Origin of the sequence: Microbacterium cremeum, from assembly GCF_015277855.1 — a bacterium.
In the GTDB taxonomy this organism is placed as follows: Bacteria; Actinomycetota; Actinomycetes; order Actinomycetales; family Microbacteriaceae; genus Microbacterium; species Microbacterium cremeum.
This window is the reverse complement of sequence record NZ_CP063812.1, coordinates 572,382-685,383: the sequence shown is the minus strand read 5'-3', so window position 1 is coordinate 685,383 and position 113,002 is coordinate 572,382. Positions and strand designations below refer to the sequence as shown.

The following is a 113,002-nucleotide window of genomic DNA, read 5'->3' as shown; positions in this document are numbered from 1 at the left end:
GCGCCGCCTGACGTGGCGAGCCCGGAGCGATTCACCCACGCCGGGGCGACCCTCGTCGCCGAGCGCCGCGGAGCCGGTCCGCCGGTGTACGTGCTGATCCACGGCATCGGCATGGGGCGCACCGTGTTCGCCGACCTGACGAGGCACCTCGGCGACGGAGAGACCGTCGCGCTCGACCTGCCCGGATACGGCGAAGCGCCCGAGCCGCCGCGCGTGCCGACGATCGAGCGCAACGCCGACCTCGTGGCGGCGTATCTGCGGGCACGCGTGAAGGCACCGGCGGTGATCGTGGGGCACTCGATGGGCGCACAGGTGGCCCTCGAGGTCGCGGCGCGCCACCCCGGGGCCGTGCAGGGCATCGTGCTCGTCGGACCCACCGTCGAGCCGTCGGCCCGCACCGCGCCGCGGCAGCTGTGGCGGCTGCTGCGCGACATCGCCGTCGAGCACCCCCGGGTGATCGCACTCGGCGCGCGCGAGTACCTGCGTGCGGGACCCCGCCTGCGCACGAAGTTCCGCGCGATGCTGGTCCACCGGCCCGAGGACGTGTTCGCCCGCACCGACGTGCCGGCGCTCGTCCTGCGGGGCGAGGACGATGTCGTCGCCCCGCAGGCGTGGTGCCGGCAGGTCGCCGCGGCCCTGCCCCAGGGGCGGTTCGAAGAGGTCGAGGGGCACGGTCACGAGACGATGATCCGGGATGCCGCGCCCGCCGCCCGCCTGATCCGCGAGTTCGCCCGGGCGCTCTGAACGGCGGCCGACGACTGCCGCGATTCAGCCGATTCCTGCCATCCTCGGCGGCGGGGGCAATGTCGGAACCCCCGCGTAGGTTCTCTCTGTCGGAAGCAACGGAGGAAACCATGCTCTCGCTCGTCACCGCCGCCGAACACCAGTACCGTCATGACTCCTGGACCCGCGATCGCGAGATCGCCGTCCTGGCCTCGATCCGCGAACGCCGCGCGCCCGCGCCGGTCGCGGTCGCCGCGCCGGTGGAGCGGGTCGCACCGCGCGCACGCCGCCCCTGGGCACGCCCCATCGGCGTGCAGTCGTCGGCGGAGTGCACCACCGTCTGCGCGACGGCCTGAGACGCACGTCGCCCCGCTCACGCGGGCGGGGCGACGTTTCGCGGACTCAGGACTGCGTCGGGCTCTCGGCATCCCCCGTGGAGACCTGCCGCGCGAGCTCCTGGACGTCGCCGTCGGGCAGGTGGACGCCGGCCTGATCGAGTCGCTGGCGCAGCACCTCGGCGATGCGCTCGACCGGTTCCGTGCCGACGTCGGCCCGCGTCTGCGCGACGATGCCCGACACCTTCTCGAGGCCGGACGCGTTGTTCTGCGCCATCGCCGGAAGGCGCTGCTCCTGCTCGGTGCCGAGGCCGCCCGGCGTCTGCTGCGCCTCGCTCACGGTCTGCGTGTCTCGTCCGTCGTCGTGGCCGTGGTGGTCGTGGCCGTCGTCGACGACCCCGATGCCGACCGCCTCGTGCGACGGCTCCGCCGCGGCCGGAGTCGCGCCGTCGCTCTGCGGAACGCCCTGCGAGGGGCCCTCGTTCGCGGCGGGCGGTTCACCGGCATCCGCGTCCGGCTCTCCCATCGTCGGCGGGGCGGCGGGGGCCTCATCGCGCTTCGGGTCGGCAGCGCCCGGAGTCTCGGCGGCGCCTCCGGCGTCCTCTCGGTCGGGGTAGTTCACTCCCGGCCGCTCGTACTCGTTGCCCGTCGTGCTCATCGTGCCTCTCCTCTCAGGGTTCCTCGCCGCGCTCGGCGTCGGTCGCGAGGTCGGGGTCGGCTCCGCGCCGCACCGCCTCCCCCTCGAGCGGGTCGTCGGGGCGCAGGGCCGCATCGGTCAGGAGAGCCTCGGCATCGGCAGCCTCCGCGCCGCGCTCTTGCGCCTCGCGGTCGTCGTTCTCGTCCCAGCCGCCGGCCGGGTCGGCGTCGACGACGCCTTCGGGCAGGTCGCGTTCCATCGCGTGCTCCTCTCGTCTCCTCCCAGGGTGCGCGCCATCACGCGCGGACGACATGGGGTTGACAAGGGCTCACTCGATGCCGGACGCCTCCGTGCCGGAATCCGCCCTGGCGGCGCGGCCCGCGGCGCGGTCTCGCGCGACCGCATCGCCGATCACCTGTCCGCCGCTGCGCAGCAGAGCGCGGCGCCAGGGGAGCGTCCCGTCGATCTCGATCTGGATGGAGATCGAGAGGATGATCCGGATCACGACGATGACGAAGAGGATCGTCGCCTCCTCGAGGGAGGGCTTCGAGGTGATCGTGCGGATGAGGTCCGCCGCCACGAGCACCTCCAGACCGAGGAGGATGGCGCCGCCGAGCGTGGTCCGCAGCGCCATGAACGCGGACCGGCCTCCCTCGCCGCGAGCCAGCGACCGCGCACCCAGCACGACGGCGACGACGAAGCCGATGATCATCGCGACGGCGCCGATCGCCTCGAAGCCGACGGCGACGCCGGTGAACACCTCTTCCATGCGCACGGGGCGAGAACGTCAGGATGTCGCGGGGCGGCGAGCCGCGAGGATGCCGCGGCGATCGGGATTCGCCTCGAACCAGTCGGCGACGTACCAGCAGACGGGGATCACTCTGCGATCGTGGCGGCGCTCGAGCTCTGCGACGGCGCGATCGACCACCTCCCCCGCATAGCCGTGGCCGCGGAAGGTCGGCACCGTGTAGGCGCGCGTCATGGCGACCGTGCGACCGTCGTCGCGATAGTCCAGGACGCTCACCAGGTCATCGCCTCGGTGCAGGGTGTAGCGCGAGGCATCCGTCTCATGAGTGAAACTCAGCTCAGTCACCCCGACAGAGTACGCCCGCCCTCTCCCACGCGGACGCAGCGCACGGGATGTCGCGGCGATCCCTCGGCGCGGTTCCAGCGGGCACTCAGCCACGCTGTCGGCGGAAGAGCGGACCGTGCGACGGCCCGGACGGCGTCATCATGGGTTCCCGCCGGCGGCGATTGGGCAATCTGTCACATTCCGCAATGATCGGGCCGCGACATCCGTGCGATTTGACGCATTACGACCAAATCGGACATAATCGGCCACATGACTGACAACGCACGCTCTCTGTCCGCCTGGGAGGCGAACGGGACTGCCGGCATGATGATGGCCGGCCGCGTTGTCATGTGTTGTCGAATGTGCCACTAGCACGGTGACCCCCGTCGGACTCCGCTTCCGCTTCTGAACTCGGCAAGCACGGGGTCCCCCGAAGCACCGGTTTCGTGCGTCGATCACGCGCACCCGGATCCGCTTCGTACACCGCCCATCGTCGGGCACCAGCCCCCACAGGGCTCCCGGCCATAGGGCCGCAGCACACCCGAACCCGCGTGTCCACCCGGGTTCCTTCCGCAAGGACCATCATCATGTCGATCTCCGCTCTCCTCGACCGCCCCGCCGCCCCCGCCCGCCACCTCCGCGCCGTCACGGCGCCGACGCCCGTCCAGGCGCCGGCGGCGCCCGCCGCCCCCGCCGCTCCGGCTCCGCAGCAGGCACAGCCCGCCCGTGCCCTGCCCGCCGGCACCGCGCCGCGCGGCTTCGCCCTCTACGTCGGCATCGACGAGGCGAAGGCCGCGGCGTCCGGCGTCAGCCTCGGCGTCCTCGTCGACGCGCTGCGCCGCACGCTCGCCGACCTCGCCCCCGCCGCCGAGACGTACGCCACGGTGGCCCTCGCCCCGGTCGGAGCGGGCGGCCGTGACGTCGACGTCGTGCGGCTGGCCCTGCACGAGCCTTCGGCGATCGCGCGCACCAAGCAGGACGAGCCCGAGGACGAGGACCGCGGCGCCGGCGGCGTCGTGGTCGACATCTCGCGCAAGCGCGTGCTCATCGACGGCGAGTCCGCCTCCTTCACGTTCAAGGAGTTCGAGCTGCTGCAGTACCTCGTGCTGCGCGAGGGCCGCACGATCGAGCGCACCGAGCTCGTCACGTCGCTGTGGCAGGGAGCCTCTGAGGACGAGGCGCCCGGCGAGCGGACGATCGACGTGCACGTGCGGCGTCTGCGCGCCAAGCTCGGCCGCTACGAAGACATCGTGCGCACCGTGCGCGGCGTCGGCTACCGCTTCGACCGCCACGCCGACGTCGTCATCCGCTACGGCCACGGCACCCCGTCGCCCGACCGCTTCTGACCCGACGCCGCTCCGGCGCTGTTCCGGGCGCCGTGCGCACCGGCCCGCGCCGCGACGCCGCTCCGAGCGGCCGGCGACGCCGAACGCAGGGCTCCGGCATGTCGGGGGGCGGAGCGTAGGGTGAGGGCATGACGACGTCGCTCTCGCGCATTCCCCGGGCGAGGGATGCCGAGCGCTTCGCCGCACGGGCGGCCCCGGTCCGGGATCCCCGGCCCGCACACGAGCGCCCGATCGAGACCGAGTACCGCCCGCGCCATCCGCTCGATCTGCGCCGCACGGTGCTGTATCAGCGGCGCGGCGCCGGCGACCCCACCATGACCGTCGCAGGCTCGGTCATCTGGCGCGCGAGCCGCACTCCGGAGGGGGTCGCGACGCTCGCGATCCGAGAGGTCCGCCCCGGCGTGGTCCGGGGCGCGGCCTGGGGCCCGGGCCGTGAGTGGGCGCTGACCCAGCTGCCGGCCCTGTGCGGCGCCGACGACGACGCCCGCGGCTTCGACGCCTCGCGGCATCCGCTCATCGCCGAGGCCCATCGGCGGAACCCCGGACTTCGCCTCTCGCGCACCGACCTCGTCTTCGACGCTCTCGCGAGCGCGATCTTCGAGCAGAAGGTCACCGGGATGCAGGCGTTCGGAGCGTGGCGCCGCGTGGTGACGTGGGCCGGTGAACGGGCGCCCGGCCCGACTCCCGCACCGATGTTCGCCCCGCCGACCATCGCGGGCTGGCAGCGGGTCCCGTCGTGGGTCTGGCACCGGGCGGGCCTCGAGCCGCCGCAGTCGAAGACCGTCGTGCTCGCCGCACGCCGCGGCGAAGCGATCGTGCGGGCCGTCGAGGCCGCCGAGGACGGCGAGGCGGTCGACCGCGTGCTGGTCAGCCAGCCCGGCATCGGCCCGTGGACCTCGGCCGAGACCCGTATCCGCGCGTTCGGCGATGCGGACGCCGTGAGCGTGGGCGACTACCACGTCGCGCATGAGGTCGGCTTTGCGCTGACGGGCAGCCGCACGGACGACGACGGGATGCTGCGCCTCCTGGCGCCGTGGGCGGGTCACCGTCAGCGGGTCATCCGGCTGATCGGCGCGAGCGGCGTGCGGGAACCCCGCCGCGGTCCGCGCCTGCACCCCGAGGACCACCGCGACCGCTGACGGGGACGCCGAGCCGACGCCGAGCCGACGCTGCCGCGACCCGGCACCCGGCCGGGTCGCGGCGTCCCCACGCGCCCAGCGGCGCGTGGGGAGCGTCAGTCACCCTTCACGTTCACGAGCTGCCGCAGCGTGTGACGCACCGCGACGAGGTCGGCCGCATCGGCCAAGACCTTGTCGATGGGCTTGTAGGCCTGCGGGATCTCGTCGATGAACGCGTCGGTGTCGCGGAACTCGATGCCCGTCATCGCCTCCCGCAGCTGCTCATGGGTGAACGTGCGGCGTGCCGCCGACCGGGAGAACTCGCGCCCGGCGCCGTGCGGCGAGGAGTTCAGCGACAGCGGGTTGCCGAGTCCCTCCACGACGTAGGACGCGGTGCCCATGGATCCCGGGATCAGCCCCGGCCGACCGGCATCCGCCTTGATGGCGCCCTTCCGCGAGACCCACACCTGCTTGCCGAAGTGCTTCTCCGACTCGGTGAAGTTGTGATGGCAGTTGATCCGCTCGTGCTCGACGACCGGCTCTCCCATCACCTCGGACAGCTGCCGCGCGACGCGGTCCATCATCTCCTCGCGGTTGAGGAGCGCGAAGTGCTGCGCCCAGCGCAGCTCCCGGATGTAGCGCCGGAACTCCTCCGTGCCCTCCACGAGGTAGGCGAGGTCGGGGTCGGGAAGCTCGATCCACCACTGCTTCGCGAGGCGCTGCGCGACCGCGATGTGATGCGTCGCGATCTTGTTGCCGACGCCGCGCGAACCCGAGTGCAGGAACATCCACACCCGGTCGAGCTCGTCCACCGACACTTCGATGAAGTGGTTGCCCGAACCGAGTGACCCGAGCTGCACGCGCCAATGTCCCGCGTAGGTCGCGGGGTCGAACTGCGCCTTCTCGGCGAGCTCCTCGAGCTCGGCGACACGCGGCTCGGCGGTGGCGACGATCTTGCGGTTGTCGTGTCCGGCCGAGAGCGGCACCGCGCGCTCGATCTGCTCGCGGAGCAGGCCGAGGTCGCGCGCCACCAGCTGGTCCTTGGTGAACTGCGTGCGGACGGCGATCATGCCGCATCCGATGTCGACGCCCACGGCGGCGGGCATGATGGCACCGAGAGTCGGGATGACCGAGCCCACGGTGGCGCCCTTGCCGAGATGCGCATCGGGCATGAGCGCCAGATGCGGGTGGATGAACGGCATGCGCGACGAGGTGCGCGCCTGGTCGACGGTCTTTCCGTCGATCAGGCTCGCCCACGAGAGCAGCCGTGCGGAGAGCCTCTCCATGATTCCTTTCCTTGTGATCCGCCGGCGGAAGCCGGCCGTGCAGCGCGTCCGGGACGCGCGGAGAGCGGTGGGCCACAGGAACGGGGATCCTCGGAAAGGAAAACGCCCCGGACCTGTGCGGTGCGGGGCGTGGAAGAGCGGATGCTGCTACACGGCCTGCGCCGGAGGGGACGACTCGTAGCGGTCGCTGGGCTGGTTGCCCAGGACCGTGTCGAAGCGGAGTTCGCGCTGCGCGGTCATCCGTCGTCCTTCTCGGCTCACGTGCTGCTGCGCCGGCGGCACAGCCTCACGACCATACGGGAGCGGCGAGCGGCGCGTCAAGCGGCATCGTTCCCGGACTCCTCGCTCCCGGTCCTTGCCGATGTCGGACCCCACCACGACACTGGGAAGCGCCACGCGGCCGGGGCGCGGCATCCACCGACGACGCACAGGAGTTCCACCATGGCCAGCCTCAACCCGTACCTCTCGTTTCAGAACGACGCCCGCGAGGCGATGACGTTCTACCAGAGCGTGTTCGGCGGTGAGCTCGACATCTCGACCTTCGCGCAGTTCGAGGGCATGGTGCAGGACCCCGCCGAGAACGACCTCGTGATGCACGCGCAGCTGACGAGCCCCGACGGATTCGTGCTGATGGCGGCCGACACCCCTTCCGGGATGACGTACGAGAAGCCCGCGGGCATCTCGGTGTCGGTCAGCGGCGACGACGAGGCCGCGCTGCAGGGCTTCTGGGACAAGCTCTCCGACGGCGGCGCCGTCGTGATGCCGTTCGACACGCCGCCGTGGGGCGGCCGGTTCGGCATGCTCACCGACCGCTTCGGCATCGACTGGATGGTCGCGCTCAACGCACCGCGGTCGTAGCGGGCTTCGCGTCAGGCGTGGGCGCTGTCGTCGACGGGCGACGGCGCGGGGCCGAGCGCCTCGACCTCGCGCCACAGCTCGTCGGGCACCGGGGTCGCCGCGAGCTCGTCGAGCTGCGCGCGGCGACCGGGAGTCGCCACCCCGACGATCGTCGAGTCGACCAGCGCCGATCGCAGCGAGAAGTGCAAGGCGACGGCGGGCAGCGAGACGCCGTGCGCGACGCACACGCGCTCCAGGCGCTCGACCCAGCCGATGAGCTCCGGCGTGGCGGGGCGGTAGTCGTAGATCGCGGCCGGACGCGGACCGGTGACAAGGATGCCGGAACCGAAGGGCGCAGCGTTGAACACCGTCATGCCCCGCTCGTGCGCGTCGGCGAAGACCGGCGCGGCCGACTGGTCCACGACCGTGAATCGATTGTGGATCAGCACAGCGTCGAACACCCCCGTCGCGACGTAGCGGGCCAGGAGGGGCACCGGAGCGGCTGCGACGCCGATGGCGTCGACACGGCCGGACTCGCGCAGCTCGATCAGTCCCTCGACCGCACCTCCCGGCGCCATGGCCTCCTCGAACGTGACCGTGTAGGGATCGTGCAGGTGCAGCAGCGGCAGCCGCTCGACGCCCAGCCGCGCCGTCGTCTCATCGAACGAACGCAGCACGCGGTCGCGGTCGAACACGCCGGTCTCGGGGTCGGCGTCGACCTTCGAGATCACGCGCGTCGCGGCATCCTCGCCGAGGCGCGCGATCGCGACGCCCATCACGGTCTCAGAGCGCCCCGCCGAGTAGTTGTTCGACGTGTCGGTGAAGCGGTGGCTGCTCGAGAGCAGGTCGACCGCGACCGCGACGGCCGCCTCCTCCTCTGGCGACCCCGGCACCGTGTCGCGGCCGAGGCCGGAGGTTCCGAGGGTGAGCGGGCTGACGTTGAGGGTCATGGCATCCGTTCCGGGGTCGCGGGTCAGTGGATTCCAACCTATCGACGCCGGGCGGGGCATCGGCCGTCGCGACCGGCGCCGCCGCGGCCCTAGGCTTTGGCCATGACCTCGACTCGCAAGGGCTGGACCCGCGGCCACACCGGGTGGGCCTTCGGCACCGCGCTGATCTTCACACTCGGCATCGTCTTCGGCCTCATCTGGCACAACGTGCTGCTCGGCGTGGTGCTGGCGGCCGCGGTGTCGATCGGCTGGCTCATGGCCTACGAGTCGTGGCGGGGCCGCAACGTCGGCCTCGACAACCGCGACGACGACGGCGCGCAGCTCTGACCCGCGAGGACGCCCCTGTACCTCACGGCGAGCGCGTCGTATCGTGAGCCCAGGAGGTGGTCCGCATGCATGCAAGCGTCGGTGACCGCGTGGTCATCCACGGTCGCGTCGTGGGGGCGGCCGAGCGCGCCGGAGAGGTGATCGAGGTGCGCGGGAGCGACGACAACCCGCTCCTGGTCGTCCGCTACGACGACGGGCACGAGGCGATCCTGTCGCCCGGAAGCGACTGCGAAGTCCGGCACGCGTCCTGACCCGACGGCGGCGCGCCCCGGCGAGCGAGTCCTCGGCGAGCGGGGGCTCGGCGAGGCTGGTCGACGCGCGCGCTGACGACGCTAGCCGGGCGCGCCCGGCTCCTCCGGCGCCGGACCGGACCACAGCGTGAGCTTGTCGGGGTTGCGCACGAGGAAGACGTCGGTGATGCGGCCGTGCGCGACGGCGACCGAGACGACCGCGTCGGGGCGCCCGCCCACGGTCGCCAGGAACGCCAGCCCGTCGGCGGTCTGGACCGGTGAGAGCACCGCGTCGGGCTGCAGCCGCGGCAGGCCGAGCAGGAACCGCGCGACCCTGTCCGCGCCCACGACGGGTCGCCGCGCCGCCGACACCCGTCCGCCGCCGTCGCTGCGCGCGACGACCTCCGGGTCCAGGAGCGCCACGAGCGCGTCGAGGTCGCCGGTCGCGGTCGCCTGCGCGAATGCCTGCGCGACGGCGTCATGCTCCTCGCGCGTCGCCGCTCCGGCGCGCCGCTCCCGCACGTGCCGCCGGGCCTGCGATGCGAGCTGGCGTGCGGCATCCGGACTGCGGCCCACCGTCTCGGCGATCTCGGCGAACGGCACGCCGAAGACGTCGTGCAGCACGAACGCCACCCGCTCGGCAGGCGAGAGCGACTCGAGCACGACGAGCAGGGCGGTCGAGACGGCATCGTCGAGCGTCACGCGATCCAGTGGATCGACGGAGACGGATGCCGCGATCGGCGAATCCCCCGGTACCGGCTCCGGCAGCCACTCGCCGACGTAGCGCTCACGGCGTGCCCGGGCCGACCCCAGCATGTCGAGGCACACGCGGCTCGCCACCCGTGTCAGCCACGCGCCGGGGTTCTCGATCGCGGCGCGCTCGGCATCCGTCATGCGATACCAGCGGACGTACGTCTCCTGCACGGCGTCCTCGGCGTCGGCCACGGTGCCGAGCATGCGGTACGCGAGGGCCAGCAGCGTACGGCGCTCGCCCTCCAGCGCGTCGATGCCGTCCATGCGATGCCTCCTTCGTGACCCGGATGATCGACGACGCAGCGGACGCGGATGTGAGCCGTCTGCTCACATTCTGGCGACCTGCGTCGTCGAATGGGTATGACCGCATCTCCACGCCCTGAGGAACCGCTCACCATCGCCGTCGCCGGAGGCACCGGCGTCGTCGGCAGCCACGTCGTCGCCGCGCTCGAAGCCGACGGGCACCGGCCCGTGATCCTCGCCCGCAGCACCGGCGTCGACCTCACCACCGGCGCGGGCCTGGATGCCGCGCTCGACGGCGTCGACGCGATCGTCGACACCGCCAACGTCACGACGCTGTCCGCGGCGACCTCGGTCCGCTACTTCGAGGCCGCCACCGCGAACCTGCTGGCGGCGGCAGAGCGCGCGGGGGTGGGCCATGTGGTCGTGATGTCGATCGTGGGCATCGACCGGATGCCGCACGACTACCTCGCCGGCAAGCTCGCGCAGGAGCGCGCGGTCGAGCGATCGTCCGTCCCGTGGACGATCCAGCGAGCGACGCAGTTCCACGAGTTCGCGGCACAGCTGTTCGAGCGGGCGAAGGTCGGTCCGCTCCATCTCGCCCCCCGCGGACTCTCCCAGCCGGTGGCGGCGCGAGAGGTGGGCGCGCACGTGGCGCGCCTCGCCGCCGGCCCGCCACGCGGACGCGTCGCCGATCTCGCCGGTCCTCGCGAGGAGCGGCTCGACGAGATGGTCAAGGCGTACGCGCGTCGCACCGGCCACCGCGGCTGGATCCCCTCGGTGAACCTGCCCGGCGCCCAGCTGAAGGCGATGCGTGCGGGACTGGGTCTTCCCGGCCCGGGCGCGACGCTCGGCACGCAGACCTTCGCGGAGTGGCTCGACGAGCTGGACTGATCGCCTCCGGTGCTTCCCCCGCCCGAGCGCCTCGGCCACGATGGAGGTCCGCAACGACTCACCCGAGAGGACGATGTGAAGCTCGCGGTCGCCGGCGGCACCGGACTCACCGGCGCCCACCTCGTCGACGTCGCCCGCGCCCGCGGCCACGAGGTGATCGTCCTGTCACGGCGGACCGGTGTCGAGCTGCTGAGCGGAGCGGGCCTGGCCGGCACGCTCGACGGAGTCGACGCGGTCATCGACGTCGCCAACGTCACGACGAACAAGCCCGACGTGTCGGTGTCGTTCTTCGCCGGGGCGACGAAGAGCCTGCTCGCGGCCGAGCGCGCGGCGCGGGTGCCGCACCACCTCGCCCTCACGATCGTGGGCGCGGATGCCGCACCCGACGGGTACTACGCCGGCAAGCTCGTGCAGGAGCGGCTGATCGCGGGGGGCGGCGTGCCCTGGACGGTGCTGCGTGCGACGCAGTTCCACGAGTACGCCGCGCTGCTGTTCCACCGCGGACGCGCCGGCGCGCACCTCGCTCCGAGAGGCCGCGTGCAGCCGGTCGCCGCCCGCGAGGTCGCGGCGCACCTCGTCCTTCTCGCCGAGCGTGCACCGCAGGGCAGGGCCGCGGAGCTCGCCGGTCCGCGCGAGGAGGAACTCTCCGACATGGTGCGCCGGTATGCGCGCGCGATCGGGTATCGCGGGCCGGTCCCCGCGGTGAACGCCCCCGGCGCGTGGGGCCACGCGCTGCGCGGGGGCGCGCTTCTTCCCGGCCCGGGGGCGGTGCTCGGCGAGCAGACCTTCTCCGAGTGGCTCGACGCGCTCCCCGACGCGTGACCGCACACCGTCGCGACGGGGGCGGCGGACGCGACGACGGATGCCGCGGCTACATCTCCTCGTGCGTGAGCGGGTCGCCGCCCCACAGCCGGCCGCGCTCCAGAGCGCTGATCGCGTCGAGCTGCTCGTCGGCCAGCGTGAACCCGAAGACGTCGCCGTTCTCGCGCTGACGGTCGGGGTCGGACGACTTGGGGATCGGCGTGCTGCCCAGTTGCGTGTGCCACCGCAGCACGACCTGGGTCGGTGTGGCGTCGTGCACAGCCGCCAGCTCCTGCAGGATCTGCTCGGTGAACAGCTCGCTGCGCTTGGCGAGCGGGCTCCAGCTCTCGGTGCGGATGCCGTGCTGGGCGTGGAACGCGCGCAGCGGCGCCTGCGGGAAGTACGGGTGCAGCTCGACCTGGTTCACCGCCGGCGCGACCCCGGTCTCCTCGATGAGCTCGATGATCATGCCCTCGGTGAAGTTCGACACGCCGATCGAGCGCACGAGACCCTGATCGCGCGCCTCGATCATGCCGCGCCACGTGTCGACGTACTTGCCGACGCTCGGGTTCGGCCAGTGGATCAAGTGCAGGTCGATGCGGTCGAGGCCGAGCCTGTCGAGCGAGCCCTTGACGCTGTCGACGGCCTGCTCGCGACCGTGGTGGCGTCCGGGGATCTTCGACGCGATCAGGAGCTGGTCGCGCGGCACGCCGCTGCGGCGCACGGCTTCGCCGACCTCGCGCTCGTTCTCGTAGTTCACGGCGGTGTCGAGGAGGCGGTACCCGGCCTCGATCGCGGCGACCATCGCCTCGATCCCGTCCTCGCCTCGCAGGTCATACGTTCCGAGGCCCAGTTCGGGGAACCAGTTGTCGTCGTTCAGGTTCACGGTGGGGATCGAGATCATGAGTCCATCCTGGTGCAGCTCGCGGGAGACGGGGCGGTCACCGACCCGGCCGCCGGAGGCGGGGCCGGGTCGCGTCACGGAGCCGACGGGTCGCCGATCGTGCCCTCCGTGGCGGCGCGCTCGTCGGCCGCGGCGCTGTCGATGCGGTCGGCATCGAGGTCGGTGTCGAGCAGGCGATCGTCGTCGTCCATCATCGAATCGTCGGCGCCGAGCAGTTCCGTCGTGTCGAGAGGGTCTCCCGTGATCGGATCGTCGTCGGCGGGCGGGACGAGAGGGGGAACGGGCTGGTTCGACATGGCATCCTCCTTCGGTTCACGCTGAAGGTATGTCGTCGGCGCGGTCCCGGCACGGGGCTTGCGCACCGTGCGTCCGCGCGTTAGGCGACGATCGTCCCCGGCGCGGCTCCGACGAGCGCCTCCGCGGCTCGCGCCATGCGGGGCGCGAGGCGGGCCGCGCCCGCGCCGCGCGCGAGCGACTGCGCGTTCAGTCCGTCGATGAGGCCGATGAGCTCCCACGCGACTTCGGCGGGCTCGGATGCCGCGAACACGCCGGCGCGGCATCCGTCGGTGATGATCGCCTCGACGAGGCGCTGCCAGCGCTCCATCTGCGCGCGCACCGCGGCGGCGAGCGGATCGCTGCGCCGCGCCATCGCCCAGCCCTCGACCCACACGACCGTGAGATCGTCCCGCGCGCCGTCGGTGAGGGTGCCGATGAGCGCTCCCAGCTGGGCGGCGGGATCGCCGGCGGCTGCGACGACCCGCTTCACGTCGCGGACCTCGGCGTCGACGAGATCCGTGTAGACGCGCGCGACGAGCTCGTCCATCGACGGCTGGTAGTGCGCGACGAGCCCGGGGGCGACCCCCGCGCGGTCGGCGACGGACCGGAGCGTCAGCGCGCCCAGTCCGCTGTCGCGGGCGAGCGCGGTCGCGGCCGCCACGATCTCGGCGGCGCGCTCGGCCGGAGCCTTGCGCGTACGCGGACGCGAAGCGGTGCTTGACATGACTTCGCCAGTGTAGGTAGCTTCGCTTATTGATCGCAAGATCAATAAGCGAAGCGGCACGCGAGTGCGCGAACGAGAAGAGGACCGACGATGGCCTGGAGGATGCCGCACGAGGGCGACCCTCACGAGCGCACCTGGATGGCGTTCCCCACCGAGGGCCCGACACTCGGCGACGATCCCGTGGAGCACGAGCGCTTCTACAGCGCGTGGAGCGGCGTCGCCCACGCGATCGCCGAGTTCGAGCCGGTGACGATGATCGTCGACCCCTCGAAGGCCGACCGTGCGCGCCGCATGCTCGCATCCGAGATCGAGCTCGTCGAGGCGCCGGTCGACGAGTTCTGGTTCCGCGACCACGGCCCGACGTTCGTCGTCGACGACGACCGCCCCGGTGTGCTCGGCGCAGTCGACTGGGTGTTCAACGGCTGGGGCGCGCCGGACTGGGCCGAATGGGGCAAGTCCGCCGCCCACGCGCGCCTCGTGGCCAACCTCGTCGGGGCCGAGACGGTCAGCTCCCTTCTCGTGAACGAGGGCGGCGGCATCCACGTCGACGGCGAGGGCACCGTGCTGCTCACCGAGACGGTGCAGCTCGACCCGCGCCGGAACCCCTTCGCCGACAAGGCGCGTGTGGAGGCCGAGATGCTCCGCACGATCGGCGCCTCGAAGGCGGTGTGGCTGCCGCGCGGCCTCACTCGGGACTACGACGAGTTCGGCACGAACGGCCACGTCGACATCGTCGCGACCATCGCGACCCCCGGTCGCCTCCTGCTGCACGCCCAGCACGATCCCGAGCATCCCGACCACGACGTGACGCGCGCGCTGCGGGAGTTCCTCGCCGCACAGACGGATGCCGCGGGCCGCAGCTTCGAGATCATCGATCTGCCCGCGCCCGAGGTGCTCCGCGACCACGAGGGGTTCGTCGACTACAGCTACGTCAACCACCTGCTCGTCAACGGCGGCATCATCGCGTGCGGGTTCGGCGAGGAACGAGCCGACGCCCGGGCCCGAGAGATCCTCGAGTCCGCCTACCCGGGGCGCCGCGCCGTGACGGTCGACGCGCGGCAGATCTTCGCCGGCGGCGGCGGCATCCACTGCATCACCCAGCAGCAGCCGGCGGTCGCCCGATGAGCGTTCCGTCTCGCAGGAACCCTCCGGTCGTTGAGCGAGGCCCGCTCGACAACCCGAACCCTCCGGTCGTTGAGCGAGGGAGCGCCAGCGACCGAGACGAAACGCCCCGAGCACGGAGGACACCGATGACCCGTCTGTTCCACGTCGTCGAGAAGTCGATCGCCGAGCTTCGCGCCGCCCTGGAGGCCGGCGAGGTCACCGCGGTCGAGCTCGTCGACGCGTACCTCGCACGGCTCGCCGCGTACGACGAAGCGGGCACGGCGACGGCCCTCAACTCGGTCGTCGTGCGCAATCCCGACGCGCGGGCCGAGGCCGAGGCCTCCGACCGCCGCCGCGCGGAAGGGCGCACGCGGGGGCCGCTCGACGGCATCCCGTACACGGCGAAGGACTCGTTCATGGCACGCGGACTCACGGTCGCGGCGGGCTCGCCCGCGTTCGCCGACCTCGTCGCGCAACGCGATGCGTTCTCGATCGAGCGGCTGCGTGGCGCGGGCTGCATCCTCCTCGGGCTGACGAACATGCCTCCGATGGCGAACGGCGGCATGCAGCGCGGCCTGTACGGCCGCGCCGAGAGCCCCTACAACGGCGATTTCCTCACGTCGGCGTTCGGCTCGGGATCGTCCAACGGCTCGGGAACCGCCACCGCGGCATCCTTCGCGGCCTTCGGCCTCGGCGAAGAGACGTGGTCGAGCGGTCGCGCGCCGGCGTCGAACAACGCGCTGTGCGCCTACACCCCCTCGCGCGGGGTGATCTCGGTGCGCGGCAATTGGCCGCTCGTGCCGACCATGGACGTCGTCGTGCCTCACACCCGCACGATGGCCGACCTGCTCGAGATCCTCGACGTGATGGTCGCCGACGATCCCGAGGCCCGAGGTGACTTCTGGCGCGCGCAGCCCTGGATCGAGATCCCGGATGCCTCGGCCACGCGTCCCGCGTCGTACCCGGCGCTCGGCTCGCACGACGTCGACGGCGCGCGGGCCACGCTCGCGGGTCGTCGCTTCGGGGTGCCGCGCATGTACGTCAACGCCGATCCGGATGCCGGGACCAACCCGCACGGAGGGATCGGCGGCCCCACCGGCACGCGCATCGAGACCAGACCGTCGGTGATCGCGTTGTGGGAGGCAGCACGCCGCGACCTCGAGGCTGCGGGCGCCGAGGTGGTCGAGGTGGACTTCCCCGTCGTCACGAACTACGAGGGCGACCGGCCGGGCGCGCCGACCATCAAGACCCGCGGGCTCGTGACCGAGGAGTTCCTGCAGCGCGAGATCGTCGACCTCTCGGCGTGGGCGTGGGACGACTTCCTGCGCGCGAACGGCGATCCGTCGCTCGACCGGCTGGATGAGGTGGACGGGGCCGCGATCTTCCCGCACCCCGACGGCGCGCTGCCTGACCGGTACACCGGATTCGACGACGACATCGCGACGTATCCCGCTCAGGTGCGCGAGCACCCGTACGCGTCGTTCACCGACATCCCCGAGCTCGAACACGGCGTGCGCGGACTGGAAGAGACGCGGCGCGTCGACCTGGAGGAGTGGATGTCGAGGCTCGGCCTCGACGCGGTGGTCTTCCCGGCGGTGGCCGACGTGGGTCCCGCGGACGCCGACGTGAACGAGGACTCGGCGGTGCAGGCGTGGCGCAACGGCGTGTGGGTGGCCAACGGCAATCTCGCGATCCGGCATCTCGGCATCCCGACGGTCACGGTGCCGATGGGCACGATGGCCGACATCGGCATGCCCGTCGGGCTCACGTTCGCCGGCCGGGCGTATGCCGACGCCGAGCTTCTCGCGTGGAGCTCGGCGTTCGAGGCGCTGCGGCCGCGTCGCACTCCCCCGCCCCGGACGCCCGAGCTCGGCTGACGCGTTTCGTCTCGCTTCGCTCGCTCAACGACCGGCTCCGAGCCGCGGTCCGCACCCCCGGTCGTTGAGCGAGAGAGCGCAGCGACCGAGACGAAACGCCCCGAGCCGACCCCGGGTCCGACCCCCGGTCCGCACCCCCGGTCGTTGAGCGAGGGAGCGCAGCGACCGAGACGAAACGCGGCGAGCGTACGAGCGACGCCCGCTCCGTCAGCGGACGCTCGAGCGCAGGTCTTCGCCGGCCCCGCCGATCGCGTCCATCGGCTCCGAAGCGGCCTCGGGCTCGGCATCCGTCTCGTCGTCGGTGTGGAGCGAGGGCGGCGCAGCGGCGTACGCGGCCGACAGCTCGCGGTACGGCTTCGACACGAACGCGAGCAGGACGACCAGGAGCAGCAGCAGGCTCGCGCCGACGAAGGCCAGCGCCATGCCGCGCGCCTCGCCCTCGCCGAGCAACCACCCGAACGCCTGCTTCCCGCTCGCCGACTCCATGAACGGGATCAGCCCGAACTCCGCGATGGGGCCGATGAGGAACGCCGAGATCGGTGCAGCGGCGGATTCCACGCTCGCAGCGAAGCCGAACACGCGGCCCTGCTTCTCGAACGGCACCACGCGCTGCACGATCGTCTGCTCGGACGCCTCGGCGATCGGCATGAGCGCCATGAAGACGAGGATGCCGAGCCCGTACAGCCACCACACCTCACGGATCGCGAACGTCATGCCGAGCAGGGCGATGCCGACGTTGACCAGCAGCAGCGTGCGCACCGGGTTCTTGCCGAGACCGAACCGGGCGACGAGGCCGCCGCCGATGATGAAGCCGAAGCTGGTGACCCCCAGCACGATGCCCCAGATCTCCACCGAGAACAGCGTCAGACCGTACGGGTCCATGAGGGCCATGAAGACGCCGCCCACGAGGTTGTTGAACGTCGCGAACAGGATCAGCGCGAGCAGGCCCGGCACCACCATGACCGCGGGGATCACGCCGCGCAGGTTCAGCCCGGTGGGCGCGCCCTCGACGTGGGCGATGCCGCGCTCGGGGATCGGCACGAAGATCAGGTGCACGAGTGCGATCGCGGTGGCGGCGATCGCGATCGCCGCCGTCCACCCCATGCCGAGCAGGCCGATCGACAGCCCCGAGAACACGCTCGTCACCATGAACGCGATGCCGTGGACGGCGCCCACCAGGCCGTTCGCCTTGTCGCGGCGGTCGGCGGGCACCAGGAGCGTCACAGTCGTCGACAGCGCGATGTTGCGGAGGTTCTCGACCACGCCGCCGATGAGGATGACTCCGGCGAACACCCAGAACCACGGCCCGCCCCAGTCGACGAGCGTGCTCTCGGGGAACGCCAGGTACAGCGCGCCGGCGAGCAGGTAGGCGGTGAGCGTGACGGTGCTCGACAGCAGCATCACGGCCTTCTTCTTCATGCGGTCGACCAGGGCTCCGAACACCACGCCCAGGACGGCCACGAGCAGCATGTACGACCCGCCGATGATGGCGGTGGCGAGCACCGACCGGGTCTCGAGGTACACCCAGAAGGTCAGGGCCCACCACAGGTAGCTCGAGGTCACATTGGCCAGGGCCGTGTTGACGAGCACCTGGTAGAAGGCGCGGAGCGTGCGCGCGTCGGGACGATGCTGGGCGGCCTCTTCGGCCGCGGTCTGAGCGCCCGGGGCGGGCGAGGGGAGGCTCATGGACTTCCTTCGGCGTGTGGATTCGACGACAGGGCGACGAGGGGTAGGCTCGATGTGGACATCGTGCACATCAATGTTCACACCGTACACACTCGACGGAGGCGGCGCAATGACATCCTCCGCGCGCACCTATCATCACGGGGACCTCCGACGTGCCCTCATCGACGAGGGCCTCAAGCTCGCCCGCACGGGCGGACCGTCGGCCGTGACGCTCCGGGAGGCGACCCGCGCGGCCGGCGTCTCGCCCAACGCCGCCTACCGCCACTTCGCCGACCGCGAGGACCTCGTCCGCGCCGTGGCGCGCGAAGCGCAGCTCGCCCTCGCCCGCGCGATCGGCGAACGCGTCGCCGCCGCACCCGGCGGCCTCGCCCCCGACGAGGCCGCGATCGAACGGCTGCGTCGCGTCGGGCTCGGGTACATCGACTTCGCCCGAGCGGAGCGCGGCCTGTTCGAGATCGCCTTCTTCACGCAGGACACCATCGCGAGCGACGACATCGTGACGCTCGACGACGAGATCGTCGCGCCGTTCCGCGTGCTCATGGACACGCTCGACGCGATGGTCGATGCCGGCGCGCTCGCCGCCGAGCGCCGGCCGTACGCGGAATGGGCGTGCTGGTCGGCCGTCCACGGCTTCGCCGACATCGCCGTGCACGGCCCGGTGCGGTGGCAGCCGGCATCCGTCATCGACACTCTGGCCTCGACCGTCGTCGAGTCGACCATCACCGGGGTGCGCGGAGTCCCCACGTCCGCGCGCCTCGAAGCCGGCGCGGCCGAGCCACGACCCTGACGACGTCGTCGTGCGGGCCTGGATCGCGGTGAAGGGCGGGTGATCGGGGGCGCGGCGTCGCCCCTAGACTGCATCGCATGACACCCGACGCCGCGGCGCGGCCGAGCATGCTGCGACGGGCGCTGTGGTGGGCCGCGGACTACCTCTACGCCGGCCGCCGCCAGCTCGCCGTGCTGTCGTTTCCGTGGGCGATCGGGGCACGCCGCCCCACGCCCGACGCATGGCATCGCGGTGACGGAAGCCTGCCCGAGGTGTTCCTCCTCCCCGGCGTGTACGAGCACTGGACCTTCCTGCGCCCGCTGGGCGACGCGCTCGCCGCCGCGGGGCACCGCGTGCGCGTCGTGCACGGCCTCGGCGTCAATCGCCGGAGCGTCCCCGCCACGGCGGCGCGGCTCGTGCAGCTGCTCGGCGAGACCCCCGCGCCTCCCGCCGGGCGCGTGCTCGTGGCGCACAGCAAGGGCGGGCTCATCGGCAAGCACGCGCTCGTCACCTCCGGCGCGGCGGTCGAGGCCGCGGCCGAAGCAGCATCCGGCGGAGATCCGGCGGATGCCGCCGCCACCGCGACTCCCCATTCCGGCGGCCGCGCGTCAGGACTCCTCGGCCTCGTCACCGTGGCGACGCCCTTCGGCGGGTCACGCCTCGCACGCCTGTTCATCGTGCCGAGCATCCGGGCGTTCGTGCCCGACGACGAGATCATCGTGATGCTGGGCCGCGAGACGTCCGTCAACGGCCGCATCGTGTCGGTCTTCGGCCCGTGGGACCCGCACATCCCCGAGGGGAGCGCGCTCGACGGGGCGACGAACGTCATCGTGCCGACGGCGGGCCACTTCCGCGTGCTCGGCCCGGCCACCACGCACCGCGCCGTGCTCGACGGTGTCGCGCTGCTCTCGCGCGACGACGCACCCTGAGCTCGCGCGACGACGCACCATGAGCTCGCGCGACGACGCATGCCGAGCCACGGCGCTCAGCCGCCGGCGCCCGTCCCTCTCCAGGCGGCGAGGATCTCGACGTGCCGGAGCAGGAATGCCCGCTCGTCGAGCCGCTTGCGCCGCAGCCACCCGGTGACCTCGTCGTTGCTCTTGCTCGCGTTGCACGAACGGCACGCCGGCACGACGTTCTCGAACGTGTAGCGGCCGCCGCGCGAGATCGGCAGGACGCAGTCCTTCTGGAACGGCCCTGTGGTCGCACCGCAGTATGCGCAGGCCGCCCACGCCTCGACGAGGGCCTCCCACTCGTCGATGGTGAGGTCGTTGTCTGCGGCGGCGACGCGGCGCGCTCGCCGGCGCGCGGCGCGCTGCCTTCGGGTCTGACTCACGGCCACACCCGAAGGCTACCTCCCGCTCCGCAGTCACCTTCGGCGACGAGCCGCGACCGGCGCCCGCAGAAACCGACTGCGGAGCACGGGGGCGCTCACAACCGCGACCCGGGGGAGGTGAGTAACGCGAAATCACCGCGGCCACCGGCGCGACTACGTTAGGGGCATGACTGCGCCCGTCGATGCCACCGCCACGTCCGCCTGGGCAGAGCTCGCCGCATACCGCGACGGCTTCGCCCCCGATCTGCGCGACTGGTTCGCGATCGACCCGCGCCGCGCCGAGCGGCTGACGTTCCCGCTGGCGGACCTGCACGTCGACCTCTCGAAGAACCTGATCACCGACGAGATCCTCGCCTCGCTCGTGCGCCTGGCGGAGCAGACCGGCGTCGCCGAGCGCTACGCCGCGATGGTGGCGGGCGAGCACATCAACACCACCGAGGACCGCGCCGTCCTCCACACCGCGCTGCGGCGCCCCGCCTGCTCCGAGCCGGCCGTGGTCATCGACGGACAGGACATCGACGACGATGTCCAGGCGGTGCTCTCGAGCATGTCGGACTTCGCCGACCGTGTGCGCTCGGGCGAGTGGACCGGCGTCACGGGCAAGAAGGTGACGCACATCGTCAACATCGGGATCGGCGGGTCCGATCTCGGCCCCGTGATGGTGTCGGCGGCGCTCGAGCCCTACTCGACCGCCGGCATCGAAGCGCGGTTCGTCTCGAACATCGACCCGACCGACATCGCGCAGAAGACAAAGGGCCTCGACCCCGAGACGACGCTGTTCATCGTCGCCTCGAAGACGTTCACGACGCTCGAGACGCTCACGAACGCCCGCCTCGCACGCGAGTGGCTGTGGTCGGGCCTGCAGGCGCGCGGCGCGATCGACGGCGGCGACGCGCAGAAGACGGATGCCGTGGCCCACCACTTCGTCGCCGTCTCGACCGCGATCGACAAGGTGGCCGCCTTCGGCATCGATCCGGTGAACGCGTTCGGCTTCTGGGACTGGGTCGGCGGCCGCTATTCCGTGGATTCGGCGATCGGCCTCTCGCTCATGATCGAGCTCGGCCCCGACGTGTTCCGCGAGCTGCTCGCGGGCTTCCACGCGGTCGACGAGCACGTGCGCACGACGCCGCTCGAGCGCAACGTGCCGGTGCTCATGGGTCTGCTGAACATCTGGTACACGAACTTCCTCGGCGCGCAGTCGCACGCCGTGCTCCCGTACGCGCAGCAGCTGCACCGCTTCCCCGCGTACCTGCAGCAGCTGACCATGGAGTCCAACGGCAAGTCCGTGCGCTGGGACGGCACCCCCGTCACGACCGACACCGGCGAGGTGTTCTGGGGAGAGCCGGGCACGAACGGGCAGCACGCCTTCTATCAGCTGATCCACCAGGGCACGCGCCTGATCCCGGCGGACTTCATCGCGTTCGCGAACCCGGCGTACCCGCTCCGCGACGGCGGGACCGACGTGCACGGGCTCTTCCTGTCGAACTTCCTGGCGCAGACGAAGGCGCTGGCGTTCGGCAAGACCGCAGCCGAGGTCGAGGCCGAGGGCACGACCGGCCCCCTCGTCGCCGCCCGCACGTTCGCCGGCAACAAGCCGACCACGTCGATCTTCGGCCCCGCGCTCACACCGTCGGTGCTCGGCCAGCTGATCGCACTGTACGAGCACATCACCTTCACCCAGGGCGTCGTGTGGGGCGTGAACTCGTTCGACCAGTGGGGCGTCGAGCTCGGCAAGCAGCTGGCCCTGCAGATCGCGCCGGCGGTCGAGGGCGACGCCGATGCGATCGCCGCGCAGGACGCCTCGACCCGGGGTCTGCTCGCGTACTACGCCGCACAGCGACGCGCCTGACAGCGACAGACGGATGCCGTCGCCCCGGCTCTCGCGCCGGGTGACGGCATCCGTCTTCGCGCCCGTACGCGCCGCGCAATGGTGCCGTGCGATGCCGTGGCGTACACGGTTCTGCCAGGGAGGGCGGAGGATTCGTCCAGACGGGCCGCGCAGACTCGGTGTGCCTTGTGCCGCGCCCGACCCGAGGGCGCGCTGCGCCGCCTGATGTGCGCGCAGGGCGCGCTGACGCGCGCGAACACCCGAAGGAACGCCGCCTCCATGCAGCACACCACTCAGACCGCCCCTACTCGCCGCGCCCTGCGCGCCCGTCCGACCCGACGCCGCATCGCGCCGCTCGTGGTCGCCGGAGCCGTCGCCGTGACGATCGCGACCACCGGATTCGTCGTCGCCACGCCGAGCGTCGCCGCCGCCGTCGAACCCGCTCTCTCACCCGTGGGCGCCGCGTCGCTCGCGGCCGAGACGATCATGGCCGAGCCGATCGATGATGCGACCTCCGATGCGCGCAGCATTCTCGCGCAGGCTCGCGTCGCGCTCGCCGAGGCCGAGGCGGTGACCTCCGCCGTGACCGAATCCGGTCTCGACTTCGGCGCCGAGCCGACCGAGATCGAGACCGGCGACCTGCGCGACGCCGCCGAGAGGCTCAGCGAGCTCGACGGGGTCGCGCTCATGCTCGCCCCCGACGTGACCGCCGACGTGGCGACGGCCGCGGAAGAGGTCACCGAGCTGGCGGCCGACGTTCGCGAACGGCTCAACGCCGGCCTCGCCCAGCGTGCTGCCGAGACCGCCGCTGCGGTCGCCGCGGCCGAGGCGGCCGCTCAGGCGCAGCGCGAGGCCGAGGCCGCCGCTGCGGCGGCAGCTGCGGCAGCCGCGCAGGCCGCCGCCAACACCCCGGAGGGCGCGAAGGCGACCGCACGTCAGCTCGCCGCGTCGGACTACGGCTGGGGCGACGGCCAGTTCTCGTGCCTCGAGTCGCTGTGGACGAAGGAGTCGGGCTGGAACTACCAGGCCTACAACGCCTCCAGCGGCGCCACCGGCATCCCGCAGTCCCTTCCCGGCAACAAGATGGCCAGCGCCGGTGCCGACTGGCAGACCAACGCCACGACGCAGATCCGCTGGGGCCTGGACTACATCGCGCGTGCGTACGGCACCCCCTGCGCGGCGTGGGGCCACTCGCAGGCGACCAACTGGTACTGACCTTCCCGGCGCCCCTCCCGGCGCAGGGGACGCGGGTCAGTCGATGTGCGCTGACGCCGGGCCGTAGAGGCGCGCGACGTCCTGCGAGCTGAGCCAGCCGTCGAACGTCTCGCGCTGCGGCCAGCCGTCAGGCGAGTCCTGCCACGACTCCTGCCGTCCGTACGGCAGCAGGTCGACCAGCGGGAACGTGTGTGCGAGCTGCTTGCCGCGCCCGTCGGTACTCCGGCAGCTCGACCATGGGCAGACGCCGTCGCTGAGCGGCGATGGCATCGAGCTCGCGCGTCGCGGCCTTCTCCCGCGCCCGCAGCGCATCGAGCTCTCGGCGCCACTGCGTGGCGTCGACGACGGGCGGAAGTGCTTTCTCAGTCGTGCTCGGCATGACGGCCTCCGGATCGGCGGGCGATATGTTCACACTGTACACATCCCGGCGCGAAGGTCAAGGGGTTGCCGTCGTGCGCGCGTCAGCGCCGATCAGCGGGGCGGCGGGAGGGCACGTGATCAGGCACTTCGGGGACGCGCGAACTGAATCACAAAAAGATAACGGCAAACCCTTGCCGTCGTTACCTGGCCGTTATAGAGTGCATGCACGGTAGTTGTTTTGCTGTGGCAGCTACCGGCATGTGATTGCAGGACACTCTTGGTGCAAGGGACAAGGGCCGGTCGGTAAGCCTCTCCGACCGGCCCTTACTCTTGCCGCGGCTCTCTCCGCGAGGTCGACGCCGCCCTCTACGTCACGCGCCCGTCCCCGGGTCGCGACACGCGGAACCACCGGTACCCGTACGGGTCGACTTCGAGCTCCACCCGACCGCGGTCGTCGAGGTCGTACCGATGCGCGCCGAGCAGGTCGACGAGAGCGGCACCATCCGGCTCGTCATCCACCGAGAATCGGACCAGCGTCGGCACGTCCGCGAAGTTGTGGACCGCCACCATCCGCCCGACATCGGCGCGCAGCGAGTGCACCAGGACCGCCGGACTCTCGTGCGACAGCACCTCGAACTCTCCCCAGCCGAGCTCGGGAGAGATGCGGTAGCGCCAGATGAGCTCGCGGAAGAAGTGCAAGAGGGAGTCGCGGTCTTCGATCTGATCGGCCACGTTGATGTGCTGGGGCGCGTACCCGTCGGACGGCGGCTTCGACGCGAGTCGCGAGGCCGCGGCATCCGAGAATCCCCCGTTCTTGTCGCGCGACCACTGCATGGGCGTGCGCACGGCCTGACGCACCGGGATCTCCGGGTTCTCACCCATGCCGATCTCTTCGCCGTAGAACAGCACCGGCGTGCCCGGAAGCGTGAACAGCAGGCTGTACGCCATGCGGATCCGCCGCGGGTCGCCCTGCAGCATCGTCGGCAGGCGACGCACGATGCCGCGTCCGTACACGCGCTGCCGTTCGTCGGGGGCGAACGCCTCGAACACCTCCTGCCGCTCGTCCTCGCTCAGCTGGTCGAGGGTCAGCTCGTCATGGTTGCGCAGGAAGTTGGCCCACTGCGTCTCGACCGGCAGCTTCGGCCGCTTCGTCAGCGCCTCGACGAGCGGCTCGGGGTTCTGCCGCACCAGCGACAGGTACAGCCGCTGCATGGCGACGAAGTCGAACTGCATCGTCAGCTCCTGGCCGTCGTCGTTCGCCCCGAAGTACGCCACCTGCTGCTCGTAGGGGAGGTTGACCTCGCCGAGCAGCACCGCCTCGCTCGACCGGCGCTGCATGAAGCGCCGCACGTCGCGGAGGAAGTCATGGGGGTCCGCCATGTCGGCCCCCTCGGGGACCTCGAGCAAGAACGGCACCGCGTCCACGCGGAAGCCTGCCACGCCCAGCTGAAGCCAGAACCCGATCGTGCGCGCGATCTCGTCGCGCACCGCCGGGTTCGCGATGTTGAGGTCGGGCTGGTGCTCGTAGAAGCTGTGCAGGTACCACTGGCCCGACTTCTCGTCCTTCGTCCAGATGCCGTCGGCCTCACCGGGGAAGACGGTGTTCTTCTGACCCTTGGGCGGCGGATCGTCGCGCCACACGTAGAAGTCGCGGTACGGCGAGTTCACGCTCCGCTTCGCGGCGACGAACCACGGATGCCGATCCGACGTGTGATTGACGACCAGGTCGACGATCACGCGCAGACCGCGGTCGTTCGCCGTGCGCACCATCTCGACGAACGCGCCGTGGTTGCCCAGCCGTGGGTCGATGCCGTAGAAGTCCGTGACGTCGTACCCGTCGTCGAGGTCGGGCGAGGGGTAGAACGGCATCAGCCACAGGCACGTGACGCCCAGCTGCGCCAGATAGTCGATGCGCGCCGCAAGCCCCTGCAGGTCGCCGACGCCGTCGCCGTCCGAGTCGAGGTACGTCTCGACGTCGAGGCAGTAGACGACAGCCGACTTCCACCACAGGTCACTGGTATCGGTGATCCTCATGGGGGCCGAGTCTGCCTTGACGCCCGTGCCGCGCGACAGCCCCTTCCGCCGCGGCGCGCGATCCGCTATCCGCGCGGGAGGGCCGCGGTCGCGGCTGGGCTCACGCGCCCGGAGGCTCCGGGCGACGCGTCAGCGGCGCCGGGAGGGGGCGTGCGGACCGTCTCACACGCCGCCGCCACCTCCGCCGCCTCCGCCACCGCCGGCGGACCCGCCGCCGGACGACCCGCCCGACGTGGACGACGAAGAAGCGGTCGACGACGACAGGTTCGAGATGCCCGCCGAGAAGGCGGCGGCGTTGAACCCGGAGCTGCCGGAGTACCACCCGGGAGAGTTGCCGTCGCCGTACAGGACGGCGAGCTCGCGCGCCCATTCCTTCTCTTGCCCGAACACCACGGCGTACGGCAGCAGCGCCTCGTAGAGCTTCAGCTTCACCCGCGGATCCGAGACGTCGACGGGCACGCGCTCGGCGCCCCGCGGCGACTGCAGCATCCGGATGCGGTCGGCCTCGGCCCACTCGATGAACTGCTTGAGCCCGGCGAGGTGGTCGCGCACCTCCGCGCCCGCCGCAGTGAGCGGCTTGTGCGAGACCAGCCCGACGACGACGAACACCGCCACCACCGCCGCGACGATCAGCGCGATCGGGACGAGCGGTGCGACGAACGCCGAGAGCGCGCCGAACCCGAGGAGGAAGACGAGCACGGCCGCCAGGATGGCCACCAGCACCGGCCCCACTCGCGCCGACGCCGGCACCGCGCGACGGAGACCTCGGGTGGCGAGCTCCTGGTTCGCGGCCTTGAGGATCTTCTGCGCGGCCGACGAGAACCTCGTGTCGCTGCGACCGAACTCGAACTCCTCGCCCGGCCGCCCGTGCGGGAAGAGGCCTTCGAGCAGCATCCTGCCGTCGCCGTCGGCGCGTGAGGGGTCCACGAGCACGGCCTTCAGCTTCACCCCGCCGAAGAGCTTGCGGTGCCCTTCTTCGATACGGATGCTTCCGACCACCGCCTGCTCGAGCACCTCGGCCGGGATGCCCTTCGCGGAGAGCCCGAGCAGCACGGCGCTCTCGAGCGCATCGACCTCGCGGGGCGGCGTGTACTCGGCGATGATGACCGGCCGGCCGGGCTCGTCGCGCAGGTGCCGCCGCCGCGCCACGCCGGCGGCGGTGACGGCGCCGCCGAGGCCCAGCAGCGCCACGGCGCCCTGCAGCCAGCCCCACGGCGACGCGAGGTACGACGAGTCGAACTCGGTGAACGTGTCGGCGTCGAAGCCGATCGCGATCGTCAGCGTCTGATACGGCTCGAGCGGTCCGGCGGATGCCTCGACCCCATCTCCGACATCGGTGATGGTGCACGTCTGCGAGGTCGATCCCTGGTATCCGGCGTAGCACGCCTGCTGCCCGGTTCGCGCGTCTGCCAGCTCGGCGGGGATCGTGACCCGCGCGGTGACGCGGCCGAACGACTGCCGCCAGTCGGTGCCGTTGACGTCCCAGTAGAACTCGTCCGCATCGGTGTCGGCGAAGAATCGCGTGACGTTCTCGAGGGTGTAGGTGAAGACGTAGGTCTGCCGTCCGTGGACGTAGCCGTCCCCGCGCGAGGTCATCATGTACGAGCCGTCGTCCGACTCGACCTCCGAGTTGCGAGGCACCCCGTTCTCGTCGGTGATCGAGACGAGCTCGGGGTTCAGCGGCGCGCCCTGGTACGAGTCCGGGATCGTGCGCCGCATGCCCCGGTTCTGGTCGAACTCGGGGAACACCGCCACGAACGTCTCGACGACGGTCAGGGTGCTGACCCCTTCCTCGGTGCGCCCGAGCTGGTACTCGGCGTCGAGGCTCTCGAACGTGAAGTCGTCGACATCGGCGTGCGCCGGCACTGCGCCGGTGGCGGTCGCGGTGATCAGCAGCCCGCCCAGCAGCGCTCCGAGAAGCATGGCCGTCAGCGACCGGATCGGCCCGCGCGACGGCGCGATGGCAGAAGTCCCCATGGTGGCCAGCCTAGGGGTGGTGGTTCGCCGTAATCTTGTCGCTATGACCGATCGCCGCCTCGCCATCGACGCCTGGGAGAGCCTGTTCCGCGCGCAGCACGAGATCTTCGGCGACGTCAACGACGACTTCGACGACGGCACGCTCAGTCAGGCCGAGTACGACGTCCTGCTCACCGTGACGCGCGGCGACGACATGACCGCGCGCCTGCGCGACGTGACGGCGAACATGCTGATCAGCCAGCCGAGCGTGTCGCGCCTGGTCGATCGCATGGTCGCGCGCGGCCTGATCACGAAGTGCGCGGATCCCGACGACGGACGCGGGTCGCTCGTGCGGGCGACGGATGCCGGAGCCTCCCTCTTCCGCCGGGTCGCCAGTGCCCACGGCAAGGCGATCGCCGAGCGGATGTCGCTGCTGAGCGACGACGAACTGACCCAGCTGCGGAACCTCACCTCGAAGCTCCGCAAGAACCAGCCCGGCTGCTGACCCGATCGGTCGCTGAGCGCCCTTCGACAAGCTCAGGAACCGCTCCGCGAGGCGAAACGCCCTCAACCGCCGTCGCACGTCAGCTTGCTGCGTTTCGTCTTCGGGCGCCGGAGCGCCCTCCGCTCAACGACCGACCACTGGGCCGCGGCATCCGTCACCAGCGGTTGTGCACCTCTTCGGCCCAGCCGAGGATGCCGGCGAAGGTCAGCGGCGAACCGTCGGCCACCGCGAAGCTGCCCGACCAGTGGCCGAAGCACTGGTCGGTGCGCGACGAGACGACGCCGAGGTTCATGCGCGAGGTCTTGTCGTAGAAGGGCGTGAAGGATGCCTCGAGCCCGCCGCCGGTGACCCGCCACGGCTGCCGCCACTCGGCGAGGTCGTACTCCCACGTCAGCTCGTCGTGGATCTTGTGCAGCCGACCGTCGACGTAGACGGCGTTCTCGGTGGATCCCGTGCCCGCGGTCCACCTGCCGCCGACCTGGATGCCGACGACGTGGTCGCCGGAGCGACCCGACCCGGCTCCCCAGTTCCACCGCACGTCGTAGGGCCAGCGGCCGCGGCCGTGGTCGAGCACCGCCCACGACTCCCCCGCCGGCACGTCGTACGTGACCCCTTCGATCGTCAGCGAGCCCCACGCCGGGCGTGCGACGTCCTTCACGGTGTACTGGAACCGGGTGCTGCTCCACGGCACCACCACGGCGAGCCGCTCGTGCGCGTCCGGGAGCTCGGCGACGACGTCGAATGCGACATCCGTCGTCCTCGCCCGCAGGCGCGTGCGGCGGGCAGCCCCGGGGCCGGCTTCCGGTCCCGAGCCGCCTTCCGGGTCTGAGTCGGCTTCCGCACCGGAAGCCGTTTCGACTCCCGCGCCTGCCGAGGAGTCGATGTCGATCTCGAGTCCCTTCGCACGTGCCCGGGCGCGGCCGCTCTCGACGGCCGCCGGCAGCTCGGCGCCGCGCGTCGGGATCAGGGTCGAGGTCTTGCCCCACGAGCGCTCGGTGGCGCGGTCGAGCACCCACACCTCGTGCACGGCGGCGTAGTCGATCGACGAGACGGTGAGCGCGAGGATGTGCGTCGGGGTGGTGACGTTCCAGTACTCCCACCGCTTGTTGCGCCCTCGTCCGCGCGCGATCCCCGACGTATCGATGATCGGCTGACGCGCCCACCCGACGGCATCGGGATTGAGGCGGCCGTTCGGCAGGGTCAGCGACGTCCGCTCCGAGAGCTCTCGGAGGGCGGCACCGGGCACGGAGGAATATGCGGTCATCGGCATCCTTGCTGACGGTCCGTAGTGGGGCGTGGTTCGATCCTAGAGCGCCGTAGGGTGGCGCCATGCATCCGCCCGCACTCGCTCGTCTGCAAGTCGTCGCCGGACCGATGTTCGCCGGCAAGTCCGAAGAGTTGCTCCGCCGCGTACGGCGGGCGCGCATCGCCGGGCTCTCGGTCGAGGTGGTCAGCCACACGCTCGACGACCGCCGAGGCCCGGGGCAGGTGAGCTCGCATTCCGGACTCCGCATCGAATCGCATTCGGTTCCCGACGTCGATGCGCTCGTCTCGCACGTGCGTGGCCGCGGTCTCGACGTCGTCGCGATCGACGAGGCGCAGTTCTTCGGAGCGGCCCTCGTCCCCGCCGTGAGCGCGTTCGTCGCCGGCGGACTCAACGTCATCGTCGCCGGACTGTGCGTCACCTTCGACGGGCGCCCGTTCGAGCCGCTGCCGTCGCTCATGGCTCTGGCCGAGGACGTCCTCAAGCTCACCGCGGTGTGCGCGGTGTGCGGCGCGGACGCCGCGTTCCATCAGCGCCTCGTCTCAGGAGAGTCCGGAGACCCGAGCATTCCGACGCAGGCGCAGGTGGGCGGCATCGAGTCGTACCAGGCGCGCTGCCGCCGGCACTTCACCGGCGACCGGCCGCCGGCGGCGTGAACGACGGATGCCTCGTCCCGGCGGGACGAGGCATCCGTCTCTGTCGATCCTTACTGCTCGATCGGCTGAGGAGTCTCGTTCGACTCGTGCGCCTTGATCGTCGGGTTGCTACTCTCGGCCATCACCTCGATCTTGCGCGGCTTGGCCTGCTCGCTCACCGGGATCGTGACGCTCAGCACGCCGTTGCTGTAGCTCGCCGAGATGCGCTCGGTGTCGATGCCCTGACCCAGGTTGAGCTGGCGCAGGAAGCTCGCAGCTTCGCGCTCGCGCGTGATCCACTTGACGCCGTCGCCCGTGCTGAGCGTGCGCTCGGCACGGATCGTCAGCAGCTGGCCGTCGACGTCGATGTCGACCGAGCCGGGGTCGATGCCCGGCAGATCGGCGGTCAGCACGTAGTGATCGCCGTCGCGGTAGAGGTCCATCGGCATGCGGCGCGGGCCGCGGCGCGTGTCGAAGAGACTCGACGCGAGGCGGTCGAGGTCACGGAACGGGTCGTACGTGGCCATGGGATATCTCCTCTCTGTCCTAGAGTTGAGCCCACTCGACTCAACTAACGACAGATTAGCACTCTGCCTGGCCGAGTGCTAAGAGCGTCCGTGTTCGCCCAGAACGAACGGATGCCCCGGCATCCGTCCGCGGCCGTTCTTCGTGGCCGGTCGCGGCGCGCGACCGCTGCTGCCCGCCGCAGCCGCAGCCGTTGCCGTCGCCGTAAGTGGCACAACACGCGGAATCACCCCACCCACCCCGCGTGTCGCGCCACCCGAAGCCCCCGCGCCGGCGCGCCGCCCCGCGCGAACAACCACACCGCCAGCTCAAGTGGCACAACACGCGGAATCACCCCACCCACCCCGCGTGTCGCGCCACCCGAAGCCCCCGGCGCCAGCGCGCCACCCCGCGCGAACAACCACACCGCCAGCTCAAGTGGCACAACACGCGGAATCACCCCACTTACCCCGCGTGTCGCGCCACGTGAATCTGGAATCGGCGGTGAGCAGCGTCTCCTCCACAGGTGGCGGTGTGCGGTGCGGCGCTCACAATCTCGGGCCGCCGCGCCCCAGGTGGCGTCCGCGCACGGCATCTTCGTCAGATGTCTGCCCGTCCGACTCCGTTGCCCGAGCGCCTCGGAAGCGCCTTCGCCGTCGCCGAGGCTCGCCGATGCGGCGTGTCATCCGGCCGATTGCAGGCGAGCGACCTCAGCGCACCGTTCCATGGCGTCCGTCAGGCTGAGGAAGTTCCCGAGCCCGGCCTGGATCTGTCCATCGACGAGGTCGCCCAGCGCAGCGAGCAGCGAAAGATCGAGGCGTACGCGACAGCGATGCGGCCGCACGTGTTCCTCGCAGGGCGAAGCGCCGCGGTGCATCTCGGCTTCTCGGTCGGCCCGGGCACACGCCTCGAGGTCGCCGTGTTCGCACCGGCGCGTGCACCGCGGGCACGAGGCATCCGTGGAATCAAAGTCGAGCCGCAACTCGCGAACGTGCGCGTGCACGCTGGGATACGCACAACGGACGCGGCCTCGACGTGGGCCATGCTCGCTGCGGAGCTCAGCGTGCGAGAGCTCGTCGCGCTCGGCGATCAGATCGTGCGCATCCCTCGCGACCAGCGTGGAAGGCCTCAGCCAGGCGAGCGCCTCGGCACGATCGAGGACCTCACGGCGATCGTCTCCGCCGGCAGGCGCCGCGGCATCGGTCGCCTCGTCGAGGCGCTTCCGCTCATTCAGGTGGGCAGTGCGTCGCCGCTCGAGACCGACTTCCGACTGGATGCCGCGGCCGACGGACTGCCGACGCCCGAGCTCGACGTCGAGATCCGCGACGGTCGCGGGGTCCTTCTGGGGATCACGGAGTTCGTGTTTCGCGAGTATCGGACTGTGGTCGAGATCGAGGGCGACCACCACCGCACCGATCGCGCGCAGTGGAATCGCGACATCGACAAGTACGCCGCGTACGTCGCCGAGGGTTGGGAGGTCGTCCGCCTCACGTCCGCGCACGTGCGCAGCGCCGATCGACGCGGGGTGGCGATCGTGCGGTCGGTCCTGCGTCGGCGCGGCTGGAACCCCACGCCGTCGTAGGCGCGTGGCGGGGCGCGGGCGTGTGTGCGTTCGCGTGGCACGACACGCGAACTCCGTCACGCCATTCCGCGTGTTGCGCCACCTGAACCGGGCAACCCCGACCCGAGCACGCGACGCGACCCCGCGCAACCGCGCGCATTCACGTGGCACGACACGCGGCATCCGCCACGCCATTCCGCGTGTTGCGCCACCTGAACCAGGCAACCCCGGACCCGACCACGCGACGCGACCCCGCGCAACCGCGCGCGTTCACGTGGCACGACACGCGGCATCGCTCACCCCATTCCGCGTGTTGCGCCACCTGAACCAGACAACCCCGGACCCGACCACGCGACGCGACCCCGCGCAACCGCGCGCGTTCACGTGGCACGACACGCGGCATCGCTCACCCCATTCCGCGTGTTGCGCCACCTGAACCAGACAACCCCGACCCGAGCACACGAAACCCGCGCAACCGCGCGCGTTCACGTGGCACGACACGCGGCATCGCTCACCCGATTCCGCGTGTTGCGCCACCTGAACCGGGCAACCCCGACCCGAGCACACGAAACCCGCGGAACCGCGTGCATTCACGTGGCACGACACGCGGCATCCGTCACGCCATTCCGCGTGTTGCGCCACCTGAACCGGGCAACCCCGACCCGAGCACACGAAACCCGCGGAACCGCGTGCATTCACGTGGCACGACACGCGGCATCGCTCGCTCGATTCCGCGTGTTGCGCCACCTGAACCGGGCAACCCCGACCCGAGCACACGAAACCCGCGCGAGAGCACCGCGGGAAGCGTCAGCACTCGATGACGTTGACCGCGAGGCCGCCCTCGCTGGTCTCCTTGTACTTATGCGACATGTCGATGCCGGTCTGGCGCATGGTCTCGACGACGGCGTCGAGCGAGACGTAGTGGCTGCCGTCGCCGCGCAGCGCGAGGCGGGCCGCGGTGACCGCCGTCGACGCGGCGATCGCGTTGCGCTCGATGCACGGGATCTGCACGAGCCCGCCGACCGGATCGCACGTGAGGCCGAGGTGGTGCTCCATCGCGATCTCGGCGGCGTTCTCGATCTGGCGGTTGGTGCCGCCCATGACCGCCGTCAGCCCGCCCGCCGCCATCGCGCACGCGGAGCCGACCTCGGCCTGGCAGCCGCCCTCGGCCCCCGAGATCGAGGCGTTCGCCTTGAACAGCGAGCCCAGCGCGGTCGCCGTGAGCAGGAAACGACGGATGCCTCGGCGGCGGTTCGCCTCGGCCACCTGCTCGTCGTCCCAGCGGGCGGCCCCCTCGGGTGCGACGGCGTGTCCGTGGTAGCCGAGGAGGGCGCTGCCGACGAGCTCGCCGTAGGGAGTCACGGCGTTGCCGGCCCCGAGCCCGGAGTCGGCGAGGAAGCGCCACCAGTACATCGCGACCGCCGGAACGATGCCCGCGGCGCCGTTCGTCGGCGCCGTGACGACGCGCCCGCCGGCGGCGTTCTCTTCGTTCACCGCGAGCGCGAACGCACCGAGCCACTCGCCGGGCAGTTCCCTCCGGCCGTCGGCTTCGGCGGCCTCCAGCTGCACGCGGATCGCGGCGGCACGGCGCTTAACTCCCAGCATCCCGGGCAGCACGCCGCCGGCGTGCAGGCCCGCGTTCACGCAGGCGGCCATCGCGTCCCAGATCGCGTCGAGGCCCTCGGCGATCTCCTCATCGCTGCGCCCCGCCGCCTCGTTGAGCCTCGCCGCCTCGGCGATCGTGAGCCCGCGCTCGTCGCACAGGGCGAGCAGTTCCTCGGCGCTCGTGAACGCGAGCGGGAACGGGTGGGCACCTTCCCCTGCCGTCGGCTCGCCGTCTCGGCGGATGAACCCGCCGCCGACGGAGTAATAGGTCTCGCGGACGAGGAGTCCGGCATCCGTCGCTCTCGGCGCGACCGTCCCCGACCCCGTCGCCCCCGGCGCGACCGTCCCCGGCGCGACCGTCCCCGACCCCGTCGCCCCCGGCGCGACCGTCCCCGACGCGATCGCTCCCGGCGCGACCGCCCCCGGCGCCGTCACCACCGGAGCTACCGCGGCCCCCGTCTCGCGCACCCCCGTCGCGGCGGCCACGGCACGCACGGGTCCGTCGTCGGCCGTGGCCCAGGCCTCGAGCGTCATCGCGTTGGGGTGCGCCGGCAGCCGCGTCCGCGGTGCGAACACGACGTCGCCCCGGTCGAACGGGATCTGCCGCTCACCGCCGAGGTCGAGCATGGCGTCCGCGGGCCATCCGCTCCAGGCGGCACGCACGGCATCGGGGTCCACGGTCTCGGGCTCGAGGCCGCGGAGGCCGGCGACCACGGCGTCGGGTGTGCCGTGGCCGATGCCGGTCGCGCCGAGCGATCCGTACAGCGTGCAGGTCACGCGGCCGACGCGCGGCAGCAGGCCGGCTTCGCGCAGTCGCACGACGAAGTCATGGGCGGCCCGCATGGGACCGACCGTGTGGGAGCTCGAGGGTCCTACACCGATGGAGAACAGCTCGAACGCCGAGACGTAGGCGCTCACCCGTCCAGGCTACGCCGTGCCGGTGGGCACTCTGCACCCCGTTACCGACTCGATAGCAGCAGGATGCCTCGACCCACCCACCTGCGCCACGCAGTCTGCCGCGAACCTCTCAGCCGAGGCCGAGCAGACGCTCGACGAACCACACCAGGCCCATGGCGGCGACTCCCCCAGCGACGGCGATCCCGACGCCCAGGCCGGTGCGAGGGGCGCGACGGCGCAGGAGCAGCAGCAGCGGGAACACCGCGAGGATGATCGCCACCTGCACCGCCTCGATGCCGACGTTGAAGACCAGCAGCGAGCCCAGCAGCTGCCACGAGAACGGCTCGTCGATACCGAGGGCACCCGCGAACCCGACGCCGTGCAGCAGGCCGAAGAGGAACACGACCGTCAGGCGTGCGGCATCCGTCGCTTCGAACCCCCGCTTCGCGGGAGCGGTGGCCTCCGCGAACAGGCCGCCCCGCTCGCGCCACACCCGCCACAGGTACCAGAGCGCGACGACGGCGATCGACAGCGCGATCACCGGCTCGACGATCGCGGCCGGCACCGACACGACGCCCAGCGCCGCGAGGATGAACGTCACCGAGTGCGCGAGCGTGAACGCGGTCGCCGCGAGCACGATGTCGCGCAGGCGTCGCGAGCCGACGATGAGCGCGAGCAGGAACAGCACGTGGTCGATGCCGAACAGCAGGTGCTCGGCGCCGAGCACGAAGAAGTGGCCGAGCCGTTCGCCGAGGGACTGCTGGGTGCTGAAGACGGGCGCACCTTTGTCGAGAGTCGCGGTGCCGGCCTGGGTGTCGAGCTCGTACTCGACGATCGTGACCGTGTTGCGCACGTAGTTCTCGCCGTCGGGGAACAGCGCGCTGCGGATCTCGTGCACGCCCGACGGCGGGCAGTCGTGCTCGAGCGTCAGCACGGCGTACGGGACGCCGTCGCGCTCGGTCGCGCTGAGCTCGCCCGCCTGCCGCGGATCGCACGCGGCCCCGTCGGCGGAGACGCCGAAGCGCGCGGTGACGTAGGCGACGATCGCGTCGTCGTACGCGTTGAGGGCGGATGCCTCCTCCCCCGTCTTCCACACGTCCATGCCGTCCTGCGAGAACTCCGGCGCGTCGGCGTACTGCGCCACCGACGAGACCAGGAGGTCGTACTCGAGCTCGACGACCGTGCCGACCGTGTCACCGCCGAGCGCCGAGGCCTGGACGTAGACCACGCTCGAGAAGCCGTGGGCGGCGGCCGGCGTCGCCGCGGCCGGCGACGCGGCCAGCCCCACGGCGAGCGCGAGGACGGCGAAGACGAGACGGACCAGCGGACGGTGGGCGGGGCGGCGGCGGGGGTGACGGGGTGGCATCGGGCTCCTTCGGGCACTCGATGCTCGGCAATGCGTGTGAACGAGAGCGGTCCGCCGGGCGAACGCCCGGAGTCGAGGGCCGCGTGGACCGCGGACTCAGGAGGGCCGGAAGGCGACGAGCCCGAGCGTGTTGCCCTCGGAGTCCTTCGCGAACGCGTGCCACTCGTCGTGCCCCGCGGGTCCGAGGCGGTCGTCGTCGTGATGGAAGATCACGTGCGGCTCCGAGACCACCTCGACCCCGGCGAGGCGCTCGAGAGCTTGAGGCACGTCGTCGACGCGCAGGTACACGAGCGATGACGGCGCGTTGCGATCCAGCAGCAGCCGCACGCCGTCGAGGTCGAAGAACAGCAGCCCCGGCGGGTCGAACGCGGCGGTCGGCTCGGCACCCAGCAGAGCCGAGTAGAAGGCGGCCGCCCGGTCGAGATCGTCGGCGTGCTGGGCGATCTGCACGAGTCTCATGCCGTCATTGTGACGCGAACGGGATGCCGCGGCGAGAGCGAGTCCGGCGTCCGGGGCGAAGTCAACCCCCGCGATGCGAGCCGCCCACCGGCGTATCACGGAGGGAGAACCGATCCCATCGGAGGTGGACCATGCTCTTCGCCCTCTACGGCATCCTGCTGATCGGCGGCATGTGGCTGGTCGGCATCTCGTTCGCATCGCCGATCCTGCCGGGGCTCGTCTTCATCGGCGGTGTGCTGTGCATCGTCGCCGCGGTCGCGGTGCCGATCGCCGCGCAGCGTCTCGAACGCGATCCCAACGAGCACGCGCGCCGGTGACGCGCGCGGATTCAGAGGCCGAGTCGTGCGAGGAAGCCGTTGCCGAACACGCCGCGCGGGTCGAGGCGGCGGCGCAGCGCGCCGAAGTCGTTCCAGCGGGGATAGAGCCGCGGCATCCGTTCGGCCGCACCGTCGAGCGTGAACAGCTTGCCCCAGTGCGGCCGCGCGCCCAGCGGCTCGAGGGCGCTCTCGATCGCCGGCAGCAGCCTCTCGACGCCGGGCTGATCCGGCCGCCACGTGAAGTGGAGGCCGAGCACGTCGGTGCCGTAGGCGGGAGAGAGCCACAGGTCGTCGCCCGCGACGGTGCGCAGCTCGCACACCTGCAGCAGCGGCGCGACGGCCCCGGCGAGCCCGCGCAGCTCGCGTATCGCGGCGACCGCGTGGCGCCGCGGCACGAGGAACTCGGACTGCAGCTCGTCGCCGTTGGACGGTGTGAACTCGAGCTTGAAATGCGGAAGCCTGGCGAACCACGGCCCCGGCGCGCCGAGCTGGTCGGTGCAGCTCTCGGCCGACACGTCGGGGAGCGGATGCCTCGTGACCGCGGCCTTCGCGGCACCGAGGACCTCGTCGGGCAGGGCCCCGACGGCATCCGCGCGCCGTTTCACCCACAGCTGGTCGACGACGTCGGGCTCGCGCCACGTGTGGAACATCGAGACGCTGTAGCCGAGCCCGGTGACGGCGTCGAGGTCGTCGAGCACGGCCTCCAGCGGCAGCCGCTCGTACACCGTCTGCGCGACCTCGAACGCCGGGACGATGTCGAGCTCGAGCGCGGTCACGATGCCGAGCGCGCCCAGCGAGACGACGAACCCCTCGAAGCCGGGATCGCCGCGGCGGACCGTGAGCAGCTCGCCGTCGGCGGTCAGGAGCTCGAGCCCGGCGACGGCGGCCGCGAGCGAGGTGACGGCGTCGCCCGAACCGTGGGTGCCGGTCGCGACCGCGCCCGCGAGCGAGATATGCGGCAGCGACGCGAGGTTCGCCAGTGCCCATCTCTCGCGGTGCAGCACAGGCGCGAGGTCGCCGTAGCGCAGCCCGGCCGATGCGCGCACGATGCGCCGCCCGGGATCGATCGAGATCTCGGCCGGCAGCTCGCTCGACAGGATGTGCACGCCATCGGTGTCGGCGATCGTGTTGAAGCAGTGACGGCTGCCGAGCGCCTTCACCCGCGCGGAAGTGCGCACCACCTCGGCGAGCTCGTCCAGCGAGCGCGGGGCGACCACCGTCGCCGCGGCATAGGTCAGGTTCGAGGCCCAGTTGCGCGCGGCGACCGGGTGGGACGGGGTCGAGGTCAAGGGCGAGTCTCCTGTGCCGGCTCGTCGAAGGGGGAAGGACCGAGCTCCTCGAGGAGCACCTTCATCTTCGCGTACGCGCGGTTGCGGTAGGCCACGAGCTCGGGGATCCGCGCCGGGTCGATCGCGCGGAACCCCGCGCCGGTCTTCGTGCCCAGCTCGCCGCGCTCGATGCGCTCGGCGAGGATCGCGGGCGTGGCGAACCGCTCCGGGAACTCTCCCTGCAGCGAGGCGTAGCAGAACGCGTAGACGTCGAGTCCCGCCATGTCGGCGATCGCGAACGGCCCGAAGAACGGCAGCCGGAACCCGAAGGTCGAGCGCACGATGGCGTCGATGTCCTCCGGGGTGGCGACGCCCTCGTCGACGAGCTGGGTCGCCTCGTGGAACAGGGCGTACTGCAGGCGGTTCAGCACGAACCCCGTCGCGTCCTTCACGCGCGCGCCGATCTTGCCGCTCCCCTCGATCAGCTGCTGAACCGTGTCGATCACGGCCTCGGCCGTCGCGGGGTGCGGGATGATCTCGACGCCCGGCACGAACGGCGCCGGGTTCGAGAAGTGCACGCCGAGGAACCGCTCGGGGTTGACCACGGGCTCGGCGAGCCGCGTGATCGAGATCGTCGACGTGTTGCTGCCGATGATCGCGTCGGTGTTGGCCTCCGAGATGCGCCGGAGCGTCTGGTGCTTGATCTCGATGCGCTCGGGGACGGCTTCCTCGATGAAATCGGCATCCGTCACCGCCTCTTCGATGCTCGCGGCGGACGAGATGTGGGCGGCGATCAGCTCGGTGGCGCCGGCGGGGAAGAGCGCCTGCTGTTCGAACTGCGCGGTCTCTGCGCGCACCCGATCGAGGTTCGAGGCGGCGATCTCGGCGGTGACGTCGGCGAGCGCGACGGTGTGGCCGGCGAGCGCGAAGACCTGCGCCATGCCCCCTCCCATGTAGCCGCTGCCGACGACGGCGATCCGGGCCATCAGCAGGTCTGCCCATCGGCGTCGCGCACGTCGGCGGCGCGGTCGTACGACTCGATGGCCGCGACCTTCGGCGCCGACGAAGAGGTCGGATCGAACCGGTAGCCCAGCCATTCCGAGACGAGTCGCTTGGCCAGCTCGAGTCCGATCACGCGCTGGCCCATCGTGAGAACCTGGGCGTTGTTGCTCAGCACCGAGCGCTCCACCGAATAGCTGTCGTGAGCGGTGACCGCACGGATGCCGGGCACCTTGTTGGCCGAGATGGCCACCCCGAGCCCCGTGCCGCAGACGAGCAGCGCCCGGTCGGCGTCCCCCGCGGCGACCCGGCGTGCGGCCTCGACCGCGACGTGGGGGTAATCGGTGTGCTCGTCGCCGGCGACCCCGACGTCGGAGACCACCGCGACGCGGGGGTCGCTCTCGAGCAGGGCCTTCAGGGCCGTCTTGTACTCGTAGCCGGCATCGTCGCTTCCGACGACGATGCGGAGTGGGTCGGTCATCCGGCTTCCTTTCGCGTGGTTTCAGCGATCGCCGTGGCGATCAGGGCCAGCGACATCGCGCCGGCATCGGGGTGTCCGAGGCTCTTCTCGGCCAGCGGGCGGGCGCGGCCGAGGGCCGGCCGCAGCGCGGAGGTGCCTGCGGCCGCCGCCGTGGCGTCACCGGCGGCCGCGGCGAGCGCGTCGGCGAGCGCGTCACCCGCGGCCAGGCGCGCCTCGAGGGTCCGGACGAAGGGATCGAGCGCATCGACCATGGTCTTGTCGCCGACGTGCGCGCCGCCGCGCGAGGTCACGGCGTCGAGCGCGGCGCGCGCGGCCGCGGGTGCGGTGGTGAGGACGCCGGCGCCCTCGCGGTCGAGCGCGCGCCCGATCGCGACGAGCATCGAGCCCCACAGCGCTCCCGACGTGCCGCCGGCGCGCTCGCTCCACGCGTCTCCGGCAGCGGCGAGCATCGCGCGCAGGCCGATCTCGGGGACGGCCGCCTCGCGCGCCGCGTCGATGCCGGTGCGCATGCCGACGCCGTGGTCGCCGTCGCCCGCGATCGCGTCGATGCGGCCGAGCTCGGCCTCGTGCTCGTGGATCGTCGTGCGCGCCGCGTCGAGGTAGCCGAGCGCCACGGCGGCCGCGCGCTTCGACCACTCCGACGCCTCGGGAGCCAGCTCGGCCTCCTCAGGGGCGGATGCCTCGTCGCCGGCGTCCGACGCGGCGGCGACCTCGACCGAGCCCTTGCGGTACGCCGGCGTGTACGCGGGGGCCGCCCACAGCGGCTCGAGCTCGTCGTCGAGCCAGAAGAGGGTGACGGATGCCCCGGCCATGTCGAGACTGGTCACCAGCTCGCCGACCTCCGGCTGCACGACGGTGACGCCTGCGCGCTCGAGTTCGGCCGCGACATCCCCGTACAGCACGAACAGCTCCTCGTACTTGACGGTGCCGAGACCGTTGACGATCACGGCGACGCGGTCGCCGCGCTGCTCGGGGACGTCGTCCAGGAGCGCACCGACGAGGGTCGCGGCGAGCTCGACGGAGCCGGTGCGCGGCACGTCGCGGATGCCCGGCTCACCGTGGATGCCCAGACCGATCGACATCATGCCCTCGGGGACGGTGAACAGCGGCTCGTCGGCGCCCGGGAAGGTGCAGCCGCCGAAGGCGACCCCGAGCGTGCGCGTGCGATGGTTCGCGTGGCGCGCGAGACGCTCGACCTCGTCGATCGAATCGCCGCGCTCGGCCGCGGCCCCGGCGACCTTGAAGACCACGAAGTCGCCCGCGATGCCGCGGCGCCGGTCGAGCTCGTCCGGCGGCGCACTGGCGATGTCGTCGGTGCACAGCACCGTGCGCGCGTCGATGCCCTCGTCTCGGAGCCGGGCCTCGGCCTCGCCGAAGTGGAGCACGTCGCCCGCGTAGTTGCCGAAGCTGAACAGCACGCCGCCACCGCGGTGCGCCGCCTTCGCGACGCGGTACGCCTGCCCGGCCGACGGCGACGTGAAGATGTTGCCGCACACGGCACCGGCCGCCATACCCGCGCCCACGACGCCGGCGAATGCGGGGTAGTGCCCCGAACCGCCGCCGACGACGAGGGCGACCGTGCCGCGGGCGGCGGGCGCCGCGCGCACCACGCCGCCGTCGACGGCCCGCACGAGGTCGCCGTGCGCGGCGACGAAGCCCGCGAGCGCCTGCGGCACGAAGTCGGCGGGATCGTTCGCGAGGCGCGTCATCGTGCCCCTCCCCGTGCGTGTCGCGGCTGACGAACCTTGCTGGTGCCGAGCGCGTAGCCCCCGCGCTTGGGCAGCACGTGCCGGCGCAGGTAGTCCCGGTTGTCGGCGCACACGCTCAGCCCGTCGCCGCCGTAGTTCTCGACGCAGATGACGCCCTGGAACCCCTGCTCGAGGGCGTAGCGGAACGCGCGGCGGTAGTCGATGATCCCGTACGGCATGGGCGCCGGCACCGCGAAGTACTCGCCGCGCGCGGTGTCCTCATCGCGCGCGTAGTTCTTCACGTGCCAGAAGTTGGCGTACGGCAGGGTCTTCTCGACCAGCTCCCACCACGGCTCGATCGGCCGGTGCAGCCGCACGAGGTTGCCGATGTCGGGGTTCAGCCCGACGTTGTCCAGCCCGATGTCTTCCACGAGCTGCACGGCGGAGTCGGCGGTGCCGAGGAAGGTGTCTTCGTACATCTCGAGTGACATCACGATGCCGAGCTCGGCCGCATGACGGCCGAGCTCCTGCAGCCGGCTCACGGCGAGGCCCCAGTCGGCGGGGTCGTCCTGGTGGCCCGGAACCGTCCAGAACCACAGCTGCTCCTGCTGCTGCGGGGTGAGCGCCTGGTGCAGGCCGAACGACACGGTCTCGATGCCGAGGGCGGCCGCGGCGTCGAGCGTCCGGTGGCTGTACGCGAGGTTCTCGTCGCCGCGGGCGTGGTCGATGACGCTGCAGCGGATGGCCGAGATCGAGGTCGGCACGACTCCCGCCTCGACGGCGACCGCGGTCAGGTCGCGCCGCCCCTGCTCGTCCAGGTCGGCGACCCGCAGCCACGAGTCGGTGAGGTCGACGCGGTCGAAGCCCGCATCGGCGATCTCAGTCAGGGTGCGCGCCCACTCCTCGGGTCCGGCCTCGGCGATCGTGCGCCCGTCGGGCGTGCGACCGGCAAAGGGCAGGGCGGCGGCGGCGATGGGCCAGTCGTCCGCGGTGAGGCCGGTCATGCGGCATCCTCCCGTTCGATACGGACCCCGGTGACCAGCACGGGGTCGTCCACCTCGCGCTCCGGGCCGCGGATCGTCAGGTCGGCAGAAGCGGTCAGGTCGGTCAGCGAGAGCCCCGCGGTCAGGTGCACGACGCCCGGCTCGACGATGCGGCGGCGGCGGAGTCCGTGGAACGAGAAGCGGTCGGCGTGGAGTTCGAACGAGACGGATGCCGCGGCCCCCGGCTCGAGCGACACCCGCGCGTAGCCCACCAGCTGCTGCACCGGGCGCGTCACCTGCGCCACCGGGTCAGCGCTGTACAGCTGCACGACCGTCGCACCCGCCCGGACCCCGGTGTTCGTGACGGTCACCGACGCGACCACCGTGCCGTCGTTCGCGATCTCGTTCCGGTCGAGGTCGACGTCGCCGAGCTCGAACGTCGTGTACGACAGCCCGTGGCCGAACGGGAACGCCGGCGCGATCGACAGGTTGCTGATGCGATCGCCGTCCTGCCCGAGGGGCGGGGCGAGATAGGTATGCGGCAGCGCCCCGTTCATCCCCGGGATCTGCACCGGCAGATGCCCGCTCGGGTTCACCGCGCCGGTGAGCACCCCGGCGATCGCACCGGCGCCCTCGACGCCCGGCAGGAACGACTGCACGATCGCCGCCGCCCGGTCGGCGTAGGCACCGAGCGCGTACGGGCGGCCCGAGACCACCAGCAGCACCAGGGGCTTGCCGGTGGCCAGCAGCGCATCGACGAGCCGACCCTGATCGCCGGGCAGGTCGAGGCTCGGCGCGTCGGACCCCTCCCCCGAGGTGCCCTTCCCGAACATCCCGGCACGATCGCCCACCACGGCGACGACGAGGTCGCTCGACGCCGCCGCCACGATGGCGTGGGCGATCTGCCGCTCGTGCGCCGGCTCCGACAGCGGGCATCCCGGCTCGACGACGACCTCCGTGCCCGGCATGGCCCGGCGCAGCGCGTCGGGGATCGACGTCGCGTGGATGCCGAGCCCTCGCTCGGGATGACGCGGCATCACGTGGATCGGATACGAGTACGCGCCCATCATCGCGCCCGGGTCGTCGACGCACGGCCCGATCAGCGCGATGCGACGCGTGCCGTGCCCGAGGGGGAGGATGCCGCGGCGATTGTCGAGGAGGACGATGGACTCCTCGGCGAGACGGCGGGCGATGTCGCGATTGCGGGCGCTGTCGAGATCGACGTCGGCGGGTTCCGCCGGGGTCCACCCGCTGTCGAGCAGACCCAGCTCGATCTTCTGCCGCAGCACCCGCCGCACGGCCGTGTCGATGTCGGCCTTCGTGCGCGCCGGGTCGGGGTCGGCCTCGGCGAGGAGCCGGTAGGCCGCGGTGTCGGGCAGCTCGACATCGATGCCCGCGTGGAGGGCCAGGCGTCCGGCATCCGCCATCGTCTCGGCCACGCCGTGCTTGGACTTGAGGAACGCGATCGCCCAGTAGTCCGACACGACCGTGCCGTCGAAGCCCCACTCGCCGCGTAGCACCTCGGTGAGCAGCCACCGGTCGGCCGCGGCGGGAACGCGGTCGAGCTCGGTGTACGAGTTCATGACGCTCTTCGCGCGCCCCACGCGCACCGCCATCTCGAACGGCGGCAGCACGAGGTCGCGCAGTTCCCGCTCCCCCATCGAGACCGGCGCGTGGTTGCGGCCCCCGCGCGAGGTGGCGTGGCCGGCGAAGTGCTTGAGCGTGGCGATCACGCCCGTCTCCTGCAGGCCCTCGACGTACGCGGTGCTCAGGGTCGCGACCACGTACGGGTCTTCACCGAGGGTCTCTTCGACACGCCCCCATCGGTAGTCCGTGACGACGTCGAGCACGGGTGAGAGGCCGTGGTGCACGCCGACCGCGGCCATGTCGGAGCCGATCGCATGGGCCATCTCGCGAACGAGGGCGGCATCGAACGTCGCCGCCCACGCCATCGAGGCCGGGTAGACCGTCGCACCGAGCGTCGTGAAGCCGGTGAGGCACTCCTCGTGGACGACGGCCGGGATGCCGAGCCTCGTGCGCTCGAGGAGGTGCTGCTGCGATTCGCGAACCTTCCCCATCCCCTCGCGCGGGGTGACCGGGGTCGTGCCGAAGACGCGGGTGAGGTGCCCGATGCCGTCGGCGGTCGCCTCCTCGAACGGCGGTCGCCCTCGCGAGAGCACGTCCTGCATCGGCGCGATGATCTGCGTCGAGTCGCGCCTGTCAGCCCAGTAGCTGCCCAGCTGCGCGAGCTTCTCGGCATCCGTCATCTCTGCCAGCAGGGATTCGACCCGGGTGTCGGCGTCTGCCGTGGGGTCGGCCCACGGTGGTGCGGTCACGACATCGGTCGGCTGCGTCATCCTCGACCCTCCGCATATTTGTTTTTGCTAGCAACAATTCTGAGTTCAGAGTAGCTTCGATTTACAACGTTGCCAAGCGTCGGATGGCCGACCGCCGGCGAGGTGCGGATGATGCGGGAGGACTCCATGACGGCAGAGTTGGTGTCGCGCGACACAGCCGGCGTTTTCCACGGCGAAGGAGCCTTCTGGGATGCCGCGACCGGCCGCATCCGGTTCGTCGACATGCTCCGCGGCGACGTGATGACGTGGGACGGCACGGCCCTGCGGCGCGACCACCTGTCGGACGTGGCCGCGGTGATCCGTGCGCGCGCGGACGGCGGATACGTCGTGGCGACCGAACGCGGCTTCGCGCTCACCGACGACGCACTGACGATCGACCGCGAGATCCCGGTCTTCGCCGACCCCGGCCTGCGCATGAACGAGGGGGCGTGCGATGCCGCCGGCCGCTTCTACTGCGGAAGCATGGCCTACGACGCGAACCCCGACGCCGGACGCGTGTACCGGCTCGACCCCGATCTGTCGGTGCACGTCGCCCTGGACGGCGTGACGATCCCGAACGGGCTGGTCTGGACCGCCGCGGGCGACGTCGCGCTGCACGCCGACACGCGCGAGGGCGTGATCTGGGCATACGACTTCGACTCCGAGACGGGCGCCTTCGGCGATCGCCGCCCTCACGTGCGCTTCAACGGCACGGCCGGGGTGCCGGACGGCATGGCGATCGACGAGGACGACGGAGTGTGGGTCGCGATGTGGGGCGGCGGCGCCGTCCGCAGGTACACCGCGGCGGGTGTGCTCGACCTCACGATCCCCCTGCCCACGGTGAACGTCACCTCGTGCGCGTTCGGAGGCCCGGACCGCCGGACCCTCTACATCACGACCTCGCGCCAGGGCCTCGCCGATCCCGAGCCGGAGGCCGGCGGGCTGTTCGCCGTCGAGACCGAGGTGACCGGCGCGCCGGTGCACGCTTTCGGGGGCTGAACGCTCGACACCGGTGTCCGCGGTGCGTGCGATGATCCGCGCGAGACGACGACCGGTGGGAGGGCGGCATGCGGGGCGAGGCGACCGTGCTGCACGCCGACCTCGACTCCTTCTACGCGTCGGTGGAGCAACGGGATGCTCCGGCTCTGCGCGGCCGGCCCGTCATCGTCGGCGGGGGCGTGGTGCTCGCGGCGAGCTACGAGGCGAAGGCTCGCGGGGTGCGCACCGCGATGGGCGGCCGGCAGGCGCGCGAGCTGTGCCCGGACGCCGTGATCGTCCCGCCGCGGATGGACGCGTACTCCGAGGCGAGCCGGGCCGTGTTCGGCGTCTTCCGCGACACGACGCCGCTCGTGGAAGGGCTGTCGATCGACGAGGCGTTCCTCGAGGTGGGGGGCCTCCGGCGCATCGCAGGAACGCCCGAGCAGATCGCGGTGCGGTTGCGCGAGCGCGTGCGCACCGAGGTCGGCCTCCCCATCTCGGTCGGCGTCGCCCGGACCAAGTTCCTCGCCAAGGTGGCCAGCGCCGTGAGCAAGCCCGACGGGCTGCTCGTCGTCGAGCCCGAGCAGGAGCAGGCGTTCCTGCTCCCCCTTCCGGTCGAACGGCTCTGGGGCGTGGGAGCCGTGACCGCCGCGAAACTGCACGGGCTCGGCATCCGCACCGTCGGTCAGCTGGCCGAGCTCGAAGCCGCCACCGCCGAGAGACTGCTGGGCAAGGCGACCGGCGCCCACCTGCACGCCCTCGCCCGGCTGCGCGATCCGCGCCCGGTCGACACCACGCGGCGTCGCGGCTCGATCGGCTCGCAGCGCGCGCTCGGCAACCGCCCGCGCACGGCCGAAGAGCTCGACCTCTTCCTGACCCAGATCATCGATCGGCTCGCCCGCCGCCTGCGCGAGCGCGACCGCGTGTGCCGCACGGTCGTGCTGCGCCTGCGTTTCGGCGACTACGCGAAAGCGACACGGTCTCGCACGCTGCGCTTCCCCACCGACCGCACCACGGTGCTGCTCGATATCGCACGCGCCCTGCTCGCCGCCGCCCAGCCCCACATCATGGAACGCGGCATCTCGCTGATCGGCGTCTCGCTGTCGCAGCTCGGGCGCGCCGACAGCATCCAGCCCGAGCTTCCCCTCGACTGGGACGGCGGAGCACGTCTCGACACGGTGCTCGACGCGGTGCGCGATCGCTTCGGCGCGGCCTCGGTCGCCCGGGCCACGCAGCTCGGGCGGGATCCGGGATGGTCGACGCCGGTGCTGCCGGAGCACGAGTGACGACCGGGGCGGCGGAGCACCGCATCGGTCTAGGCCCGTGCAGCCGCGTTCCGCTGGAGCCGCATCGAGACGTACGACGAGAACCCGGCCCGCTTCGCGAAGGCGACCGGGCGGCTGTCGAACTCCACGAACCCGAGCTTTCGGTAGAGACCGAGGGCGGGCGCGTTGGTGTCCTTGATGTCGCGGAGCACGAACTCGTCATACGGCAGCCGCAGCAGGTGCCGCATCAGCGCGGTCGCGACGCCCTTGCCCTGGGACTGCGGAGCCGTCGTGACGAATCCGATCTCGGCGAGCCCGGGGCGCGCACCGTCGTACGCGCCGAGGAACTGGCTGCGGACGATCACGAAGCTCATCAACCCATGCCACCAGCCGAGAGTGCGTTGCATCGCTCGGCGATCGGGGTCGAAGCACTCCTGGTCGCCCTCGGTGACCGAAGCGATCGCGGCCGGCTCGCCGTCCACGATCGCGACGTAGAAGCGGTCGAGCAGGATCATGTGCGCGAATGCCTCGGCCAGCACATCCGGATCCTTCGAGAAGTACTCGAAGTCCTCGGCGAATCCGCGCACCAGGACTTCGGCCACTCGTCGCCGGTAGCCCTCACCGAGCTCGTCGGCTCGCTTGACGTCGATCATGTCGCTCTCCCTTTCGTGAGCAGACGAAGGACCAGCTCGACACCGGACTCGCCCAGCTCGTTGTTCATGACGGACCGCATCGTCGCGATGCCCGACAGCATCGCGAAGTAGTACGCGGTGATCCGGTCGGGGTCGCCGGCGGCGAACTCGCCCAGGTTCTGACCACGCCGCACGAGGGCGGAGAAGCTGCGCCACAGCGCCGCCTGCGTCGATGCCAGCCGTTGCGTGGTCCCTTGCGGGGTGTCGGTGAGGAATCCCTGATTGATCACGAGATAGAACTCGGCCGCTCCGTGATCGCCGGCGAGATCCGACAGGAATGTCGCCGTGAACTCGCGAGCGAGATCCAGCGGAGCTTCGACACCCGAGAGCCGATCGGATGCCGCGACCAGGCCGGTCGTCGCCTGCTGGAGGAGCTGTTCGAACAGCTGCTCCTTGCTCGGATAGTGCCGATAGATCGATCCGATGCTGAGTCCCGCCTCGGCCGCGATCTGCCGCATGTTCGCCGCCGCGAAGCCATGGCGCGCGAACACCCGGATGGCCGCGCCCTCGACCGCTTCGCGAGTGGCCGCGCGCAGGGCCTCGTTCTGCGCCGATGTTCGCGACATCCCCGCCTCCTTATAATGAACCGATGTTCAGTTTACATGCAACGCGGCCCCATCGGGTGTGTCGGTGGAGGCCGATAGCGTGCCCGCATGCCGGAGCGTGTCGAACTGTGGTGGGCTCGCCGCCAGTTCTCCAAGGGCACGGAGGTCCCCTACCCGGTGGGGAGCTACCGCGAGGCCTGGGCGCCGTTCCCCGCGCTCATCCGCCAGTACCATCCCGAGCTCAATGCCGGCATCGTCCTGAGCCAGGTGCCGCCGGCAGCCGACGTGCTGCTGCTGTGGCAGTGCGAGGCGGGGCACAAGTTCGCCGCCACGCCCGACGAGCAGCGCAATCGGCCGGGCCGGGAACGCCGTCGCTCGGCGTGGTGTCCCGAGTGCACGGAACTCGCCCGGCCCGCCCGCGCTCTGCCGATGCGGGAGGTGGTGGCTCCGCCCGGCTCCCCCGTTCCCGCCGCGATCGCACGCCCGGCCGAGCGCACAGTCCTGAAGCCGAGGAGGCCGAGACCGAAGGAGAGCCTGTGCCCGAAGACACCGGACGTCCCCGTCGGCGAGCCGTTCCTCTCGGAGTGCGCGCCGAAGCCGGCGTCGGCGATCGAAGCGCGGCTGCGCGCCGATCTGTTCGAACGCCTGTCGGTGACACCGGGGCTGAACGCCGTGCGCATCTCGCGCCCGTTCTTCGACCACGTCGAGGTGTGGCCCGACGTCCTGCTGCCGGAGCTGCGCGTCGCCATCGAGTACGACAGCACCGGGCGCCACGGTCTCGAGCACGTCGGCAGGCGCGAGGACGCCGACCGCCGCAAGGACCGGGCGCTGCGTGCCGCGAAGTGGGAGGTCATCCGGATCCGCACCGGCAGACTCGAACCTCTCGGCCCCTATGATCTGCAGCTGTCGACCTGGAACAGGAAGGGGCTCGAGAGTCTCGTCGAGGTGCTGCGAGGCATCCGCGGGCCACTCCTGGTCGACCCGTATCTCGCCTGACGCCCGCACCCGACCATTTGAGCGATCATGAGTGCAGGACACCCCGGCGAGGTGGTGACTACACTCATAACTGAGTGCAATCGCCATCTACTCCGGAGAACGTCACATGCCTCTGGCCGATCAGCCCGTCGGGCGACGCGAGCGCAACAAGCAGGAGAAGCTCGACCGCATCATCGCGGCCGCGAGCGAACTCTTCGCGACCTATGGGGTGGACGACGTCACCACCCAGCAGATCGCCGACAGAGCCGACATCGGCGCCGGCACACTGTTCCTCTATGCGAAGACCAAGGGGGAACTCCTCCTCCTGGTCCAGAACGCCCACTACGCGAAAGCTCTGGAGGAGGGCCGGTCGGACGCGGCATCCGTCTCGGATCCGCGGGATGCGGTGATGGCCATCGTCCGGCCCGTCGTCGAGTGCAATCGGGTGCAGGTGGACAACGGACGCGTCTACCTGCGCGAGATGGTGTTCGGCGACCCGGAGGAGCCGCGCCATCGCGAGGCGCTCGCCATCGTCTCGGGGACGGAGCAAGCCGTCGCCGAAGTATTCGCCCGTGCGAAGAGGGCGGATGCCGCGACCCTGGCGCGAATCGTGACCGCCATCCTGTTCCTCGCGATGGCCGACAGCGCCAACGTCACCCTCAGCGTCGAAGCGATCCTCGACGACATCCGCCTCCAAGTCGACGCACTCTGGACAGACTGATCCCGACCCTCGGCGGCGTCTCGCGCAGCTGCTGCCCCGCTATCCCTCCGCCAAGAACGTGGCGGCGACGGGTGCGAACCTCTCCCAGTACTGGAAGATGCCACCGTGGCCCGCGTCGGGATAGATGATCAGCTCGCTGCCGGCGATGCGGGCGTGCAGGTCGTGCGAGAGCGCTGAGGGCACCATCCGGTCGTTGTCGCCGTTGGCGATCAGCGTGGGCTGGGTGATCTTGGAAAGGTCTGAGGGCGCAGAGCGGCCGAAGCGCTGGATGGCTTTCAACTGGGTGCGGAGCGCTCTCATGCTGATCGGCTTGTCTCGGTCCGTCGTCCGCTCCTCGAGGCGCTTCACGAATGCCTTGCCCGCCTTCTTGCCCGCTTCGTCGCGGTTGAAGAAGAGGAACTCCTTCGGATCCGACCGGGTGATGGCCGAACGCAGGATGTCCCTGTACGTCACACCCACGATCTTGTCCATGTCCTTGCCGCCACGAGGGCCGGTCCCGGTGAGGACGAGCTTTCGCACCAGCAGGGGGTGCTTGATGATGAGGTCCTGCGCGATCATGCCGCCCATGGAGAACGAGAAGACGTCGACGGTGTCGAATCCGAGGGCGGCGATGAAGGCGTACGCGTCGTCGGCGGCTTCCTCGATCGTTCCGGGTACGGTTCCGGACGAGGCACCGACGCCCGCATTGTCGAAAGTGATCACGTGCCGGGTCGTCGCGATCCGGTCGACGATGCGCGGGTCCCAGTTGTCCAGGGTGGCCGCCAGATGGACGAAGAAGACGACCGGGATGCCACCCTTCGGACCGAGTTCCCGGTACGCGTAGGTGGTGCCGCGCGCGGTGATGGTCTTCGTCGGCGCTTTCGCATACGTCGTGACGACGGGTTCGCTGTCGATCGAGTTCATGATGAGAATCCTCTGGTTCGACTGTCGGCGGTGTGGTCGGTGGCCGCGGTTCCTCCGTCGATCGCGATGACGGACTTCCCGCGGACGCGGTGCGATTCAAGGCGTGCGAGAGCCCGTGGAACGTCGGTGAACCCGTGGACTTCTCCGACGACAGGACGAAGCACCCCCTGATCGACGAGCGCGGCGATCCGCCGGAGCTGGTCTCCGCTCGCGCGCATCAGGAGGAACTCGTAGGAGACGCCGAGCTTTCGCGCGAGCGTGCGGATCTTACGACTCAGCCCCGCGACCGCGACTCGCAGCAGCGGGTTCAGTCCGGCGCTGCGCGCGAAGGCCGGATCGGGTGGCCCCACGATCCCGATGGCCTTGCCACCGGGCGAGAGCACCCGGAGAGACTTCTCGAGGTTCTCGCCTCCGAGACTGTCCAGCACGAGGTCATAGCCCTGGAGAACGTCCGCGAAGTCCTGCGACCTGTAGTCGATCACTTCGTCCGCCCCGAGCTCCCGCACGAAGTCAGCGTTCGCGGCCGATACCGTCGTCGCCACGTGGGCGCCGAGGTGCTTGGCGAGCTGGATGGCGATCGTTCCCACACCCCCACTGCCGCCGTGGATGAGAACCTTCTGGCCCGGCTGCACGTCGCCGCGCTCGACGAGGGCCTGCCAGGCCGTCAGCGCGACCAAGGGCAGGGATGCTGCCTCGACGGCGGTGATCGACTTGGGTGCGAGCGCAGCATCGGTCTCGTCGATCGCGATCGCCTCGGCGAAGGCGCCGATCCGACCGTCCCGCGGACGCGCGAACACCAGATCACCCGGCGCGAACGCGTCGACCTTCGATCCGACGCGGATGACCGTGCCCGCGACGTCGTGACCGAGCGTCAAGGGGAATCGGTACGGGAGGATCTGCCGGAACTCACCGGTTCGGAGCTTCTCATCCAGCTGGTTCACCCCCGCAGCGACGACGCGTACGAGCACGTCGCGCTCGCCGACGGCGGGTTCGGGCACGCTCGCCTCGTGAAGGGCGGCCTTGTATCGATCGATGACGAACGCTCGCATGCGCGTGACTCCTCGGTGGGGTTGCTCGGCGACAGTTAGTGAGTGTACTCAGTTTTGAGTACTCTCACAAATGTAGAGGCACCTGCGCCTACATTCGTCGCGGCTCGACCCGAATTCGTTAGGGTGGCCGCATGGCACAACCGGACCTGCGTTTCGAGGCGCCGATCGGAGTCGACGTCAAGGGTGAACTGTGGTCCTGTGTCGAGATTCCGGGGTCGGTCGACTTCCTCGGAACCGGCAAGTCGGTGCGAGTGGACGCCGAGATAGACGGGATCCCGCTGGAGAACGTCGGAGCTATGGTCACGGGCAAAGGCGGCCACATGATCTCGCTCAGCGCGAAGCTGCGCAAGCAACTCGGCAAGGAGATCGGCGACATCGTTCACGTGGCAGTGACGCTTCGCTAGACGACTCGCGAGGCGGACCAGAACGGGACCCAGCGACAGAAAAAGCCCCTGAACGGGGCTTCTTCCGGGTACTGTCTCAACACAGTGCGCGCCCGAAGGGACTCGAAACCCCTAACCTTCTGATCCGTAGTCAGCGGGGAAGGTGCGAACTGACGCGTGATTCCGCGGATCTCGAGCTGGCGCACACGTCCCGTCGATCGCCTGAGTCCAACCTGATCTGCGGACTGCCGGAACTTCGCAAGACGGGCCCTCATCGTGCATCGTCTCGCGTGGGCTATACGAGCATGGCCGCGCCTCGTCGGTCAAGCCTCTCGGCTCCACAGGTCGGCCGCAACGATCTGAGGCTGCGCTGTGTCTGCTCCTCGCCAGTGGCGGGAGTACCTGGACCGGAGGTTCGCCTCGAGGCCACTGGAGACATCGCGAGCGCAGAGGGACCGCTCATTGCAACGCGGCGGCACCGAGGACCGTAAGAGGACCTTCGTCGGCTGTCGGGGGCTGGAAGTGGTCGAAGTACTCGGCCGCTACGTCCTTGGGAAGCGCGTAATCGTCGGCGTGCTCGTGGCCGCGCGCAGACATTCGCTCCAGCGCGACCGCTCGTGGCGTCGCGAGATAGATCGTCTCCGGCACCACTCCGAGCGGGCGCAAAAGGTCCCGATACGCGAGGCGGGCGCGCTCCGACCAGAACGAAAAGTCGAGCACCACATCCGCGCCAGCCACGACAAGCGTGATGAGGCGAGCGCGGAGTTCCTGCTCGATGTCTTCGTGCACGTCCGTTGGTAGGGGCATCGTCTGGATCCCGCGTCGCCAGGCTTCCTGGTCGAACGAAAGGCGAACCATACCCTCGGACTCGAGCCGCCTCGCGACGGTCGACTTTCCGGATCCCGCTGGCCCGCACATCAGAACGACTCTGCTCACCGCTCCGACGATAGCCCGCGATCAGTGGTGTTCCCTGCCGTGACTCCGCACGAAAGCGGACCGGCGGATTCAAGCGGTCATCGCAACAGGACAGATCTGATGATCTCATTCGGGGTCTGAAACTCGAGCCGCTTGCGGGGTCGGTCGTTGAGCTCGTGGGCGACGGCGTCAAGCTGTCCCTCGGTGAACCCGTCGAGGCTGGTGCCTTTCGGGAAGTATTGGCGAAGCAGCCCATTGGTGTTCTCGTTGATGCCGCGCTGCCAGGGCGAGTGCGGGTCGCAGAAGAACACGTCGATGCAGAAGAACACGTCGATGCCGGTATCGATGCGGACCTTCTCCCAGTCACGCATCTCCGGACCCTGATCCCACGTCAGTGCACCGCGCAGCTGCACCGGGAGCTGCTGAATCTTCCGAGTCAGCGCAGGAGCGACCTGGTCGGGCTTGTAACCGTCGGGCAGGTGCACGAGCATCGTGAAGTTCGAGTGCCGTTCCACGAGAGTTCCGATCGCAGACAAGTTCCCCGCGCCGATGATCAGGTCGCCTTCCCAACTTCCTGGAACGGCCCGGTCGCTCGCCTCCGGCGGCCGCTGCGAGATGTTGACCATGTTCGGGATCCGGTTCTTCCGCTGACCCACCTTTCGGCTGGGATGGCGCAGCCCCCGCCCGGTGCGCAGATACCGGGTCAGTTCCTGCTTCAACGCGCCCCGGGACTGCACGTAGAGCGACTGATAGATCGTCTCCGTGCTCACGTGCATCTCCGGGTCGTCGGGGAACTCTCGACGTAGCCGACCCGCGATCTGCTCCGGCGATCGGCGCCTTGCTAAGTCCGCTTCCACCCTCGCACGCAGCCGCACGTTGGTCGCCAGCTTCCCGGGTTTCGGCCTCTCTGCGCGCCCCATCGCCGTCATCTGCGCCGTCGATGCCCGATACCGGCCACGCACGGCGTTGCGGATCAGCTCCCGGGACACCGTCGACGGCGCCCGCCCGATCCGCCGCGCGATCGACCGCACCGATTCACCCGACGCGACGCCGACTGAGATCTCCTCCCGCTCGGCGAACGAGAGATACCGGCCCTGCAGGTTCCGGCCACGACGCGGCCTGACACCGCCGGCCGCGACCAGCATCCGCTTCGCGGTCGTGCGGTTCACTCCGATCCGTTCGCCCACCTCGCTCGCGAACTGCCCAGCCTGAAAGCCCGCCCACGCCAACTGCACAAGATCCAGCCGGAACCTCAACGCCAACTCCGCCACAACACTCTCCACTCAGTAAGTGTTGCGACCACCGCAAGAACCCAAGGGTCGGCTATCGCGCGGCTCCCGGGCCATTGAGGGCGTTCCGTGGCGGCTTGTGTGCAACTTGTCGCCCGAAACCCAGGTCGCGCGTGGCGAGTTCGCGGACTAGCAGAAGGCCACACTCGACCACCTAATCGCCTTGGGCGATTCTACGCGACGACGGCACACGCATTCAGATCGCCAGTAGCTCGCAGTTTCTGATCCGACACGTATGTGCTACAGAGAGTCAGTCAGCAGAGGCGTCGCTATGTTGGCTACCGGGGTCGCCCCCAGCTAATCAGCTATTGGGGACTGGGCGAAGGAGCACATGTGAAGTCCTTTCAGCAGGTCGTGTCGCAGTCAGACGTCATATTCATCGTTGGCACCGGTGTATCTGCAGCAACCTCCGGCAACGCGCCGACGGCGACTTGGATTGGACTCGTGCGCAGTGGCATTCAGCGCGCGCGCAAGATTGACGCCGACCTTGGTCAGGACTGGGAGGAACTCGTCGAGGGACTCATTCGCTACGGACTCAAGACTGGCTCAGTCGAGACCGTAATCAAGGCAGCCGGCATGGTATCGACCGCGTTGAAGCAGGTGGGCGATGTCGCCTTCAGCGACTGGCTACGCGACGACATCGGCGGATTGGCGGTTCGCTCATCATCCGTTGCCTCGGCGCTACTGTCGTACCCCTTCCCGATCCTGACCACGAACTATGACACGCTGCTGGAGCAGGCGGGTGGTCGTCAATCGAAGGACTGGACGGACACCGTTGGTTTCCACGAGGTTGTGACCCGCGCGACTGACGCTATCGGCCATCTACACGGAGTGTGGAATCGGCCCGACTCTGTGATCCTCACCGAGGGCGACTACGCGAAGCTTCTAGCGCATGAGTCGACCCGAGCTCTTGAGCAGGCAATGGCCACGCTGAAGTCGGTAGTCTATGTCGGCTTTGGAGGCGGACTTAGCGACCCCAACTTCTCCACCTTGCTCGACTGGCATCGCCGCACGTTTCCTCAGTCGAGCGTCTTCCACTACCGCCTTTGTCGTGCAGACGAAGAGGAGATGGTGGCCCGCGAGCATGCGAACGACCATGTCGTCCCGCTCGTATACGGATCAAGGCACGCCGACCTTCCAACCTTTCTCGCCGAGCACGCACCGGCAAGCGCGACTCTGGTGACGAACGAAGTCGGGCTCGCGCGCGATGTCGTTCAGGAGGCGCGCGACCTTCTCCGCGAGTCGATTACCAATGAGTCGGTTCTGGTGGACGCCGGCGGCGGTGATCTCGTTGGACGAGAGCTCGTCATCCCGCCGATTCTCTTGCCGGTTCCTCACGCAACGTTTGTGCGGGAGCGGATTCGCCGGGGGCGCAGTACCGATGTTGAGCGACTGGATGGGCTCGCAGAAGTGGAATCGCACGACTTCTTTGTCGTAGTCGGCGATGACGGATCCGGGCTGACCACCGCGATCAAGTGGCTCGCGACGCAGTCTTCAGAAGTGCTGGGATCCGCCGCACCGATCTTCGTCCGATTCACAGACTGTCGGGTGAAACGCGATCCGTTGGGGATCGCCGTGATCAACGCGGCGACTAGTTGCGGTCTTGTCCACGACCGAACCACGATTCTGCCGCCGCACGTGTTAGCCATCGACGACGTCACCGCCTCGATACCGCGCCTGTCGGACCGCGTGCTCGCTGGCATCGTTGACTCGCAGGCCATCGTCAAAATAATCGGATGTAGGCAGGGTGATGAGGACGAAGTAGTTAGCCGACTGCGCGCTCTCGGGGTCACCCCTAGAATGCTCTTTCTCGGCCGCATGCGTAAATCTGACATCCTCGCGCTCGCCCAGAAACTCGCGCCCACCGAGAGCGCGCGGTTGGCCGAACACACTGTACGAGTTCTGGAAGCTGAGGGGTTGCGTCGGACGCCCTTCACCGTGTCATTGCTCCTTTACCTCGCCCTGCGAGGTACAGCCGCTGAAACCCGGAACCTGACAAGTGTCCTGGACGCTTATACAGCTCTGCTGCTCGGGATCGGTGATCCTCACGCCAACGAAACTGGCCTCACGGAGACCGACCTAACCGCGGTACTCGGCAAGTTCGCCGAATCGCTGATCTGGGACGAGAAACCGAGCGTTCGGGAGTCGGAGGCTTTGCGCATGATCGACGACGCGCTCAGCAAGTTTGGCTGGCAAGCAAGCGCCGCGGCTGTCCTGAACTTCTTCATCAAGCAGCGCCTCCTTCGCCGGCATGGAGACTCGGTTGAGTTCGCCCGATACACGTACTTCACGCTCTTCGCAGCGAAAAGAGCCCTCGTAGACAAGGAGTTCCGGGATCTGGTCGTCGCCGACCTGTTCTACTACCAACCTGTCGCGATCAAGCTAGCGGCACTATCAAGGGCGGACGAGGACATGCTCGAACGCCTCCCGCTCCTAATCGACGAAGAGCTCGCGGACAATGTTGGCCCGGGTTCGCCATACGAACCGGTGCCGCTAATCACCATCGACGAAATGCCGCCATCGATTGTCGTTGGCTCCTCAGCAGAACCGCCGAGCGATTCAGACTCAGAAGAGATCGAGTTCCCCGAAAGCAACTCGGCAGGAGGGTTCGGTCTAGTCAAAGCGGATATGGCAACAACCGCACGGCTCCACAGGACTCTGTCTCTCGTGTCCAGCGTGTTGCGTGACCTAGATCAGGTCGAGAACCTCGAGCTCAAGCGCAGAATCCTCGTCGACACGCTCGAGCTGTGGGGGCGTTTCGTCACCGTGCTTAGCGCTGATGCATCGTTGGCTGACCTTAGAAGCGCAGTGACGCGACACCTCGACGAAGCTGGCGATGATCCGGAATCAGGCGGAGACAAGCTGACCGAATTTCTGAGTCGATCGATCCCAGCGGGCGTTGCGATCGGAGGCATCGAGATGACGCTCTCCTCACCAAAGCTCGCATCAATACTCGATACGGCCTTGGAAAGCGGTGAACTCAGTAGAACCAACGAACGGCTGACGGCTGCACTTCTGCTGCTTTTTCTTCTTCGGTCGCCTCGTTGGGCAGGTAAGGCTACTGCACTTGTGGAACATGCCGAAGCGACGTGGGTTCTCACTCATTTTTTCCACGCACTATGCCAGGATGCTTACGCGCAGGGAGCCGCTCCCGAGGACGAAGTTCTCGCTCTTTGCAAGGCCCTGTATCTCAAGCAACAGACGTTCTCCTCCGCTGACATTCGCTCGGCGCATCTGAACCAGTACGAGCAGGCCCTGCGGACGCAGCGTGCAAGATCACGCCACTCACCGGAAGCAACGAACTCGTAGCTCGAGCCTCCTACTGCGTACCGCGCACGCGCCCGTCGACCGGTCGCTGTGCGGACGAAGCGGACAGGCCGGGCTTGCGCGCGCCGATAAGGTCGGTTCATGCGCAGCCGCGGCCTGTCACAACCTCACCGCTGGGACATGCAGCTCGGCGAACTTTCGATCTCGGGTCGCATCGTCGGTTACGTGTACTTTCGGGCATCGCGCAGTGGCGTGGAGTGGAACGCGAATCGGTCGTGGCGCCTGTCAAAGGTGCAGGACGCGTGGGTAGAAACACAGGAATGGTTCATCGCGCCCGACGGCGGCATGTCGTCCTACGCCGGCGACAACGTCGGCCCGGAGGAAGCATTCGCGAACTTGGGCGCTGGCAAGTACACCGCCCTGTTATCCCAGCTTGATCCTCTGGCTGCGCAGGAGGCCGGGGCTGGGACCGAGGTCGAGGTAGATTTCCGCTGGGTTACGGACGAAGAGCGCGACCAACTTTTGACCCGCCTGCTCGCAATCTGAGCGCTCTACGAGACCGGCATGGATCGACTTCAGGCGTTCCGGGACACGCGCCGACGGATGCGGTCGGCCTCCACCCCCAGATCGGGATCGCCAATCATCGCGAGGACGAATTCCCGCCCGCCTTGGCGGTCCAGTCGATTAATGGGCCGGAGGAAAAGTATCCGGCTGCTTCCCAGCTCCGGCGTTCGGACAAATCCGTTTCATCTGGCCGACATTGGCTGCTTTGGCGCACGTTGAGAGTGCAGCCGCCAGCGCCTCACGCTCCTGCGGACCGTCCGCGGCCAGATACAGCGCTTCCAGACGATCCCAGTGGGGCGCGGCCCCACGAGTCTCGAAGCTTCTAGCAATCGTTGCCCGAGTCTCGTCGTCGTAACCAGACCTATCTAGGTGTTTGAATGCGATCTCGAATATTCGTGGGTCGGCGTGACGCCGCCCCGTGCCGCGATCTGATGTCTCGGATACACCTGCTTGTTCCAGCGCCTGCGTGAACGGAGCTAGGTTTCGCTGTCTTTGCTCGGCACGGGCGCGGACTGATGCTTCACGCGCATCGACGGCGGCCCGGTACGCGGGGTCGTCTCGATAGCGGGCCTCGAGTTCGGCGTTGACATCACTCGCAGTCTTTGGCGTCACGAGCGCGAGCATATTCGAACTGCCTCGCGAACGGATGGCGGTCGTCATCCGCGCGCAAATCACCCGTGATCGCAGCTCCGCGCCGTCCGCTGCGCGCGATGGCGGATCGACTAAGGGGCAGGACCGAATTAGGGCGAGCGCGTGAAGCTTCGCCGCTGGGTTGTGGCCATGGCGGTCTCCGCTGTGGTCAGAGTGCACCACCGCGGAATCAGAAGGATGCGAGCCGCCCCGGAGACACGAAAACCCGCGGAGATCCGCGGGTTTTCGATCAGTACTGTCTCAACACAGTGCGCGCCCGAAGGGACTCGAACCCCTAACCTTCTGATCCGTAGTCAGATGCTCTATCCATTGAGCTACGGGCGCATGTTGCTCGCTCGCGCGCACAACGTCGTCCAGAATACCTCACGCCCGGCCGCGGCGCGAATCGGCAGCGGAGTCGCTTTCGCCTGCGTCGAGTGCGCGCAACTGGCGCTGCAGGGCGACCCGGCGATACGAGGTGTCGAGCAGCTCGGCGAGCAGGTCCCAGTCGCCGGAGTCCGCTTCCGCACGCAGTGCGAGCCAGCCGTACGCGCCCTCGTATGGAGGGACGAAGACGTCGTCGCGCGGGAGCAACGCCGGGCGCTCGAGCTCGTCGGGGATGAAAAGCACAGCACCGCGGTCATCGTGCGCCGCGCCCACGATCGCGAACTGGCGCTTGCCGGCGCGGAAGGTGCAGCGACCGTGCGAGATCACCTCGGCCAGCTCGGGGTACGGCGCGCACAGCCCACGCACCCGCTGCACGAGCGGATGCTCGGGCGGAAAGGTCATCGAGTGCTCCGAGCCGGCGTCAGTGCCCACGCCGCGAGCGTAGTCGCTGCCGGCGACAGAGTCAGGAGTCGAGCTCGCTCAGGTCGATGCCAGACACGCGGCGAGCCGGTGACTCGTCGGCCACGGCGGGCTCGGCATCCGTCGCCTCTTCGCCGGCGTGATCGTCGCCCGGGCGACGGCGATGCGCGGCCAGGCGAGGCAGGTCGACGAGCCGGATCGACTGCATGCGCGCGGAACGCATGCGCTCGTAGTCGGGGTCGAGCTCGGGGCGCATGCCTTCGACCCGCAGGCGCCGCTGCAGGTTCGCCTCGACGTCGCCCCACGCGGCATCGCGCGACTGCTCGACGAGGGTGCGCACGACGTGCGGGTCATCGGCCATGCGGCGCAGCTCCTTGGCGACGCCGACGTACTGGCGATGGCGTTTGCGGAGGTTGCGCGTGTCGCGATCGCGGTAGTCGTGGGTGCCGTCGGGGTCGCTGAACTTGCCCCACGCCTTCTTGCGCTGGCGCTTGGCGAGCTCGGCCGCCGCCTCCTGTTCCTCGGCGAGCGACAGCAGCGTCTCGCGCGCGAAGGGGCCGAAGCCGGCGACGTCGAACGGCTCGTCGTTGGCGATCGTGCCGACGACGATGCGGTTGCGGATCGTCAGGCGCGCCGCGGCGGACGCGATGGACACGCCCTCGGCGATCGCCTCTGCGGTCTTGCCCATCGCACCTCCCTCGGAAAGGCTAGCGTCCCGTGAGCGCTCACGACTCGGCGAGAATCGTAGGGGGCGGCCGGCGCGAAGGCGGGCGGGGCGACGAGAGGCGGACACATGGGCAGGATGCGGCGGCTGGACGTGCGCGGCAGGACGGCCGTGATCACCGGGGCCGCAGCCGGCATGGGCGCCGAGGTCGCGAAGCAGCTCGCCGCGCGGGGCGCGCGGGTGGCGCTCCTGGACCGCAACGCGGAGGGTCTCGCGTCGGTCGCGGCAGTGCTCGAGGGCACCGGCCACACCACGCACGTCGTCGACCTCACCGACGACGACGCCGTTCTGTCGCTCGCGGCCGAGGTCGAGGCATCCCACCCCCGGATCCAGGCGCTGATCACATGCGCCGGATCGTCGATGCTGGGCGATGTCGACCAGCTGACGATGGAAGAGATGCGCTGGCTGATGGACGTGAACCTGTGGGGCACGGTGAACGTCACGAAGGCGCTGCTGCCGGCGCTCCGTCGCGAGCCGGCGGCCCACATCTCGCACCTCGTCTCGATCTACGGTCTCGCCGCCCCCGCGGGGCGCATCCCGTACGCGATGAGCAAGTTCGCAGTGCGGGGGTTCACCGAGTCGCTACGGCACGAGCTCGAGCGCTCCACCGTCACGGTCGGCGCGATCTACCCCGCGGGCGTGAAGACCGGCATCATCCTGCACGGCCGCTACGCCGCGGCGATCGACCCCGCCGTCGCGCAGCGGGCCGCCGCCGCGCAGGCGGCGATGTACCACACCGAGCCGACGGATGCCGCGGCCCGCATCGTCGACGCGACGGTCCGGCGCCGGCCCCGCACGATGATCGGGCGCGAGTCGCGGCTGGTCGATGTGCTCGTGCGCGTGGCGCCGACCCGGTACTGGTCGGTGATGCGGCGCCCGCTGCGCGATGCCATCGACACGGTGACGCCGCTGCGCTGAGATCCCGCGCCGCCCTGCGCCTGCCCTCCCCGCGTCTGCCCCGTACCAGCGGGCGGCCGTGTAGCAAGCGGTTGCCCAGGGCGCAAGCCCCCTGCTTCGCGACCCGTGTCTTCGTACCGTCGAAGTACGCCCTCACGAGAGGAGACACGCATGGGATTCATGGACGACGCCAAAGAGACGGCCAAAGCCATGGGCGAGAAGGTCAAGGACACGTGGGAAGACACCACCGACCGCATCGGCGACAAGGTCGACGAGATGAAGGCCGAGTCGGAGGCCAAGAAGGCCGAGGCGGAACGCGACTCGGTGAAGGCGCGTAACGACATCAAGGAAGACCTGCGGGACGACACCTGACCCCGCGCCTCACGGCGAGCGCCTCGCCTGACCGCGAAGGGCTCCGAGGCATCGGAGCTCCTTCGTCGTCTGCCCCCGAGCCCCGTCGCGGGGACGGGCGCGGACGCAGCGGACTCGGCGCCGGGGCGCAGACGAGCGACACAGGGCCGCCCGGGGGGCCGGCCCGCGTTCGTCGCCCCCGACGCCGGTCCGCAGCATCAGTGCACCCCGCCGCCGATCAGCGGCTGAGGGGCATCACCGCGTCGACGTGCTCAAGCTTCTCGGGGTTGGCGATCGAATAGATGCGGCTCACCTTCCCGTTCTCGACGGTGACGGTCACCACGCCGGCGATCTCGCCGTCGACATCCATGCGCAGACCGGGCTGCCCGTTGACGAGTATGGGCGACAGCGTCATGCGTCCGGCGTACTTCGCGACTCCGTGCATGAGGTACTTCGCCAGCTTCTCCGCACCGATCACCGGCCGGCGTGCGGCCCCGCGCACGCGACCGCCGCCGTCGGCGACCGAGACCACATCCGGCGCGAGCACATCCATGAGCGCCTGCAGGTCGCCGGTGTTCACGGCCCGCGCGAGCTGCTCCACGACCTGCTCGTGCTCCGACCGCGCGACCTGCACGCGCGGACGCCGGGCCGCGACGTGGTCGCGGGCGCGATGCGCGATCTGCCGCACCGACGCGGGCGACTTCTCGACCGCGTCCGCGATCTCGTCGTAAGGCATGTCGAAGACCTCGCGCAGCACGAACACCGCGCGCTCGGTCGGTGCGAGCGTCTCGAGCACTGTGAGCATCGCGATCGAGACGTTCTCGGCGAGCTCGACGTCGTCGGCCACGTCGGGGCTCGTCAGCAGCGGCTCGGGCAGCCACTCCCCCACGTAGTCCTCGCGCCGTCGCGACACCGACCGGAGGTGGTTGAGCGCCTGCCGCGTGACGACGCGCACCAGGTAGGCCCGCTCGTCGCGCACGGTGTCGCGGTCGACGGCGGCCCAGCGCAGCCATGACTCCTGCAGGACGTCCTCGGCGTCGGCGGCGGAGCCCAGCATCTCGTACGCGACCGTGAACAGCAGGCCGCGGTGCTCGACGAAGGGGTCGGCGGCCCCGGCGGGGGTGCTCATGCCGCCGAGCCTACGGGGCTCCGCTCGGCGAGGGGCGGCAGGCCGCATGCGGCCGCATACTCCTCGGAATGGATGCCGAGCGCGATGTTCATGCGCGACGCGGTGTTCATGATCGCGACGCGGGCGGTCAACTCCACGAGCGCGGGAGCGCCGAGTTCGTCGAGCAGCTGCGCCGACATCTCGTCGGTGACCGCAGGCGGCGTCTGGCTCATCGCCTCGGCGTACGCCATGACGCGCCGCTCGAGCGGTGTGAACACCGTCGACTCGCGCCACCGCGGTACCTCGCGCACCTTCGCCTCATCGAGCCCGCGGCGGTGCGCCATGAAGTAGTTGAGGTCGAGGCACGCGGTGCAGCCCACCGTCGCGGCGGTCGCCATGTGCGCGAGCACGCCCAAGCCCTTGTCGAGCTCGTCCCACTTCTCGGCCTTGGCGTTGATGCCCATGAGGCCCTTGAACACCGCAGGGTGGTGCCACAGCACACCTGCCGACTCGGGCACGTCGCCGAGCATCTTGCGCATCGCGAATTTCAGCACACCGCCGTAGACGCCGGTGATCTCGGTCGTGGGGACGCGGGTGGTTCCGGTCATGTCTCCTCCAAGGTGGGTCCTTGAACATGAAGACACCGGTCGTGCCCGCGGTGTGACATCCGCGCCCGGAACGAACCTCAGGCGATGGCCGCGATGCGCCAGGAAGCGGTGGCGGATGCCTCGGGCTCGACCACGATGAGCCCCGCGTCGTAGGCGTAGCGCGAGGCGTTGAACGCGTCGGGCGCGCACGTCATCGGCTCGACTGCGAGGCCCAGCCGGCTCTGCGCGGGCTCGGGCTTGTCGGCGGTGTGCACCTGCACCCACGGGCACGCGGAATCCCACGACATCGAGACCCCCGTGCCGTCGGCGACCGTCACGCGCACGGTCGTCGTGCCGTCGTCGTCGCGGACGAGCCCGGTGTACGCGTGGTCGATCTCGGCCGCGCCGATGCGCCGCGCAGTGCGGAAGTCGAAGCGCTCCGGGTCCTCCGCGTCGACCCCGACGAGCTCGGTCGGGATGAGGCGGTCGGGCGTGACAGCGAGCACCTGCTGGGCCGGCAGCTCGAGGGTCCAGTCGTCGACGCGGCCGTCGCCGGCGACGAGGTACGGGTGGGGGCCCGTGCCCCACGGCGCCGGCTCGGTGCTCTCGTTGCGCGCGGTCACCGACTGCGTGAGCCCGTCAGGGCCCAGCTCGAAGCGCGTGATGACGATGATCCGCCACGGGTACGCGGTCTGCGGCTGGACGACCGCGGCGAGGGTCACGTGGTCGGGGCCCTTGTCGATCGCCTCGAAGTCGAGCCAGGTCGCGAGCCCGTGCAGGGCGTGGGAGCGCGCCGGCTCGGTGAGTGCCAGCTGGAACTGGCGCCCGCCGAACGAGTAGGCGCCGTCGACGACGCGGTTCGGCCACGGCGCCAGGGTCGCGCCGCGGTGCGCGGGGCGCACCTCGTCGGCGTCGAACGGCACCACGAGATCACGCCCGCGGTGCGTCAGCGAGCGCAGCGTCGCGCCGACGCTCGCGATGACCGCCTCGTAATCGCCGGCGCGGAGCGCGTGCTGGGTTCCGGATGCGGGGGTTCGAGCCATGAGTGAGTTTCCCTGGATGGTCGGTGGAGAAGGCGACCCTCAGTATCCCGCGAGCGGCGCGGGTTCCGCGACCGGAACCCGCGCCGTGCGGAGCGACCGAGGTCTACTGGCAGGTGGCGGCCGGCACGATCGTCGTCGACGAGTGGGTGCGGCCGTCGCCCGCCGTGGCGGTCACGGTCACGGTGCCGGCGACGATGGCGGTGGCACGCGTCGTGAAGCTGACCGAGACGGTCTTGCCCGCGGCGAGCGACACCGTCTTGCTGCCGTAGCGACCCTCGACCGTGACCGAGGCGGTGACGTCGTCGCGGTTGGAGACGCTGACGACTTCGGTGACCTTGCCGGCGACGCAGCGCGTGATGGCGGTGGCCGCGAGGTCGAGGCCGAGCGACACCGTCTCCGAGGTCGAGACGGCGACCAGGTCGTCGCCGTAGCCGTCGTAGTGCGCCGTGACCGACGACACACCGTCGGGCACGTCGACGGTCGCGGTGCCGCCGTCCAGGTCGACGGTGGCGCTCCACTGGCCGCCCGAGAACGTCACCGTCCCGGCGACCTCGCCCTCGTCGGCCGCGGTCACCCGGGCTGTGGCGGTGCGGCCGTCGACGGTGAGCTCGGTGACCGAGTCGACCGCTTCGACGGCGGTCCAGCCGTGCATCGCGTCGAGCACGGACTGCGTCACGCTCACGAACGAGCCGTGTCGCGGGCTCGCCGGCAGGCCGCCGATGGGCCGGACGTTCCACTCCGCCCGGTGCGACAGCCGGTCGGCCTGCGTGCTGGACGCGATGGCCTGCTCCGACGTGACGAACGCGCGGTAGCCGCCCGCCCCGTAGTTGTCGACGAGGAACACGTACCCGTCGCCCGCCGCGTTGTTGTTCGGGTCGCCGTCGTTCAGCTTGACCACCTGCGGACCCTCACCCGACTGCCCGGTCTCGAGGCTCGTCATCCGGGTGTCGGTGAGCTGCCACGTCGTCTCGGGGTTACCCGACCAGTTCGACTGCGTCGTGGGAGACGTGAGCACCTTCGACCGCTCCAGGAAGATGTCCTTGCCCGCCTCCAGGATGCCGGCCGCGCCGCTCTCCTCGTTCTTGGTGAATCGGTAGTAGTAGTCGCCGATCCTCGTCACCGTGGAGTCGATCCGCGCGTACCCGGTGTCCTGCCACGTCGCCGGCGGATACGTGAACGTCTTGAAGTCTCGCGTCAGGACGTAGAACATGCGCGCGTAGAGCTTGTCGGTGTTCGTGTGGCTCGCGTCGGAGTACAGGCGCGAGGCGAAGAACACCACGTACGACTGCAGCTCGTCGTCCCAGTACGCCTCCGGCGCCCACGTCATGCCGGCCTCGGGCTGGTTGATCGTGATGCCGGCGTTCTCGCCGTTCGTCCGAGTCCATTCGACCAGATCCGTCGACTCCCACACGTGCACCTTGAGGCTGCCCGCGGACTGCGCGGGCCCCCAGCCGGTGCCGCAGCCGATGCAGAGGTCGGTCGCGATCATGTAGTACTTGTCGCCCTGGCTCGAGCGGAGGATGTACGGGTCGCGCAGGCCCTTCGTGTCGGCGGTCGACGTGATCACGGCGCTGCCGCCGTTGACGGGCGAGAACGTGAAGAAGTCGTTGCCCGAGGTCGCCGCCTGGTAGATCTTCTCGTCGCTGTCGGACTTGAAGTACGCCGCGGCGTAGCCCCTGTCGGGCGCCCAGCGGCCCTTCTCGGCGACCGACACCTGGAACGTGCGCTGCGCCGTCTCGCCGTTGAGCGTGGCGGTCGCGGTGAGGGTGACCTCGCGGTCGCCCGAGCCGTACGCCGGCCGCGTCACCAGGCCGCCCCCGCGGTAGGGGTCCGCTGCGCCCACGGCGGGCGCCGCGTACGAGGCATCCGTCGGCGTCACCAGCTGCGGGTCGGACGACGTCCACGCGATCGACGCGCCGTTGACGGCGCCCGACGTGACCAGCGGCAGGTGCTCGGTGGTGCGCGCGGCGAGCGAGATCGCGTCGAGGTCGGCCGAGACGGCCGGTGCGAGCACCGTCACCTCGAATGTGAGCGTCGTGCCGAGCGAGGTCGTGGCCGTGAGCGTCGCCGACGCGTTCTCGGTGATCGTCCGCGTGACGACGCCGGTGGCCGACACGATCTCGGGGGCCGACGAGGCCCACGTGAGGCTCACGCCGTTGACGGATGCCGGAAGCGTCAGCTTGCTCGACACGCTGTCGAGTGCGGGGTTGGCGCCCAGCATGACGGCGAGCACGTCGCCGCGCAGCAGTGCGGCCGTCGCCGCGGTCTTCTCAGCGGCGGTCGGCATGCTGGCGGTGACCTCCTCGGCGGTGAGGGCGACATCCCACACCTTCACGTCGGCGACGTCGGCACGCAGGAGCGGGTCGCCCTGGTACAGGGACCGGCCCAGATAGCCCAGCACGCTGCCGCTCGGGATGATCGAGCTGAGCGAGCGCGCGTGCGTGAGCGTCGAGATCACGGCACCGTCGCGGTACAGCGTCAGCGTACTTCCCGAGCCGACCATCGTGAGGGTCGTGAAGCCCGGGTTGAGGCCGCCGCCCGCGGGCATGCGCGACTCGCCGTTGTCGGTGCCCGACTTCACGCGGATGGCGGCGAGCACCTGGTTGGTGTAGCCGCCCTGCGCCGATCGCGGGCTCAGGAAGATGTGATTGCCGAGCTGGGTGGTGTTCCACGGTCCGACGCCGTCGCCGATCACCCAGCCGAAGTGGTTGGCCGCGGTCTGCGTCGAGACCGTGTACTCGACCGTGAAGTCGTTGTCGGCGCCGGTCACGAGCCCCTGCGGCAGCGATGCGTAGCCGTCGGCGCGGAACCGCAGCACGTCGTCACCGGCCGCGTCGGCGAACGACGCGTCGGTGAGGCCCGTGAGCGCGGCGTGGCGCCCGTTGCCCGACACGTCGAGCAGGCTCCCGCCCGCGTGCGACATGTCGTAGTGCGCCGTGGGTGCGGGCACCTCGGCCGCGGTCGCCGCCAACGGTGCCGTGAAGCCCATCAGCGACACGGCGACGGATGCCGCGACACCCGCTGCGATGGCGCGTCGGCGCGCGGCGCGCGCGGGGAGGGTCGGTTGCGTTCTCATCGGTGAGAGCTCCTCGGGTCGGGTCGGGTCGCGCGCTCAGAGTCCCTGAGCGAGCCGGTAGTACGCCTGGTTCCACCGCAGCTCGCGCTGGAACGCGTGGACGGTGGTGTCGTCGTCGATGACGGCGAGCTCGGTGCCGGCGATCTCGGCGAAGTCGCGGAAGACCTCGAGGCCGACGGCGGTCGTCATGACGGTGTGGTGCGCGGCGCCCGCGGTCAGCCAGCACGCGGCGGAGGTGGCGAAGTCGGGCTGCGGCTTCCACACCGCGCGGCCCACGGGAAGCTTCGGCAGGTCAGGGGCGTCGACGTTCTCGACGACGTTGGCGACCAGGCGGAACCGGTCGCGCATGTCGCTCATCGCGACCACGAGCGCGGGACCGGGGTCGGCGGTGAAGACCAGCCGCACCGGGTCGTCCTTGCCGCCGATGCCGAGGGGGTGGATCTCGAGGCGCGGCTTCGCGGTGGTCAGCGACGGCGACACCTCGAGCATGTGCGCACCGAGGATCTTCTCGTCGCCGGCGACCAGGTCGTACGTGTAGTCCTCCATGAGGCTCGCGCCGCCGGGCAGTCCCGCGCCCATCACGTTCGCGACGCGCACCAGGATCGCGGTCTTCCAGTCGCCCTCGGCGCCGAACCCGTACCCCTCGGCCATGAGCCGCTGCACCGCCAGGCCCGGGAGCTGCTTCAGCGCGCCGAGGTCTTCGAACGAGGTCGTGAACGCCCCGAATCCGCCCTCCTCGAGGAACGACCGCAGGCCGAGCTCGATCGCCGCGCCGTCGCGGAGCGACTGGTGACGCTCGCCGTCGGGGAGGAGCTCGGAGGCGACGTCGTACGACTCCAGGTACTCCTCGACCAGGGCGTCGATGTCGGCGTCGGTCGCGGCATCCACCGCCTCGGCGAGCTCGTTCACACCCCACGTGTTCACCTGCACGCCGAACCGCAGCTCCGCCTCGGTCTTGTCGCCCTCGGTGACCGCGACGTAGCGCATGTTGTCGCCGAACCGCGCGAGCTTGAGGGTGCGGGCGGCCGTCCAGCCCGCGGCGGCGCGCTGCCAGTCCTCGACCTGCTGCCGCACGGCCGGGTTCGACACATGGCCGACCACGGTCTTGCGCGCGACGCCCAGGCGCGTCTGGATGTACCCGAACTCGCGGTCGCCGTGCGCGGCCTGGTTGAGGTTCATGAAGTCGAAGTCGATGTCGGCCCACGGCAGCTCGACGTTGGCCTGGGTGTGCAGGTGCAGCAGCGGCTTCTGCAGCGCGTCGAGGCCCGCGATCCACATCTTCGCGGGGCTGAACGTGTGCATCCACGCCATCACGCCGATGACGTCGTCCCGGGCGTTCACCTCGAGCGCGAGGCGGCGGATCGAGTCGCTGTCCTTCAGAACCGGCTTCCATACGACCTTCACCGGAAGCCCCGACAGCCCGTCGACGACGGCCTGCGACTGCTGCGCCACCTGGCGCAGCGTCTCCTCGCCATAGAGGTTCTGGCTGCCGGTGACGAACCACACCTCGTACGAGTCGAGGGAGGTGGCGAGAGGCTGACGGGTCATGCGGTGTGTCCTTCGGTGATTCCGGTCGTTGAGCCAGGAGGCCAGCGACGAGTCGTAACGGTCTAGAGGGCGCGGACGGCCGCGGCCTCGACGGCGAGCCCCGCGCGGTACCGCGAGAGGTAGGCGGCGAACCCGGGCACGTCCTCGGGGTCGGGCTCGACGATCGCGAAGTCGGCGCCGCCGAACACGCGCTCGCGCAGGTACGCGTCGAGGTCTGCCTCGCCCGCGGCCGACAGGTACGCCGCGAGCACCGCGATGCCCCAGGCACCGCCTTCCGAAGCGGTCTCGCCGACGGCGACCGGCGCACCGATCGCACCGGCGAGGAACCGCTGCGCGACTCCCGCGGTGCGGAAGATGCCGCCGTGCGCGAACATCCGATCGAGCGCGACACCCTCCGTCTCGAGCACGCGCATCCCGAGGGCGAGCGTGCCGAACACGCCGTACAGCTGCGCCCGCATGAAGTTCGCGAGGGTGAAGCGGCTGTCGGGCGTGCGCACGAACAGCGGCCGGCCCTCGGTGAGGCCGGCGATGGGCTCGCCGGCCAGGTGGTTGTAGGCCAGCAGGCCCCCGGCATCCGGGTCGCCGTCCAGCGCCTCGCGGAAGAGGGCCTCGAACACCTCGTCGGCGTCGAGCTCGCCGCCGGTCACCCCGGCGAACCGCTCGAACAGGCCGACCCACGCGGCCAGCTCGCTCGCCCCGTTGTTGCAGTGGACCATCGCCACCAGGTCGCCCGCCGGCGTCGCCACCACATCGAGCTCGTGGTGCACGCGCTGGAGCGGCCGCTCGAGCACGACCATCGCGAAGATGCTCGTGCCCGCGCTCACGTTGCCGGTGCGCGGGGCGACCGAGCAGGTCGCCACCATGCCGGTGCCGGCGTCGCCCTCGGGCGGGCAGAACACCGCGCCCGGCTGCAGCGCACCGCTGGGGTCGAGCAGCGCGGCGCCCTCGGCGGTGAGCTCGCCGGCAGGCTGCCCCGCGACGAGCACCTCGGGGAGCAGGTCCGAGACGTGCAGCCCGTACGCGCGATCCGCCACGAGCCGGTCGAACTTCTCGATCATGCCGAGGTCGTAGTCGCGGGTGGCCGGGTCGATCGGGAACATGCCCGACGCGTCGCCGATGCCGAGCACCTTGCGCCCGGTGAGCCTGAAGTGGACGTAGCCGGCGAGCGTCGTGAGGAAGCGCACGTCGGGGATGTGGGGCTCCTCGTCGAGCACCGCCTGGTAGAGATGCGCGACCGACCAGCGCAGCGGAATGTTGGCCCCGAACAGCTCCGACAGCACCGCCGCAGCCCGGTCGGTGTTGGTGTTGCGCCACGTGCGGAACGCCGTGAGCAGTTCGCCGCTCTCGTCGAACGCGAGGTAGCCGTGCATCATCGCCGACACGCCGATCGCGCCGAGCCTGTCGAGTCCGACGCCGTGGGTCCGCCGCACGTCGGCGACGAGGTCGGCGTACGCGGCCTGCAGGCCGGTCCACACGTCCTCGAGCGTGTACGTCCACAGGCGCTCGACGAAGCGGTTCTCCCACGCGTGGCTGCCGACGGCGAGCACGGTCGACGGGTCGTCGGCGAGCACCAGGCACGCCTTGATGCGGGTGGAGCCGAGCTCGATCCCGAGCACCGCGCGTCCGTCCTGGATCGCCGCCGCGACGTCGGCCTGCTGCATCCCGGTCATCGCCTCTCGTCCCCGGTCTGCCCGTAGACGTTCTGGTACCGGTCGTACAGGCGGTCGATCGCGTCCTGCGGGATGGGGATCAGCGGACCCGCCTCACGGGCGAGGTGCACGGTGCGGGCCACGTCCTCCACCATGACCGCGGCCTTGACCGCGTCCTTGGCCGAGGTGCCGATCGTGAAGGGGCCGTGATTCTGCATCAGCACGGCACGGGAGCGGTGGCCCGAGAGCGTCTCGACGATGCCGCGGCCGATCGAGTCGTCGCCGATGATCGCGAACGGTCCGATCGGGATGGGTCCGCCGAACTCGTCGGCCATCGCCGTGATGACGCACGGGATCTCCTCGCCGCGCGCCGCCCACGCCACCGCGTAGGTGGAGTGCGTGTGCACGACTCCCCCGACGTCGGGCATGTTCCGATACACGTACGCGTGCGCCGCGGTGTCGCTCGACGGCGACCGGTCGCTGCCGGGCGTGCCGGGGATGACGTTGCCGTCGAGGTCGCACAGGATCATGTTCTCGGGCGCGAGGTCGTCGTACGAGACGCCCGAGGGCTTGATGACGAACAGGTCGGCGCCGGGCACGCGGCCCGAGACGTTGCCGCCGGTCCAGACGACGAGCCCGTACCGGACGAGCTCGCCGTGGAGCTTCGCGACGTCCTCGCGGACGGCGTCGACGGATGCCTGGACCTCGGGTGTGAGAGCTGCCATCAGCTTGCCCTCCGCCGCGTGAGAACGCGCTGCAGCAGCACGAACACGAGCAGAACGCCGCCCGTGATGATCGTGAGGTATTCGGGGTTGATCGTGCCGTCCTTCGTGATGATGAGACGCATGGCGGCGATCACGAACACGCCGACGACGGAGCCGAGGATGTAGCCGTAGCCGCCCGTGAGCAGTGTTCCGCCGATGACGACGGCCGCGATCGCGTCGAGCTCCCAGCCGATGCCGGTGACGTTCTGCGCCTTGCCGCCGACTTCAGCGGTGTAGACCACCGCCGCGAGGCCGGCCAGCGCGCCCGAGATGATGTAGATCCCCACCCGCGTCCGCGCGACCGGCAAGCCCATCAGACCCGCCGACGACTCGTTGCCGCCGATGGCGTAGACCGTGCGCCCGCTGCGGCTGCGGTGCATGTAGAACATCCCGCCCAGCACCACCAGCACGGCGATGATCAGGCCGGGGGTGATGGTGAGGTCGTTGACCTTGGGCCCGTCGATGAGCTTCCAGTCGGTGGCCAGCAGGTGGATGGGCGAGTTCTCGGGCGCCTGGATGGGCGTGGTCGAGAGCATCGAGGCCAGTCCGCGGGCCAGGAACATCATCGCCAGCGTCGCGATGAAGGGCTGCACGCTGAAGTACTGGACCATGACGCCTGCGATCACGCCGAAGAGCGCACCGAACAGGATCATGAGGACCATCGATGCCCAGCCGTCGATGCCGATGTTCATGAGCATCACGCCGGCGACCGAGCTGAAGGCGACGACGGCACCGACGGACAGGTCGATTCCGCCCGAGACGATGACGATCGTCATTCCGACGGCCAGGATGATCGTGGGTGCGAAGCTGATGAGGAGGCTCGACATGGTTCCCGCGTGGAACACCCGGCCGTACGCCACCTCGGCGTAGATGAGCATGCCGAACAGCAGCACGAGCGCGGCGAGGGTCGGGATCAGCGTCTGATTGCGCTCCCAGAGGCGAGCCAGACCACCGGCGACCGCGGTGTTCTTGGTCTCCGCCAGGTTGGGGACGGGGGGTATTGCTTCGGCGAGCGTGCGCGTAGAGCTCATGCGACGACCTCCTTCGAGACGGGCGGCGTGCCCTGTTCCGCTGCGGGTCGAGTCGGCCCGCTGGATCTGCGTGACGAGCCGCCGAAGGCCCACGAGCGCACGCGCTCCGACTGCAGCAGCACGAGGACGATGATGACGACGGCCTTGAAGGCCGGCGTCGCGGCGGCAGGGATGCCGAGGAAGAGCACGGTCTTGTTCAGGGTCGCGATGAGGAGCGCCCCGACGGTGGATCCCACGATGGAGAACTTGCCACCGGCGAGCGAGGTGCCGCCGATGACGACGGCGAGGATCGCATCGAGCTCCATCAGGTTGCCCGTGCCGCCTACGCTCACCGTCATCACTTCCGAGACGCTGAACAGGCCGCCGACCGCGGCGAGTGCAGCGGAGAGGACATAGACGCCGAACAGGATGGGCCGGGGCCGGATACCGGCGAGCCGGCTCGCGTGCGGGTTGATCCCGATGGACTCGATCATGAGACCGAGCGCCGTGCGGCGCATCGCGAGCGCAATGAGCAGGACGATCGCGATGGCGAGCACGAAGCTGGTCGGGATGCCGAAGATCTGTCCGTTCGCGAGAAGGCGGAAGGGCTCGTTCGTGGCGTTGGTGTTCTGCCCGCCGGTCACGACGCGGGCGATCCCGCGGGCGGCGAGCATCATGATCAGCGTCGTGATGAACGGTTGCAGCCCGACGACCGACACCAAGAAGCCGTTGATCGCGCCGAGGACCATCGCGAGCACGACCGCCAGGCCGATCGCCGCGAACATCGCGCCGATGGGTGACGATCCGTCCAGGCTGCGAAGCGTCTCCATGGCGACCGCCCCGCCGACCGCCATCATCGAACCGACGGAGAGGTCGATCCCGCCCGTGGCGATGACGAACGTCATGCCGAGCGCGATCATGATGATCGGCGCCGACACGCGCAGGATGTCGAGCACGTTGCCCGTGAGCATTCCCGTCGTCGGGTTGATGCTGAGCGCGAGGTACGCCGGGTTCTTGATCGAGTTGATCAGCAGCAGCAGCGCGATGCCGACGATGCCCCAGAACCAGGGCGTGCGCAGCGCGGTCTTCACGCGATTCATGACGCGCTCCCTTCATGGTTGGCGGCGGATTCACCGGCGACCACCTCGTCGGCAAGCGCATCGACGGTCTTCTCCGCCACATTGCCGGACTCTGTGGCGATGACCGAGACGATGCTCTCGGCGGTGACTTCGGGCCCGTTGACGACTTCACCGACCTTCTCGTGGTCCTTGAGGATGACGATCCGCTCGGAGAGTCGAACCACCTCTTCCAGCTCGGAGGAGATGAACACCACGCCCATCCCGCCTTCGGCGAGTTCGGCGACGGTCTCCTGGATGTCGGCCTTGGCGCCGACGTCGATACCGCGCGTCGGCTCGTCCAGCAGGAGCAGGTGCGGGTTGGTGGCCAGCCAGCGGCCGAGCAGCACCTTCTGCTGGTTGCCGCCCGAGAGCAGGCGAATGGGACGGTCGGGGTCGTTCGGGCGGACGCTGAACCGCGCCATGTACGTCTTCACCAACTGATCGACCTCGCGGGCGGGGACACGGCGGAGCCAGCCGCGCCGGGCCTGGACGGCGAGCATGATGTTCTCGCGGACGCTCAGATCCCCCACGATGCCGTCTTCGCGGCGGTTCTCCGTGGAGTAGGCGATGCCGTGCGCGAGCCCTGCGACGGGAGAGTTCAGCGAGACCTTCTTGCCACGGACCCGGATCGCCCCGGTGTCTGCCTTGTCAGCCCCGGCGATGAGCCTGGCGAGCTCGGTGCGGCCGGCCCCCAGGAGCCCGGCGAACCCGACGACCTCGCCGGCGTGGATCTCGAGGTTCGTGGGCTCGATCGCTCCCTTGCGACCGAGGTCTTCGGCGGCGAAGAGCGGAGTGACGCTGCGGTCGCGCTGCTGCGTCTGCCGGTTGGAGCCGAGGGCGCGGAGCGCCTCGAAGTCCTTGCCGATCATCTTCGAGATGAGTTGCGTGCGGTCGAGGTCGCGCTTGAGGTACTCGCCGACGAACTTGCCGTTCCGCAGGACCGTGATGCGGTCGCTGATCGCGTAGACCTGGTCGAGGAAGTGCGAGACGAAGAGGATCGCAACACCCTGGTCGCGGAGGCGGCGGATCACGTCGAAGAGCACCTCGACCTCGTTCGCATCGAGGCTGGAGGTGGGCTCATCGAGGATGAGCACCTTGGAGTTGGTGACCATCGCGCGGCTGATGGCGACGAGCTGCTGCAGCGCGATGGAGATCGATGACAGGGGTGCGCGAGGGTCGAGGTCGCCGAGACCCATCCGGGCGAGGGCTTCACGGGCGCGGGCATAGGTCTTGCGCCAGTTGACGCCCGTCCAATCGTGCACCTCGTGCCCGAGCATGACGTTCTCACCGATGGTGAGGTTCGTGCACAGGTTGACCTCCTGGTACACGGTGGAGATTCCCGCCGCCTGAGCGGATGCGGTGCTGTTGAAGTGCCTCACCTGTCCGGCCACGACGATCTCGCCGGAGTCGATCTGGTAGACGCCGGTGAGCGCCTTGATGAGAGTGGACTTTCCGGCGCCGTTCTCCCCCATGAGGGTGTGGACTTCACCGGGAAGCAGCCGGAAGCTGACGTCGTCGAGCGCCTTCACTCCCGGAAAGCTGATGGACGCGTTTCGGACCTCGACGATCGCGATCGGTTCAATCATGGCTGCTGGATTCCTTCGTCACTGCGCGGGCTCGTACGGGGACGGAAACGAGTACGAGCGGGGGCCGCCGGAACGGCAAACCCCCGCTCGCATCACTTCTCGTCCGGTCGACGGGGTCGGGTCAGAAGCCCTTGCCCTCTTCGATCGCGGCCTGCGCGGCCTCGGGCGAGTTGAAGGTCTCACCCTCGACGATGATCGTCTTCTCGACGTCGTCGCCCGCGAGCGCGTCGTTGACCGCCTGCACGGCGAGGTCGCCGAAGAAGGGGTTGTACTGAGCGACGAAGCTCAGCTCGCCGGCGGCGAGCGCCTCGAGAGCCGGCGTGGTGCCGTCGATCGTGGCGATCTTGACGTCGGTGCCGGGGACGAGACCCGCGGCGCTGACGGCAGCGGCCGCGCCGATGCCCATCTCGTCGTTCTGGGCGAAGATGAACTGAAGGTCGGGGTTCTCCTTCAGCACGGTCTCGATGACCGACTTGCCCTCGTCAGCCGTCCAGTTGGCGGTCTGCGCGCCGATCTTGTTCCAGCCGTCCTTGCCCTCGATCGCTGCATCGAAGCCCTCGTTGCGCTCGTTGACGACCGACAGGCCGGGGACGCCCTCGAGCGTGAAGTAGTTCGCGCCCTCCGGGAAGGTCTCGACAGCCCACTCGCCGACCATGCCGGCGACGTTCACGTTGTCGGGGGCGATGCGGGTGACGTACAGGTCGTCGCTGGCCTCGACACCGCGGTCGAGCAGGATGACGGGGATCTCGGCCTCCTGGGCCAGCTCGAGCGAGTCCTCCCAGCCCGAGGCCTCGGTCGCGGTGAGGAGGATGACGTCGACCTCGTCGTTCACGAACGTCGCGAACGCGTCGATCTGCGACTTCTGGTCGGTGGGGCTGGCCGCGGGAGCGTACTTCAGGTCGAAGCCCGCCTCCTCGGTGAAGGCGTCCTTGATCGCCTGCTCGTTGGCATTGCGCCATCCGCCCTCGGGGCCGACCGCAACGAAGCCGACCGTGGTGAGCTCGTCGCCGGACCCGCCGTCGCCGGAACCGCCTGCGTCGCCGCCGGCGCAGCCGGAGAGGCCGAGCGCGAGGGCTCCCGCACCGACGAAGCCGATCAGGCCGAGCATCCGCTTCTTGTTTGACATCTTTTCTCCTCCTTGAGACTCTCCGACGTTCCCGGTCAGAGAGAAGTCCCTGTGCCCCAGGCGGGACACTCTCGGGTGTGCTCGTCCATTGTGCGCGCTAACATGCTCGCGCGCAACTGCCATTTCGGGATTTGTTACGCCACCGTTACCGCGAACATTAACACGCGTCCGTGAGCGGACACATCGGATGCCGCGACCGCCGCGCACGGCGGGTCCGCGCGCCGCGGTCGGCGGCGCGCCACCGGCTCAGGAGCGGGGCGCCGAGGTCGAGCGCCGCACCACCAGTCGGGGCTCGATGATGTCGTGCTCGGTGACGTCCTCGCCCTCGATCGCGGCGATCAGGATCTGGAGTGCGAGCGCGCCGAGGGCGGCGAAATCCTGCCGCACGGTCGTCAGCGGCGGCAGGAAGTGGCGCGCGTCGGGGAGGTCGTCGAAACCCACGACGCTCACGTCGTCGGGCACGCGCAGGCCGCGTTCGGCGAGCCCGTGGACGACACCCAGCGCCATCTGATCGTTCGCCGCGAACACCGCGGTCACCTCGGAGAAGTCGTGGGTCTTGCCGAACGTATAGCCGTAGTCCGACGTCCAGTCGCCGACGACCGGCGGCGCGATCGAGAGCCCGGCGTCGGCGAGCGCGTCGCGCCAGCCCTGCTCGCGGGCCCGCGCGTCGTACCAGTCGAGGGGTCCGGACAGGTGCGCGATCGAGCGGTGACCGAGCTCGATGAGGTGCATCACGGCAGTCATGGCGCCGGCACGCTGATCGACCGCGGCCGTGTGCATCTCGGCATCCGGCTCGGCCTTGATGACGAGGGTCGGCAGGCCCGTGCTCTGCTGGCGCAGCAGGTCGAGCGACGAGGCGCGGGGCGCGATGACGCAGAGCGCATCGACGCCCTGGGTGACGAGCTCCACCACCCCGGTGTCGATCTTCGACTCCTCGTCGTCCGAGATCGAGAAGGCGCTGATCGCGTAGCCGGCGTCGCGCGCGGCGCTCTCGATGGCGCGCAGCGTGCTGTTCGGGCCCCACTGCACCGGGCTGTCGACGAGGACTCCGATGCGCATCGCCCGGCGCGTCGCGAGAGCACGCGCGATGGAGCTGCGCGTGTAGTTCATCTCGTCGATCGCCTGCAGCACGCGCTCGCGAGTGGACTCGCGGATGTTCGGGTGGCCGTTGAGCACGCGCGACACGGTCATGTGCGAGACGCCTGCCTGCTTGGCCACGTCATAGATGCTGGGGCGCTGCCAGCCTCGCGTCGCCTGATCCGACATGGCCGATCACCTCGCTCTCTTGCTCTGCACATCGTAGAGGTCGCCCGTGCTGGGAAGGGACGACGCCACGACGGGAGCGAGAAGCAGCGCGTGCGGACCTGCCAGCGCCGACACGACTGCGACCACGACACCCTGCACGAATGCGTCGGCGGGCGCCGCGGGTGCGGCATCCGCCGTCGAGGACGACGCGACGTCGGTCTTCCCCGGCTTGCCCGGCTTATCGGGCTTCTCGGGCTTCTCTGGTTTGCCCGGGTTGCCGGGGTTGCCGGGGTGGTTGTCGGGATTGCCGGGATGACAGGGCGCGTCGGGCGGGCCGGGCCGGCCGGCGTGGCCCGGCTTTCCGGGCTTGGGGCCCTTGCCGGGCGGCCACGTGCAGTCGAGCGGGGCGATCTCGACCGAGATCGTCACGCCCTCCGAGTCGGGATCGGGCTCGTCCGCCGCAGCCGGAAGCCCGGGTGCGAGCAGCAGCGAGCCCACGAGGGCGACGCCCGCGACCACGGCGGTGAACGACGTGCGATGACGACTCACGGGGCGTCCACCTTCTCGGCCTCGCGGCGGCCGGCCTCGCGCGCCTCGGCGACGAGCGCATCGATCCGTCGGCGCGAGCGGGTGCGCCCACGCAGCACCGCCCAGATCACGAGCGCGAGGCCCGCGAGGATGATGAGCTGCGGCCAGGGCACGGCCCACGCCGGCACGCTGGCGACGACGGGCGTGAGGGTCGAGCTCTCGCCGTCCATCGTGACGACGATCGGCGAGAGCGTGACGGTGGTGGGCACGACGAACAGCGGCCACACGTCCTCGACGACGGCCGTGAGCGTGCGGGTGTCGCCCGGGAGCAGTTCTTGACGGATGCCGTCCTCGGCCGGGAAGACGACGCTCCGGCCGCCCGCCTCGACGGCGCCTTCGGCGATGAGCCGCGTGTTGCCCTCGTTCACGACGTCGAACGTCACCGTGATCTCGCCGGGACGGAACGGATTCCACGACAGCGCGTACTGCGCCCCGAGGTCGGTGACGGCGGCGGCCGGGGCGATCTCACCGGTCACGCGCGTGAGCACGCGAAAGCCGACGCGGCTCTCGACGCCGACGCTCGTGCCGCCGTCGCCGGTCTGCACAGACAGCACCGACGCCGTGATGCCGGCGGCGTGGTCGCCCGGCTCGGCGGTCTCGGGCACGGCGATCCCGAACGGCACGACGACGGTCGCACCGGGCGCGACGGTGACCTCGTCGGGGATCGAGATCCAGGTGCCGGAGTCCACCGACTCCTGATCGGCGGGCAGGATGTCGAAGCGACCGGTGCGGGTGTAGAAGCCGTCCGCGGCCGTCAGCCGGAAAGTCACCTCGTCGGCGCTGACATTGCGCACCGCGAAGTGGTCCGAGACCGTCTCGCCCGGATCGACGTCGAGCTCGACGGCTGTGCGGCCATCGGGTCCGTTCTCGTCGGCGGGCGTGACCGACCAGCGGACGGTCGGCTGCCCGGCGGCGTCGTCGGTGTCATCGGCGAACGCGGGCGCGCTCGCCGATGTGAGCGTCGCCACGAGCGCTGCGACGAGCAGCACCCGGTGGAGCACGGTGGTGCGGTGCGGGAATTCGGGCAAAGTGCGGGTCCAGACGTCAGGGTCGGGGCCGTGCGTGCGCGGCCCCGACCCGATTCAACACGATTGCGTGGTCGACGTGTCAGCTCGCGTCCTCCCACAGGGTCAGCGTGAGCGTCGCCGAGTAGCTGCCCGGCGCGACGGTGGACGGCGTCTTCAGGAACAGGTCGGCGTTCGCGGACCACGATCCCGTCGGACGTGCGTCGCTGGAATCGAGGCTCATCGCGAGCAGCTCCTCGCCGGTGAGGCCGACGCCATTGGGACCGCCGTCGATCACGGTGTCGACCACCGGCCCCTCGGCGACCTCACCCGCGGGCGCCTCGGTGAGCAGGCGCGGCGCCCAGCCCAGGTAGTCGGCGGTGATGGTGTCGCCGCCCACGGTCGAGAACGACGACGACTGCCCGGTCACGTACCAGAAGACGCCCTCGGGCACGGTCTCGCGGTCGTCGGTCACGGTGACCGTCGGAAGCAAGCCGTTGAACTGACGGACGCCTTCGGCCGGGGCGTCGCCCTCGGTGAGCGTCGTCGAGTCGCTCGCGACCGACATCGTCAGCGCTCCGACCGGCTCCTGCGGCGTGATCTCGACGTTGACGCTGACGTCCTCGCCCTCGCCGACCTCGTCTGCGATCGCGGCACCGGCGGCACCGATCAGCATCACGCTGCCGACGACGCCGACCGCCGTGCGGACCAGCAGGCCCTTCTTGTTCATGCGTTTCTCCAATCCCCGGCCGGCAGCTGCGCCGTCCGACTTCGCGAGCGACCGGACCGTCCGGCCTTCGGGTCTCGCACGATCTCCAGCCCCGGCCGAATGCACCGTCGTACGGTCGACGACGGATGCTGCGGCATCCGTCGTCACCGTCGTCACAGGTCCGGACGACCGGTGCGCGACAGGGTGCGCCGACGACGTCACCCGCGACTGCGGGGTGGTCTGCTGGAGCATCTGGCACCTTTGCGTACGGATCCTTCGATGGATCGGCGGGCTCTCGCGATGATGTTACCGAGAACAGTTAGCGGAAACAAGATCGAGTTCCCGGTGCGCCCCTTCCGGCCGTGATCCGGCGCGGAGGAGCAGGCGACGTCGGCACCACCCGATCCCGCCCGAGTGCCGACTTCGCACATTGATCGATCGACCTTTCCCCCTTGCGCGATGTTACCGCTACCACTACCTTGGCGGCACAAGCCATGCTCGACATCCACGGCGGATGTCGGTCCAACAGGGAGGTTGGCATGCGAGATTCACAGCGTCTGAGACGCCATCAGAGGATGCGACATGCGGGTCTATCGGCCGTCGCAACTGTCGCAGCCGGGGCGATCGCTCTCGGCGGAGTGGCGCCGGCTCACGCCCTCGATGACTTCGGGCTGGGTGACCCAGTTCTCGAGCTCATGTTCGAGAACACCGTCGCCGACAGCAGCCCGCTCGCTCATCCGACGGCGCTGAAGGGCCACAACGGCTCTGCGACGTTGAACTACGAGTACGTGCCGGGAGTGAAGACAGAGACGGCTGCGCTCAAGCTCGGCGGAAGCACCTACCTCGACCTCGGCACGAGCAGCGAGCTCGTGCCGTCCGAACTCACGCTGTCGTTCTGGTTCAAGCCCACGGCGGCGATGGGGTCGGGAGAGCAGATCATCTCGTGGAACAAGCGGGCCTACAACAGCGCCGGCTGGTACGCATCATCGGTCAACGCCACCAACCCCCTCCTGTTCTCGTTCGGGCAGGGCGGTGGACAACCGCACGAGGTGCGCGCCGCGTCCACCGATCGGGCGGCGTTCTTCCCGGTCGGCGAGTGGACGCACATCACGGCGACCTACAGCAGCGCATCGAAGCAGTTCGCCCTCTACCGCAACGGCGTGAAGGTGCCCACCTCGGTGCAGACGCCCGTCAGCGCGACCGCGACCGGGATCATCGCCGAAGCCACCCCGGCGCTGCCGAAGTCGATCGGGTACAACGGACCGAACTACAACGGCGGCTACCTGACGTCCGCGCTGGACGACTATCGCCTGTTCGAAGGCGTCGCTGACCTCACCGGCGTCGTCGCGCTCTACGAAGACGGCGGCGGCACGGTGGATCGCGCCGCGATGGCGGCCGAAGGGGCGGCCGGTCTCACGGTTCCGACGACCGCGACCGTCGACCTGACGCTGCCCACCTCCACGTCGAACGGGACGACGGTGTCGTGGTCGTCCTCGCATCCTGAGACGATCGCCCCGTCGGGCAAGGTGGTGCGCCCCGAAGCAGGTCAGGACGACCTCACGGTCACCCTGACCGCACGGGCCAGCTTCCTCGGCGGCCCCACGACGACCAGGACGTTCGAGGTGTATGTTCCCGCCGTGGTCACCCCCATCCAGGACACCGGTCTGGAGGACGTCGTGATCCTGGACGACTACCTGAAGAACGCGCAGGAGAAGGAGATCGAGTACCTCCTCACCCTCGATCCGGATCGCTACCTGCACTGGTTCCGCGTCACCGCGAACTCCTACAAGCCGGGAAGCTTCGCGATCAACACGACCACGTACCCCGGATGGGAGAACGGGTCGGTGACGTGGAACTTCCGAGGTCACTCCTTCGGCCACTACATGTCGGCTCTGGCGATGAACTACGCCAACAGCGACGACCCGACGGTCAAGGCCGACGTCCTCGCGGACCTCGAGGCCACTGTCCGCGGTCTCGCCGCGGTGCAGGACACATATGACGGCACGGCGCGCGCCGGCTACATCGCCCCGTTCCGCGACTCTGCTCTCAATGCGGTCGAAGGACGAGGGACCTCCGATGACCAGGTGATCGTGCCCTACTACAACCTGCACAAGATCCTGGCCGGCCTGCTCGACACGTACGAGTACGTGCCGGGCGAACTCGGGGCGCTCGCGCTCGAGGTCGCCGAGGGCTTCGGCGAGTACATGCACGGACGCGTCTCGACGCTGACCAACAACGCGGCGCTTCTGGGCACCGAGTACGGCGGCATGAATGAGGCGCTGTACGAGCTCTTCGACGTGTCGGGAGGAAACCCTCACTTCAAGACCGCGGCGCAGGCCTTCGACGAGGTCACCCTCTTCCAGTCGCTCGCCAACGGGACTGATGTCCTGCCCGGCCGTCATGCGAACACGACGATCCCGAAGTTCATCGGTGCGCTCAAGCGATACACGGTGTTCACCGAGAACCCCGAGTACTACGAGATGCTCACCCAGTCCGAGAAGGACAACCTGGGGATGTACCTCTCGGCAGCACAGAACTTCTGGCAGACGGTGGTGGATCATCACACCTACGTCACCGGTGCGAACAGTCAGTCGGAGCACTTCCGGGCCCCCGACACGCTGTGGCGGTACGCGACGCAACAGGGATCGACGGGCAACCCTCAGACAGCTGAGACGTGCAACGAGTACAACATGCTCAAGCTGTCGCGCGAGCTGTTCAAGGTGACGCAGGACGTCAAGTACATGCACTACTACGAGAACACGTTCATCAACACGATCGTGTCTTCGCAGAACCCCGACAACGGGATGAGCATGTACTTCAATCCGATGGCCCCGGGGTACTACAAGATCTACGGACCGGCGCCGAGCGAATCCCAGCTGTTCTGGTGCTGCGTCGGCACGGGCATGGAGAACTTCTCCAAGCTCGCCGACACGCTGTACTTCTCACGCGACCGCGGAGTCTGGGTGAACCTGTACTTCAGTTCGCAGTACGACCACGCCGACAGCAACATGCGCATCACCCAGGAGGCGAACCTCCCCAACGACGACACGGTGCGGGTCACCGTCGACGCGCTCACGGGGACCGAGCTCGCTGACGGCGCAACGCTTCGCCTGCGTGTGCCGGACTGGGTGGCCGGGGAGCCGACACTGACGGTGAACGGTGCCGCGGTGACGCCTGATGTCCGACAGGGCTACATCCTTCTGAGCGACGTCGCAGCCGGCGATGTCATCGAGTTGAAGATGCCTATGGAGGTCGTCGCCTACGACACTCCCGACAACCCCGACTTCGTCGCGTTCAAGTACGGCCCGACGGTGCTGAGCGCCGGCCTGGGCACCGAGAACATGACCGGTTGGGGCACGGTCGGAGTGAGCGTGCGCATCGCTCTCGCGCCCTCCGCGAACGTCCAGCAGACGGTCACGGTCGCGACCGAGAACACGACGCAGTGGTACGAGAACGTCGCGGAGAACGTCGTGCGCATCGAAGACAGCGCGGACGGCAAGGTGCAGTTCACACTGCGGAACACGCGGAACGGTGGCGATCTGATCTACACCCCGCACTACTCGCAGCACGGCCAGCGCTACGCCATCTACATGAACTTCGAGGTTCCCGACTCGCCGGCGGCCCAGCAGGCGATCCTGGACGAGAAGAAGCGTCAGCGCGATCTCGCACGGTTCATCGACATCCTCACCACGTTCGACAACAACAACGGTGAGGCCGCGAAGAACCTGAAGACCGGAGGCACGACGAGTGTCGGTGTGCACAACGGCCGACAGTACCGCCATGGGAACAGCAACGGATGGTTCAGCTATGACATGGCCATCGATCCGGCCGCCCCGATCAACCGACTGGAGACGACGTACTTCTCGGGTGACAACGGGCGCTCGTTCCAGGTGTACCTGAACGACACACTGTTCAAGACCCAGCAGATCACCAACGCAGCGGGTTCCGGCGTCTTCTATGAAGTCGTCGACCAGATTCCTGCGCAGTATCTGACGGGCCCGGACGTGCGGTACAAGGTCGACGCGAACGGGGCTCCGGTGCTCGATGGTCAGGGCAACCGGATTCCGGTCGTGACGGTGCGGTACCAGTCGACGGGCGGGTTCGTCGGCGGTGTCTTCGGAGTCGCCACCTCGCGCCCCGTCACCTACAGCACGGAGTCCGCGCTGACCGGTCTGAGCGTCGAAGGCGGCGTCCTGACCCCGTCGTTCTCGGGCGATGTGACCGACTACGTCGTGACAGTCCCCCAGGGCGCCACGTCGATGTCGTTCACGGCCACACCGAACGTGCCCACCGGGCTCGTCCGGGTCGGGAACATCCTCATCGACGACACCGAGCCGCGCGAGGTCAGCCTCGTACCGGGCGAAGAGAAGACACTCACGATCCATTCGTTCGCGCAGGATCACGAGACGTCGACGACCTACACCCTGGTCATTCGCGAGGCGACGGAGCCGCAACTGGCGGTGACTGCGACGACTGCGACACGCTGCGTCGCAGGGAAGGCGGTGCTCACCGTGAGTGTCGCGAACGGCGATGACGTACCCGTCGCCGTCCGCATCGACACGGCATACGGCTCGAAAGCCGTGACGCTGGCCGCAGGCAAGACCGGCAGCTACGCGTTCACGACTCGCGCGGCTGTCCTTCCGCAGGGCGAAGCAACGGTGACCGCTACCGCGACGGTGGGCGGAGAGGAGGTCTCCACCACGGTGAACGCGCCGTACGCCCAGGCTCCCTGCGGCGTGCTGTAGCCAGTACCCGGATGCCGGCGGCCGTGAATGCGCCGCCGGCATCCGGGCTGTTCACCGGAATTCCAGGTGGGAGAGGAGAACGCAGATGGCTAGACATCGCCGCCCCGCGGCGACCCTGAGCCCGTCGTCGCGAGAGCGCGTCGCGGCGACCCGGGTCACGGCAGCCGAGCGCACGGCCGTCGAACGAGCGCGGCGACCGCAGCTCCGGCGACGTCGGCTCTGGGCCGGCGCGCTGCTGACGGTCGTCCTGATCGGTACGGCGCTCGTCACACACTCGTTCACCGCCGTCCCGCTTCCGGACAGATTGCAGGATGGGCTCACGCTGGCGGTCAGCGTGCTCGTCGAGTCCCTCCCGTTCGTGATGCTGGGAGTGCTGCTCGCCGTCGTCATCGAGGTCTGGGTCCCGCCCGGAGCCATCGAGCGATGGCTCCCCCGTCCGGCGTGGGCGCGCCGTGCCGTGCTGTCGCTGCTGGGCATGCTCGTCCCGGTCTGCGAATGCGGAAACGTGCCCTTCGCGCGAGGCATGCTGATGCGCGGGTTCTCCGTGCCCGAGACGCTGACGTTCCTCATGGCCGCGCCGATCGTGAACCCCATCGTCATCCTGACCACGCATCAGGCATTCGGTTTCAGCGATGGCATCCTCGTGGCGCGCCTGGCCGGCGGCTATGCCATCGCCAACCTCATCGGATGGCTCTACTCGCGCCACCCCGACCCGAAGTCGCTGCTCACCCCCCGCTTCGCGCAGACGTGCGCGACGCCGCCGACGCAGGGCAGGGACGGCCGCGGCCGACGCTCCGTGACGCAGCTGCTCGCCGAACTGAGGGCGGTCATGTCTGCGCTGGTCATCGGATCGGCCCTCGCCGGCGCGATCCAGGTGCTCGTCCCGCGCGATGTGCTGATCGCGATCGGCAGCGACCCCGTGCTGTCGATTCTGGCGATGGCCGCGCTCGCGGTCGTCGTGGCGATCTGTTCCAACGTCGACGCGTTCTTCGCGTTGTCTTTCGCTTCCACCTTCACCCCCGGTTCGATCGTCGCCTTCCTGCTGATCGGCCCGCTCGTGGACGTCAAGATGCTCGCCCTGCTGCGCACCACCTTCACCTCGCGACTCCTCGTCGGGCTCGTCGCCATCGTCGTGGCGAGCGCATTCCTCATCGGTGCGGTGGTGAATGTCGTTGGGTGACCGATGGGAACGCTGGCTCGGAGCCGGACTCGCGGCGCTGCTGGGCGTGGCGATCGTGGTCCTGGCGCTGACCGGCAAGCTCGGCCTCTACCTGAATCCCGCCAACTCCTGGTTCGCAGTGTCCATGGCGGTCGTCGCGATCGCCGTGGGCGTCGTCGGGTTCGCGCTGCCGCTCGGAGCGGAACGCGATCACGATCACGATCACGATCACGATCACGATCACGATCACGATCACGATCACGATCACGATGGACTAGGGAAGCCCGATGCGGAGGACCCGCACGTGGATTCCGCCCATCCGACGAGACCGTCGAGGGCGACTTCGCCCGCTGCCGCCCTGTCCGTCCTCGGCGGCGCGCTGGCCTCCGCCGTCGTCGTCGGCGCCTGGCTGCTTCCGCCCACGACGCTTTCCGTCGCCCTGGCGATCGACCGCGCATCGGCGTCGACGGCACTCTTCGATCGGGATGATGCCGTCGCCCTGGTGAGCTCCGGAGATACGCGGCACTTCGGCGTCCCGGACTGGTCGACCGTCTTCGCCACGGCGACATCGCCGGAGGACTTCGTCGGGGATGCCGTCGAGCTGGAAGGATTCGTGACGCCCCACCCGGAGGACCCGGGGGTGTTCCTCCTCACGCGCCTCGTGATCACACACTGCGTCATCGACGCGCAGCCCGCGACCGTGCCCGTCGCGTCCGAGGCCTGGGCGTCCGACATCGATGTGGGCCAGTGGGTGCGCATCGAGGGCGCCGTGACGCCGAGGGACGACAGCCTCGCCATCCGTCCGACGAAGATCACGCCGATCGACGAACCCGAAGACCCGTATGAGTACTGACACCGCTCCGGCGCCCTCGCAGCGCCGGCGATTCGCATCGATCTACCTCGTCCTCCTCACCGTGATCGCGCTCGCCGCGACGGCCGTGGCAGGCGCCAGTCTGCTCACCGGTCCGCGCGTGTCCTCCGTCCTCGCCGACCCAGCCGCAGCGACCACGTCTCCGGGTTCGCGCGTCATCTTCACCGCCAATCAGCCGCTCGCAGCGGTGTCCCCGCGCCACGTCGAGATCGAACCGGATGTTCCGTTCACGGTCGACACCGCCGGTCGCGACGTGGGGATCCGTTTCGGCGCCCCGCTCGCCGACGGCACACGCTACGAGGTCACGATCACCGAGGTGACAGGCATCTCGGGTGGTCCGACGTCGACGTTCTCGACGACGCTTCAGACGCCTCCTGCCGAGGCCTACCTGCTCGAGCGGACGCCGGAGCAGGACCGCATCTACCGCACCACGCTCGACGGCGCCGAGCAGACGACGGTGTTCGAGCATCCGCGCATCGAGGACTTCCGAACTTCGCCGCGCGGTCTGCTGGTGGCCCTGCGCACCGAGCAGGGCGACTCCGAGCTGGTGGTGGTACGGCCGGACGGACACGTCGCTGAGGTGCGGCTTCCCGCGGTGGGCCGGCTCGCCAGGTTGCAGCTGTCGGATTCCGGCGATCGATTCGCCTACACGTGGACGGATCCGTCCGTCGAAGGGATTCCGCTCCGCGATTCGATGGTCTTCCTCGGTGCCATCTCCGCACCCGAAGCGAAGCCCCAGCAGCTCGAACTCGGCGCCTCCGACCCTCGCATCGACGACTTCCGCTTCGTCCAGGGCACCACGTCGTTGCTGCTGATCACGCGCGGCCGCGACCTCCTGCTCGCCGATCCGGCGCTCGACGGCGAACCCGTCCCCCTGGGAAAGGCGACGGTGATCGACGACGTGTCCCGCACCGAGCCGAAGGCGTACGTGCGGACCGACGACGGGCCCGAGTTCGTCGACCTTCGCGACGGCTCGCGTTCGCCGGCGCCCGGTGACCGTGGCGCGCTCGGCCAGCCGTTCGCGGCCGAGGAGGTGACGGGGCGCGGAACGCTCCTCACCTATCTGAGCTTCAACGATTCCGGGACGCTCGCCGGCCAGCGCGTGGTACTGCACACGGACGCGGGTGGTTCGCACGTGATCGCCGAGGTGCCGACGACGGATGCCGTCATGCAGGTGTGCGCGGCGCCCAGCGGTCGCTGGGTCGGGCTGGTGGTCGCACCTGACATCGCCGCGAATACGCTCGACGACGCGATCCTGGCCATGCCCGAGCGCGTCGAGACCCGGCTCATCTCGCTCGAGACGCAGAAGACCGAGGTCGTTCCCGGCTTCGCCATCTCCTGGTGCCGCGCGCCGGCCATCTGAGCGGGGTTGTCGGCGGCAGCGCCCTCCGCGGCATCCCAAAACAGGACATCTGGCGAAGGCAGGACGATCTCGCGGGAATCGTCCTGTCTTCGTCAGCTGTCCTGATCTCGGCAGAGGCCCGGCGCGCGACAGCGCGCCGCGGGGTCGGTACCCACCCGCGGCGCGCGTCGCGACGGCCGCTCGCGCGGCCGGGTCAGATCACCCGCACGAGGCGGGCGCGGTGGTCACCTCCGCCGTGTCCGTCATCGGCGAGACATCGGCGCCACGGCGCCCGTCTTCCAGATCACGTTCATGAAGATCCTCTTCGCTGGTACTTCGGGTTCCGAGGCGGACGGATCGTCCGCGAGCAGATCGGGGCTCGGTCAGCCGCAGCTGGCGGCCGGGTAGCTGACCTCGCGCTCCACGCTGACGGGCGAACCGTCGATCGTGGCTGTCGCGGTCAGGGTGACCACATCACCGGGCACAGCGACCTGGCGGGTGGTGAAGGACGCCGACGCCGACTTGCCCGCGGCCAGCGAAGTGAACGTCTTCGAACCGTACGGCGTCGACGACGACACCGACACGGGCACGTCGTTGCCGTTCGTGACGGTCAGCACCTGCACGACCTTGCCGACGACGCAGCGCGAGGTCACCACTCCGGAGATGTCCAGCTGCGGTCCGGTCGACGGATTCACCGTCACGGTCACCGATACCTGGCGGTTGTCGGGCGCGACCTCTTCGTCAGACTCCATGTCGAAGATCGGCATCCCGTCCGAAGCGAAGTGGACGCGACGGACGAACATGTCGCGACCGGTCAGGCCACGGTTGCTGGTGCGGGCGTGGAAGACGTAGAGCAGGTTGTCGTCCTCATCCATCGACCACATGCCGTGACCCGTGCCCAGCTGCCAGGCGCCGTTGAACATGCCGGACTTCTGGACCGGGTAATTCAGCTTGGTCCAGGCGGCCGGCGACGTCAGGTCGACGTTCTCGCCGGCCTTCGCGGTGATCAGACCGGTCGTGTAGGAGTCGCCCACGCTCGAGCCGGAGTAGATCATGAACAGCGTGCCGTTGTGCGCGTGGACGTTCGGGCCCTCCGCGATGACGTTGTCCCACGCGAATTCGGGCGGCAGGATGCGCACCGGCGCCGACGTCAGCCGCGTGGGGTTCGCGGGGTCCATCTTGGCGATGAACACCGACCCGAGCATCTGCCAGGCGTAGTACGACTGACCCGAGTCCTCGAAGTAGGTCATGTCGAGCGAGATGTTCTGCACCGGGTTGAGGATCGAGCCGTCGGCGCGAAGCACCTTCTGGGCCTTCGTCCAGTTCGCCGGGACCGCCGGGTCCAGGTCGTTGCCCTGGGCGTCCTTCTTCAGCTGGATGATGCTCGCGCGGCCGGTCCACATGTCGGGCTGACCGTTGGAGCCGTTGTAGCAGGGCATGAAGAAGATCGTGAGCGTGTCGTTCACGAGGTGGAACTCCGGAGCCCAGAAGCACCCGGTCATCACCGCTCCCTCCGCGTCGGTGTCGCCCCGCTTCAGCAGGTCGATCTCGACGTTGCGGCCGGCCCGGATGGCGTCGTCCGAGAGGTCCTCGATGTTGTCCGCGATGCGGATCGGCATGTGCGGCCCGTTCGCAGGATTGACCGGATTGAGGTTGAGGTCCTCCGTCGCGATCATCAGGAACTTCGTCTGCCCGTTCCAGTCGAACTTGAAGATCGACGGGTCGGCGCGTTCATCCGCGAACGGCGTCGCGTACTGCGGGTGCTTGATCGCGCCGGTGACGGTATAGGTGCCGGGCGTCGTGACGTCGACGGCGGCGAGGGACTCGGCATCCCACTCGATCGCGCGCGATGCAGTGGAGCCGTCGTTGTACGACAGTTGCGCACGCTGCGGCAGATCGCCGGCGGCGATCTCGTCGCCGGCTTCGATCTCGACGCCGGCGAGGTCGTCGACCCCGGTGTTCACGATGCGGCCGAAGCGAACCTTCAGAGCGTCGGCGACCTCGGTCGAGACGACGATCGCGTTGCCGGTCGCGTAGTTCGGGATGCCGGTGTCTGCCGTCCCCGCGTTGGCGGGAATGGAGCCGCGCTCGACGTCGCCACGCGTGGTCGCATCCGTGAGGCTGCCGAAGGTGGTGTAGAAGGGCGCCCCGGCGTCGGAGGTCCAGCTCACGACGAAGCGCTCGGAGGCGGAATCCCAGATCACGGCCGGATCGTTGACGCCGCTCGTGACACCGAGATCGACCATGCCGACCTCCTGGTACGACAGGAGGTCCGCACTGCGGGCGTACAGCAGGCTGCTGGACTGCAGCCCCTCGCGACCACCGTTGCGCAGCGTGCGCGTGGCGACGATGCCGAAGCCGCCGTCCGCCTCGTAGAACACGTGCGGGTTGCGGAGGCTCCGGATCAGGCCCTCGCTGGGTCCGTTCGCGGGAACGGGTGCCGAGGTCTTCGGGAAGAAGATGCCGTAGTTCTCGTTCAGCGGTGTCCACCTGCCCTCGGATTGCAGGGCGAGGTGCATGCTGAGCGCGACGTCGGCGTTGTTGGCCTCGGCCACCGTGGTGGGGTTGCGGTTGTAGGCGAGCAGCTGCGGGGCCCCGGCGGGCATCACCCGGACGGCGAAGGCCCGGTCGACGCTCGCCCCGGAGGTCGCGTCGGTGACCCGGACGGTGATCTCGCCGTCCTGCGGCTCCTCCGACGAAGAGGTGATGGTCTCGCCGGCCGCGATGTCGCCGCTGACCGCGGCCACGGCGACGGTCGTGCCCTCGGGCGCCGCGGGAAGCGCCGTGCCCGAGCGCATGACGGACGGAATGACGAAGCGCTGCGCGAGGCGCTCGATGCGCTCCTCAGACGTCTCCTCACTGGGCAGCACCGTGACCGTGATTGTCTTGCTCGCGCTCAGGCCTCGCACCGACGCCGTTGCCGTCAGCTCGACGGCGACAGCGGGCTGGCCGGACAGCGGCGCGGTCACGAGGCCCGTCGGAGCGACGACCGCGGGGTTGCTCGACGTCCACGTGACGCGTCCGCTCGCAGTCGGCAGGTCGATGTCTGTCGAGGTCTCGAGGTCGGCGACGCCGAGCCCGTCGATGATCGCCTGCGCCTGAGCCTGCAGTTCCGCGGCGTTGAGCTGCGCGTCCGCGGCTGAGACGTCGGCGACCTCGGCCGCCGACAGCGCCCGGTCGTAGACGCGGAACGACGAGATCGCCCCCTGGAACAGCGGGTCGGGCCACGGAGCGCGCCCGATCGTGTTGAGGGACTGATCGACGATGTCGGCCGGCGTCGCGGCGACAGAGCCGTGCGCCACGCGCACGCCGTCGATGTAGAGCGAGGCCGTGCCGGCGGCCCCGTCGACGACCGAGGTCACGTTGACCCACCGGTTCGCCGTCACACCGCACGAGCCCGCCTGCACGAGTTGCTCGACACCGCCGGCCTTGATGCCGACGAGGGGCGCGCGGCTGGAGCCGCAGTTGAGCGACGCGAAGAAGTACTCGGTGGCGGATGACTCGTTGCCGACGTTCCACAGGAAGTGGAATCCGGTCAGCATCGCCGCCGAGGCCTTGACCTCGGCGGTCACCGTCGCCGACTGCTTGCCCGTCAGGATGTCGTCGGGAAGCTCGACCCAGTTGCCGGTCGACGTCTTCGCACCGCCGCGGAGGGTCAGGGAGGATCCTGTCCAGTCGGCGGCCTGCACGTTCCGTACGGTGGCGGCGCCGAGAGCGGATCCGTCGGCGGAGTTGGGCACCGTGGCACCGGATGCCTGGGTGAACAGGTACTCGGCGACGAGTCCGTCGTCGGGGAGCGCGGCGTGGGCGGTGCTGACGCCCATGCCGATGACCATGGCGCCGGCGGCGGCGACCGCCACCGAGGCTCTGCGAGCGCGGGTAAACAATCTCATCTTCACTCTCCATCAAGTGACTGACCGTCGTCGGGCAGGTTGTTATCGCTCACGTTAGCGGTAACTCGTTAAGAATCTCCAGCATCGATGTCTGGAAACCGCTAACTTCGTTGACTCGAGTCAACTTCCTAATTCTGTTGATGTGAGCGCTAACGCGCTATCCTCGCAACATCGCCTGCACTCCCGAGTGGGCGACAGGCCGCGATGGAGAGGTTTGACATGGCAACGAAGTCCTGGCGACGCGTCGGGATGGCAGGCGCGGCGATCGCCGCGCTCGCCATCGGCGTGCTCGCACCGCCGGCAGCACACGCCGACCCGACACCCCCCGACCCGAATCTGCTGTTGCATTACGACTTCAGCACTCCGGGCGAGGCGGCGGACGTCTCGGGCAACGGCAACCACGGCACGATCCTCGGCACCGGAGCGAGCGTCGCCGACGGCGTGCTCACGCTCCCGGGCGGGGCATCCAACAGCGGCGCGGGCCACGTCCGCTTCCCGGCGAACCTGTTCGACGGCAAGGACACGCTCACGATCTCGACGTGGCTGCGCAACGAGACAGGCGCCGGCAACTACGCCGCTCTCTTCTTCGGCTCCACCGCCAACCCGCCGTCGCAGTACTACATGCTCAACCCGCGCAACCCGCAGAACCGCATGAAGTCCGTCGTCACGGGTGCCCCGAACGCCAGCGCCCCGTGGGGCACCGAGTACGGGATCTCGCCGACGACGGCTTCGCAGGGCGTGCTCGGCCCCACCACCGGCACGCAATGGACGATGTACACGACGGTCATCACCGCCAACACGATCACCGGCTACTACAACGGCGCGCTCGTCGGCCAGGTGGCGATCCCCCGCAGCGTCTCGCAGTTCGGAACCGGCCTCGTGGGGTACATCGGCCGCTCCTCGTACCCCGACATCTTCTACAAGGGCGGCGTGGACGACGTGGTCGTCTCGACTTCCGCCTACACGCCCCAGCAGGTCGCCGAGCTCTACCACCTGAGCGAGCGCGTCCCGGCATCCCAGACCATCGCATCGATGACCGCCGACGCCGACGCCGTCTCGCTGCCGGCAGAGGCGATCACCGACATCTCCCTGCCCGCGACGGGCTCGGTCGGTCAGTCCCGCATCGAGTGGGCGTCCTCGCAGCCCTCGGTGCTCGCAGCAGACGGCCGCGTCACGCGCCCGGCGGAGGGTCAGCCGGACGCCGCCGTGACGCTCACGGCGACATTCACGCTCGCCGGCGAGACGCTCACCCGCGGCTACGATGTGACGGTGCCGGCGTTCGACGCTCAGCGCGACCTCGATCGCACCGCTGAGTCGTTCGACCTCGGGATCTCGGTGGTCGCCTCCGACATCGTCCTGCGAGACAGCGTGGACGGCGCGGACCTCAGCTGGAGCTCGTCGAACCCGACCGCCGTGTCGACCGACGGCACCGTCACCCGCACCGAAGCCGACCAGCAGGTCGAGCTCACCGCGACGTTCGCGCGCGACGGACGCACCGCCCAGCGGAGCTTCACCGTCACTGTGCGCGCGCAGGACGCCGGTCAGGCGGTGGCATACGTCCGCACCGGCGACACCGCCAAGACGGAGGTGCTGCACCTCGCAGCCGCCGCGGATGGCGACGCGCTGGTGGCGCTCAACAACAACAAGGGCGTGCTGTACCCGGCCTTCGGCACCGGCACGTCGCGATTCGCCCACCCGACGCTGTTCCGCCACCCCGACGGCAGCTTCGGCATGGTCGCCTCCGACAACGCCTCGAACGGCCGGATCTTCGTCTACCGCTCGACGGACCTGGTGACCTTCACCGACCAGAAGTGGGTGCAGACCAATACCCAGGGCATCACGGTCGCACGGGCCGATGTCTCGTACGACAACGGTCTGCGCGCATACCGCGTCGTTCTTCGCACGCCGGCGGGAGCTTCGTACGAGGTCACGACGGCCGACTTCGCCACCTTCAGCGCCCCGGTGGCGGTCGAGGCACCCGCGACGCCCGGTGTCTCCGGGCTTCCGGCCGGCGCGATCGAGGCCTCGGCCCTTCGGGTCACGGCAGCGGAGCTCGCCGTGCTGCAGAAGGCGCTCGGCCGCATCGTCAACACGACGGTGGATGCCGGCGAGGACGTCGAGGTCGAGTTCGGCGGCGAGCTGACCCTGCCCGAGAAGGTGCAGCTGGGTTACTCGGACGGTTCGTCCAAGCAGCTCGGCGTCGACTGGGACACCAGCGCTGTCGATCTGCAGAAGCCCGGCACGTACACGGTCACCGGCACGGTGAACCAGCCCGTCTACGGCGACGAGAAGGGCATCCTCGTCCGGGAGCGGGCCGACCCGTGGGTGCTCCGCGACGACGAGCGCACGGGTTCGGCCGAGTACTACCTGACCGGCTCGTTCCCCACGACGCAGTCGAACACCCGCGTCGGCTACGACCGGATCGTGATCCGCCGCGCCGACACCATCAACGGCCTCACCACCGCGCAGGAGAACGTGCTGCTGTGGGCGAACAACGCACAGTCGCCCGACACGTCGAACGGGTCGAAGGTCGCCACGACCGCGTTCCGCTACTTCTGGGCGCCGGAGTTCCACAAGATCAACGGCGACTGGTACATCCTGTTCACGTCGAGCCGCAACGGCGACGTGTTCAACATCCGCCCCGCGATCATGCGAGCACCCGGTGACACCGACCCGATGGTCGCGTCGAACTGGGAGCACCTCGGCTACATGAAGGCGGCACCGGGCGACACCTCGGCGTTCACCAGCTTCTCGCTCGACATGACGTACTTCGAAGCGAACGGCAAGCACTACATGGTGTGGGCCGAGAAGCCGGGAAGCTCCGACCTGCGGATGGCCGAGATCGACCCGTCCGACCCGAGCCAGCTGATCGGTCCGTCGATGCTGCTCTCGACCCCCAACTACGCGTGGGAACGGACGAACTCGCAGGTCATCAACGAGGGAGCCGCGGTCATCAAGAGCGACAAGGAGGTCTTCGTCTTCTTCTCGGCCTCCGAGGTGAACGAGACCTACTCGATCGGCATGCTGCGCGCGCCGATCGACGGCGACCTGATGAAGCCGTCGACCTGGAAGAAGACCGGCTACCCGCTGCTGACGTCCGATGACTTCGGCGGCCAGCAGCAGGGCCCGGGTCACAACTCGTTCACGCTCGACGCGGACGGCAACCCGGTGATCGTGTACCACGCCCGCCCGCCGTTCTCGGAGTGGATCCCGGGCGCCGACGGCGGCCTGAACGACCCGAGCCGTCACGCGCGGGTCAAGACGGTGCACTTCGCCGCCGACGGTTCGGCCGTGCTGAACCAGACGCGTGAAGAGGAGCTCGCCCCCGCGAACCGGACGGTCTCGCTGACGGTCACGGTCACCGGCAGCGCCTCGCCGCAGCTGAACGTCTCGGGCGTGGTGATCTCGCGGTGCATCGCCGGCAAGGTCGTCCAGGTCTTGACCGTCACCAACAGCGAGGGCTTCCCCGTGACGGTCGCGGCCACCACCCCCTTCGGGTCGAAGTCGTTCGGCGCGCTGGCTGCCGGCAAGTCGGTCTCGGCGTCGTTCACGACGCGGCAGGTGGCGGTGCCCGCCGACTCTGCCACGCTGACGGCGACAGCCACGGTCGGCGGCGAGCCGGTCTCGGTGGTGCAGGAGGTGCCGACACCGGCGAGCACCTGCGGCGGCTGACACACCCACAGGCACCGTTGGGTCGGAAAGGGCTCGTTCTCTGAGAGAGCGAGCCCTCTTCCGTTCCCCCGATCACCTCTCGCACCCTCTCTCCCGGGATCGACGGATGCCGGTGGCCGCCGTTTCCGCCCCGCTCCCTCAACGCGTGGCACGCTGGAACCATGCGTATCGCTCTCACCGGCTCCTCCGGCAAGCTCGGCACCGTCGTCGCCCGCGAACTCCGTGCGGCGGGGCACGACGTCATCGGTCTCGATGTCGTCGGCACCCGCGGCCCCGACTTCGTCCAGGTCGACCTCACCGACTACGGGCAGGTCGTCGACGCCCTCACCGCGGTGAACGACCGTCACGACGGGTTCGACGCGGTGGTGCATCTCGGCGCGATCCCCGCGCCCGGCATCCGCTCCGACGTCGCCACGTTCCACAACAACATGGCAGCCACCTTCAACGTGTTCTGGGCCGCCGTGAGGCTCGGCATCCGTCGCCTCGTCTACGCGTCGAGCGAGACGGTGCTGGGTCTGCCGTTCGACGTGCCGCCCCCGTACATCCCGGTCGACGAGGAGTACGCGCCGCGCCCCGAGTCGGTGTACTCGCTCGTGAAGACGCTCGAGGAGCGCATGGCGGTGGAGCTGGTGCGGTGGCACCCCGACCTGTCGATCACGGCGTTCCGGTTCTCGAACGTCATGGTGCCGGAGGACTACGCCGAGTTCCCCTCGTTCGACGCCGACGCGCGCCGTCGCAAGTGGAACCTGTGGGGCTACATCGACGCGCGCGACGGCGCCCAGGCGGTTCAGCGCGCGCTCGAGGCCGCCCCGGCCGGCTTCGAGACCTACATCATCGCGGCGGCCGACACCGTGATGTCGCGCCCGAACGCCGAGCTCGTCGCCGAGGTGTTCCCCGGCGTCGAGACCCGCTCGTTCGGCGAGCACGACACGCTCCTGTCGATCGACAAGGCGCGCCGGATCCTCGGCTACGAGCCGCAGCACTCCTGGCGCGACCATGTGGCGGCCGGATGAGCGAAGACCCCCGCGAGAAGGCTGAGCGCTACCGCTTCGAGAAGTGGCAGCGCGAGCAGGGCCTCGTCCCGTCGGGCGACGACCCCGGCCACCCCGAGCCGTCCGGCTCGTCGGAGGCGGGCCGTGCGTACTCGGCCGCGGACCGCGCCGCCGTCGTCGAGGTCTCGATCCAGCAGGCGATCCGCCGCGGCGAGTTCGACGATCTGCCCGGTGCGGGCAAGCCCATCCCCGGGCTCGGCCAGAGCCACGATCCGGACTGGTGGATCCGGCGCAAGATCGAGTCCGAGAAGCTCACCGGTCTCGGGCCGCCGGCGCTGATGCTGCGGGTCGAAGACCGCGAGCTCGAAGCGCGGCTCGACGAGCTGCACCACGAGCACGGGGTCCGCGAAGCCGTGGAGGACTTCAACCGGCGGGTGATCGAGGCACGGCGGCAGCTGCTCGGCGGACCACCCGTGGTGACGCCGACACGCGACGTCGACGCCGAGGTCCGCGCGTGGCGCGAGCGGCGGGCGGCACGCGTCGCCTCGGACGAGACGGATGCCGCGCCTCCCCGCCGCCGGACCTGGTGGCGGCGGCGCGGGGCGTAGCCGAGCCGGTGCGCGACTAGGGGTTCGGGTTGGTCGCCGCGCCGTCGAGCCACAGCACGTTCGACGGGTCGGAGTGCGTGCCGTCGGTGCCGACGTGCTTGTCGCTGATCTGCGGACCCTTCGTGAGGACGTGGTACAGCGCCATCGCGTGACCGCGGCCGAGGCCGTAGTCGGCGGCGAGCCACTCGACGACCGGCGTCGCCTTGGTGTTCTCGTCGAAGCCCCGCTCGTGGGCGATCTCGATGAGCCGGCGTGGCGTGAGCCCTGTCTTCTTCTCGATCGTGTCGAGGTATGCCTGGAACGACATGTGGTTCTCCTCAGCGGTCGGTGGTGGGGATGTCGAGCACTCCGGGAGCATCCTGCCACTCCTGGATGATGCGGTCCGACGCGTGGATGCACAGCACCCGCAGCCGGCCGGTGCCGCTGTTCTTGAAGCTGTGCCATTCGCCCGCGGGCGCCGTGGCGGTGTCGCCGGCGACCGCCCGCAGGGTGCGGTCGCCGATCGTGATGCGGGCTTCGCCCTCCAGCACGACCCACGTCTCGGGGTAGGGGTGGCGGTGGATGTCGGGGCCCTGCCCGGGCTCGTTGTCGACGAAGAAGTACGAGACTCCGGCGCCGTGCTCGGCGCCGATGAAGCGGCGGGTGCGGCCGGTGCCGATGACCAGCTCGGCCCCGGGAACGATGGCCGGCGTGACGATGGTGGCGGTGTCGGTGTTCATGCCCACAGCTTTTCGCCGCGGCATCCGTCGCCCTAGAGTTTCGATGTGGATCGAAAGTACGTCGATTTCCGGCTCGCGCCCGATGATCTCACCGCGATCCGGTTCGGCATCTCGCCGGGGCACGAGCTGTGCCACGCGGTGCGCGCGCTGCAGCGGCCCGATCACTATCCGCTGCAGTGGGGATGGATGCGGGCAGCTCGCGGCGCGATCCCGCGGGAGGACTTCGAGGTGCTCGCGCTGCTGATCCGCGACGACGGCTACTTCCCCGACTTCCTCACCACGTCGCCCACGTGGGAGCTCACGCCCGAGGCCGAGTCGGAGCGCCTGCGCGACATCGACGACGCGCGATACCAGGTCGATATGACCAAGGTGCTCGTGCGCACCGAGGGCGAGGCGCGCCGCGCCGCGGTGCAGCGCATGCTCGACCACCCCGACCGGGCGCGCGCAATGATCGCCGAGGCGTGGCTCGGCGTGTGGAACGCGGCGATCGCGCCGGTGTGGACCCAGCTCGAGCGCGTGCTGCGCGCCGACATCGCCGTGCGCGCCCGCCGCATCGCCGAGAGCGGTATCGGCGCGATGATCCAGACGCTGCACGAGCGGGTCGCGTGGCAGCACGGCGCGGTGCGCGTCACGATGCGCATCTGGAGCGAGGTCGTCGACTGCCGGGGCAGCGGTCTCGTGCTGGTGCCGTCGGTGATGGGCTCGACCGGGTGCAACGTGCTCACCGAGCCGCCGGCGCAGCCGACGCTGTTCTACCCCGCGCAGGGCGTCATGGCCTCGTGGGCGCGTGACCCCGCCGATGTCGAGACGGCGCTGGGAGCCCTGCTCGGGCCGGCGCGGGCACGCATCCTGCTCGACGCGCACGAGCCCCGCACGACCTCGCAGGTCGCGCGGGACTGCGCGCTGGCGGTCTCGACGGCGTCGCACCACCTCACCGTGCTGCGCGACGCCGGGCTGGTCGCGAGCACGCGCGCGGGGGCACGGATGCTGCACCGCCGGACCCCGCTCGGCGAGGCGATGGTCGGCGCCGTCCTCTGACCGCCGAGTCCGGACCGGACCTCATCGGCGCGCGATCGTCGACCCTCGGATGACGAGCCGCACCGGCAGGTGGTGGATGCCTTCGCCGATGTCGACGCCGTCGATCGCGTCGAACACCCGCTGGGCCGCCTGGCGTCCGAGCTGCTGCAGGTTCGCGTCGATGCTGGTCAGCTGCGGACGCGAGTTCGTCGCGAGCACCTTCCAGTTGTCGTAGCCGATCACGGCGAGGTCATCGGGAACCGTCCGACCGAGGTCGCGCGCGGTGTCGAGCACACCCCTCGCGATCTGGTCCGAGCCGCAGAAGATCGCATCGACATCGGGGTGTCGCTGCAGCAGCATCGCCGCAGCATCCCTCCCCCAGTGCTCGCTCCACTCCGAGAACAGCGGCTCGCCGACCAGCTCGAGGCCGGCAGCGTCGAGCGCCGCATGGGCGCCGGCGATGCGGTCCTGCGCCGCTGCGTACGCCGGGTCGCCGGTGATATGTGCGATGCGGGTCCGACCGCACGAGAGCAGGTGCTCCACCGCGAGGCGGCCGCCGGCGTAGTTGTCGGGGGTGAGCGACAGGTCACGCGAGTCGTCGGACGGAGCGTACGCGTAGACGACGGGCACGGGGATCTCCTGCCCCAGGGACGGTCGCGGGTCGGTCTGGCGTCCCACGACGATGATGCCGTCGACGCGCCGGCTCAGCAGCGCCTTGAGGTGGTGCTGTTCGCGGATGGCGTCGCCGCGCGCGTCACACAGAAAGACGTTCACCTTCCCGGCTCCGAAAGCGTCTTCGGCCCCCATCAGGATCGGGAGCATGAAGCGGCCCTCGAGGTCGCTCGTGAGGAGACCGACGGTGCCGGTGCGGCCGGCCAGCAGCCCTTTCGCCATGGCGTTCGGGGTGAATGCCAGCTCATCCGCCGCACGCAGGACGCGCTGCCGCGTCGCCACCGCGACATCGTCCCTGTTGTTGAGCGCTTTCGAGGCGGTCGCGATGGACACGCCTGCCCGCCGCGCCACGTCGCTCAGCGTGGCGGCCCGCGGGCCCGTCTCATTCGTTGCCACGGGCACCTCCTCTGGTGCTGAAAGGTTATCGCCGACGATACTTGACGACGCGACGATCCTCACGATAGCTTGCTCGAAATGGCTTTCGGTCTTTTCGAAAGTACAGCACCCCAGCAGCGGTGCCGACCCGATCGGCGTCATCCGCTCGAAGAAGAGCCAGAGGAGACAGTTGCATGATCACCACCCGACGTCGTGGCGCGTTGCGCGCGGCCACGGCCCTCGTCACAGCGGGGGCTCTCATCGGCGCCCTCGCCGCTTGCTCGGGCACGGGGAGCACCACCACCCCGGCCGAGTCCATTCCCGCTGAAGGCGTCGACGACGGCTCGACGCTCACGCTGTGGACGCGGGCACCCCTCGAGAAGCAGGCGAACCTGCTCGTCGACGCCTACAACGCAACCCACGAGAACCAGGTCGAGCTGACGGTCGTACCCAACGACGACTACGTCGCGAAGGTGGGCGCCGCCGCAGGATCGGGCGGGCTCCCCGATCTCTTCGCCGCGGACATCGTGTACGTTCCGAACTGGGTCGAGCAGGGGCTGTTCCAGGACCTCAGCACCCAGATCGACGGTCTCGACTACAAGGACGAGATCAACAAGGGTCACCTATCGGCCGGCACCGATGCCGACGGCAACGAGCACGTGCTGCCGTTCGTGCTCGACCTCTCGATGCTCTTCTGGAACAAGGAGCTGTTCGCCGAGGCCGGACTCGACCCCGAGAAGGCGCCCGCGACGCTCGAGGAGTACGCCGAGGCGGCCAAGCAGATCCAGGCGCTCGACAAGGAGGGCGTGTACGGCACCGCGACGGGCCTGAACTGCGGCGGATGCCTCGTCTTCACGTGGTTCCCCAGCATCTGGGCGTCGGGCGAGGAAGTCCTCAGCGAGGACGGACGCGAGTCCCTGCTCGCGAACGACGCCGCGCAGGAGGTCTACGCGACGTGGCACGAGCTGTGGGAGTCGGGTGCAGTGCTGCCGAGCTCGCAGGACGAGGCCGGTCCCACGTGGACGGCCGGATTCACCGAGGGCAATGTCGGCCTCATGTTCTACCCGGCGACGCTGCTGTCGTCCACCCCGTTCGACGCGGGGGTGGCTGGCATCCCCGGTGTCGACGGCGGCGCATCGACGTTCGTCGGCGGTGATGGGATCGGCGTCTCGAAGGACTCGGAGCAGTCGGCTCAGGCGTGGAACTTCCTGACGTGGCTGATGTCGGAGGAGGCGCAGGTCGAGGTGCTGGCGAAGAACAACGACGTCGTCTCGCGCGCCGACTTCGCCGACAACGAGTACGCCGCCCAGGACCCGCGCCTGGTGACGATCAACGAGGTGGCATCCGAGGGCGACACCCCCGTGGCGCTCAACTTCCAGCAGGCGTTCAACGCACCCGGCAGCCCGTGGCTGACCCTGGTACGCAACGCCGTCCTGCAAGGCACCGACACCGTCGACGCCGACAACGACGCGATCACCGAGATCCTCGCCCAGTGATGCCCGGTGGTGGCCCGGGCGACCGGGCCACCACCCCCACTCCCCCGGAGAACGACATGTCCGCCGACACCCTCACGCCGTCCACGCGCGCGGCGAGCCCGCCGAGCGCTCCGCGGACCAGACGCCGCACGCCGCGCGCGCGACGCGATGCCGTGCGGGGCTGGCTGTACGCCTCACCTACGGCGCTGTTCGTCGTGTTCGTCTTTCTCGTGCCGCTGGTGCTGGTGCTGCAGATGTCGGCGTCCGACTGGCCGCTGCTAGCCGGCAACCGGGGGTGGAACCTCCCCCAGAACTACATCGACGCGGTGGACCACCGGCTGTTCTGGGACTCGATCTGGTTCACCCTGAAGTACACGGTCGTCACGACGGTCCTCCTGATCGGCCTCGGCCTCGGGCTCGCGCTGCTGGTGCAGGAGTCGACGCGATGGAAGTCCTTCCTCCGCACGTCGTTCCTCGTGCCGAGCGCCCTCGGCCTGGCCTCGGCATCCCTTCTCTTCTACGTCCTCTACTCGCCATACGCCGGCCCGTTCGCCGACCTCATGCGGGCGTGGGGCTTCACGTTCCTGGGCACGCCGGAGGGTGCGCTGTGGTCCACGGTCTTCCTGATCGTGTGGCGGTACGCGGGCTTCTACATGCTCCTGATGCTGGTCGGACTCCAGGCGATCCCCGACGACGTGTACGAGGCTGCGCGCATCGACGGCGCTTCGACCTGGCAGACGTTCCGCAGCATCACGGTGCCGCTGTTGCGCCCGACGTTCGCGCTCACGATCGTGCTGTGCGTCACAGGCTCGCTGCTCGCCTTCGAGCAGTTCTACATCCTCACCAAGGGCGGACCCGACAACAGCACGATGACCATCGTGCAGCTGATCTACAACGTGGCCTTCCAGGGGCAGAACAACCTCGGCATCGCCGCCGCGCTGTCGGTCATCGTGCTGCTCGCCCTCATCGTCATCAACATCCTCCAGCTGCGCGCCTTCCGCCGCGCCGACGAGGACTGAAAGAGCCCGCCATGTCTGCACAGACCCTTCCGTCGGCGACGCGACTCATCCAGACGCGCTCGCCACGTCAACGCGGCCGACGCTCCGCCGCCCGCCTGGTGTTCGGCATCCCGTACGCCGTGCTCACGACCGCTCTCGCGATCATGTTCCTCTACCCGCTCATCTGGACGGCGGTCTCTTCGGTGGCGCCTCGGGCCGGCACGAGCCAGCCCGAGGGGTGGGGGCTGGGCAACTACGCCGCGCTGGCCGACTACCAGGCCGGCATCTGGGTGTATCTCGGCAACTCGACGTTCGTAGCGCTGCTGACGGTGCTGCTCACACTGGTGGTCGCGACGCTGGGCGGGTACGCCTTCGCGCGTTTCTCGTTCCCGGGCAAGAACCTGCTGTTCCTCACCGTCCTGGCGATCCTCATGGTGCCGTACGCGACACTGCTCATCCCGCTCTACGTGATCCTGAACGCCGTCGGGCTCAGCAACTCGCTCGTCGGCGTCGCGATCGTGCTCACGATGTTCCAGCTGCCGTTCTCGATGTTCATGATGCGGATCTCGTTCGAATCGGTGCCGCGCGAGCTGGACGAAGCAGCCATGGTCGACGGCGCCACGACGTTCGGAGCGCTCCGCCGGGTGCTGCTCCCCGCTGTCAAGCCGGGCCTCATCACGGTCGGCATGTTCGCTTTCCTCGCGGCGTGGAACGACTTCATGGCTCCGCTGATCCTCATCACCGACACCAACAGGATGACGCTGCCCCTTGCCGTGTCGAACCTCCGAGTGCAGGTGCAAGGCGTCATCGACTACGGCGCCACAGAGGCGGGCGTGGTCGTGCTCGCGCTGCCCTGCATCCTTCTGTTCCTGCTGCTGCAGCGCCACTACGTCCGCGGATTCATGTCGGGAGCGTTCAAAGGATGACCATGCACACCATCACACCGGCGCCGCAGGCACCTGCCGTCCCGAGCTGCGGACGCCTGCGACCGCTCGGTCTCGGCGACGTCCGCATCACGGGCGGGTTCTGGGCCGCACGGCAGGAGGTCAACGGCCGCCACACCCTCGACCACATCGGGTCGCGCCTCGAGTCCGAGGGCTGGCTTCCCAACTTCGACCTGGCGGTCTCGGGGGGCCTGCCCGCGCAGCGGCGGGGGCGGGAGTTCTCGGACTCGGAGGTGTACAAGTACCTCGAGGCGCTGGCGTGGGAGATCGGCCGCACCGACGACGACGCGCTCGAAGAGCGCTTCCGCGAGGTCGTCGGCCGCGTCGCCGCCGCCCAGGAGGAGGACGGGTACCTCAACACGATGTTCGGCCGACCCGGGCAGGGCCCGCGCTGGTCCGACCTCGAGTGGGGTCACGAGCTCTACTGCTTCGGGCATCTGTTCCAGGCGGCGGTCGCGCGCGAGCGCACGCGGCCCGGCGCCGGCGAAGGGCTCCTGGGGATCGCGCGTCGCGCAGCCGATCTGGTGTGCGAGGTGTTCGGCCCGGAGGGCCGCGACGCGATCTGCGGTCACGCCGAGATCGAGGCGGGACTGGCCGAGCTCTCGCGCGTGACGGGCGACCGCCGCTACCTGGCCCAGGCGCGGCTGTTCGTCGAGCGCCACGGCAAGGGCACGCTCCGCGACATCGAGTGGGGCCGAAAGTACTTCCAGGACGACGTGCCGGTGCGCGAGGCGACCGTGCTGCGCGGTCACGCCGTGCGCGCGAACTACCTGTCGGCGGGTGCGATGGACGTCGCCGTCGAGACCGGCGACAACGAGCTGCAGAAGGCGCTGCGGTTGCAGTGGGAGCGCACGATCGCACGCCGCACGTACGTCACCGGGGGTCAGGGCTCGCACCACCAGGACGAGGCGTTCGGCGAGGACTGGGAGCTACCCCCCGACCGCGCCTACTCCGAGACGTGCGCGGGCATCGGCTCGATCATGTTCACCTGGCGGCTGCTGCTCGCCGGTGCCGATCCGCGCCACGCCGACCTCATCGAGCGCACGTTCTACAACGTCGTGGCCACCTCGCCGGCTCCCGACGGCCGTTCGTTCTACTACGCCAACACGCTGCACCAGCGCGTGCCGGGCGCTCCCGCAGACCCCGACGTGACCTCGCCGCGCGCGTCGTCCTCACTGCGCGCGCCGTGGTTCGAGGTGTCGTGCTGCCCGCCGAACGTCGCACGGACCCTCGCGAGCCTCGACGCCTACGTCGCCACGGCGGACTCGGACGGCATCCAGTTGCACCAGTACGCGCCGTCCGAGATCCGCACGACCCTCGACGACGGGCGCGTGGTCGCCTTCGACGTCGACACCGACTACCCCGCGGACGGGCGCGTGACGATCACGCACGTCTCCGATGCCGACGAGCCGTGGACCCTCAGCGTCCGGGTGCCGGCGTGGGCGTCGGGGGCGTCCCTGCGCATCGTCAGCCCCGACTTCGTGCAGCAGCGGACGGTGGAGCCCGGCATGATCGAGATCCGCCACGCCTTCCGCGCGGGGGATGTCGTCGAGCTCGATCTGCCGATGGCGCCGCGCGTCTCGGCGCCCGACTCGCGGATCGACGCGGTACGCGGCTGCGTCGCGATCGAGCGCGGGCCCGAGGTGCTGGCACTGGAGTCGGTGGACCTCGCACCCGCCGGTGTCGGCGACGTCGCAGCGGTCGCGCTCGCACCGGACGCTCAGCCCGTGGAACGCCAGGGCCGCGTGTGGGTGCCGGTGGTGCCGCTGCCGCTCGACGACGCGGCGTGGCCCTATGGCTCGCCCTCCGGCGACATCGACGCGGAACCGATCGAGGTGCCGCTGGTGCCGTACCACGAGTGGGCTCAACGCGGCCCGTCGACGATGCGCGTGTGGATTCCCTCCTCGAGCTGACGTCGCCGCCTGCTCTGCGCTCGTCCAGGAAGCCGCGGTAGACTCGCCGTGCCCATCCTCGATGTGCATCTACCTGTCCGCGCTCCGGCGCCTGCGACAAGGCGGCACGATGTACCGCCGTCCGCGGCGGAGAGCCAGGAATTCAGATGCACACCACGATCGCCGAGCCCGAGACGACCGACGTCCGCGTCGGACGCCGCCCGAGCCTCATCCGCGAAGCCGGCTACACGTACTTCCCCATCGCGCTGATCGCACGACTGCCGTTCGCGATGATGGTGGTCGGCATCCTCACCCTCGTCGTCTCGGCGCGCGACTCGCTCGCGCTCGGCGGCGCCACCAGCGCGATGACCGGTCTCGGCACCGCGCTCATCGGGCCGCTGCTCGGCGCCGCGGCCGACCGGTTCGGCCAGCGCCGCGTACTGCTGGTCGCGGGGACGGTCAACAGCCTGCTGCTGGCGGCGATGGCGTGGCTGGCGTTCTCACCGGCACCGGATGCCGCGCTCCTGGGAGTGGCGTTCCTCATCGGCGCGACCATGCCGCAGGTGGCGCCGCTGTCGCGCAGCCGCCTCGTCGGCATCATCGGTCGCGCGTTCCCGAAGGACGGCCGCACGAAGGTCGTCAACGGCACGATGGCGTACGAGTCGGCGGCGGACGAGATCGCGTTCGTCTTCGGTCCCGTCATCGTGGGACTCCTCGCGACCACGATGAGCCCCGCAGCCCCCGTCATCGGCGCGGCGCTGCTCGCCCTCGTCTTCGTGACGGCGTTCGCGCTGCATCCGACCGCGGCGACCCCGGCCGCGAGCCGCGAGAAGGGGTTCGCGCAGGCCCCCGCCCGAGAGCTCTTCCGGGCGCGCATCCTGGCGCCGGTCGCCGGCGCCCTGGGCATGGGGCTGTTCTTCGGCTCGATGCTGACCTCGCTCACGGCGTTCATGGCCGAGCGCGGCGCCCCCGAACAGGCCGGCCTGGTCTACGGCGCCATGGGCCTCGGGTCGGCGGCGCTGGCGCTCGGCGTCGCCCTGTTCCCGGCGCGGTTCACGCTCACCGCGCGCTGGCTGACGTTCGCGACGATCCTCGTGGGCGGCACGATCGCGCTGCCCTTCGTCGACAGCGTCGCCGCGATCGCGGTGTGCCTGCTCGTGATCGGCATCGGCATCGGTCCGACGCTCGTCTCGCAGTACAGCCTCGCGGCGGCGTTCAGCCCGCGCGGACGCTCGGCGACGGTCATGACGATGCTCGGGTCGGCGGTCATCGTGGGTCAGTCGGCGTCGTCGGCCATCACCGGCGTCATCGCCGACGCGGCCGGCTCGGCCGTCGCCCTGTACGCCCCGCTCGCCGCGGCACTCCTCGTGCTCGGTGCGGGTGTCGCGGCCGCGATCGCCTCGCGCCGCTGATCCCGACCCGGCTCAGCGCTTCGCGTCGGCGAGGAGCTGCCGGATCTCGGCCATCGTCTCCTCCGACTGCGCGAGCAGCACGCGCAGTCGCTCCGCGCTCTCGTCCGCGAGGCTCGCACCGGGGGCGACGGATGCCGCAGCCGCCGGTTGCGGCATCCCCGCGGGATCCTCGGCCTCCGTCGTGGCGGTGACAGCCTCGGCCTCCGTCGTGGCGGTGGCCTGCGTCGCACCCGGGGCCTCGGCATCCGTCGCCCCGTCCTCCGGCTCGGCGGGCTTCGACGGCCCGAGGAACAGGTTCGCGAGGTACCCGGTGAACGTGCCGAAGATGCCGACGCCGACCACGATGATCAGGACGCCGATGAGCCGCCCGGCGTTGGTCACGGGGTACTGGTCGCCGTAGCCGACGGTCGAGATCGTGACGACGGTGTACCAGAGCGCATCCGATGCCGAGGTGATGTTGGCGCCGTCGGCCTTGCCCTCGACCGCGAGGATCGAGAGGCTGCCGAACTGCAGCACCAGGATGCCGAGCAGCAGCAGCGTCATGAGGGCGCTGTTGGCGCGATCGTGGATCAGCGTGCTCCACAGCGTCCGCGGGCCCAGGTCGCGCAGCAGCCGGAAGACGCGGATGAGGCGGAAGATCCGCAGCACCTTCAACTGCGCGAACGGCAGGCTCGCGAGGAGATCGGCCCACCCGAAGCCGCGGAAGAAGTAGTGCGCGGCCGACGGCGCCGTGAAGATCCGGAACAGGAAGTCGCCGAGGAAGATGCCGCTGAACAGCGCATTCATGACAGACAGGACGAGCTGCAGCGACGGGTCGGACGCGAACACGAGCATCAGCACGAGGTTCGCGATCGACAGGATCGACAGTGCGCCGATGAAGATCTCGTACGCGGTGTTCTTCAGCTCGGAGCGGATTCGGGTCCGCGCGCGCTCTCTCGCCATGGCAGTGCCTCCCGGTCGCGGGCGTCAGGGTGCGGCCCGCGGCACCATTGTGGGCCCTTCCGGGACGTCGCCGCTTCACTCGATGTCGACGAAGCAGGCCTCGTGATACCTTGTAGCTCTATGTACCTCGCAGTTCTAGGTATGAAGGGGTCGCATGAAGATCGGCAAGGACCTGGTCGCCGCCGCGGCGACGCCCATGGTGCTCGGCATCCTCGCCGACGGCGAGTCCTACGGCTACGCGATCCTGCAGCGCATCAGCGAGCTGTCGGACGGCGAGCTCGAATGGAGCGACGGGATGCTGTACCCGCTGCTCCATCGGCTCGAGAGGCTCGGACACGTCGAGGCGACGTGGGGCGTCTCGCCCGCCGGGCGCCCGCGCAAGCACTACCGCCTGAGCAGCACCGGCCGCGCGGCGTTCGCCGAGCAGCGCCGGCAGTGGAGCGTCGTGAGCGCGGCGCTGCAGCAGGTGTGGACCGAACGCGACGGCGGAAGGGCGTTCGCGCCGGACCGCGGGATCGCCCCGGGACTCGGAGGGGCCTGACATGAGCGAGGATCTCGAACCGCGTATCGAGGAGCAGATCGCCGCGTGGCGGACGTACGTGTCGCGAGGAGCGGCGATCGACGTCCGCGACGTCGACGAGCTCGAAGACCACCTGCGCGGCCAGATCGACCGGCTTGAGGTATCCGGTCTCGCCCCCGACGAGTCATTCCTCATCGCCGTCAAGCGCCTCGGCGCGCTCGACGACCTCTCGCGCGAGTTCGCACGGGAGCACTCCGACCGGCTGTGGAAGCAGCTGATGTTCGCCGACGCACCCGACCGGCCGCGCGGCAGCCGATCGCTGTGGCTCGCGCTGGGGCTGGCGATCGGGGCGGCCCTCGCGATCAAGGCGCCGGCGCTCTTCGGCATCGAATGGGCAGCGGACGGCGACTTCTACGCACGCTTCGGCGCGCTGCTGGTGCTGCCCTTCCTGGCCGCGTTCTTCCTCGTCGACCGCCGCGCCTCGCCGCGGACGATCGCCTTCGTCGCCGTGCCGTTCGTGCTGGGCGCCGTCGTGATGGCGGTGTACCCGTTCGCCCCCGACGGGGCGACGCTGGTGCTCGCGGCCCTTCACCTGGTCGTGGTGCTGTGGCTGGTGATCGGCATCGCCTACGTCGGCGGCGCCGTGAGGTCGAGCCGCGCCCGCATGGACTTCATCCGCTTCACCGGCGAGTGGTTCGTGTACTTCGTGCTCATCGCCCTGGGCGGCGCCGTGCTCATCGGGCTGACGGTCGCCGTCTTCGCGTCCATCGGTCTCGATGCGAGCCGCTTCGTCGTCGACTGGGTCCTGCCGTGCGGCGTCGCGGGCGCCGTGGTCATCGCGGGCTGGCTCGTCGAGGCGAAGCAGAGCGTCGTCGAGAACATCGCCCCGGTGCTCACGAGGCTCTTCACGCCGCTGTTCACGCTGCTGCTCCTCGCGTTCATCGTCGCGGGCTTCCTGCAGGGCAACCTCGTCGAGTCGGGCGGCGACGTGCCCGAGGTGTTCGGTCAGCGCGACCTGCTGATCCTCTTCGACATCGTGCTGCTCGTCGTGCTCGGCCTGCTCCTGTACGCGCTGTCGGCGCGCGACGGGCTGGCGCCGCCGTCATGGTTCGACCGGCTGCAACTGGTGATGGTGGCGGCGGCCCTCGTGGTCGACATCATGGTGCTCGTCGCGATGATCGGCCGCATCGCCGAGTACGGCGCGAGCCCCAACAAGCTCGCCTCGCTCGGGCTCAACCTCATCCTGTTCGCGAACCTCGCGGGCGCCGCGTGGCTGCAGCTGCGCTTCCTTAGGCGCAAGACCCCGTTCGAGCGCCTCGAGCGCTGGCAGACGGGCTGGCTCCCGGTCTACCTCGTGTGGGCCGCGATCGTGGTGGTCGTCTTCCCGCCGGCGTTCCAGTACGTCTGACCCCACGTCGCCCGTCACTCCGACGTGCTGCGCGGCCGGAACCGCAGGGCGGCCGCCCCCGACCGGAACTCCCGACGGTGCACGAGTTCGAGCTCGATGCGCTCGCGCAGACCGGCGAGCAGCGTCGGCCCGTGCCCGGCGAGGACCGGCTGCACGACGAACTCGTACTCGTCGATGAGCCCCAGATCCGCCAGCGCCAACGGGAGCTTCACGCCGCCCACCCACAGGAGCTCGCCCGGCTCCTGCTTGAGCCGCCGAACCGCTGGTCCGAGCTCGCCCCGCGTCAGCTCGGCATTCCAGTCGACCGCGGTCAGCGTGCTCGACACGACATGCTTCTGCGACCGGTCGATGGCCTCGGCGAACGGGACCTCCCACTCGCTCATCCAGTCGGGCCATGTCCCCGTGACCGGCTTCCGCCAGGCCGCCTCCATCATCTCGTACGTCACCCGCCCGAACAGGAGGGCGTCGGCCTGCTCCATCTCGTCGGTCCAGTAGCGCATGGACTCCTCGTCCGGAGGAAGTCCCGCCTCATGGTGGCAGCAGCCGTCGAGCGTGACGTTGATCGAGTATCGAAGTGTCCTCATCGCCCGCTCTCCCTTGACGCACGTCCCGCGATCACCTGGGGACCGTCGTCAGACTACTGCGAGACAGAAGGAGACGGTCCCCACGCCCACTCCGGGCGCCGCTGGTGCGGCGCCCGGAGCCTCGGGGCGCGGGGCCCAGCCTCGGTGCGAGGCATCCGTCCCCTCCTTGCTGCGCGGATCAGGCCGCGGCGTTGATCGCCTCGAAGAGGTTCTTGTACGCCGTCAGCGCGCTGTGCGACGGAACCGGAGCGGTGCGCTCCGCCTCGCCCGCCTGGATGAGTGCGCCCACCGTGGTGTCGGCCGTGCCGTCGCCGTTCGAATCGACTGGATCGTCGAGCGCGATCGCCCCGTCTGCGACGTTGAGCCACAGTGCGAGCAGATGCGCCTCGAACTGGTCCTCGGCGTTGTTCGTGTGCTTCGGCCACAGCGCCGCCACCGCATGCGCGGTGGTGGTCAGCGGCACATGCTCGTCGAACACCGCGCTCAGCACCCGCACCACCGAGAGCAGGCACGCCTTCTCGTCGGTCGTGTGACCGTGATTGCGCTTGTCGCGGTAGTCGGTCTGCCACACCCCGAGGGTGCCGGCATCCGTGCTCGTGCCGAGGACGATGACCTGCACCTGATCGGAGGCGGCGCCCCCGTCGTCGTCGGTCACCTCGACGCCGGTCGTCGCAGCGCACGCGATCGCGTACGTGTGAGGCGCGGCATCCGTCACATCACGAGGCTGGATGCTGGGACTCGGGTCGCCGTCGAACGCGGGCGGGTTCACCAGGTGCACGTTGACCGCAGTCGCGCCGTCGCCGTAGTCCCACGCGAACGTCAGGTCGTCGCTGCCCGGATCGGTGCCGCGCGCGGTGAAGTCCACCGGCTCGCCCGCCGTCCCGAAGACGATCTCCTGCCCGTTCCACGTGGTCGTCGCCGGTCCCGTGATCTCGGCCGTCGGCGCGACGTTCGCGACCGTCGCGGAGCCCGCGTCGGAGCCCGAGCCGCCGTCCTTGTCGGTCACGGTCACGGTGACGGGGAACACCCCGTCGTCGCCGTACACGTGGGTCGCCGTGACGGTGCCGGCGGCGATCGTCGCGGCGGTGACGCTGCCGTCACCCCAGTCGACGCTCGCCGTGTGCGTGTCGACGGTGCCCGGATCGGTGAAGTGGGCCTCGAGCGACACCGGCGCGTTCTCGTCGGCCGGCGAGATCGCATCGATCACGACGGTCGGCGCGACGTTGTCGACGTGGAGGTCGAACGACGCCTGCCCGGTCTCGCCCTTGTCGTCGGTCGCGGTGATCGTGACCGTCGTGTCGGCCGGACCGTCCGCCGGCGTGTGGGTCCACTCCCACGTCGAGCCGGAGCGCGTCACCGTTCCGATGCTCGCAGTGAGCGTGGTGACCGTGCCGTCGGAGTCGGCCACCGTGCCGGTGTTCGTCGCCTGCGAGCCTTCGTCGACGCTCACGGATGCGGCATCCGCCGTCACCGTCGGCGCCGCGTTCGCGGACTGCAGTGCGGCCAGCATGTCCAGGCGCGGCGTCGTGTTCGTCGTCGTGCCCGCCGCGTTGGTGGCGTAGGTGATCGGCACACCCGTCGAGGTGATGTCGTTCATCAGGTCGGTCACCGCCCTCGTCGGGTACGCCGAGCGAAGGACCGCGAGCGCGCCCGAGACGAACGGCGTCGACATCGAGGTGCCGCTCTTGCTGCCATAGACGTCGTCGTCGATCGCCGAGATGACGTTCGACCCCGGCGCCATGACGTCCAGGAGCGGACCCCGGTTGCCCGAGTTCGTCGTGGTGTCGTCGTCGTTCGTGCGCCCGACCGTGAACGCGGTCGAGATGCAGCCCGGCGCGCCCACCGAGTTCAGGAACGTGTTGTTCCCGGACGCGATGACCGTGGCGATCCCCGCGGCGAGGTTCGCGTCGACCGCGGCCTTGCGCGTGTCGCCGTCGCACGCCGACGAGAACTGTCCGCCGCCGAGGCTCATGTTGCTCGCCACGACGTTCCAGCCGGGGTTCGCCGCAGCCTGACCGCGCACCCAGTCGAGCGCCTGGATCTGGTCCGAGACGTACGCCAGCACGCACGGCGCCGCGTTCGGCGCGCAGCCGCTCGCAGTGTTGACGCGCGTGAACACCTGCACCGCGATGATCTGCGCATCCGGAGCCGCACCGTTGCCCGGCGGTGTGCCGGCCGGGTGGTCGCCGGCGCTTCCGGCCGCGATGCCGGCGACATGCGTGCCGTGGTCGCAGATGTTCGCTCCGCCGTTGACGCACGCGGCATTGTTGTCGCTGTCGATGTCGGCCGAGGTGTCTTCGGTCGTCCCGTCGGGACACAGGCTCGCCTCGTCGGGGTCGCCGTCGTCGTCATCGGGATCCGAGAAGCAGTGCTGCGCGACGATGCGCGACCCGAAGTACGGATGATCGGCGTCGATGCCCGAGTCGAGGATCGCGACCGTGGCGCCGGCCCCGGTGAACCCGAGAGCCTGCACGTCGTCGCCCTGGATCACCGGCAGAGAGCTGGCGAGCGCCGGCGGGTCGGCGAAGTCCTCCACGACCCCGCGGACGTGCGGGTTGTGCGCGAGGCCCTTCAGCGCGGTGCGCGGGACCTCCATGATGACGTAGGGCATGGTCGAGGTCTTCTTGACCTTGCTCGCGCCCTTGCCGACGCTGCGCACGACCTCGTCGGCCGACCCCTTGCGGTCGAGCTCCACCACGACGCGCACGCGATCGGGCGGTCCCGCAGAGTCGGGCGGCGCGGCGCTCGCGGGCGGCGCGAGAGCGGTGACGCCCAGCGCGAGTGCGCTCGCGACGAGCACCGGGATGATCCTGGATTTCATGATGAGTCCCCCCATCCGGCCGGCGCGGGCCGGAACCCCGGGCCGCGCCCGGTGGTATCTCCACCACGGAGGAGGAGGGCGGACGCCGCCCGCTGATACGCGGCGGCTCCGGCGCTGACGTGGCGCAAACGCCCGATCCGCGGCGATGCCCCGGGGTCGGGGCTTCGGCGCTCGGCCCCGGCTGCGACGCCCGGCGGCGGCGCCGGCGCCCGGCGGCGACTCAAGTGGCACAACACGCGGAATCGACACAGCGACCCCGCGTGTCGCGACCCGCGAACCTCCGGACCCTGAGCGGGCAACTGATGCCAGCTCCAACGCTGGGCCTCCGCCTCAAGTGGCACA

General features: G+C 69.9%; 100 protein-coding genes, 1 tRNA gene and 2 pseudogenes (1 of these 103 running past the window's edge). 45 read left to right on the top strand and 58 right to left on the bottom strand.

Annotation, left to right across the window (positions count from 1 at the left end):
• The 3 genes from IM778_RS02975 to IM778_RS02965 all read left to right on the top strand — a co-directional run.
• Positions 1-11 carry the end of a hypothetical protein gene (locus IM778_RS02975; protein WP_194410620.1) on the top strand. Its footprint begins 550 nt before the window's first position, so only the last 11 of its 561 coding nucleotides appear in the window; its start codon lies off the left edge, out of view; its stop codon occupies positions 9-11.
• 1 nt (position 12) lies between these two features.
• Positions 13-744, top strand: a complete 732-nt coding sequence (locus IM778_RS02970; RefSeq protein WP_194410619.1) for an alpha/beta fold hydrolase — start codon at positions 13-15, stop codon at positions 742-744.
• A gap of 110 nt (positions 745-854) precedes the next feature.
• Positions 855-1,079 carry a hypothetical protein gene (locus IM778_RS02965; RefSeq protein ID WP_194410618.1) on the top strand — a complete coding sequence of 75 codons (225 nt, stop codon included), beginning with the start codon at positions 855-857 and terminating at the stop codon, positions 1,077-1,079.
• Positions 1,080-1,125: 46 nt separating this feature from the next.
• Here the strand turns inward: IM778_RS02965 and IM778_RS17685 are convergent, their stop codons facing one another.
• From IM778_RS17685 to IM778_RS02945, 4 genes are all read right to left on the bottom strand, one after another.
• Positions 1,126-1,716 carry a hypothetical protein gene (locus IM778_RS17685; RefSeq protein ID WP_228484718.1) on the bottom strand — a complete coding sequence of 197 codons (591 nt, stop codon included), beginning with the start codon at positions 1,714-1,716 and terminating at the stop codon, positions 1,126-1,128.
• A gap of 13 nt (positions 1,717-1,729) precedes the next feature.
• Positions 1,730-1,954, bottom strand: a complete 225-nt coding sequence (locus IM778_RS02955; protein ID WP_194410617.1) for a hypothetical protein — start codon at positions 1,952-1,954, stop codon at positions 1,730-1,732.
• A gap of 69 nt (positions 1,955-2,023) precedes the next feature.
• On the bottom strand, positions 2,024-2,464 hold the full coding sequence (locus IM778_RS02950) for a DUF1622 domain-containing protein (protein WP_228484820.1): 441 nt from the start codon (positions 2,462-2,464) through the stop codon (positions 2,024-2,026).
• Positions 2,465-2,482: 18 nt separating this feature from the next.
• Positions 2,483-2,788 (bottom strand): GNAT family N-acetyltransferase, encoded by a 306-nt coding sequence (locus IM778_RS02945; protein ID WP_194410615.1) that lies wholly within the window; start codon positions 2,786-2,788, stop codon positions 2,483-2,485.
• Between the two features lie 566 nt (positions 2,789-3,354).
• Between IM778_RS02945 and IM778_RS02940 the strand changes: the two genes are divergently transcribed.
• Entirely contained in the window at positions 3,355-4,113 is a 759-nt protein-coding gene (locus IM778_RS02940; protein ID WP_194410614.1) for a winged helix-turn-helix domain-containing protein, read from the top strand.
• Between the two features lie 128 nt (positions 4,114-4,241).
• Positions 4,242-5,252 (top strand): DNA-3-methyladenine glycosylase family protein, encoded by a 1,011-nt coding sequence (locus IM778_RS02935; RefSeq protein WP_194410613.1) that lies wholly within the window; start codon positions 4,242-4,244, stop codon positions 5,250-5,252.
• A 95-nt stretch (positions 5,253-5,347) separates the two neighbouring features.
• Here IM778_RS02935 and IM778_RS02930 read toward each other — a convergent pair whose 3' ends face one another.
• A complete protein-coding gene (locus IM778_RS02930) occupies positions 5,348-6,517 on the bottom strand; it encodes an RtcB family protein (protein ID WP_194410612.1) in 1,170 nt (389 codons plus the stop codon).
• Positions 6,518-6,958: 441 nt separating this feature from the next.
• Here IM778_RS02930 and IM778_RS02925 point away from each other — a divergent pair, with 441 nt between their 5' ends.
• Positions 6,959-7,375, top strand: coding sequence for a VOC family protein (locus IM778_RS02925; protein ID WP_194410611.1), 417 nt, complete (start codon positions 6,959-6,961; stop codon positions 7,373-7,375).
• Positions 7,376-7,386: 11 nt separating this feature from the next.
• Here the strand turns inward: IM778_RS02925 and IM778_RS02920 are convergent, their stop codons facing one another.
• A complete protein-coding gene (locus IM778_RS02920; RefSeq protein WP_194410610.1) occupies positions 7,387-8,304 on the bottom strand; it encodes an aldo/keto reductase in 918 nt (305 codons plus the stop codon).
• Between the two features lie 102 nt (positions 8,305-8,406).
• On the opposite strand from IM778_RS02920, the gene IM778_RS02915 reads away from it, so the two are divergent.
• Together IM778_RS02915 and IM778_RS02910 are read left to right on the top strand one after the other, a co-directional pair.
• Positions 8,407-8,631, top strand: coding sequence for a hypothetical protein (locus IM778_RS02915; RefSeq protein ID WP_194410609.1), 225 nt, complete (start codon positions 8,407-8,409; stop codon positions 8,629-8,631).
• A 65-nt stretch (positions 8,632-8,696) separates the two neighbouring features.
• Complete coding sequence (locus IM778_RS02910; protein ID WP_194410608.1) at positions 8,697-8,882, top strand: DUF1918 domain-containing protein; 186 nt, start codon at positions 8,697-8,699, stop codon at positions 8,880-8,882.
• An 81-nt stretch (positions 8,883-8,963) separates the two neighbouring features.
• Here IM778_RS02910 and sigJ read toward each other — a convergent pair whose 3' ends face one another.
• On the bottom strand, positions 8,964-9,878 hold the full coding sequence (sigJ, locus tag IM778_RS02905; RefSeq protein ID WP_194410607.1) for an RNA polymerase sigma factor SigJ: 915 nt from the start codon (positions 9,876-9,878) through the stop codon (positions 8,964-8,966).
• A 96-nt stretch (positions 9,879-9,974) separates the two neighbouring features.
• Between sigJ and IM778_RS02900 the strand changes: the two genes are divergently transcribed.
• Both IM778_RS02900 and IM778_RS02895 read left to right on the top strand, forming a co-directional pair.
• On the top strand, positions 9,975-10,748 hold the full coding sequence (locus tag IM778_RS02900) for an SDR family oxidoreductase (protein WP_194410606.1): 774 nt from the start codon (positions 9,975-9,977) through the stop codon (positions 10,746-10,748).
• 75 nt (positions 10,749-10,823) lie between these two features.
• Positions 10,824-11,570: an SDR family oxidoreductase gene (locus IM778_RS02895; RefSeq protein ID WP_194410605.1), complete on the top strand. Its 747-nt coding sequence runs from the start codon at positions 10,824-10,826 to the stop codon at positions 11,568-11,570.
• Positions 11,571-11,619: 49 nt separating this feature from the next.
• Here IM778_RS02895 and IM778_RS02890 read toward each other — a convergent pair whose 3' ends face one another.
• The 3 genes from IM778_RS02890 to IM778_RS02880 form a co-directional block, all read right to left on the bottom strand.
• Positions 11,620-12,453, bottom strand: a complete 834-nt coding sequence (locus tag IM778_RS02890) for an aldo/keto reductase (RefSeq protein WP_194410604.1) — start codon at positions 12,451-12,453, stop codon at positions 11,620-11,622.
• A 74-nt stretch (positions 12,454-12,527) separates the two neighbouring features.
• Positions 12,528-12,749 carry a hypothetical protein gene (locus tag IM778_RS02885; RefSeq protein WP_194410603.1) on the bottom strand — a complete coding sequence of 74 codons (222 nt, stop codon included), beginning with the start codon at positions 12,747-12,749 and terminating at the stop codon, positions 12,528-12,530.
• A gap of 80 nt (positions 12,750-12,829) precedes the next feature.
• Positions 12,830-13,453, bottom strand: a complete 624-nt coding sequence (locus IM778_RS02880) for a TetR family transcriptional regulator C-terminal domain-containing protein (protein ID WP_194410602.1) — start codon at positions 13,451-13,453, stop codon at positions 12,830-12,832.
• 90 nt (positions 13,454-13,543) lie between these two features.
• Here IM778_RS02880 and IM778_RS02875 point away from each other — a divergent pair, with 90 nt between their 5' ends.
• Both IM778_RS02875 and IM778_RS02870 read left to right on the top strand, forming a co-directional pair.
• A complete protein-coding gene (locus IM778_RS02875; protein WP_194410601.1) occupies positions 13,544-14,578 on the top strand; it encodes an agmatine deiminase family protein in 1,035 nt (344 codons plus the stop codon).
• Between the two features lie 125 nt (positions 14,579-14,703).
• Positions 14,704-16,434, top strand: a complete 1,731-nt coding sequence (locus IM778_RS02870) for an amidase (RefSeq protein WP_194410600.1) — start codon at positions 14,704-14,706, stop codon at positions 16,432-16,434.
• A gap of 207 nt (positions 16,435-16,641) precedes the next feature.
• On the opposite strand, the gene IM778_RS02865 is transcribed toward IM778_RS02870, so the two are convergent.
• A complete protein-coding gene (locus tag IM778_RS02865; RefSeq protein WP_194410599.1) occupies positions 16,642-18,120 on the bottom strand; it encodes an MFS transporter in 1,479 nt (492 codons plus the stop codon).
• Positions 18,121-18,229: 109 nt separating this feature from the next.
• Here IM778_RS02865 and IM778_RS02860 point away from each other — a divergent pair, with 109 nt between their 5' ends.
• Positions 18,230-18,907, top strand: coding sequence for a TetR/AcrR family transcriptional regulator (locus IM778_RS02860; protein ID WP_194410598.1), 678 nt, complete (start codon positions 18,230-18,232; stop codon positions 18,905-18,907).
• 77 nt (positions 18,908-18,984) lie between these two features.
• Positions 18,985-19,815 (top strand): esterase/lipase family protein, encoded by an 831-nt coding sequence (locus tag IM778_RS02855; RefSeq protein WP_194410597.1) that lies wholly within the window; start codon positions 18,985-18,987, stop codon positions 19,813-19,815.
• A gap of 56 nt (positions 19,816-19,871) precedes the next feature.
• Here IM778_RS02855 and IM778_RS02850 read toward each other — a convergent pair whose 3' ends face one another.
• Positions 19,872-20,228, bottom strand: coding sequence for an HNH endonuclease (locus IM778_RS02850; RefSeq protein WP_194410596.1), 357 nt, complete (start codon positions 20,226-20,228; stop codon positions 19,872-19,874).
• 160 nt (positions 20,229-20,388) lie between these two features.
• Between IM778_RS02850 and pgi the strand changes: the two genes are divergently transcribed.
• Together pgi and IM778_RS02840 are read left to right on the top strand one after the other, a co-directional pair.
• The gene (gene pgi / locus IM778_RS02845) at positions 20,389-22,071 is read left to right on the top strand and encodes a glucose-6-phosphate isomerase (RefSeq protein WP_194410595.1); all 1,683 of its coding nucleotides are present in this window, start codon (positions 20,389-20,391) and stop codon (positions 22,069-22,071) included.
• A 258-nt stretch (positions 22,072-22,329) separates the two neighbouring features.
• Positions 22,330-23,265 carry an aggregation-promoting factor C-terminal-like domain-containing protein gene (locus IM778_RS02840; RefSeq protein ID WP_194410594.1) on the top strand — a complete coding sequence of 312 codons (936 nt, stop codon included), beginning with the start codon at positions 22,330-22,332 and terminating at the stop codon, positions 23,263-23,265.
• A gap of 36 nt (positions 23,266-23,301) precedes the next feature.
• Here the strand turns inward: IM778_RS02840 and IM778_RS02835 are convergent.
• The 3 genes and pseudogenes from IM778_RS02835 to IM778_RS02825 all read right to left on the bottom strand — a co-directional run bounded on the left by IM778_RS02835 (position 23,302) and on the right by IM778_RS02825 (position 27,636).
• Positions 23,302-23,644 (bottom strand): annotated as a pseudogene (locus tag IM778_RS02835) (DUF899 family protein).
• A 347-nt stretch (positions 23,645-23,991) separates the two neighbouring features.
• Positions 23,992-25,659 (bottom strand): alpha-amylase family protein, encoded by a 1,668-nt coding sequence (locus IM778_RS02830; protein WP_194410593.1) that lies wholly within the window; start codon positions 25,657-25,659, stop codon positions 23,992-23,994.
• Positions 25,660-25,821: 162 nt separating this feature from the next.
• A complete protein-coding gene (locus tag IM778_RS02825; RefSeq protein WP_194410592.1) occupies positions 25,822-27,636 on the bottom strand; it encodes a DUF2207 domain-containing protein in 1,815 nt (604 codons plus the stop codon).
• 43 nt (positions 27,637-27,679) lie between these two features.
• On the opposite strand from IM778_RS02825, the gene IM778_RS02820 reads away from it, so the two are divergent.
• Positions 27,680-28,120, top strand: a complete 441-nt coding sequence (locus IM778_RS02820; RefSeq protein ID WP_194410591.1) for a MarR family winged helix-turn-helix transcriptional regulator — start codon at positions 27,680-27,682, stop codon at positions 28,118-28,120.
• A 154-nt stretch (positions 28,121-28,274) separates the two neighbouring features.
• On the opposite strand, the gene IM778_RS02815 is transcribed toward IM778_RS02820, so the two are convergent.
• On the bottom strand, positions 28,275-29,384 hold the full coding sequence (locus tag IM778_RS02815) for a DUF2804 domain-containing protein (RefSeq protein WP_194410590.1): 1,110 nt from the start codon (positions 29,382-29,384) through the stop codon (positions 28,275-28,277).
• A gap of 65 nt (positions 29,385-29,449) precedes the next feature.
• Here IM778_RS02815 and IM778_RS02810 point away from each other — a divergent pair, with 65 nt between their 5' ends.
• Complete coding sequence (locus IM778_RS02810; protein WP_194410589.1) at positions 29,450-30,040, top strand: thymidine kinase; 591 nt, start codon at positions 29,450-29,452, stop codon at positions 30,038-30,040.
• Between the two features lie 50 nt (positions 30,041-30,090).
• On the opposite strand, the gene IM778_RS02805 is transcribed toward IM778_RS02810, so the two are convergent.
• Entirely contained in the window at positions 30,091-30,546 is a 456-nt protein-coding gene (locus tag IM778_RS02805) for an Hsp20/alpha crystallin family protein (RefSeq protein WP_194410588.1), read from the bottom strand.
• Between the two features lie 656 nt (positions 30,547-31,202).
• On the opposite strand from IM778_RS02805, the gene IM778_RS02800 reads away from it, so the two are divergent.
• On the top strand, positions 31,203-32,105 hold the full coding sequence (locus tag IM778_RS02800; RefSeq protein ID WP_194410587.1) for a PDDEXK family nuclease: 903 nt from the start codon (positions 31,203-31,205) through the stop codon (positions 32,103-32,105).
• Positions 32,106-32,891: 786 nt separating this feature from the next.
• Here IM778_RS02800 and IM778_RS02795 read toward each other — a convergent pair.
• The 3 genes from IM778_RS02795 to IM778_RS02785 form a co-directional block, all read right to left on the bottom strand.
• On the bottom strand, positions 32,892-34,607 hold the full coding sequence (locus tag IM778_RS02795; protein WP_194410586.1) for an L-serine ammonia-lyase, iron-sulfur-dependent, subunit alpha: 1,716 nt from the start codon (positions 34,605-34,607) through the stop codon (positions 32,892-32,894).
• Positions 34,608-34,716: 109 nt separating this feature from the next.
• Positions 34,717-35,952, bottom strand: a complete 1,236-nt coding sequence (locus tag IM778_RS02790) for a HupE/UreJ family protein (RefSeq protein WP_194410585.1) — start codon at positions 35,950-35,952, stop codon at positions 34,717-34,719.
• A gap of 96 nt (positions 35,953-36,048) precedes the next feature.
• Positions 36,049-36,411, bottom strand: a complete 363-nt coding sequence (locus IM778_RS02785) for a VOC family protein (protein ID WP_194410584.1) — start codon at positions 36,409-36,411, stop codon at positions 36,049-36,051.
• 131 nt (positions 36,412-36,542) lie between these two features.
• Here IM778_RS02785 and IM778_RS02780 point away from each other — a divergent pair, with 131 nt between their 5' ends.
• Positions 36,543-36,728 (top strand): hypothetical protein, encoded by a 186-nt coding sequence (locus IM778_RS02780; protein ID WP_194410583.1) that lies wholly within the window; start codon positions 36,543-36,545, stop codon positions 36,726-36,728.
• Between the two features lie 11 nt (positions 36,729-36,739).
• Here the strand turns inward: IM778_RS02780 and IM778_RS02775 are convergent, their stop codons facing one another.
• The 6 genes from IM778_RS02775 to IM778_RS02750 are packed head-to-tail and all read right to left on the bottom strand — an operon-like array spanning position 36,740 to position 44,504.
• A complete protein-coding gene (locus tag IM778_RS02775; protein WP_194410582.1) occupies positions 36,740-38,017 on the bottom strand; it encodes a D-arabinono-1,4-lactone oxidase in 1,278 nt (425 codons plus the stop codon).
• A complete protein-coding gene (locus IM778_RS02770; protein WP_194410581.1) occupies positions 38,014-38,982 on the bottom strand; it encodes a 3-hydroxyacyl-CoA dehydrogenase family protein in 969 nt (322 codons plus the stop codon). The genes IM778_RS02775 and IM778_RS02770 overlap by 4 nt, the downstream gene beginning before the upstream one ends.
• Entirely contained in the window at positions 38,982-39,476 is a 495-nt protein-coding gene (locus IM778_RS02765) for a ribose-5-phosphate isomerase (RefSeq protein WP_194410580.1), read from the bottom strand. Before IM778_RS02765 ends, IM778_RS02770 begins: the two co-directional genes overlap by 1 nt.
• The gene (locus IM778_RS02760) at positions 39,473-41,185 is read right to left on the bottom strand and encodes a dihydroxyacetone kinase family protein (RefSeq protein WP_194410579.1); all 1,713 of its coding nucleotides are present in this window, start codon (positions 41,183-41,185) and stop codon (positions 39,473-39,475) included. Before IM778_RS02760 ends, IM778_RS02765 begins: the two co-directional genes overlap by 4 nt.
• Positions 41,182-42,168, bottom strand: a complete 987-nt coding sequence (locus IM778_RS02755) for a sugar phosphate isomerase/epimerase family protein (protein WP_194410578.1) — start codon at positions 42,166-42,168, stop codon at positions 41,182-41,184. The genes IM778_RS02760 and IM778_RS02755 overlap by 4 nt, the downstream gene beginning before the upstream one ends.
• Entirely contained in the window at positions 42,165-44,504 is a 2,340-nt protein-coding gene (locus tag IM778_RS02750) for a glycoside hydrolase family 3 N-terminal domain-containing protein (protein WP_194410577.1), read from the bottom strand. The genes IM778_RS02755 and IM778_RS02750 overlap by 4 nt, the downstream gene beginning before the upstream one ends.
• Positions 44,505-44,630: 126 nt before the next feature.
• Here IM778_RS02750 and IM778_RS02745 point away from each other — a divergent pair, with 126 nt between their 5' ends.
• Positions 44,631-45,482 (top strand): SMP-30/gluconolactonase/LRE family protein, encoded by an 852-nt coding sequence (locus tag IM778_RS02745; RefSeq protein WP_228484717.1) that lies wholly within the window; start codon positions 44,631-44,633, stop codon positions 45,480-45,482.
• Between the two features lie 68 nt (positions 45,483-45,550).
• Positions 45,551-46,747 (top strand): DNA polymerase IV, encoded by a 1,197-nt coding sequence (gene dinB, locus IM778_RS02740; protein WP_194410576.1) that lies wholly within the window; start codon positions 45,551-45,553, stop codon positions 46,745-46,747.
• 29 nt (positions 46,748-46,776) lie between these two features.
• Here dinB and IM778_RS02735 read toward each other — a convergent pair whose 3' ends face one another.
• Together IM778_RS02735 and IM778_RS02730 are read right to left on the bottom strand one after the other, a co-directional pair.
• Entirely contained in the window at positions 46,777-47,379 is a 603-nt protein-coding gene (locus IM778_RS02735) for a GNAT family N-acetyltransferase (RefSeq protein WP_194410575.1), read from the bottom strand.
• On the bottom strand, positions 47,376-47,984 hold the full coding sequence (locus IM778_RS02730; protein WP_194410574.1) for a TetR/AcrR family transcriptional regulator: 609 nt from the start codon (positions 47,982-47,984) through the stop codon (positions 47,376-47,378). Before IM778_RS02730 ends, IM778_RS02735 begins: the two co-directional genes overlap by 4 nt.
• Before the next feature lie 87 nt (positions 47,985-48,071).
• Here IM778_RS02730 and IM778_RS02725 point away from each other — a divergent pair, with 87 nt between their 5' ends.
• Together IM778_RS02725 and IM778_RS02720 are read left to right on the top strand one after the other, a co-directional pair.
• On the top strand, positions 48,072-48,959 hold the full coding sequence (locus IM778_RS02725; RefSeq protein WP_194410573.1) for a zinc-ribbon domain-containing protein: 888 nt from the start codon (positions 48,072-48,074) through the stop codon (positions 48,957-48,959).
• A gap of 106 nt (positions 48,960-49,065) precedes the next feature.
• Positions 49,066-49,659, top strand: coding sequence for a TetR/AcrR family transcriptional regulator (locus IM778_RS02720; protein ID WP_194410572.1), 594 nt, complete (start codon positions 49,066-49,068; stop codon positions 49,657-49,659).
• A gap of 39 nt (positions 49,660-49,698) precedes the next feature.
• Here the strand turns inward: IM778_RS02720 and IM778_RS02715 are convergent, their stop codons facing one another.
• Positions 49,699-50,562, bottom strand: a complete 864-nt coding sequence (locus IM778_RS02715) for an alpha/beta fold hydrolase (RefSeq protein WP_194410571.1) — start codon at positions 50,560-50,562, stop codon at positions 49,699-49,701.
• A complete protein-coding gene (locus tag IM778_RS02710; RefSeq protein ID WP_194410570.1) occupies positions 50,559-51,611 on the bottom strand; it encodes an NADP-dependent oxidoreductase in 1,053 nt (350 codons plus the stop codon). Before IM778_RS02710 ends, IM778_RS02715 begins: the two co-directional genes overlap by 4 nt.
• 131 nt (positions 51,612-51,742) lie before the next feature.
• Between IM778_RS02710 and IM778_RS02705 the strand changes: the two genes are divergently transcribed.
• Positions 51,743-52,015, top strand: a complete 273-nt coding sequence (locus IM778_RS02705; RefSeq protein ID WP_194410569.1) for a DUF1905 domain-containing protein — start codon at positions 51,743-51,745, stop codon at positions 52,013-52,015.
• A gap of 438 nt (positions 52,016-52,453) precedes the next feature.
• Here IM778_RS02705 and IM778_RS02700 read toward each other — a convergent pair whose 3' ends face one another.
• Positions 52,454-52,912 carry a P-loop nucleotide/nucleoside kinase family protein gene (locus tag IM778_RS02700; RefSeq protein WP_228484819.1) on the bottom strand — a complete coding sequence of 153 codons (459 nt, stop codon included), beginning with the start codon at positions 52,910-52,912 and terminating at the stop codon, positions 52,454-52,456.
• Positions 52,913-53,007: 95 nt separating this feature from the next.
• Positions 53,008-54,192 carry an IS30 family transposase gene (locus IM778_RS02695; protein ID WP_228484716.1) on the bottom strand — a complete coding sequence of 395 codons (1,185 nt, stop codon included), beginning with the start codon at positions 54,190-54,192 and terminating at the stop codon, positions 53,008-53,010.
• Between the two features lie 339 nt (positions 54,193-54,531).
• On the opposite strand from IM778_RS02695, the gene IM778_RS02690 reads away from it, so the two are divergent.
• On the top strand, positions 54,532-57,507 hold the full coding sequence (locus IM778_RS02690; protein WP_194410568.1) for an SIR2 family NAD-dependent protein deacylase: 2,976 nt from the start codon (positions 54,532-54,534) through the stop codon (positions 57,505-57,507).
• 99 nt (positions 57,508-57,606) lie between these two features.
• Positions 57,607-58,011, top strand: a complete 405-nt coding sequence (locus IM778_RS02685; RefSeq protein WP_194410567.1) for a hypothetical protein — start codon at positions 57,607-57,609, stop codon at positions 58,009-58,011.
• 138 nt (positions 58,012-58,149) lie between these two features.
• On the opposite strand, the gene IM778_RS02680 is transcribed toward IM778_RS02685, so the two are convergent.
• The 4 genes from IM778_RS02680 to IM778_RS02665 all read right to left on the bottom strand — a co-directional run bounded on the left by IM778_RS02680 (position 58,150) and on the right by IM778_RS02665 (position 60,154).
• Positions 58,150-58,689: a hypothetical protein gene (locus IM778_RS02680; RefSeq protein ID WP_194410566.1), complete on the bottom strand. Its 540-nt coding sequence runs from the start codon at positions 58,687-58,689 to the stop codon at positions 58,150-58,152.
• A gap of 242 nt (positions 58,690-58,931) precedes the next feature.
• Positions 58,932-59,004: transfer RNA gene (locus tag IM778_RS02675), tRNA-Arg, on the bottom strand.
• Positions 59,005-59,043: 39 nt separating this feature from the next.
• Positions 59,044-59,478 (bottom strand): MmcQ/YjbR family DNA-binding protein, encoded by a 435-nt coding sequence (locus IM778_RS02670; protein WP_228484715.1) that lies wholly within the window; start codon positions 59,476-59,478, stop codon positions 59,044-59,046.
• A 31-nt stretch (positions 59,479-59,509) separates the two neighbouring features.
• Positions 59,510-60,154, bottom strand: a complete 645-nt coding sequence (locus IM778_RS02665) for an asparagine synthase (protein ID WP_194410565.1) — start codon at positions 60,152-60,154, stop codon at positions 59,510-59,512.
• 105 nt (positions 60,155-60,259) lie between these two features.
• Here IM778_RS02665 and IM778_RS02660 point away from each other — a divergent pair, with 105 nt between their 5' ends.
• Together IM778_RS02660 and IM778_RS02655 are read left to right on the top strand one after the other, a co-directional pair.
• The gene (locus IM778_RS02660) at positions 60,260-61,108 is read left to right on the top strand and encodes an SDR family NAD(P)-dependent oxidoreductase (RefSeq protein WP_228484714.1); all 849 of its coding nucleotides are present in this window, start codon (positions 60,260-60,262) and stop codon (positions 61,106-61,108) included.
• A gap of 150 nt (positions 61,109-61,258) precedes the next feature.
• Complete coding sequence (locus tag IM778_RS02655) at positions 61,259-61,459, top strand: hypothetical protein (RefSeq protein ID WP_194410564.1); 201 nt, start codon at positions 61,259-61,261, stop codon at positions 61,457-61,459.
• Positions 61,460-61,676: 217 nt separating this feature from the next.
• Here IM778_RS02655 and IM778_RS02650 read toward each other — a convergent pair whose 3' ends face one another.
• The 15 genes from IM778_RS02650 to IM778_RS02580 all read right to left on the bottom strand — a co-directional run bounded on the left by IM778_RS02650 (position 61,677) and on the right by IM778_RS02580 (position 79,851).
• On the bottom strand, positions 61,677-62,567 hold the full coding sequence (locus IM778_RS02650; protein WP_228484713.1) for an RNA polymerase sigma-70 factor: 891 nt from the start codon (positions 62,565-62,567) through the stop codon (positions 61,677-61,679).
• Positions 62,564-63,154, bottom strand: a complete 591-nt coding sequence (locus tag IM778_RS02645) for a carboxymuconolactone decarboxylase family protein (RefSeq protein ID WP_194410562.1) — start codon at positions 63,152-63,154, stop codon at positions 62,564-62,566. Before IM778_RS02645 ends, IM778_RS02650 begins: the two co-directional genes overlap by 4 nt.
• A gap of 77 nt (positions 63,155-63,231) precedes the next feature.
• The gene (locus tag IM778_RS02640; RefSeq protein WP_194410561.1) at positions 63,232-64,176 is read right to left on the bottom strand and encodes an aldose 1-epimerase family protein; all 945 of its coding nucleotides are present in this window, start codon (positions 64,174-64,176) and stop codon (positions 63,232-63,234) included.
• A gap of 103 nt (positions 64,177-64,279) precedes the next feature.
• Positions 64,280-67,252, bottom strand: coding sequence for an immunoglobulin-like domain-containing protein (locus IM778_RS02635; protein WP_194410560.1), 2,973 nt, complete (start codon positions 67,250-67,252; stop codon positions 64,280-64,282).
• Positions 67,253-67,288: 36 nt separating this feature from the next.
• Entirely contained in the window at positions 67,289-68,800 is a 1,512-nt protein-coding gene (gene araA / locus IM778_RS02630; RefSeq protein WP_194410559.1) for an L-arabinose isomerase, read from the bottom strand.
• 62 nt (positions 68,801-68,862) lie between these two features.
• Positions 68,863-70,470 carry a xylulokinase gene (locus IM778_RS02625; RefSeq protein WP_194410558.1) on the bottom strand — a complete coding sequence of 536 codons (1,608 nt, stop codon included), beginning with the start codon at positions 70,468-70,470 and terminating at the stop codon, positions 68,863-68,865.
• Positions 70,467-71,174: an L-ribulose-5-phosphate 4-epimerase gene (locus IM778_RS02620; protein WP_194410557.1), complete on the bottom strand. Its 708-nt coding sequence runs from the start codon at positions 71,172-71,174 to the stop codon at positions 70,467-70,469. The genes IM778_RS02625 and IM778_RS02620 overlap by 4 nt, the downstream gene beginning before the upstream one ends.
• Positions 71,174-72,244, bottom strand: a complete 1,071-nt coding sequence (locus IM778_RS02615; protein ID WP_194410556.1) for an ABC transporter permease — start codon at positions 72,242-72,244, stop codon at positions 71,174-71,176. The genes IM778_RS02620 and IM778_RS02615 overlap by 1 nt, the downstream gene beginning before the upstream one ends.
• The gene (locus IM778_RS02610; protein WP_194410555.1) at positions 72,241-73,323 is read right to left on the bottom strand and encodes an ABC transporter permease; all 1,083 of its coding nucleotides are present in this window, start codon (positions 73,321-73,323) and stop codon (positions 72,241-72,243) included. Before IM778_RS02610 ends, IM778_RS02615 begins: the two co-directional genes overlap by 4 nt.
• The gene (locus IM778_RS02605; RefSeq protein ID WP_194410554.1) at positions 73,320-74,927 is read right to left on the bottom strand and encodes a sugar ABC transporter ATP-binding protein; all 1,608 of its coding nucleotides are present in this window, start codon (positions 74,925-74,927) and stop codon (positions 73,320-73,322) included. The genes IM778_RS02610 and IM778_RS02605 overlap by 4 nt, the downstream gene beginning before the upstream one ends.
• Before the next feature lie 121 nt (positions 74,928-75,048).
• A complete protein-coding gene (locus tag IM778_RS02600) occupies positions 75,049-76,053 on the bottom strand; it encodes a substrate-binding domain-containing protein (RefSeq protein WP_194410553.1) in 1,005 nt (334 codons plus the stop codon).
• A 246-nt stretch (positions 76,054-76,299) separates the two neighbouring features.
• Positions 76,300-77,319, bottom strand: a complete 1,020-nt coding sequence (locus IM778_RS02595) for a LacI family DNA-binding transcriptional regulator (RefSeq protein WP_194410552.1) — start codon at positions 77,317-77,319, stop codon at positions 76,300-76,302.
• Between the two features lie 6 nt (positions 77,320-77,325).
• Positions 77,326-77,847 (bottom strand): hypothetical protein, encoded by a 522-nt coding sequence (locus tag IM778_RS02590; RefSeq protein ID WP_194410551.1) that lies wholly within the window; start codon positions 77,845-77,847, stop codon positions 77,326-77,328.
• The gene (locus IM778_RS02585) at positions 77,844-78,914 is read right to left on the bottom strand and encodes a WxL protein peptidoglycan domain-containing protein (protein WP_194410550.1); all 1,071 of its coding nucleotides are present in this window, start codon (positions 78,912-78,914) and stop codon (positions 77,844-77,846) included. The genes IM778_RS02590 and IM778_RS02585 overlap by 4 nt, the downstream gene beginning before the upstream one ends.
• Positions 78,915-78,993: 79 nt before the next feature.
• Entirely contained in the window at positions 78,994-79,851 is an 858-nt protein-coding gene (locus IM778_RS02580; RefSeq protein ID WP_228484712.1) for a hypothetical protein, read from the bottom strand.
• Between the two features lie 443 nt (positions 79,852-80,294).
• Here IM778_RS02580 and IM778_RS02575 point away from each other — a divergent pair, with 443 nt between their 5' ends.
• From IM778_RS02575 to IM778_RS02560, 5 genes and pseudogenes are all read left to right on the top strand, one after another.
• Positions 80,295-84,344 carry a beta-L-arabinofuranosidase domain-containing protein gene (locus tag IM778_RS02575; protein ID WP_194410549.1) on the top strand — a complete coding sequence of 1,350 codons (4,050 nt, stop codon included), beginning with the start codon at positions 80,295-80,297 and terminating at the stop codon, positions 84,342-84,344.
• A gap of 85 nt (positions 84,345-84,429) precedes the next feature.
• Positions 84,430-85,524 (top strand): permease, encoded by a 1,095-nt coding sequence (locus tag IM778_RS02570; protein WP_194410548.1) that lies wholly within the window; start codon positions 84,430-84,432, stop codon positions 85,522-85,524.
• Positions 85,511-85,696 (top strand): annotated as a pseudogene (locus IM778_RS17970) (TIGR03943 family putative permease subunit); the annotation flags it as partial. The gene IM778_RS02570 and the pseudogene IM778_RS17970, both read left to right, overlap by 14 nt.
• Before the next feature lie 111 nt (positions 85,697-85,807).
• The gene (locus tag IM778_RS17675) at positions 85,808-86,356 is read left to right on the top strand and encodes a TIGR03943 family putative permease subunit (protein WP_228484710.1); all 549 of its coding nucleotides are present in this window, start codon (positions 85,808-85,810) and stop codon (positions 86,354-86,356) included.
• Entirely contained in the window at positions 86,346-87,737 is a 1,392-nt protein-coding gene (locus IM778_RS02560) for an Ig-like domain-containing domain (RefSeq protein ID WP_194410546.1), read from the top strand. Before IM778_RS17675 ends, IM778_RS02560 begins: the two co-directional genes overlap by 11 nt.
• Positions 87,738-88,099: 362 nt before the next feature.
• On the opposite strand, the gene IM778_RS02555 is transcribed toward IM778_RS02560, so the two are convergent.
• Positions 88,100-91,576, bottom strand: coding sequence for a LamG-like jellyroll fold domain-containing protein (locus IM778_RS02555; protein WP_194410545.1), 3,477 nt, complete (start codon positions 91,574-91,576; stop codon positions 88,100-88,102).
• 252 nt (positions 91,577-91,828) lie between these two features.
• On the opposite strand from IM778_RS02555, the gene IM778_RS02550 reads away from it, so the two are divergent.
• The 3 genes from IM778_RS02550 to IM778_RS02540 all read left to right on the top strand — a co-directional run bounded on the left by IM778_RS02550 (position 91,829) and on the right by IM778_RS02540 (position 96,881).
• Positions 91,829-95,281, top strand: coding sequence for a family 43 glycosylhydrolase (locus IM778_RS02550; RefSeq protein WP_194410544.1), 3,453 nt, complete (start codon positions 91,829-91,831; stop codon positions 95,279-95,281).
• A gap of 161 nt (positions 95,282-95,442) precedes the next feature.
• Entirely contained in the window at positions 95,443-96,294 is an 852-nt protein-coding gene (locus IM778_RS02545) for an NAD-dependent epimerase/dehydratase family protein (protein ID WP_194410543.1), read from the top strand.
• On the top strand, positions 96,291-96,881 hold the full coding sequence (locus tag IM778_RS02540) for a DnaJ family domain-containing protein (protein ID WP_194410542.1): 591 nt from the start codon (positions 96,291-96,293) through the stop codon (positions 96,879-96,881). The genes IM778_RS02545 and IM778_RS02540 overlap by 4 nt, the downstream gene beginning before the upstream one ends.
• Before the next feature lie 16 nt (positions 96,882-96,897).
• Here IM778_RS02540 and IM778_RS02535 read toward each other — a convergent pair whose 3' ends face one another.
• Positions 96,898-97,188, bottom strand: a complete 291-nt coding sequence (locus tag IM778_RS02535; RefSeq protein ID WP_194410541.1) for a DUF4287 domain-containing protein — start codon at positions 97,186-97,188, stop codon at positions 96,898-96,900.
• A gap of 10 nt (positions 97,189-97,198) precedes the next feature.
• Complete coding sequence (locus IM778_RS02530) at positions 97,199-97,600, bottom strand: cupin domain-containing protein (RefSeq protein WP_228484709.1); 402 nt, start codon at positions 97,598-97,600, stop codon at positions 97,199-97,201.
• 45 nt (positions 97,601-97,645) lie between these two features.
• Here IM778_RS02530 and IM778_RS02525 point away from each other — a divergent pair, with 45 nt between their 5' ends.
• Positions 97,646-98,638, top strand: coding sequence for an ArsR/SmtB family transcription factor (locus IM778_RS02525; RefSeq protein WP_194410539.1), 993 nt, complete (start codon positions 97,646-97,648; stop codon positions 98,636-98,638).
• A gap of 21 nt (positions 98,639-98,659) precedes the next feature.
• Here IM778_RS02525 and IM778_RS02520 read toward each other — a convergent pair whose 3' ends face one another.
• Positions 98,660-99,685 carry a LacI family DNA-binding transcriptional regulator gene (locus tag IM778_RS02520; RefSeq protein ID WP_228484818.1) on the bottom strand — a complete coding sequence of 342 codons (1,026 nt, stop codon included), beginning with the start codon at positions 99,683-99,685 and terminating at the stop codon, positions 98,660-98,662.
• Between the two features lie 173 nt (positions 99,686-99,858).
• Between IM778_RS02520 and IM778_RS02515 the strand changes: the two genes are divergently transcribed.
• The 5 genes from IM778_RS02515 to IM778_RS02495 all read left to right on the top strand — a co-directional run bounded on the left by IM778_RS02515 (position 99,859) and on the right by IM778_RS02495 (position 106,385).
• Positions 99,859-101,160 (top strand): ABC transporter substrate-binding protein, encoded by a 1,302-nt coding sequence (locus tag IM778_RS02515; protein ID WP_194410537.1) that lies wholly within the window; start codon positions 99,859-99,861, stop codon positions 101,158-101,160.
• 56 nt (positions 101,161-101,216) lie between these two features.
• Positions 101,217-102,158, top strand: coding sequence for a carbohydrate ABC transporter permease (locus IM778_RS02510; protein ID WP_194410536.1), 942 nt, complete (start codon positions 101,217-101,219; stop codon positions 102,156-102,158).
• A gap of 11 nt (positions 102,159-102,169) precedes the next feature.
• Positions 102,170-103,063 carry a carbohydrate ABC transporter permease gene (locus IM778_RS02505; RefSeq protein ID WP_194410535.1) on the top strand — a complete coding sequence of 298 codons (894 nt, stop codon included), beginning with the start codon at positions 102,170-102,172 and terminating at the stop codon, positions 103,061-103,063.
• Positions 103,060-104,994, top strand: coding sequence for a glycoside hydrolase family 127 protein (locus tag IM778_RS02500; protein ID WP_194410534.1), 1,935 nt, complete (start codon positions 103,060-103,062; stop codon positions 104,992-104,994). The genes IM778_RS02505 and IM778_RS02500 overlap by 4 nt, the downstream gene beginning before the upstream one ends.
• Positions 104,995-105,140: 146 nt before the next feature.
• Entirely contained in the window at positions 105,141-106,385 is a 1,245-nt protein-coding gene (locus tag IM778_RS02495; protein ID WP_194410533.1) for an MFS transporter, read from the top strand.
• Between the two features lie 12 nt (positions 106,386-106,397).
• On the opposite strand, the gene IM778_RS02490 is transcribed toward IM778_RS02495, so the two are convergent.
• A complete protein-coding gene (locus tag IM778_RS02490) occupies positions 106,398-107,327 on the bottom strand; it encodes an ion transporter (RefSeq protein WP_194410532.1) in 930 nt (309 codons plus the stop codon).
• Between the two features lie 154 nt (positions 107,328-107,481).
• Between IM778_RS02490 and IM778_RS02485 the strand changes: the two genes are divergently transcribed.
• Complete coding sequence (locus IM778_RS02485) at positions 107,482-107,868, top strand: PadR family transcriptional regulator (protein ID WP_194410531.1); 387 nt, start codon at positions 107,482-107,484, stop codon at positions 107,866-107,868.
• 1 nt (position 107,869) lies between these two features.
• Entirely contained in the window at positions 107,870-109,255 is a 1,386-nt protein-coding gene (locus tag IM778_RS02480; protein ID WP_194410530.1) for a permease prefix domain 1-containing protein, read from the top strand.
• Between the two features lie 14 nt (positions 109,256-109,269).
• On the opposite strand, the gene IM778_RS02475 is transcribed toward IM778_RS02480, so the two are convergent.
• Both IM778_RS02475 and IM778_RS02470 read right to left on the bottom strand, forming a co-directional pair.
• Positions 109,270-109,839 (bottom strand): dihydrofolate reductase family protein, encoded by a 570-nt coding sequence (locus tag IM778_RS02475; protein WP_194410529.1) that lies wholly within the window; start codon positions 109,837-109,839, stop codon positions 109,270-109,272.
• Between the two features lie 178 nt (positions 109,840-110,017).
• Positions 110,018-112,660: a S8 family peptidase gene (locus tag IM778_RS02470; protein WP_194410528.1), complete on the bottom strand. Its 2,643-nt coding sequence runs from the start codon at positions 112,658-112,660 to the stop codon at positions 110,018-110,020.
• Positions 112,661-113,002: the final 342 nt, after the last annotated feature.

Excerpts from the sequence above, each read along its gene's own strand:
- IM778_RS02965 (WP_194410618.1), top strand. The coding sequence starts at position 855 with ATGCTCTCGCTCGTCACCGCCGCCGAACACCAGTACCGTCATGACTCC.
- IM778_RS17685 (WP_228484718.1), bottom strand. The coding sequence starts at position 1,716 with ATGAGCACGACGGGCAACGAGTACGAGCGGCCGGGAGTGAACTACCCC.
- IM778_RS02955 (WP_194410617.1), bottom strand. The coding sequence starts at position 1,954 with ATGGAACGCGACCTGCCCGAAGGCGTCGTCGACGCCGACCCGGCCGGC.
- IM778_RS02950 (WP_228484820.1), bottom strand. The coding sequence starts at position 2,464 with ATGGAAGAGGTGTTCACCGGCGTCGCCGTCGGCTTCGAGGCGATCGGC.
- IM778_RS02940 (WP_194410614.1), top strand. The coding sequence starts at position 3,355 with ATGTCGATCTCCGCTCTCCTCGACCGCCCCGCCGCCCCCGCCCGCCAC.
- IM778_RS02935 (WP_194410613.1), top strand. The coding sequence starts at position 4,242 with ATGACGACGTCGCTCTCGCGCATTCCCCGGGCGAGGGATGCCGAGCGC.
- IM778_RS02930 (WP_194410612.1), bottom strand. The coding sequence starts at position 6,517 with ATGGAGAGGCTCTCCGCACGGCTGCTCTCGTGGGCGAGCCTGATCGAC.
- IM778_RS02925 (WP_194410611.1), top strand. The coding sequence starts at position 6,959 with ATGGCCAGCCTCAACCCGTACCTCTCGTTTCAGAACGACGCCCGCGAG.
- IM778_RS02920 (WP_194410610.1), bottom strand. The coding sequence starts at position 8,304 with ATGACCCTCAACGTCAGCCCGCTCACCCTCGGAACCTCCGGCCTCGGC.
- IM778_RS02915 (WP_194410609.1), top strand. The coding sequence starts at position 8,407 with ATGACCTCGACTCGCAAGGGCTGGACCCGCGGCCACACCGGGTGGGCC.
- IM778_RS02910 (WP_194410608.1), top strand. The coding sequence starts at position 8,697 with ATGCATGCAAGCGTCGGTGACCGCGTGGTCATCCACGGTCGCGTCGTG.
- sigJ (WP_194410607.1), bottom strand. The coding sequence starts at position 9,878 with ATGGACGGCATCGACGCGCTGGAGGGCGAGCGCCGTACGCTGCTGGCC.
- IM778_RS02900 (WP_194410606.1), top strand. The coding sequence starts at position 9,975 with ATGACCGCATCTCCACGCCCTGAGGAACCGCTCACCATCGCCGTCGCC.
- IM778_RS02890 (WP_194410604.1), bottom strand. The coding sequence starts at position 12,453 with ATGATCTCGATCCCCACCGTGAACCTGAACGACGACAACTGGTTCCCC.
- IM778_RS02885 (WP_194410603.1), bottom strand. The coding sequence starts at position 12,749 with ATGTCGAACCAGCCCGTTCCCCCTCTCGTCCCGCCCGCCGACGACGAT.
- IM778_RS02880 (WP_194410602.1), bottom strand. The coding sequence starts at position 13,453 with ATGTCAAGCACCGCTTCGCGTCCGCGTACGCGCAAGGCTCCGGCCGAG.
- IM778_RS02875 (WP_194410601.1), top strand. The coding sequence starts at position 13,544 with ATGGCCTGGAGGATGCCGCACGAGGGCGACCCTCACGAGCGCACCTGG.
- IM778_RS02870 (WP_194410600.1), top strand. The coding sequence starts at position 14,704 with ATGACCCGTCTGTTCCACGTCGTCGAGAAGTCGATCGCCGAGCTTCGC.
- IM778_RS02865 (WP_194410599.1), bottom strand. The coding sequence starts at position 18,120 with ATGAGCCTCCCCTCGCCCGCCCCGGGCGCTCAGACCGCGGCCGAAGAG.
- IM778_RS02860 (WP_194410598.1), top strand. The coding sequence starts at position 18,230 with ATGACATCCTCCGCGCGCACCTATCATCACGGGGACCTCCGACGTGCC.
- IM778_RS02855 (WP_194410597.1), top strand. The coding sequence starts at position 18,985 with ATGACACCCGACGCCGCGGCGCGGCCGAGCATGCTGCGACGGGCGCTG.
- pgi (WP_194410595.1), top strand. The coding sequence starts at position 20,389 with ATGACTGCGCCCGTCGATGCCACCGCCACGTCCGCCTGGGCAGAGCTC.
- IM778_RS02840 (WP_194410594.1), top strand. The coding sequence starts at position 22,330 with ATGCAGCACACCACTCAGACCGCCCCTACTCGCCGCGCCCTGCGCGCC.
- IM778_RS02830 (WP_194410593.1), bottom strand. The coding sequence starts at position 25,659 with ATGAGGATCACCGATACCAGTGACCTGTGGTGGAAGTCGGCTGTCGTC.
- IM778_RS02825 (WP_194410592.1), bottom strand. The coding sequence starts at position 27,636 with ATGGGGACTTCTGCCATCGCGCCGTCGCGCGGGCCGATCCGGTCGCTG.
- IM778_RS02820 (WP_194410591.1), top strand. The coding sequence starts at position 27,680 with ATGACCGATCGCCGCCTCGCCATCGACGCCTGGGAGAGCCTGTTCCGC.
- IM778_RS02815 (WP_194410590.1), bottom strand. The coding sequence starts at position 29,384 with ATGACCGCATATTCCTCCGTGCCCGGTGCCGCCCTCCGAGAGCTCTCG.
- IM778_RS02810 (WP_194410589.1), top strand. The coding sequence starts at position 29,450 with ATGCATCCGCCCGCACTCGCTCGTCTGCAAGTCGTCGCCGGACCGATG.
- IM778_RS02805 (WP_194410588.1), bottom strand. The coding sequence starts at position 30,546 with ATGGCCACGTACGACCCGTTCCGTGACCTCGACCGCCTCGCGTCGAGT.
- IM778_RS02790 (WP_194410585.1), bottom strand. The coding sequence starts at position 35,952 with ATGCCACCCCGTCACCCCCGCCGCCGCCCCGCCCACCGTCCGCTGGTC.
- IM778_RS02785 (WP_194410584.1), bottom strand. The coding sequence starts at position 36,411 with ATGAGACTCGTGCAGATCGCCCAGCACGCCGACGATCTCGACCGGGCG.
- IM778_RS02780 (WP_194410583.1), top strand. The coding sequence starts at position 36,543 with ATGCTCTTCGCCCTCTACGGCATCCTGCTGATCGGCGGCATGTGGCTG.
- IM778_RS02770 (WP_194410581.1), bottom strand. The coding sequence starts at position 38,982 with ATGGCCCGGATCGCCGTCGTCGGCAGCGGCTACATGGGAGGGGGCATG.
- IM778_RS02765 (WP_194410580.1), bottom strand. The coding sequence starts at position 39,476 with ATGACCGACCCACTCCGCATCGTCGTCGGAAGCGACGATGCCGGCTAC.
- IM778_RS02760 (WP_194410579.1), bottom strand. The coding sequence starts at position 41,185 with ATGACGCGCCTCGCGAACGATCCCGCCGACTTCGTGCCGCAGGCGCTC.
- IM778_RS02755 (WP_194410578.1), bottom strand. The coding sequence starts at position 42,168 with ATGACCGGCCTCACCGCGGACGACTGGCCCATCGCCGCCGCCGCCCTG.
- IM778_RS02750 (WP_194410577.1), bottom strand. The coding sequence starts at position 44,504 with ATGACGCAGCCGACCGATGTCGTGACCGCACCACCGTGGGCCGACCCC.
- IM778_RS02745 (WP_228484717.1), top strand. The coding sequence starts at position 44,631 with ATGACGGCAGAGTTGGTGTCGCGCGACACAGCCGGCGTTTTCCACGGC.
- dinB (WP_194410576.1), top strand. The coding sequence starts at position 45,551 with ATGCGGGGCGAGGCGACCGTGCTGCACGCCGACCTCGACTCCTTCTAC.
- IM778_RS02735 (WP_194410575.1), bottom strand. The coding sequence starts at position 47,379 with ATGATCGACGTCAAGCGAGCCGACGAGCTCGGTGAGGGCTACCGGCGA.
- IM778_RS02730 (WP_194410574.1), bottom strand. The coding sequence starts at position 47,984 with ATGTCGCGAACATCGGCGCAGAACGAGGCCCTGCGCGCGGCCACTCGC.
- IM778_RS02725 (WP_194410573.1), top strand. The coding sequence starts at position 48,072 with ATGCCGGAGCGTGTCGAACTGTGGTGGGCTCGCCGCCAGTTCTCCAAG.
- IM778_RS02720 (WP_194410572.1), top strand. The coding sequence starts at position 49,066 with ATGCCTCTGGCCGATCAGCCCGTCGGGCGACGCGAGCGCAACAAGCAG.
- IM778_RS02715 (WP_194410571.1), bottom strand. The coding sequence starts at position 50,562 with ATGAACTCGATCGACAGCGAACCCGTCGTCACGACGTATGCGAAAGCG.
- IM778_RS02710 (WP_194410570.1), bottom strand. The coding sequence starts at position 51,611 with ATGCGAGCGTTCGTCATCGATCGATACAAGGCCGCCCTTCACGAGGCG.
- IM778_RS02705 (WP_194410569.1), top strand. The coding sequence starts at position 51,743 with ATGGCACAACCGGACCTGCGTTTCGAGGCGCCGATCGGAGTCGACGTC.
- IM778_RS02700 (WP_228484819.1), bottom strand. The coding sequence starts at position 52,912 with ATGTGCGGGCCAGCGGGATCCGGAAAGTCGACCGTCGCGAGGCGGCTC.
- IM778_RS02685 (WP_194410567.1), top strand. The coding sequence starts at position 57,607 with ATGCGCAGCCGCGGCCTGTCACAACCTCACCGCTGGGACATGCAGCTC.
- IM778_RS02680 (WP_194410566.1), bottom strand. The coding sequence starts at position 58,689 with ATGACGACCGCCATCCGTTCGCGAGGCAGTTCGAATATGCTCGCGCTC.
- IM778_RS02665 (WP_194410565.1), bottom strand. The coding sequence starts at position 60,154 with ATGGGCAAGACCGCAGAGGCGATCGCCGAGGGCGTGTCCATCGCGTCC.
- IM778_RS02660 (WP_228484714.1), top strand. The coding sequence starts at position 60,260 with ATGGGCAGGATGCGGCGGCTGGACGTGCGCGGCAGGACGGCCGTGATC.
- IM778_RS02655 (WP_194410564.1), top strand. The coding sequence starts at position 61,259 with ATGGGATTCATGGACGACGCCAAAGAGACGGCCAAAGCCATGGGCGAG.
- IM778_RS02650 (WP_228484713.1), bottom strand. The coding sequence starts at position 62,567 with ATGAGCACCCCCGCCGGGGCCGCCGACCCCTTCGTCGAGCACCGCGGC.
- IM778_RS02645 (WP_194410562.1), bottom strand. The coding sequence starts at position 63,154 with ATGACCGGAACCACCCGCGTCCCCACGACCGAGATCACCGGCGTCTAC.
- IM778_RS02640 (WP_194410561.1), bottom strand. The coding sequence starts at position 64,176 with ATGGCTCGAACCCCCGCATCCGGAACCCAGCACGCGCTCCGCGCCGGC.
- IM778_RS02635 (WP_194410560.1), bottom strand. The coding sequence starts at position 67,252 with ATGAGAACGCAACCGACCCTCCCCGCGCGCGCCGCGCGCCGACGCGCC.
- araA (WP_194410559.1), bottom strand. The coding sequence starts at position 68,800 with ATGACCCGTCAGCCTCTCGCCACCTCCCTCGACTCGTACGAGGTGTGG.
- IM778_RS02625 (WP_194410558.1), bottom strand. The coding sequence starts at position 70,470 with ATGACCGGGATGCAGCAGGCCGACGTCGCGGCGGCGATCCAGGACGGA.
- IM778_RS02620 (WP_194410557.1), bottom strand. The coding sequence starts at position 71,174 with ATGGCAGCTCTCACACCCGAGGTCCAGGCATCCGTCGACGCCGTCCGC.
- IM778_RS02615 (WP_194410556.1), bottom strand. The coding sequence starts at position 72,244 with ATGAGCTCTACGCGCACGCTCGCCGAAGCAATACCCCCCGTCCCCAAC.
- IM778_RS02610 (WP_194410555.1), bottom strand. The coding sequence starts at position 73,323 with ATGAATCGCGTGAAGACCGCGCTGCGCACGCCCTGGTTCTGGGGCATC.
- IM778_RS02605 (WP_194410554.1), bottom strand. The coding sequence starts at position 74,927 with ATGATTGAACCGATCGCGATCGTCGAGGTCCGAAACGCGTCCATCAGC.
- IM778_RS02600 (WP_194410553.1), bottom strand. The coding sequence starts at position 76,053 with ATGTCAAACAAGAAGCGGATGCTCGGCCTGATCGGCTTCGTCGGTGCG.
- IM778_RS02595 (WP_194410552.1), bottom strand. The coding sequence starts at position 77,319 with ATGTCGGATCAGGCGACGCGAGGCTGGCAGCGCCCCAGCATCTATGAC.
- IM778_RS02580 (WP_228484712.1), bottom strand. The coding sequence starts at position 79,851 with ATGCTCCAGCAGACCACCCCGCAGTCGCGGGTGACGTCGTCGGCGCAC.
- IM778_RS02575 (WP_194410549.1), top strand. The coding sequence starts at position 80,295 with ATGTTCGAGAACACCGTCGCCGACAGCAGCCCGCTCGCTCATCCGACG.
- IM778_RS02570 (WP_194410548.1), top strand. The coding sequence starts at position 84,430 with ATGGCTAGACATCGCCGCCCCGCGGCGACCCTGAGCCCGTCGTCGCGA.
- IM778_RS02560 (WP_194410546.1), top strand. The coding sequence starts at position 86,346 with ATGAGTACTGACACCGCTCCGGCGCCCTCGCAGCGCCGGCGATTCGCA.
- IM778_RS02550 (WP_194410544.1), top strand. The coding sequence starts at position 91,829 with ATGGCAACGAAGTCCTGGCGACGCGTCGGGATGGCAGGCGCGGCGATC.
- IM778_RS02545 (WP_194410543.1), top strand. The coding sequence starts at position 95,443 with ATGCGTATCGCTCTCACCGGCTCCTCCGGCAAGCTCGGCACCGTCGTC.
- IM778_RS02540 (WP_194410542.1), top strand. The coding sequence starts at position 96,291 with ATGAGCGAAGACCCCCGCGAGAAGGCTGAGCGCTACCGCTTCGAGAAG.
- IM778_RS02535 (WP_194410541.1), bottom strand. The coding sequence starts at position 97,188 with ATGTCGTTCCAGGCATACCTCGACACGATCGAGAAGAAGACAGGGCTC.
- IM778_RS02530 (WP_228484709.1), bottom strand. The coding sequence starts at position 97,600 with ATGAACACCGACACCGCCACCATCGTCACGCCGGCCATCGTTCCCGGG.
- IM778_RS02515 (WP_194410537.1), top strand. The coding sequence starts at position 99,859 with ATGATCACCACCCGACGTCGTGGCGCGTTGCGCGCGGCCACGGCCCTC.
- IM778_RS02510 (WP_194410536.1), top strand. The coding sequence starts at position 101,217 with ATGTCCGCCGACACCCTCACGCCGTCCACGCGCGCGGCGAGCCCGCCG.
- IM778_RS02505 (WP_194410535.1), top strand. The coding sequence starts at position 102,170 with ATGTCTGCACAGACCCTTCCGTCGGCGACGCGACTCATCCAGACGCGC.
- IM778_RS02500 (WP_194410534.1), top strand. The coding sequence starts at position 103,060 with ATGACCATGCACACCATCACACCGGCGCCGCAGGCACCTGCCGTCCCG.
- IM778_RS02495 (WP_194410533.1), top strand. The coding sequence starts at position 105,141 with ATGCACACCACGATCGCCGAGCCCGAGACGACCGACGTCCGCGTCGGA.
- IM778_RS02490 (WP_194410532.1), bottom strand. The coding sequence starts at position 107,327 with ATGGCGAGAGAGCGCGCGCGGACCCGAATCCGCTCCGAGCTGAAGAAC.
- IM778_RS02485 (WP_194410531.1), top strand. The coding sequence starts at position 107,482 with ATGAAGATCGGCAAGGACCTGGTCGCCGCCGCGGCGACGCCCATGGTG.
- IM778_RS02480 (WP_194410530.1), top strand. The coding sequence starts at position 107,870 with ATGAGCGAGGATCTCGAACCGCGTATCGAGGAGCAGATCGCCGCGTGG.
- IM778_RS02475 (WP_194410529.1), bottom strand. The coding sequence starts at position 109,839 with ATGAGGACACTTCGATACTCGATCAACGTCACGCTCGACGGCTGCTGC.
- IM778_RS02470 (WP_194410528.1), bottom strand. The coding sequence starts at position 112,660 with ATGAAATCCAGGATCATCCCGGTGCTCGTCGCGAGCGCACTCGCGCTG.